The sequence below is a fragment of the Methylocystis sp. SC2 genome, assembly GCF_000304315.1.
Lineage (GTDB): Bacteria > Pseudomonadota > Alphaproteobacteria > Rhizobiales > Beijerinckiaceae > Methylocystis.
On record NC_018485.1, the window covers coordinates 1,437,778 to 1,551,421 of the forward strand.

Below are 113,644 nucleotides of genomic sequence, written 5' to 3' on the forward strand. Positions count from 1 at the left end.
GCGTCTGGCGCGGCGCCAAGGCGCGTCGGCGGCCTTATAGATGATGTGGCGGATGTCGTTGAGGCGACCGGGATTGGCCGACTTCCCTTCGGCGATCCAGGCCTCGCGCGACTGCCCGCCCTTCCAGGCGCGGGTGGTGAAGCCCAGGATTTCGACCTTGACGCCGCAGCGCTCCAGCGTGCGCGCCAGAATGTCGGCGCAGGTGGCGGCGACCGTTATCGGGCGCCCGCGCATCGAGCCGGAATTGTCCAGAAGCAGCGTCACCACCGTGTCGCGAAAGTCCATGTCCTTTTCGCGCTTGAACGAAAGCGGCTGCTGGGGATCGATAATGATCCGCGGCAGCCGCGCGGGGTCGAGCATGCCCTCCTCAAGATCGAACTCCCAGGAACGGCTCTGCTGCGCCATCAGCCGGCGCTGCAGCCGATTCGCGAGCCGGCCCACGACCGAGGAGAGATGCAGCAGCTGCTTGTCCAGATAGGCCCGCAGCCGGTCCAGCTCCTCGACGTCGCAGAGCTCCTCGGCGCGAATGATTTCGTCGAAGCGGGTGGTGTAGGCGTGATAATCGGCGCCGACGCGCTCGCCGGCGTTCGTCGCCGGGTGACGCGCCTCGGCGGCCTCTTCGGCGTCTCCGGCGTCGGCCTCTCGCTCGGTCTCGCCATAGGGCGCTTCCGCGGAGTCGCTTTCGCCCTCCTGTTCGGCGTCTTCGGCCGCGAGCGCCGTATCCATCTCGGCGGCGCTCTTGGACTCTTCGTCGTCGCGATCGTCGCTCTCGCTCTGGTCGGGATTTTGTGGCGCGTCCTCGCTTTCCTCGTCGGACTTGGTCTCGTCCGGCGCTTCGCCGCTCGCCATGTCGAGATGCGAGAGCAGCTCGCGCACGATCTGGGCGAAAAGCTTCTGGTCCTCGACCGCCCCGGACAGTCGGTCGAGATCCGCGCCGGCGCGCTCTTCGATCGTGTCGCGCCACAACTCGACAATCTTCTGCGCGTGCTGCGGCGGATTGAGTCCGGTCAGGCGTTGGCGGGCGAGCAGCGCCAGCGCGTCTTCGAGCGGCGCCTCGTCGCGGCCTGAGATTTCATCGGCGCGGCTGCGCTGATAGCGGTCGTCGAGCATCGCGCCGATGTTGGCGGCGACGCCCGGCATGCGCATCGCGCCGATCGACTCGCAGCGCGCCTGCTCCATCGCGTCGAAGGCGGCGCGGGCGTCCGGGGGCTCGGGCGCATAGCGGCGATGCAGCCCGTCGTCATGGCAGGCGAGACGCAGCGCCAGCGAATCCGCTTGACCGCGCAGAATCGCGGCGTCCCTTACGTTCAGCTTGCGCGGCGGCTCCGTCAGCCGCGCCTTCGCCCCCTCGGCGCCCGCGATCAGCGAGGGCCGCTCGGGGGCGAAATTCACCTCGAGCGCTGGCGAGCGCGCCATGGCGCGCATGGCGCCGGCGACGGCGCGCTTGAACGGCTCCTGCGGCGCCTCTTTGGGCGAGGCAGGCCGTCGGTTTGTCGGGACGGGCGGCATGACCGAACTATATGCGCGCGGGCAGGCAAGGCCGCAAGCCGAAAGGCCCGATGGGCGGAAAGCTTACAATTTTCGGTCGGCCTTGCTGAAATTGGAAAGATCGCCTTCCGCCGCGGCGCGCCGGCGCCAGGATTTGGCGATGGCGGGATATTTGATCTCTTTCGAGATGCGGGAAATCTGCTGCTGCAGCTTCTCGCTCCCGCATTGGGGACAGGCTGGGACGTCCGCGCCGCGCACCAAGAGTTCGAATTCCGCCGCGCAGGCGTCGCAGACATAGGCGTAAAGCGGCATGAGGGCCTCGCGTCATGTGCAGTCGCCCATGACACGAGCAATTTTCGTTCCGCCATACGGTCTCATGCTTGCGCGCCCGCGACGTGTCGGACGTGCATGTCTACAGACCGATCTCGCTGGCTCAACGCGCGAATAGCGGCAACTGAGCCGGACGGTTGAAGCGGCTGCCCGGTTGAGCGCCGTGATACGAACGCTGGCTGATCCGTTCGCTTGGAGCTTGTCATATGTGGACGGCCCCGCTTGGCAAGCGGTTTTTTGTCGGCGCGGTGAACCTGGTGGCGGGTTTCGGTCATATGTCCGGCCTTTTGGCGCGGCGCGTATGTCCGCTGGCCCTGATGAAGTTCGACTGCGAAGGCTCCTGATCATTCCCGCGAGCTTTGTGCACGTGACACGTAGCGGAGTGTCCTTCGTCGTCGTTTCCGACCCTGTCGTTCATCACGTCGATGTTTCGCCCTCGCCAAACTGGATGGTTCGAACGGTTACGCCATCGAGGGCTTCCCTGCGCGCGCCATGATCTGGGTTCGGAAGGCCTCGCCGGTCGTCATCATGGCCCAGATGATCCGCGCCAGCTTGTTGGCGAGCGCGAGGCTCACGAGCCGCGCCGGCTTCCTGGCCAGGAGGGCGACGAGCCAATCGCGCAGAACGCCGTTGCGTTTGCCGGCCACGCGCAACAGCGAGGTCGCGCCGAGCGTCAGCAGCTTGCGCAGATAGCGGTTGCCCTGCTTGGTGATGGCGCCGAGCTTTTCCTTGCCGCCGCTGGAGTTTTGCCTGGGCGTGAGGCCGAGCCAGGCGGCAAAGTCGCGCGCGGATTTGAAGACGCTGGGGTCCGGGACGCTGGCGACGATCGCCGTGGCGACGATCTTGCCGACGCCGGGGACGCCGGCGAGCAATTTGCTGATCTCGCTTTGCGCATGGACGTTGGCGATCTCTTTATCGAGCGCGACGATCGCGGCGCTGATCGCCTCCAGCTGCTGGACGAAAATCTTTACGGTCGCCTTGGCGATTTCTGGAAGCGTCGCGTCATTCTTGGCTTTTTCCAGCAGTTCGCCCGCATGGCCGACGCCCTTGGCGGCGACGACGCCAAACTCCGCGAGATGTCCGCGCAGCGCATTGACGCTCATGGTGCGCTGCTTGACCAGAAGCTCGCGCGTCTTGTGCAGCATCAAGCTCGCCTGGTTCTCGGCGCTTTTGATCGGCACGAAGCGCATGTCTGGCCGCGACACGGCCTCGCACACCGCCGCGGCGTCGACCGCGTCGTTCTTGCCGCGCTTGACATAGGGCTTGACGTAAATCGGCGGGATCAGGCGCACGTCATGGCCCATGGCGCGCAGTTCGCGTCCCCAATAATGCGCCGAGCCGCAGGCTTCCATGCCGATCAGGCAGGGCCCCGCCTCGGCGAAAAAAGCAAGAAAACCATCCCGCCGCAGCTTGCGCGTGACGGCCCGCCCATCCTCGCTCACCAGCGCGTGAACTTGAAAATACCGCTTGCCCAAATCAATCCCGATTCTGATAAACTTCTTCATGGACGGCCTCCCTCTCTGTGGCGCTCCGGCGACCACGTCTTGGCACTTTAGATGCCGTTGAGGCGGGGCCGTCCACCCCATCATTCCCGGCGGGCCGAAGGCCTGACCGGGAATCCAAGCCAAACCAAGAATGCTGGTCTTGCGCTGGATTCCCGATCGCGCGCGTCGGGAATGACAGCCGAATGGTTCAAGCGGCCCACACCCCGGCCCTCCCCCGCTTCGCGGGAGAGGGAGAAGCCGCAGCGCTACGTCATCACCACATTCACGGCGCTTTCCGGCAGCTCCTTGCCGAAGCAGCGCTGGTAGAATTCGGCGACCAGCGGGCGCTCCAGCTCGTCGCATTTGTTCAGGAAGGTCATCCGGAAGGCGAAGCCGATGTCGCCGAAAATCTCGGCGTTCTCGGCCCAGGTGATCACCGTGCGCGGACTCATCACCGTCGAGAGGTCGCCGGCCATGAAGGCGTTGCGGGTCAGATCCGCGACCCGCACCATCTTATTGGCGACGTCGCGGCCTTCCTTCGTCGCGCCATAGGATTTCGCCTTGGCGAGCACGATATTGGTTTCCGCGTCATGCGGCAGGTAGTTCAGCGTCGCGACGATCGACCAGCGGTCCATCTGCGCCTGATTGATCTGCTGCGTGCCGTGGTAGAGGCCCGACGTGTCGCCGAGCCCCACCGTATTGGCGGTCGCGAACAGGCGGAACGCCGGATGCGGCCGGATGACCCGGTTCTGATCGAGCAGCGTCAGCCGGCCGGAGACTTCGAGCACCCGCTGGATGACGAACATCACGTCGGGGCGCCCCGCGTCATATTCGTCGAAGCACAACGCCACGCAGTGCTGCACCGCCCAGGGCAGGATGCCGTCGCGAAATTCGGTGACCTGCTTGCCGTCCTTGAGGACGATGGCGTCTTTGCCGACGAGGTCGATGCGCGAGATGTGGCTGTCGAGATTGACGCGCACGAAGGGCCAGTTGAGCCGCGCCGCCACCTGCTCGATATGGGTCGACTTGCCGGTGCCGTGATAGCCGGTGACCATCACGCGCCGGTTCCTGGCGAAGCCGGCGAGAATGGCGAGCGTCGTCTGCCGATCGAAGAGGTAGTCCGGGTCAAGATCCGGCACATGTTCGTTGCGCTCGGAAAAGGCGGGAACCTCCATATCGGAGTCGATTCCGAACACCTGGCGCACCGAGATCTTCATGTCCGGCGTGCTCTCGAGGCCCGTTGCGGCATATTCTACAGCGACCAAAATGCGTCCTCCTTGCGAGGACCGTTTCGTCCCCGCATGATTGCGCCGAAGATGTCTGCGCCGGCGCGGAAAAGCGGCGCGCGCTCAGACCAGCCGGGCGGCCCTCAGCGTCTTATAGGCATGGATGATTTCCCGCAATTTTTCCTCGCGGGAGCGGTCGCCGCCATTGGCGTCGGGATGATGGCGCTTGACGAGCTCCTTGTAACGCGCGCGGATTGTCACGGCGTCCGCCGTCTCCTCAAGCCCCATCGCGACGAACGCCCTGATCGTCACGGGCGAATGCTGCGGACCACGGCGCTCGGCCGGCTGAGGACGGCGAAAGCGCTGGCGATAGACGGCGAGCGGATCGGCCGCCGTCATCGTGTCCTCGCGAAAACCCGCCTGTCCGCGTCTCGTCCCCATCGACCATGTCGGGCGATGCCCGACCGTCGCGTCCTTCATGTAGCGGGCGACCGAAGCATCATCCATGCCGTTGAAATAATTGTATGTGGCGTTGTATTCCCGAACATGTTCGAGGCAGAAGCAGAGATACTGCCCCTCACGCAGCCGGCCCATCGGCGCGCGGTGGACGCCCTCCGCCTCGCAGCCGGGGGAATCGCAGCGCGTCACGGTCTCGCGCCGAGTTTCGCGCGGCTGGCGCTTGGTTCGGATGCGGTCGAAGAGGGGCGAATTCAGGTCCATTTCATTCCATTATGATGGCGCCGCAGCGCGCCGCAAGCGCAACCAAGCGCCAATGTGCTAAATCGGCGGTCGAACCGGAGATAAACATGACGGATCAGGGTAAAGGCGTCGTCAAGACGCGCATTGCGCAGAAACTCACCGAAGCCCTTGCGCCAGCGGCGCTCAACGTGATCGACGAATCGCACAGCCATGCGGGGCACGGGCATCACCATCCCGACGGGGAAACCCACTTCAGAGTGGAGGTGGTGAGCGCGGCTTTCGAGGGCAAGAGCTTGATCGAGCGGCACCGTCTCGTCAATGCGCTTCTCTCCGACGAGTTGGCCGAACGCGTCCACGCGCTGGCGATCAGCGCCAAAACGCCGCACGAAGCCGCGCCCGTCTAAGGCCGTCAACTGCGCAGCGGGACGCCATCGGCGCCGCAGTCGATCTCGGAAACGTCCTCGCCCATGGCGATGCGGGCGCGCACCAGCGCCCCGTCGGCGCCATAGGCGTAATCGTGGCGCAGTTCCACCTCGCCATAAACGAGCTTCTCACAACTGATGATCCTGCCCTCGGCGTCATAAGTCGCACGAAAATAGGTGTTGCGGTTCATAAGCTCGCTCGCCTCGAGCGGCCCCAGGAGCTTCAATGGCAAGCGAACCCCGGAACAGGAGAGAAAATACCGGCATTCTTCGACATTCGGCGCTTCATTCATCTCCGACATCATCGCTCTCCCTCGTGCCCGGCGTTTCTTTAGGCGACGCCGCGCAACTATACGAGAAAATCGCGCCAACCTGATGGCTCCCAACTGCGCGGCTGAAGCCAGCGGCTCTTGACGGTCGGCTGGCCAACGCGTAGGCGCGGGCCGCGCGGCGCTGCGCTGCGCCGCATCGAGAGGGCTGCACCATGGCCGCCGTCGACAAAATGGCGAAACCCGCCGCTAAGCCGGCCAATCCCTGCTTTTCCTCCGGCCCCTGCGCCAAGCGCCCGGGATGGGCGCTGGCGCATCTCGCCGGGGCGGCGCTCGGCCGCTCCCACCGATCGAAGGCCGGCAAAGCGAAGCTGGCGCAGGCCATCGCGCTGACGCGGGAGATCCTGCGCGTTCCCGGCGATCACCGCATCGGCGTCGTGCCGGCCTCCGACACCGGCGCCGTGGAGATCGCGCTCTGGTCGCTGCTCGGCCCCAGGGGCGTCGACGTCGTCGCCTGGGAAAGCTTCTCGAAAGACTGGGTCAATGATGTCCTGAACCAGTTGAAGATCGAGAAAGCGCGAAGTCTCGTCGCGCCCTATGGCGAATTGCCGGATCTGTCGCAGATCGACTTCGACAATGACGTCGTCTTCGCCTGGAACGGCACGACCTCCGGCGTGCGCGTCCCCAGCGCCGATTTCATTCCTACGGATCGCAAGGGTCTGACGATCTGCGACGCGACCTCGGCGGCCTTTGCGCAGCCCTTGGACTTCGCCAAGCTCGATGTGACGACCTACAGCTGGCAAAAGGTTCTTGGCGGCGAGGCCGCGCATGGCATGCTGATTCTCTCGCCGCGCGCCGTCGAGCGGCTCGAGAGCTATGCGCCGCCATGGCCGATGCCGAAGATTTTCCGGCTGACGAAAAAAGGGAAGCTGAACGAGGGGATTTTCCAGGGCGAGACGATCAACACGCCCTCGCTGCTTGCGGTCGAAGATTATCTCGACGCGCTTTCCTGGGCGAAATCGATCGGCGGGCTTGAGGCGCTGTTCGCGCGCTCGAACGCCAATGCGCGGGCCGTCGGCGACTGGGTTGAAAAGACGCCCTGGATCGACTTCCTCGCCAAGGATCCGGCGACCCGCTCCAACACCAGCGTCTGCCTCATCTTTTCCGCTGAGAGCGCGGCGAAAGACGCCGACGCGCAGGCGGCGCTCGCCAAGAAGATGGTTACGATGATCGAAAGCGAGGGCGCCGGCTATGATTTTGCCGCCTATCGCGACGCGCCGCCGGGCTTTCGCATCTGGTGCGGCGCGACGGTGGAAACCGCCGACGTGGCGCTGCTCACCAAATGGCTCGACTGGGCCTATGCGCAAGCTTGCGGCGAGGCTGCGCAAGCGGCGTGACGTCGCGGCGAGGTTCCGTCGAAGAGCGGGGACTCGGTAGGCTTATTGCTGTCGCGGCCAAACGGCGTGCGTTGATACCTGCGTTTTTTTTGTCGCTGTCCAACGGTTCGCCTTCTCGGTAGAGTCTTGATTTGAGTGATACGAAAGCTCCCACTAATTCAAGCGTTAAAAAACCCTGGATTGCGCTTGACGCTCGGCGCATGGGGCGCGTCGCTCCTTTCTTTGCAGGATGATCACATGCCGCCGCGCGTTCTCATCTCAGATTCTCTTTCGCCGGCCGCCGCACAGATTTTCCGCCTGCGCGGCCTCGACGTCGATTTCGAACCGACCCTGGGAAAAGACAAGGACAAGCTTGCCGCCGCGATCGCCGACTATGACGGACTCGCGATCCGTTCGGCGACGAAGGTGACCGCCGACATCTTTGCGCGGGCGCCGCGGCTCAAGGTCGTCGGCCGCGCCGGCATCGGCGTCGACAATGTCGACGTCGCCGCCGCCACCGCGCGCGGCGTCATCGTCATGAACACGCCCTTCGGCAATTCCATCACCACCGCCGAACACGCGATCGCGCTGATGTTCGCCCTGGCTCGCGAAATTCCCGCCGCCGACGCCTCGACCCAGGCCGGCAAATGGGAGAAGAACCGCTTCATGGGCGTCGAGATCACCGGCAAGACGCTTGGCGTCGTCGGCTGCGGCAATATCGGCGCGAATGTCGCCGAACGCGCGCTCGGCCTGAAGATGCGCGTGATCGCCTTCGATCCTTATCTCACGCAAGAGCGCGCCAGCGAGCTTGGCGTCGAAAAAGTAGACCTCGACGAACTCTTGGCTCGAGCCGACTTCATCACATTGCATACGCCGCTTACGGCGCAGACGAAAAATATCCTCTCGGCGGAAAACCTCGCCAAGACGTGCAAGGGCGTGCGCATCATCAATTGCGCGCGCGGCGGGCTGGTCGACGAAGAAGCGCTGCGCAAGGCCCTCGACGACGGCCATGTCGCCGGCGCCGCCTTCGACGTGTTCGCGCAGGAGCCGGCGACCGAAAACCCATTGTTCGGCCATCCGCACGTCGTCTGCACGCCGCATCTCGGCGCGTCGACGAGCGAGGCGCAGGAAAAGGTCGCGCTGCAGATCGCCGAACAGATGGCGGATTATCTGATGCGCGGCGCAATCGCCAACGCCGTGAATTTCCCCTCGATCAGCGCCGAAGAGGCGCCGCGGCTGAAACCCTTCGTCGAACTTGCCGAAAAGCTCGGTCTCTTCGTGGGTCAGGTCGCGCGCGCCGGCGTCGACACATTGTCGATCGTCTACGAAGGCGCCGTCGCGTTGCAGAAGACCCGGCCGATCTCGGCGGCTGCGATCTCCGGGCTGCTTCGACCCATTCTCGAAGACGTCAATCCGGTGTCGGCGCCGATCCTCGCCAAGGAGCGCGGCCTCGCCATCGAGGAAATCACCCGCGAGGCGCAAGGCGACTATGAATCTCTTGTCACGCTCAGCGCGCATACCGCGCAGGGCGACATTTGCGTTTCGGGAACGGTTTTCCACGACGGCAAGCCGCGAATCGTCGGCATCGGCGACATTGGCGTCGACGCCGAATTCGCGCCGTCGATGATCTATCTGACGAATGAAGACAGACCTGGATTCATTGGCAGATTCGCCGGCGTGCTCGGCGAAGCCGAGGTCAATATCGCCACGTTCGCGCTCGGCCGCGACAGGCCCGGCGGCGGCGCGGTCGCGCTCGTCGCCATCGACGGCGATTTGCCGGCCGACGCGCTTGCCGATCTCAAGAGCCTGCCCGGCGTGAAACAGGCGACGACGCTTAAATTCTGAATGGGCGCGCGGCGGCAGTGTTGCAAGTCTGCCACTCTCCCAGAAGAAACGCGGCTTGTCCTGAGTTTCGCGCGTCGGCCCGCTTGCTTGCGCGAGCGGCCTGCGGGAGTAATCATCAGCGCGTCTGCGTCACAATTGGGGTCGGCGCGACGTCAGCCCACTTTTGGACAAGGGAAAACCATGCGGCGTCTCGCTTTTGCACTGATTTGCGCCTTTGGCGCGCTCGGCGCCCTGTCGTCTCCAGTATCCGCGCGCAGCCCCGCCCCGCAGCCTGCCCCGGCGCCGGCGCCGGTCGACCCTTTCGCGGCGCTGTTCGGCGGCGGCTCCTTCGCCCCGCAAACCAGCGACGGGCGTCCGCAGGCGGTCGCCGTTCCGCGCGAGACCGTCCCCTTCGACGCCAAATATGCGCCCGGCACGGTGATCATCGCCACCAATGAGCGTCGCCTCTATTATGTGCTCGGCAACGGCCAGGCGATCCGCTACGGCGTCGGCGTCGGCCGCCCCGGTTTCGAATGGGCCGGCACCCGCTTCGTCGCCCATAAGCGCGAGTGGCCGGACTGGACGCCGCCGGCGCAAATGCTGCGTCGCCGCCCCGACCTGCCGCGGCATATGGAGGGCGGCCTCAACAACCCGCTCGGTGCGCGCGCCATGTATCTCTCCGGCACGCTGTACCGCATCCACGGCTCCAACGAGCCATGGACCATTGGACAGGCCGTGTCGTCGGGCTGCATACGGATGACCAATGACGACGTGGTCGACCTCTACAATCGCGTCAAGATCGGCACCCGCGTGGTCGTAACGCGATAAGAATTACGGCGACGTTTTGAACGGCCGGCGCTCGCGTCGGCCGATTCATTTTGCAGGATTATTTTTCTCCAGGCCGGTCGCGATCGAGCCCCTTCGCTGCAAGCTCTTCGAGATAGGACGAGAACCGCTCCGCCGCCGTCTCGCCGAGCTCGCGCAGATATCGCCACGTGTAGATCCCGGTGCGGTGCATGTCGTCGAAGTCGAGCCGCACGGCGTAATTGCCGACCGGCGCGACCGCGATGATCGCGACATTGCGCTTGCCGCCGACAGTCTTGCGCTCCTTTGCAGAATGGCCCTGCACTTCCGCGCTCGGACTCTGCGTGCGCAAAAGCTCGGCGCTGAGCGCGAATTGCGCGCCATCGTCGAAGGAGACGTTCAGCATCCGTCCGCCTTCCGAGAGGCGGAGTTCCGTTGGCCAGGACTCCTGCCCCATATGCGTCTCCCGGGCCCGTTGTGGCGTGAGGCGATTTGCGGGCCGAGTTCTGGCCGCCTCCCAAAATCTCTATCGCCTTCGCGCGACGAGCGCCAACGCGATCCTCACTGAAGGCGAGCTTTCTCGCTCCACCAGCTCTCCAAAGTGAGGCCAAACGGAATCATAGGGAAGAGCGGCGTGTGCGCAGGATGGCGGATGGCGGCGCGATGCGCGCACCAGATGGCGTTCGCGTGCTGCAGAGGCACGAAATAGAATCCCGAGAGCAATACGCGATCGAGCGCGCGCGCCGCCCAAATGCTGTCCGCCTTCGTCCGGGACGCGAGCAGATTGTCGAGCGCGGCGTCGAGCGCCGGCGAAGCGGCGCCGGCGAGATTGAACGAATTCTTCCGGTTGAGACTTTCCGTGCTCCACCGGTTCAACTGCTCCTGACCGGGAACCGCATACGCAACCCATTGCCCGATCATCATATCATATTCGAAGCGCTGCCGGCGGCGCTGGTACTGGACTTCGTCATATAAGCGCGGATTGGCTTCGATGCCGATGCGCTTCAGCGCGGCGGCGAAATTGAGCGCAAGCCGCTCTTCGTCGCGATCGCGAATCATGATTTCGAATATGATCGGAGCGCCATCCTTCTGGAGGCGCCCGTCGATGAGGACGTAGCCGGCGTCGGCGAGAAGCGTTTGCGCGCGCTTCGCGACCGCGCGATCGCGCCCAGAACCGTCGTGCTGAACGGGTCGCCAACGCCCCTCGAGAATGTCGTCGCGGACGACGCCCGGAAAATTCGCAAGAAAGCCGCGCTCGGCGGCGCTCGCGGGACGCCCCGTCGAGGCGTAGTCCGACTCGCCGAAGTAACTCTCCGTGCGCGTATAGAGTCCGCCGTAGAAATTGGCGTTGATCCACTCGAAGTCATACATCATGGCGATGGCTTCGCGCAGCCGCACGTCGCGAAAGACGGCTTTGCGCAGATTGAAGACGAAACCTTCCATCCCCGTCGGCCGGCCGGGGCGCAGCGCTTCCTTCACAACGGCGCCGCTGCGAACAGCGGGAAAATCATAACCCGTCGACCACCGCGCGGCGCTCGTCTCCTCGCCATAGTCGATAAGTCCCGCCTTCAGCGCCTCGAACAACGCCGCGCCGTCGCGATAGTAATCGACGGCGATCTCGTCGAAATTATAGAGCCCGCGTTGACTCGGTATGTCGCGGGCCCAGTAGTCGGGGTCGCGGCGCAAAACCAGACGCGAACCCGCTTTGGACTCTGAAATCACATAAGGGCCGGAGCCGAGCGGGATCGTCATATCGAGCTCGTCGAAGCGCTCCACATTGGTCGCCTTCTTCGACAGAACCGGCATGGCGGCGAGAATGAGCGGCGCTTCGCGATCCTTCACGCCGGTCAGATCGAAACGGACGGTATGGTCGTCGAGCGCCACGGCGGATGTCACCGAAGCGAAAGTCACGCGATGATTCGGCCGACCTTTCGACTTGAGCAATTCAAAGGAAAATAGAACGTCCGAGGCGACGATCGGCGTTTTGTCGGAAAAGCGCGCCCGAGGATCGAGGCGAAATGTGACGCGCTCGCGGCCGTCGTCGATTTCGACGGACTGGGCGATCAGCGGATAAAGCGAATAGGGTTCGTCCTGCGATCGGGTCATCAGGCTTTGCAGCACATTGTCGACGATGTGCTGCGGCGCGACCCCGAATCTGGCGTTGAACGGATTGAGACTTTCGAATCCCCCGCGCCGGCCGAGCCGCAGCGCGCCGCCTTTTGGCGCGTCGGGATTTGCATAAGGAAAATGAGCGAAATCCTTCGGCAACGCAGGTTCGCCATAGAGCGCGAGACCATGCGTGACGGGAGCGCTCGAAGGCTTATCGGCAAGCGCCGAAACCGGCGGCGAGATCGCCGTCAATTGGACAAGCGCCGCGAGACGCGCGGCGGCGATCATGCGTCCGATTGCGTGGCCAGCGCGAAGCATCGCATCGCCTCCTTCGCCAGATCGGCCGATTGAAACTATTCGGCCCGGTCAATCTCCGATTCGAAATACGATTGAGCGCGATCGCCGCATCGGGCGGCGCATTATTGGGTCAGAGAGGATGTCGCGGCGGAAAGCGTTCACGAAGCTTCGCCGAAAAGGCGCTCGTGTGGCGGGCGCCGCCCCAAAAACAGGGCGGCGCACGATCGCATCAGAACCTGAGTTTGATGCCTCCCGTAAAAGCGCGCGGTTGGCCAGCGAGGATGCCGGCGCCTTGCGCCGTCACCAGGCCGCCCGTCGGCCAGACCAGCGGCGTTTGTATGGGGCCGGCAAGGAGCGAGTTGGCCACCACGAATGCGCCGGAGACATAAGTCCGATTGAAGACGTTCTGGACCTCGAAAAAGAGCTCGATATTCTTGACATAGAAATTGTCCACGTCGTGATTATAGTGCGCGTTAAGATTGAACAGGCTGTAGCTCGGCAGAGTGGTGAAATTCGCGTTGTCGATCGTATAATTGCTCTTGAAAATATATTCGGCGTAAGCGCCAAGACCCGAGAGGTCGCCGTAGGGCTGATCATATCCCAGACGCATCGTCACAGTGTGCGGCGGCACGTTGGGAATTCTGTTGCTGGCGCGATTATACAGGACGGCTCGCCCCCCGACCGATCCGAGGTCTTCCCAAAAATTGGTGAAGAACTGATTGTTGAACGTATAAGCCGCAATCAGCCGCCATCCTTCGAAGGGTCGCCAATCAGCGTTGAGTTCGACGCCGCGATGAAGAGAGGAAGGAATATTCTGCGAGTAGCTGACGAGTCCATTGTTCAACGTCAGAATTTCATTGCGATGCCATTCGTTGAATCCGGTTACGCTAAAGGTGAGATCGGGGCTCGGCGTCCAGTCGACGCCGAGATCGACGCCCATGTTCGTCTGGGCCTTCAGGGGATTTTGTCCGACGCCGGTTCGCGTGCTGGTAAGAAACACGAATGTCGGCGTGCTGTAGCCGGTCGCATAGCGCGCTCTCACCTGCCACTCGGGACTATAGCGATAGGTGAGCGACGCTTCCGGCGCCGTGTTCCAATAGTCATTGTCGACGGCGATCTGAGTGGGAAATCTGGGCGCCAGATTCGTGGGGTAGTTATAAGCGGTATTGACGCCCCAGACCCGATTCCAGTTGGCGCTGAAGCCGATGACGCCCGTAAGGCCCGGCGCGAGCGCAATCTCTTCGCGCGCCCGCAAGCCAATGTTTGACGTGTAGTAATCCAGCTTGCCGATCTGCGCGCCGATCGCGCCGCTGTACCAAGTATTCGCGATCTGATTGAAGAGCGGGTTGGTGGTCTTGGCGTTGCTATAGAAGAACTGGAGAAAATGCGTCGCCGGAAACCCAAAGATCGGCACGTGACTGGTGATGTCGTTCTGCGCGGTGATTCCCACCGTCGGACCTCTTAAGGCGACGGGGCCGCCCTGGCCGGTGGGGCCAAATATCGGCGGCGGCCAAGCTCCGCTGATGTTGTCGAGATAGTCGTACGTAAATTGCGATCGCAAGGTGGTGTCGTTGTCGAAGTCATGCTCGAACTGAACGCCGGCGATCTGTCTGAGAGAGTGCTGATGCGTGCCAAGCTGCCAGACGCTTTGGCGAACGACTGGGGTCGTTATGCCATTCGCCGGCACGTTCAAATTATTGCACAAGTTGAGGTTCAGGGGGACGGCGATGGAGCAGCCATAATTTTGTTGGAAGGGATTGAGGTAGAACACATTGAGATTTTCTCGGTTGATGAACTCCGATCTCAAGTTGTTGGCGACATATTTTACGATAACACGATCGGTAGGGGTCACGTCCCATCTGCCGAGAAGCTTGGCTTGTTTGGCTGAGAATGAATTGCGGGTATAGCCGCTGCTGTTGGCGTCGGAGGCGAAAAACGACAGATCGAAGCCGCCGAGCGTGCTGTCGACCACCGCCTTTCCGACCCGGACGTAATTATTGACATAGCCGAAGCTGCCAAATTCCGAACCTGTGTGGACGCCGTCGATTTCGGCCCCGGAAAAGCTCCGGAAATTGAGCGCGCCCGCATAGGCGTAATTGCCGAAGAGCGCCGAGGACGGTCCGCGATAGACGTCGATGGCGGTGTAGGAATGCGGATCAAGCATGTCGGTGCGGCCATTGCCGTCGGCCGTCGTGATCGGGAACCCGTCTTCGTACAGCATGATGTTGCGGATGCCGGTGGGAAACCCGACGCCAAGCCGATTGCCGGAGCCGCGTATCGAGATAAACAGATCGCGCGCGTTGTTGCCTTGCTGAACGGAGACGCCAGGGCTGTATTCCAACACCCTCCGGACATCCGCTAGAGGCGTCGGCCTGAGGAATTTGGTGTTGACGATCGTCACCGTCTGGCCAGGCGGATCGCGGTAGATCGGCAGCTTCGCGCGGACCGGATTGAAGCCGGGCGCATATCCCGCTTCGCCCGCCGTCGACTCTCTCACGGCCGGAGCGGTGACCGGCGGCGGCCGCCGTGCGGCGCCAATCGTGATCTGCGGAAGCGCCTGCTGCGCGAGCGCGACGGAGGGGGCGGATAAGAGCGCAAGAGCGCCGAGCGCCGCGCCATGCATCAATTTCGACCGGGACGTCATCTTCTTTTCTTTCCTAATTCAGGGTTGAAACTCATTGAGCAGGCGCACGCGTTGGCCCGCTCGCGGTCGACGCCGGTTTCCAGGGATCGGCAAAGCGGGGAGATGTCAGCAAAGTTTCGTCGGTGAGCGTTTTCAAAAAGGCGATCAGATCGCTCTTTTCTTGAGGCGACAGATCGATGGGCACGATCAGCGCGCTTTTGTTCGGATTGTACCGGCCGTCGCCCTTGAGAGGACCGCTCGTGACATTGCGTCCGCCGGCCGCGTAAATGTCGATCACGTCCTCGAGCGTCGCGGCGCTGCCGTCGTGCATATAGGGCGCGGTGACAGCGATATTGCGCAGGCTGGGAGCGCGAAACGCGCCCATCTCGGCGGGATTATGCGTGTTCTCGAAAACGCCGCGATTGGGCTCCGGATAAGCGCCCTTGCCATCGAGATCATAGAGGCCGGTGTTGTGAAACGGCGTCTCGATCTCGCGCGTTTTGGCGTGATAGAATTGATCGTCGAAATTCACGCTGCCATGGCAGTGATGGCATTCGGCCTTCTCGCCGAAGAAAAGATCCTTGCCGCGCGTCTCCTCAGGAGTGAGCGTCGCTTTGCCTTCAAGATAGAGATCATATTTCGAGGACGCCGAGACGACGCCGCGCTCAAAGGCGGAGATCGCCTTGATGACGTTGCCGAAGCTGATCGGATCCGCCTCGCCGGGAAAGGCGGCCGCAAAATCGTGGCGATAATCGGCGTCGCTGGCGAAGCGCGCGAGGATCTCTTTGCGGTTCTTGTCATTGACGCCCATCTCGATCGGCTCTTCGCCAAACAGCGGGCCTTCCATCTGCCTTTCGAGGGTCACCATCGCCGGATTCGCCCAGGTGAGCGTGGCGCGCCAGGCGGCGTTGGCGATGCTGGGCGAATTGCGCGGCGTATGCTGGCCCGTGGCGCCGACCGCGACCGGGCGGCCATCGGTGAACGCCAGGCGCTGCTCATGGCAGGAGGCGCAGCTCTCCTTGCCGTTTCCCGACAGACGCGGGTCATAGAAGAGCTTGCGCCCGAGCTGAAAGCGCGCCTCCGACATTGCGTTGTCCGCTGGAACCCGCGGCGGCGGCATGAACTCGGGCAAGGTCCAGCGCCACGATTCCGCGCTCGGGGCCGTGTCGCCTTGCGCGCCGCCCGCGATCAGAGTCGCGGCGAAGAGGAGGATGAGAGTTTCGCGCTTCATTTCGCCACCTCCGCGCGGAAAATCTTCGTCGACACGCCGGAGGACTGGCCGGCGTCATTGGCGTCGGGCGCGGTTTCCTTGAGCCGCAGCCCGAGATTTTCGAACATCGGCGTGCATTCCGGGTCGGCCGGACCGCTCATGCAGCCGGTCGAGAACCCCTGGTCTTTCCCAAGATCGATGCCGGCGAAGAGCGGCTTCAGATCGAGCACGACGCGCTGCCGCGCCGGATCGAAGGACGCGAGTTTCACGGGAACGCGATTTGGATTGGCGCAGGAGGTGATTTCGCCTTTCGTCGCGTCGCCGCGACAGCCCGTCGAGCCCAGATGCAGCATCCAGGTCGAGACGGTGATCGTCCCATCCGAGTTGACGCGCAGCGGCGCCGCCTTGGGCGCGTCGGCCATCGCCGGCGCGCCGCCGGATTTGTCGGCGGACTTGTCGCCTTGCGCGCCGGAGCCATTCGCTGCGTCCGCCGGGCTTTTCGGCTTGAGCGGCGGACGGGTCACGCCCCCCTCTGGATCAACTTCGATTTTTATGAATTTGCGGCCGGCCTGCCAATTCCACGTCATCGACTGAAGATCGAGCGGCGCGGGAGCGGTGGCGAAATTCGAGTGGTTGAGAATGACGTCCTTGCCGTCCTTGTCCTTGACGATGCTGGGAACGCCAATGACGAAGCTGAACCCTTTGTAGCGGCCGCGCGGCGCCGATCCCTTGATCGTCTCGTTGACGTCGGCGCTGCCGACGCATTTGCCGGTCTTGTTTTCGAAATCGAGCAGGGCAAGGTTGGCGTATTGCCAGTCGTTTTGTTCGAGTTCGATGGGAACCTCATGGCCGGCGGCGTCGATCAGAGCCGGCGCGGCGATGTAGAACCTGGCGTCGTGGAGCTGCGCCGGCTGTCCGCCGGTTCCGAGCCCGGGGATGTCGTGGCCGCATTCGACCGGCTGATCGCCCGCCGCAAGCGCGAAGCGTATCGCAACCGGCTGTCTTTCGCTCACGTCGGGTTTGTTGGCGGCATGCGCGACGCTCATCGCGGCAAGCCCGCCGATGGCGACGGCAAATCGGTTGAATGCGCTCATGATTATTCTCCTGTCGGCGACAAGCATTGAGATTTGTCTTGGCCGCGCACAGCCGGCGACGATCAGCCGGCGACGACCGGCGGCGCGTGTGAAAACACGCGCGGCGCACATCGAACGCGAGGGATTGGCGAGTGGGGTCGAGGACCCGGCGGCCGGCCGTTAGCGCGCTCTCTTAGGAGAGAAGCGACGGGGGTGCGCGAGAGAGCCTGTTTCTGGGCCACTGGGTGGTCGGCGGCGCGAGATCGCGCTCTTCCGGCCAAAGAGGAGGAGCCTCAGACAAGGGCGCCAGCACCAGAACGACGGCGGCCAGGAGAACCTTTGCGCCGAGGTCGTCGCTTCGGTCACTGAGAAAGCACGCCATGCAGTGCATGTGCTGAACGTGCGGATCCTTGCCGTCGCCATTGGCTTGGTCGGCGCAAAGCTCATTCGCCATCGCGACGGGAGAGCTTAGGAACGCGCTGAAATCGCCACCGTGGCGCCCGTGAGCGAAAATAAGACCCAAAGCTTGTTGAAACAGCAGACAAGCGACGGCGGCCGCCACAATCGGACGCATGAATCGCCGCATTTGTTGCTTGTCTTGCCGCATATGGAATTCTGAGTGCACAAGGATTAACTTGTCAACGAGAGTCATCGCCCAATTTTTGCAATATTTCGAACTGTTGCGCTGCAGCCACACTTGGTCTTTGCAATTGCGCTTTGTCTCTTAAATGACGGGCGCGAAGCGGCCATGCGCTCCGACATCGCCCCCAATGGCGGCGCGACCGACGGCGCAGCCGCGCTCGCACCGATCTTTTGTCCGTAATGAAGATCCTGCGGCGGCTCGACGCAGTGAAGCAGGCTTGCGGATGCTTGCCGTTTGTCAACGCGTCTTATCAGACCCTGATCGTTCCGCCATGCGCGCGTCGCATAAGGAGTTTCCGTATTGCCGCGCGCGAGTTTCGCGCCTATGATCCGCGCACCGTAGGCAATGGTTGGCGGCAATCCATGCTCGTTCGGCTCATTCTTTTCATCGCGATATTGCTGCAAGCCGCCGGCGTTTCGACTGTCGCCGCGCGCGCTCAATCTCACTCTCCGTCGTTTCGCGCCGTCGTCTGCCAAAGCGACGCGAGTCCCGCGGCGCCTCACGCGCCAGGCGACGCCGACGGCTCTTGCTCGGACTGCATCGCGTGCTGCAACGCTCAGCCGCAGATGCTCTGCGTCTATGATCAGGTCGCGCGCCTGGCCCTTCCAGCGGCGCGAATCAGCGTTCTCGCTCTCCCAATCCTTCCCATCTCCCGAACGCGATCGGCGACCCCGCCGGCGCGCGCCTCCCCCGTCTAAAGACTCGGCCGTACATCCGCGCGCGGAAGCAATGACGTCCGCGGATAGAAACCACGCATCGTCGACGCCCCTGGGGCCGCTCGGCGTGATGCGGCTTGGATAATCGGCGCGCTTGGAGACAAGCGGGGAGGCGCTGATGCAGAAATCCCATGAGACGATCGACCGACTGTTTAGAAGCCATCATCGCGATCTGATAACGCGGGCGCGACGCGTAATCGGCTCGGGAGACGCGGAAGACCTTGTCCAGGAAGCCTATCTCAAAATGCTGGAAAGCGACCGTGGCGAACTGATTTCAAATGCGCGCGGCTATGCGTCGAAGATGACGTGCACGCTCGCGATCGACAATCTACGAAGACAAAGAACGCACGCTCGAGCTCTTGCCGAAGACGGCGCATGGTTCCAGTCGCCCGCCCGAGACGCGCAAATCACCTCGGCCCTCGACGCATTCGGCCTGGCGCGGGACGTTCAAGCAGCCCTGGCGCGGCTGCCGCGATGCTGTCGTCAGATATTCCTGATGAGCCGGATTCTGGGCTTCAGCCATTCGGAGATCGCGCAGGAGCTCGGCGTGTCCTTGAGGACGGTCAATCGCAGCCTGGGTCGAGCGCTCGAGCACTTCGATCGCGCTTTCGATATTCCGCGGCCGAGCGACCGGGTGGGCGCGCCGGCTCTCGAGGCGGCGGCTTCGCCGCGCGGGTTCTTGGCGGCGCCATCGGACGCGCCGGCGGCGGCCCGGGATGGGAGCGACATAAGAATCCCCTCGGCCCGAAAAAAATCTCGTCGCACGCTGTCCGATTTTTGCGGCCTTGCTCGTCATACCATTCGGGTCCCGCGTTCTGCGGAACCCGTCTGGACTTTCCAGACGAACTCAAAAGGGGAGGCCCCTATGACCATCCGTATCGCCAAGCGCATTACTCTTAACGTTATTGGCCGCGCCGGCGCCATGTGCGCGTCGACCTGCGCCGCCACGAACGGCTAAGGACGGTCAGTTTGCGCCGTCGGCCCCCGGCCCGCGGCGCAAGCGACGTCGGTCGCGCAAGACGAGGGCGACAATAAATGCGGCTTGGCTTCAATTTCACGCTCGGCGACACCTATGACATGGTTCAGAGGCTGCTCGCGGAAGGGCATATCGACTACTGCGAATTTCTGATCGACAATTTTTTCTGCGTCGATCCGGAGGAACTGTCCAAGGCGTTCGATTGTCCGATCGGCTTGCATATTATGTATTCAAAATTTCTGGAAGCCGATCGGCCGACGCTCGTCGATTTTGCGGCGCGGCTTCGAGACTACATCGATGTGCTGAATCCGATGTACGTCTCCGACCACATTCTGCGCTTCACTCATGAAGGGCGCGCTTTTTTTCACTTAGGCGAAATCGACTATTCCACCGAATATGAATCCGTCCGCGACAGGGTCGTCGCCTGGCAGGAAATCGTCGGACAGCGCATCCATTTTGAAAATTATCCCTCCATCATGGACGGGGGGAGAGAGGCGCCCGCCTTTTTCGAGCGCCTGATGAAAGAAACAGGCGCCGGCGTGCTGTTCGACGCATCCAACGCCGTCTGCTCCCATCGCAATTGCGGGACGCCGTTCGAAGACTGGCGCAACGTCATCGCCGAGGCCAAGCATTTCCATGTCGCGGGCTACAGGCATTCCCTGGTCGAGCCTTTCATCTCGCTGGACACGCACGCAGAGGCTCTGGCGCCGGACACGCTCGCCTTCTTAAGAGATTTCCGATCGGTCTTCGACAAGCCCGGCGCAACCATGACCTATGAGCGCGACGACCGGATCGAATTTGACGATGTCGTCGCCGATCTGAAGTTGTTGCGAGAGCTGTTCGGCCAACCGGAAGAAAGGCGTCATGATCTTGCTCTCTCTGCCTAGTCGGACTGATCGCGATCTCTACCCGGCGCTGATGTCGCCGGAACTGAACGCAAAATATCCAACGGACCACAAGGCCTTCGTGCGGATCGACGTGAGCCTGCGCATGTATTGGCACACGCTCTTCGACATCTGCCCCGAGCTGTTGGAGCTTTCCGGTCTCGACGGGATGTCGATCTTCCGGCCCTTCATGGCCTGGGCCGGAGAGAAGAAGCTCGCCTTTGACTGGTCCTATTATCTGTGGGTCTACGCTTGGCTGCGCCAATCGCCGTTTAAAGAGCGGTTGCTCGCCGACGACAAATATCTGCGGTCGGTCATGGCGGCGTCGGCCGCGCGTTGGGCGATCCTCGATCGCGGCAGAGATTGCGGAATCGTCATCGGATGCGCAGACACGACGAATCTTGTCATCGGCTGGAAATGCCGCAGCGTTCGTTTGGGACGCGAGATCGAACTCATCGAACCCGAGGAGCCGCTGCCGGCGCCTCCGGATATTTTTGGCTACTTTACGCTGCAGTCCTTCGAGCTTGACATATTTCCGGGGTGGCAGAGCCTGGCGCGATGACAAGCGCGCCGCTGTGGCGCGGATACTGGTTCCTGTTCGCCAGCACTTCCGTTGCCGCCTTCATTATGCAAATCGATCTCGCCATGGTCGCGAGACTGGGCGGCCGCGCGTCGGGAGCCTATGCGATTCTGATGCGCATCGCGCTGCTCGATGTCGCGGTCACCATCGCTTGCGCCGCCGTCGCGGCGATTGCGCTCGGCCGCGCGCAAAAGAATGGCGAGCCGATCGACGCGATCGAAAAGACCTGCGCGCTCGCCCTGGCGCTGGGCGCCGCGACGGCGGTTTTCGGCTTTTTCGCCTATCCGGTCCTGCTTGGCGCGCTGATGGGCGACGCCGCGGCCGCTCCTTTTATCGGGGCGCCGATCATTTGGCTCGTCGCCGGCACGCCTTTTCGCGTCGTGTCGAATACGCAAGGATTTTTATTGCACACGCTCGGACGCGGCGGCTCGGTGCTCACTTGGAAGCTCGCGGAAATTCCGGCGAAGGCGGCGGCCAACATTTTGTTCATGGAGTCGCTTGGATTCGGTTTCGCCGGCTGTTTTCTGGCGGGCTGCGTCGTTGCGGCCGCCTCGTCGCTCTGGCTGTGGACGCGGCTGGAAGCGCATGGCGCGCGTAGAATGCGCGTCCCGGAAATCGCATTCGTCCGCTCTTTTCTGAGCGGAACCTTTTGGGAAGCGTTGCGCGTGCTCGCCCCGCGGGCGGCGATGCTCTTCACGCTGGCCCTCTTTTCGCTCCCCTGGCAGAACGGCGCCAACGGCCAGCGTCTCGACTCCTTCGCCGCCGCCCAAACTTTCATGCTGTTCGTAATTGGTCCGCTGATTACGCTGACCCGCTTTATCGCCATCCGCCTTCCGGCGAAAGCTCACGGCGACTGGACGCCGGCGCTCGCGCCAATGGTGCGGCTCGGCGCGCCGATCACACTGGCCGCCGCAGCCATACTGCTGTTCGGGCGCGATTGGATCGGCGCAGCCTTTTACCGCCAACATGGAGCCTGGTGGTCCGTATTCGTCGCCTGCTTGGCGCTCTCCCTGCCAATCCGTTTCGTCGGCAGTATCGTCCGAGGACTGACGCTCGCGCAGAGCTCATTCGCAGAACTGACCTCTGTCGATGTGCTCGCGCAGTGGCTCATCGCGCCGCTGTTCATTTTATTTGGACTCGCCGTGAACCGTCCGGAGATCGCCTATCAATCTCTGATCTGGCCTGAAGCCCTCGCCGTTTTCTTGATCTGGCTTAACCTTCGATCCGCGCCCGAGGAGCCGGCTGGCGTCCCGTTGCGCTTGAAAGGACGTGTCCAATGAGCGTGGAACGAGTCCCTGTTCTCATTGTCGGCGCAGGCTATGCCGGGCTCTCCGCGGCGACGCTCCTCGCCTGGCGCGGCGTTCCTTGCATCCTCGTGGAGCGACGCGCGTCACCGTCGCGGCTGCCCAAAGCGCATGGGATCAACCGCCGCAGCATGGAAGTGCTGCGCGTCGTCCCCGGCTTGGAGGATGCGCTGTTCGCGGCAAGCCGCACCGGCGCAAACGATACGACGGTCATCATTGCGGAAACCGTTACGGGGCCGGCGATTGAGACGCTGGTGACCAAGATGTCGCTTGATGCGACTCGCGTGTCGCCGAGCAAGATATGCGCCGCGGGCCAGGATCGGGTCGAGCCCGTGCTGCTGCGCTTCGCTCGCGAGAACGGCGCCGATATCAGATTTTCCACGGCGTTGGCGCGCTTCTCCCAAGGCGAGGACGGCGTTGAAGCGATTGTGCGCGACGAGGCGTCGGGACGAGAAACCACCGTTTTCGCCGACTATATGATCGCCGCCGACGGCGCCGGCGGAACGATCCGCGACGCCGGCGGCGTGAAGATGGAAGGCCCGGGAGTGATCGCCGATGCGATGTCGGTGCTGTTCGAGGCCGATCTCGACGCCATCCTGCAGCGAGACGGGTTTGCTCTCTATTATTTCCGCAACACGGCGTTCAGCGGCGCCTTCGTCACTTGCGACGAGCCCAATCGCGGCCAGATCAACATAGAATATGATTCCTCCCGCGATCAGCCATCCGATTTCGACGAAGAACGATGCCGGGAACTGGTTCGACAATCTCTTGGCGTCCCTGATCTCGCGGTCAAGATTCTCGATGTTCGCCCTTGGCGGATGGCCGCGCTTCTTGCCGATCGCATGTCCTTTGGCCGGGTGTTTCTTGCCGGCGACTGCGCGCATATCGTGCCGCCGGTCGGCGGTTTGGGGGGACAAACCGCGATCCAGGACGCCGCGGACCTAGCTTGGAAACTGGCGCTTGTGGTGCGCGGCCATGCCGCTCCCACGCTGCTGGACACCTACCAGATTGAGCGCAGGCCCGTGGCGCGAATCGCGATCGCAAGAGCCTTCGCCAATTACGTCGAGCGTCTCCTGCCTGATCGTCAGGAACTGCGCATTCGGGAAGACGAATACGGTTTGCTCGAAACCGCGATGGGCTATCGGTATCGCTCGGACGCGATCATCTTCGATGAAGCGGACGACGGCGCCGCGGTTGACGATCCTCTTCGCCCGAGCGGCGCGCCCGGAACGCGTCTTCCGCATGTCTGGCTGCGGCGCGGCGCGGAGACGATCTCCTCTCATGATCTGATCGGACGCGATTTCATGCTCTTCGCCGGTCCGGACGGCGGCGACTGGATCGAGGCGGCGGAGCGCGTCGGCCTGCGTTCAGGCGCGCCGCTTGGCGTCTGCCGCCTCGGCTTCGACGCCGATGATCCCGAAGAGCTGTTGCTGCCGCGCCTGCGCGTTTCGCCCGAAGGCGCGCTGCTCGTGCGGCCAGACGGATTCATCTGCTGGCGTTCGCGAGGCCGAAGCCCCGAGGCTCTCGCGACCCTCGATGCGATTTTTGCGCGCGCGCGCGGTTTCGACGCGCGTCAATCCAGCGGCAGCCGCAAGGCTACGCTCGTCGACGCACCCTAGCCGCAACCTTGTCATCCTGCTCCAAAGCAAAATCTTCGCAAAGGAGAGTGGTCGAATGTCCATCCTTTCGCCGGAACTCCACGCGCCCTCCCGGCCGGAGCCGATTCCCGCAGTTGATCCGAAGCGGCTCGAAACGATCCAGACCCCCTACCAGGACTTCAACCGCCTGTCGCGGGCCAGCGGGATTTTGGAAGCCCTGCCCCTTCGGGCGAAGCGTCAATTCCGCTCCTATTACTTTTTCAATCCGCCAAAATGGCGGGTATGGGCGCGGACCCTCGGCTCCAGCCAACGCATGGCGCCGTCCTTCGCATCGATCGGCGCGGTGCGCTCCGGCACGTCGTTTCTCTCTTCCTATATTTTCCAGCATCCGCATGTCGTGCTGCCGCTGTCGAAGGAAATCTCCTTCACGGACACGATGCGCGAACTCATGGCGCATTTTCCGACGCTCGAAGCGCAAAGGGCGGCGGAGCGGCGCAACGGCGGCGCGATCACCGGCTACTGCACGCCGGTCATGCCCAATCCCCTCTGGATTTTTTTGGCCCGGTCGATGTTTCCAGACATGCGCATCATCTGCGTTCTGCGCGATCCGGTGGAGCGCGCCTTTTCGCACTGGCGATGGGATCAGAAGCGCTTTATCAGCCGCAAATCGCAGGACCCGCATTGGAAGGGCTTTCCGGATTTCGAAACCTTGATCGAGACCGAAATGGCGACGATACGGGGCGGCGGCATGGAGCCGCACGCGTTTTCGGGCGCGCGCGCCGGCTATCTGCGGCACAGCATCTACGCGCCCTTTCTGCGCCTGCTGTTCGAGAAATTCGGCAGAGACCGCGTTTTCATCGTCGACGCGGCGGCGTTTTTTCGAGATCCGCGATCGACCGCGAAGGAGATTTACGCCTTTCTTGGCCTTCCCAAAGTCGAGCCGCTCGTGATCGAGGAGCAAAATCCGGGTCCGCCCGGGAAGCTCGAGGACGGGCTTCGGGAGAATTTGGCCGCGTTTTTCCGGCCCTACAATGAAGAGCTCTACGCTCTTCTAGACAAGGACTTCGGCTGGGGCGCCGCCCGATAGAGGCCACGTCCCGCGGCAGACCTCTCCTTGCTCCTGTCCCAGCCCGCCAACGGGTGGGCTTCACGGGACGGCGTTCCGGCAATATATGGAGGACGCCGAATTTCCGCCGGTTCGAGGTAAGGATGAACGCCCACGCCAGGACGCCCGCGCCTATCGCGCCGGCGCCGCTTGTCGACCCCTTCGGGCGGACGATTTCCTATCTGCGCGTCTCCGTCACCGATCGATGCGATTTTCGCTGCGTCTATTGCATGTCGGAACATATGCAGTTCCTGCCCCGCCGCGACCTGCTGACGCTCGAGGAGCTCGACAGGCTGTGCTCCGCTTTCGTCGCGCGCGGAACCAAAAGGCTGCGCATCACCGGCGGCGAGCCGCTGGTGCGCCATGACGTGATGAAGCTGTTTCGCGCCCTCTCGCGCCACCTCGACACGGGCGCGCTGGAGGAGCTGACGCTGACGACCAACGGCTCGCAGCTTGCGCGTTTCGCGGCCGAACTCGCCGACTGCGGCGTGCGGCGCGTCAATGTCTCTCTCGACACGCTCGACCCGGACCGCTTCAGAGCCCTGACCCGCACCGGCGCGCATGCGCAGGTGCTGGCGGGAATCGCCGCCGCCCGCGCCGCCGGCCTCAAGGTGAAGCTCAACGCCGTGGCGCTGAAAGGCGTCAACGAGGACGAATTCGTCCCGCTCGTGCGCTTCGCCCACGACAGCGGGATGGACATGACCTTCATCGAAGTGATGCCGCTCGGCGAACTCGACGGGCCGGAACGCGCCGACCAATATCTGCCGATGCGGGAGGTGCGTGATCGGCTGAGCGAAGCCTTCACGCTCGACGAGATCGACTATCGCACCGGCGGGCCGGCGCGCTATATGCGGGCGCGCGAGACCGGCGGGCGTATCGGCTTCATCACGCCGCTCACCCATAATTTCTGCGAGAGCTGCAACCGCGTGCGCGTCACCTGCACCGGGACTCTTTATATGTGCCTCGGCCAGGAGGACGCGGCCGACCTTCGCGCGCCGCTGCGCGAAAGCGCCGACGACGCGCTGCTGCATGAGGCGATCGAGACGGCGATTCTGCGCAAGCCCAAGGGCCATGATTTCGTGATTGATCGAACCGCGCCGGCGCCCGCCGTCTCCCGCCACATGAGCATGACGGGCGGCTGATCCATGGAGTCCCCTTCCCTCGCCTTCATCGGCCTTGGCGTCATGGGCTATCCCATGGCCGGCCATCTTCATCGCGCCGGCCATAGAGTGCGGGTCTATAATCGCACCGCCGCCAAGGCGGAGAAGTTCGTGGCCGAGTTCCCCGGCGCCGAGGGATTCTCGACTCCAGCCGAAACTGCGAACGGCGCCGAATTCGTCTTTTCCTGCGTCGGCAATGACGACGATCTGCGCGCGGTGACGATCGACGACGGCGGCGCCTTCGCCGGCATGTCGGCGGGAGCGATCTTCGTCGACCATACGACGGCCTCGGCGGAGGTTGCGCGGGAGCTCCACGCCAGGGCGGCCGAGCGCGGGTTCGGCTTCATCGACGCGCCCATTTCCGGCGGTCAGGCCGGCGCCGAAAAGGGCGCCCTCACCGTCATGTGCGGCGGCGATCCGTCGAGCTTCGCCAAGGCGGAGCCGGTGATCGCCTGCTACGCGCGGGCGTGCCGGCTGATGGGGTCGCCGGGCGCCGGGCAGCTCACCAAGATGGTCAACCAGATCGCCATCGCCGGTCTCGTCCAGAGCCTGGCGGAGGCGCTGCATTTCGCCGGCGCCGCCGGCCTCGACGCAGAGAACGTCATCGATCTTTTGAAGAACGGCGCGGCGCAGTCCTGGCAGATGGAAAATCGGACGAAAACAATGGTCTCCGGCGAGTTCGACTTCGGCTTCGCCGTCGAATGGATGCGCAAGGACCTTGCGATCTGCCTCGCCGAAGCGCGGCGCAACGGCGCGCGATTGCCGGTCGCGGCCCTCGTCGACCAGTTCTACGCCGAAGTTGAAAAGATGGGCGGGCGACGCTGGGACACGTCGAGCCTCATCGCCCGTCTTGAGCGATAGCGCGGATTTAGGCCGAATCTTAAAATTTCGTAAAATTTATGACTGCGGCGGAACCATTAGCGGGGCCGCTGCGTTTCTCCCCGGCAAAAGAGGAAGCGTCCAGGTTCGCATCGTTCGAGTAGCGATCTGGGGAAATTCCCGATCACCCTGTGGGAGCCCTTAATGGCCGTTTCGCGCGAAAGCCCTTTCGCAAGCCGCACGTCGCGGATTGTTCTCGGATTCACAGTCGCCATTTGCGCGGTTGCTGCTGTCGCAGCTGCGCCTTCAGCGTCTGATTCGAAGATTCAGTCCTCCGCCACTGGCGTCCAAGCCGCCGTGAGCCTTAGCGATGTCGGCATGCGCCCGCTTGCGCGCGGACCGGCAATCCGAGTGGGGCGCGCCTACGGCGCGGAGGATGAAGATTGCACGCTCGTCATCACGCCGAAAACTGACGAGCGGGGTCGCGTCCGTTACATGCGTAGCGTCTCCTGCGCCAATTGACGCCGAGAGTCGCGCAACCGGATTAGGCCAAAGGGCTGGCCTTGGGCGAGGATCGTTCGGAAACGGACGTCTTCGCCTTTTTCTTTTCCGGTCGAATGATCCGCTCGTTCCTTGCGGGCCGAACGGGATGACGAGCGTTTCAGGCCGGTTCAGTCGCATGCCCGGCCAGTTCGAGAAGGCGCGGCGCCCCGACCGGCTCGTCCCTCAGCAGCGGCACGACGGCGTAGCGGCGCGCGTGGGTTGTCGCGACCTTTTCCATTTCCGCCAGCTCGTTCTCGGCGCGCTTGCGTAAGAGGGGCGAGCGCGGACGCGCCGCCGCGACGCTGTTATTGATCACCCACCCCCACGGCTCGATCCCGGCGCGCCGCAAATCCGCTTGCAGACTCGCCGCTTCAAGCACAGGCGTCGTTTCCGCCAAGGTGACAAGCAGGACCTTGGTCCGCTTCGGGTCCTGAAGCTGCATCATCGGCGTCGTGTAATGCGCGCCCTTGGCGTCCAGCATCCGCGCGACCTCGCGATGATAGGCGCCCGTCGCATCCAAGAGCAGCAGCGTGTGGCCGGTCGGCGCGGTGTCCATGACGACGAATTTCTCGCCCGCTTCCCGGATGATGCGCGAGAAGGCCTGAAAAACAGCGATTTCCTCCGTGCAGGGCGAGCGCAAATCCTCTTCGAGCAAGGCGCGCCCCTGCGCGTCGAGCGCTGCGCCTTTCGTCTTCAGCACCTCTTGCCGATAGCGGTCGGTTTCGGCGTGCGGATCGATGCGGCTCACGGTCAGATTGTCGAGCGAACCGTGCAGCGTTTCGGCAAGGTGTGCGGCAGGGTCGGAGGTGGTGAGATGGACGGGCAGGCCGCGATGCGCCAGTTCGACGGCGACCGCCGCCGCAAGCGTCGTCTTGCCGACGCCGCCCTTGCCCATCAGCATGACGAGGCCATGACCATCGGCGGCGACGCCATCCACCAGTTCCCATAGGCTGGGCGCGTGCAGTTCGACAGCTTCGCCGACTGCCGCGTCGATGTGCGGCGGCGGCGCAATGAGGAGTTGGCGCAGCGCATCGAGCCCGACGAGATTGAACGGCTTCAAAGGCACATAGTCGCAGGGCAAGGCTCGCAGCGCATCGGGCGTCGCCGCCAAAGCGGCCTGCTCGCGCGCGTAAAGGGCGGCGGCGAGCGCATCGAGCGCCGCCTCTTCCTTTGGCAGCAGACCATTCACGACGAGGAATTGTTGATGCAGGCCTATCGCCGCCAACTCCTCATGCGTGCGCGCGGCTTCGCGCAGCGCGGAGTTTTGCGCACGGGCGACGAGGATCAGGCGGGTGCGCTGACCGTCGGCCAAAGCGGCGACGGCGGCGCTGTATTGCGCGCGCTGCTTTTCCAGTCCGGCGAGCGGCCCGAGGCAGGAGGCGTCGCCTTTTCCCGCCTCAAGGAAGCCGCTCCACGCGACGGGAAGCTGCAACAGGCGGATGGTGTGGCCGGTCGGGGCCGTGTCGAAGACGACATGGTCGTATGCCGACATAATGGCCGTGTCCGTCAACAGCGCGGTGAACTCATCGAAGGCGGCGATTTCGGTGGTGCAGGCGCCCGAGAGTTGCTCCTCAATGCCTTTCACCACGGCCTCGGGCAGCTTGCCGCGCACGGGGCCGACGATGCGGTCGCGGTACGCTTGCGCGGCGGCCTGCGGGTCGATTTCCAGCGCGAACAGGTTCGGCACGGCGTCAATCGCCGTGATTTTATCGCCGACGCCGACCCCGAACGCCTGCCCGACATTCGAGGCCGGATCGGTGCTGACAAGCAGCACGCGGCGTCCGGCTTCCGCGAGCTCTATCGCCGTCGCGCAGGCGATCGAGGTTTTCCCAACGCCGCCTTTGCCGGTGAAGAAAAGGAAGCGCGGAGCCTGTTCAATAAATTTCATTTCGACCCTTCAGCAGCAGGAGGAGCCGCTACAACATGCGCCTGGTTTCGCTTCCTCGACCTCTTTGAGGCCCGCCCAGCGCGCAAGTTCCGAGCGGTTCGGATAGCGTCCGGCGAGCGCGATTTCGCCGTCAATGAGGATCAGCGGCAGAGCTTCCTGCCCCGAGCGTTCCAGGAAGCCCTTAACGCGCGCATTTTCAGCAAAGACCATGGGCTCCTGGGCGAGATTGAAGCGCTCGATCTGCGCGCCGTTCTGCTTGGCCCAATCAACGTCGGCGGCGAAGGTCACGAGCGCCTGATCGGTCTCGACGCCGCAGACGCCGGTGCTGCAACACAGGGCGGGATCAAAAACTTGAATGGTCGTCATGTTCGTCCTTTCAGGATTGAGCTTGAGCGGCTTTGCCGACGACGACATCGCCATCTTCCTTGGTGAATTCGCCAATGCCGGGATTGGGGAGAATGTCGAGCACGGTTTCCGAAGGACGGCACAGCCGCGCGCCCTTCGGCGTCACGACGATTGGACGGTTGATGAGGATCGGATGTTCGAGCATGAAGCCGATCAATTCCTCTTCCGTCCACTTTGGATCGCCGAGGCCCAGCGCGTCATAGGGCGCGCCCTTCTGGCGCAGCAGTTCGCGCGCTGAAATGCCCATCAGTTTGAGCAACTCGACCAGTCGCTCGCGCGTTGGCGGGTCTTTCAGATATTCGATGACCACCGGCTCTTCGCCGCTTTGGCGGATCATCGCCAGCGTATTGCGCGACGTGCCGCAGTCCGGGTTGTGATAGATGGTGATTGTCATCGCTCAGGTCTCCGCCCCATGTTACGCAAACGATCGATGAACGCCTTTCTTGCATCGCGACGTCGCCGCTGCCTTGAAACAAGCAAGGCTCTCCTCTCGCGCCGACGTCAGGAGGAAACATATTCCATCGATTTGAATGTGAGATGCCGCACCCCTTCCGGCGCCGCGGCAATTTTTCGAATCGCGCCCCACGTCTGCTTGAAGTTCGGCACGAGCAGCTCGTTCACGCCGGGCGACGTCACGTTGCCCTGCGCCCCGCTCGGATAGCCGAACAGCATGAAGGTCTGCTTGCGCTTGGCGGTGGGAGTCGGATAGGCGATCGCCTGAGTCGAACCATTATCATTATAGATTTCGACAAGATCGCCGGCTTCGAGCTTCAACGCCGCCATGTCTTGCGGATTCATTTCGATGAAGGGGTAAGGCCAACGATCCATGACAAAGTCGTTCTGCTGATCGAGATAGGCGCTCTGCCAAATGTGATTGGTGCGGCCATTGTTGATGAGGAACGGCCATTTCCTGCGCTCGGCCCGCTTATCCGCGAGCTGCAAGCCGCGCCATTTTGTTGGCATAAAGACGGCCTTGCCGTCCGGCGCATCGAATTTGCCGTCTTCATATAGGCGCTTTGACCCAATAAGCTTGCCGTCCTCGAAAGCGACGGCGGGCTCTTGGAAGCCATTTACGCCCATCTCGCGCAGCCGCTCATAAGTGACGAAGCGTCCGCCCTTTTTGTGCTGATGGTAACCGTCCAAGAAGGCGTCTTCCTCGTTCTTCCAGTCGAACCCCTTGAATCGGTCGGCGTCTTGATTCTTGCCCTGTTCACGCAGCACACGCTCCATATTCTTGGCGATGCGCGCGGCGATCAGGCAGTCCGGCAAGGCCTGGCCCGGCGGGTCCATGTAGCGCTCGGTGAGCCGCATACGACGCTCGCCGTTCATCGAGGTCAGATTCATCTCGCCCGAGGTCGCCGCAGGCAGCCAGACGTGAGAGGCCTGACCGATTTGGCTTGGCACGATGTCGACGTCGACGGCGAAGAGTCCGCCCTTCTTGATCGCCGCGATGATATTCTTCACCAGGCGTGCGCGATCGCCGTATGGCGCGGACATGATCGCATCTTTCACGATGTCCGTGCGTTTCTTGTAGGCCTGCTTGAACTTGAACGCGTTCAGCGTCGTCTTATAGTGATCGCAGCCCCAGATGTGGTGTACGCCGCCCTTGCCCGCGATGAGAAGCTTGTCGACGTAGCGGGCCGGCCGCGGCCCCGGATAATCGGGCCGCACGTATCCTTCCTGATGGCCGCCCATGCGCACACAGCCGCCGCCCGGCCGGCCGATGTTTCCCGTCGCGAGCGCAAGGTTCACGAGCGCGCCGTTGGTGCGGTAATTGTCGTTGCCGAAGATCAAGCCCTTCTCATAGGCGAACATGGCGCGGCGCCGTTCGCCGCCGGCTTTAGGTTCGGCGATCCACGCCGCCGATTGGCGAATCTGGTCCACCGTCAGCCCTGTGATGTGCGCAGCTTCCTCGAGGCTCATCTTATTGGCGGCGCACGCCGCGTCGAAATTCCTGGTCGAAGCGGCGATGAACTCTCTGTCGATCCAGCCCTTCTCGGCGATATAGGCGAACCAGGCGTTAAGCAGCGCGAGATCCGTTCCTGGGTTGATCGCGAGATGCATCACGCGGTCCTTGCCCGCCTCAACCTCGCAGGCGTTCACCGTCACGCTTCGCCTTGGGTCGACGATGATGATACGGACAGGATCGTCTGGCGCCGATCCGAATTGAGCTTTCTTTTTTTCCGCCGTCGCGCCGCGCAGGTTGGGCAGCCAGTGATTGAGAAAATAATTGGTCTGCGTCTCGAGCGCGTTCGTGCCGACGGCGACGATCGTATCCGCAAGCTCCGCGTCCTCATAACAATTATTAAGCTCATCCACGCCCATGTCGCGGCTCGCATGGACTTCGGAATTATAGGCAGGGCGATTGTGAATGCGAATATTCTTGACCTTTAGCGCGCCGAAATACAGCTTGCCGACGCCCCAGTTGTTTTCGTAGCCGCCGCCGGCGCCGCCGTGATCGTAAGCCGAGACGAACAGGCCGTCCTCGCCCATGTCATTGATGACGCCCACGGTCACGCGGGCGACGAGATCGAGCGCATCGTCCCAGCTCGTCGGCTGCATCTGACCATAGCGCCAAACCATCGGATCGGTCAGACGCTGCAACTGCGTATTCCGCGCGCGCGAATAGCTCAACTCGGCCATACGGGCGCCGCGAGTCGAGGACAAACCAGAATTGGCGACGCAATCCTCGTCGGGCTTGATGACGAGATGCACGTCTTCGCCATTCTGGCGCACGATATTGTACATCGATGGGGCGTACCACGCCGCAGCCTCGGCCTGCTGCTGCATGGCGAGATCGACGCCGAACTTGTTCTTGCTCGGCGCGGCGCCGCCCTGCTTGTTGATCGGCCAAGTGTAGGCCTTGTAGCCGCACCCGACGATGCAATAGTGGCAGACGACGCTAAACTCCTTCGCGTCCCTTGGAACTATCGGGAGTCGATCGATCTGACGCTTGTAAGCCATCGCTTCGCCTCTCAGAGCACGTTGGACAGTCGGCCATAGAGAAGCTCATCGACGCCTTCCGCATAGATGTCGCCCTTGGCGTCAATGCGCAGGACATATTGCGGCAGATTTTGAGTGGCGTGACCCCAGATTTGCAGACCGCCGGCCTCGCAGTCGAAACGCGAAAAATGGGCCGGGCAATTGAATGTGCGATCATCGCCGCTGTAATCGAGCGGAAAGCCGCGATGCGGGCAGATCGTCGTGAACCCAACGATATCGCCATCGGGACCGACGCCATTTTGCGCGCGCTTGCCGAGCTTGAGCAGAACGCCCGGCGCGTCCTCGTCAGGATAAGCGACGCTCAACGGTTCATTGACCTTGAGATCGCGAATATTCGCAAGCCGGTTGGACGGGTATTCGACCAGAGCCTGCGCCTGGGCCGCTCGCGCGGGCCGCGCGGAAGGCGTCGCCGCGGCGGCGCCCGCGAGCGCAATGCTTTCAAGAAATCTTCGGCGACCGACGCCGGATGATGTGCTCTGTCTCTTCATCCGCTTTTCGCTTGTGTAGACCGCGGCAGATCATTTGTGCATGCCGCGTCAGACGGCGCGCTCATTGCCAGCCTATCAAGGCTGGATTTCGCGAACGGCCTGCAATCAACCCATGCCGTAATTTCGCTTCGAGAGTCGCCTGCCCACGCGATAGAGGGATCGAAACTTCTGTGATCGCCATGTCGTGCCATCTCGTTTGGGAAGCGCCGTAAGCCTGGTGGTGATCGATGGCGATGGCTATCGCTCAAGCGTCGGATTTGTGCCCGAGCCGGCTCCCGCGCCTGAACAACAAGCAGCTTCGATCGCTGGCGCAGGCTTCGCGCCGCAGCAGGGGGAGACCTCCCCCTTGATGGCGCTCGCGCGGAATCCCGCAAGCGCCGCGTCGTCGCCGTAAATCGTGCTTTCGCCGGTGGTCAGGAAGGACTCCCACAAAAGCCCCTGCGGGTCGGAGGTCCACGCCTTCTCGGATTTTGCGTAGCAGCAGGTCGTGGCGCCTTCTTCCAACACGGGTCGCTCTGCCTCTTGCAGGCGGCCATAGACTTCCTTCAGCTCTTCAGGCGTCTCGACCTCGATCCCAAGATGATCGACGCCCGCCTTTCCGCTGCGCGACGAAATCGCGAAGTTTACGCGCGGATCATCCAGCATCCATTTCGCGTAGTCGGGTTTGGCGACTGTCGGCTCAGATCCGAAAAGTGCGCGGTAAAAGCGGATCGACCCCGCAAGGTCATCAACGGATACGTGCACGTGCAGGCGTTTCATGACGTTTCTCTGACTGGCAAGTTGAAGGCGCGGCGGCGGCGCAAGAGGCGGTTGCGCCCTGGCAGCAATTCTCGGTCATGTAGGCGAGGAGCGCGTTCATGACCGGATAAGCCGCCGAGTAGATCAGCGATCGGCTTTCGCGCCGGAAAGTCACAAGGTCCGCGTGTTTGAGTTGGCTGAGGTGGAAAGACAGCGTCGCCGGCGGGAGCGCGAGCCGCTCGCCAATTTGGCCCGCGGCAAGCCCCTTAGGTCCGGCCTGCATGAGCAGCCGAAAAATATCGAGCCGAGTTTCGTGGCCGAGCGCGACAAGGGCGGCGATGGCGCCATGCTTTTCCATATTTCCAATATGATGGAAATATTTGCCGAGTCAAGCCAGCCGCAAGTTCCAGCTGTTGCCCGCGACAGCGGAATTCTTCAAAATTGCGCCATGTCAGCTTCCATTTGTTTGGAGTGAAATATGAGCTTCTCGGTTTGGTTGGCCTTCGCCGCCGCGTCTGTCGTCATGGGGTTGATCCCGGGACCGGGCGTCGCCGCGATCGTCGGTTACGCTCTCGGCTCGGGCCGCAAGACTGCGTTAGCGTCCGTCGCCGGCATGACGGTGGGGAACGCGATTGCGATGACGTTATCGCTTGTCGGCGTCGGCGCGCTACTCGCCGCCTCGGCGCTGGCGTTCTCGGCGCTCAAGTGGGTTGGCGCGTTATATCTGATTGTTCTCGGCCTCTACACATTCTTCAAAACCAGCCGCGCCACATCAGCAGAACTAAAGACCGACGCAATCTCTCCACGCACCGCATTTCTCGGGAACGTCGCCGTCGGCGTCTTTCACCCCAAGACCATCGTCTTTTACGTCACCTTCGTGCCCCAGTTCATCGATGCAAACGGTAGTTATCCGTTGCAGGCGGCGGTGCTCACGTTGACATTTTGCTTGATCGTGGCCGTAACAGACGCAGGTTACGCAGTGGCGGCTTCCGCAGCACGATCCTTGCTCTCCCGCTCTGATGTTGCGGTCTGGACGAAGCGCGCCAGTGGCGGCGTTCTTGTCGCCGCAGGAGTGGCGACGGCGGCGGCCAAGACGTGAGAACATCAGCAGCAACGCCCGTCGCAATTTTAAAGTTTCATGACAAACGCAGAAGCGGCAACGGCGCAAACCGCGCGTCGAGGCTGAGCGTAAATCGATCGACGTCGCAAGGAGGACTTCAGACCAGGAATGAAGTTTTGTTTTTGCTAGGAATTCAACGCGGGGAGCGCATTTCGAGCGTTTAGACGTCGGCGATGAGGTCTGCGAGATTCGGCGACTGATCAAAGTCGACGCTGGCTATCTGAACGGCGCCCGCATGATGCGTCCGACGCCGGACCGCTCCGTCGGCTGGCTCCGCCTGTCATCGCAACGACATATGCGCGACGGTGCTGACGCACGAACCCCTCCGATATGTAACGCCTTTGTGAAGCGGCGGTTCAGTGACGGATGGCGCGGTCATGCCGTTTACGCTGGGTGGTCTGCTTCAGAAAGGGCGATAGGAACGGTCCATCCGCCGACGAAGCTGTGAAGTTTTTACAGCCGTATTTTGGATTAATGTCGTGAGACGATGCGCAGCGATCCACAAGCTTGACTAAGCGGCGGACGTTCATCTAAATGTGCGAAATTTTTGCGTTTCAGCCTGGCCTGAACAGCGTCGCGTACGGGCGAATTCGTTTGTTAAACACCGTGGCTGCTTTGCGCCTCTTCACGCCCTTTGGCGCCTCAGTCCGAAATCGATCGGCTTTCGGTTCCGCCGCCCTGCGGCTGCAATGCCGCAGCGAATTGAAGAAATACGACATCAAGGAGGATTTATGACCGTCTTCGGAAATGCTAGTCGGCTAGTCTCTGTAGCTGCAGTCCTGGGAATCATGCTCGCCTCTCAGGGCGCTTTTGCGCAGGGTGCAAAGTCGGTCCAATTTGGATGCGATGCGCCCAAGGGGCACATTTGCCACTTCATGCTGTCTTTCGGATCGGGAATGGGCGCAAAAAGCTTCACCGTAGGAGGCGGCTTGCGCACGGTGGTCGCCAATGTCGTGCCGAATATCGACAGCTACATGGTCGCGATTGATCGCGATCCGCCGTCAAACCCTGAACAATGCGGCGTCCAATTTCCGTGCAAGCGGGTTTTCGTCAACGCCAGCTATAACAACTAGCTGCCAGCTCGGCCGAGCCAAGCGAGTTCAGCTTTGACGCCGTCGCCTTCTCGGGCGCTCGAGGGCGGAGTTAGCTTTCGTCGATCCGCTTGTTCTTGCGACAACTCGCGCGCGCTTGGGCCGAGTCCTGACCCCTTCCCACGCGGCGCATTCTAGAGCAATGCGCAACAGGATCGGTGGCGTGCGCCGTCGAACTTGATCAGGTTGCCTGGGCGCATTTCGCATCCCTGGCGCCAAGGCCGGTTCGTGGGTCGTCGCATAGCCCGCGTCTCTCCGAGTCCTGCGAAGCCACTGAGCGCGGAAATGAGAAAACAAGCACTATGCTGCGGCCGCTCCGAATAGGCATAACGATCGGGTTGTCGTCTCCGAACGAAAGCCTCTGGATCAATGGCATCAAGCAGAATGCGTTGTTCCTCGCGAAACTGTTTCAAAGCTCGCCCTTAAACCATGACGTCGTGCTGTTGAACACGACCAATGTGCGTCCCGATTCACGAACAGAATGGGACATGCGCGCGTTCCCTACCGTTCAGATTGACCAATATTCCCGCGATCTCGATGTATTAATCGAGCTTGGCGGGCAGATATCCGATGCGCAAACGCAGCGGCACAAGGCGAAAGGCGGAAAGCTTGTCAGCTACTGCTGCGGTCCTGAATATGTTCAGAACATCGAGGCGATCATCTTCGAACGACGGCTGTGGGATAGCATCTTCGTCAACGCCGATTACGACGAGCTTTGGGTCATCCCTCAAGTCGCCGAATCGTCCTTGCACTTTTTGCAGACGTTCAGGCGATGCCCGGCGCGCGTCGTTCCCTTCGTATGGGATCCCATGGCGTTGACGTCCATCGCGTCAGGCTACGCTTTTGGCGGCGAGTATCGGCCATCCGGCCGACCGAAACGGCTCACGGTGATCGAACCGAACATCGATGTGTTGAAATTCTGCCTCTACCCGATCTTGATCGCGGAGCAGGCTTTCAGGCGGGAGCCTGACGCGATCGGTTTCCTGCATGTCGCGAACGCGGATCATTTTGTGCATCGCGACACCGAGTTTGCGGGCTTGATGCGGCATCTCGACATCGTCAAGGCGAACAAGGCGAGCTTCATCGGTCGGGTGAAGACTCCAGCATTCCTCGCGGAATACACCGATATCGTCATCTCGCATCAGTGGGGCCTGCCGCTCAACTACTTCTACTTGGAATGCTGCTGGCAGGGCTATCCGCTCATTCACAACGCCGAACTCGTCAAGGACCTCGGCTACTATTATCCCGGTAACGACGTGGCCGTCGCGACTGAGTCGCTCGTCCGCGCGCTCCGCCAACACGATGAAGCTTGGGAGGCGTATCGCGACGAACAGCGCGCTGGGATCCAGAAATTTCTTGCGGTGAATCCGGAATTGGTCGCGCAATACGACAATCTGCTGTTCGAGCTCTGCGGGTAAGCGACTTCGCGCGCTGAGCGAAGACCAAACTGCATGTTCTTGCGCGTCGCTTGCAGGCGCCATGCAGCCTATTATTGCTTAGCATCGTCGACCAGCTCGAGCAGCGCCGCGCTGTAGGCGGCGACATTGCGCTCGCTGCAAGGATCGAGTTTCGCGAGAAATTGGCTGGCCTTCGCCCGGTATGTCGCGAGCGACCGATCATGCTCTTGATGGGCTTGCAACAGCGCGAGGGCGCCGTCCTCGCAATCATAATCGCCATATCTGTAGCCGCAGTCGTCCAGGAACGTCGAATTGTGAATGAGCGCGTAACCGCCGAATAACGCCTCGTAATACAAGTAGTTTTGGCCGTTGTGCCAATGATGGGAGACGATAGCGTCTGCTTGGCCGGGAAGGACTTCGAATATCGGCAGCCGCGGCTCGAAGGTCGCGAGGCCATGGTTGACGAGATCGAGACTGCGCGCAAATCCGATGAAGCCATGATGCTCCTTGAGCTTCATGGCGTTGTAGACGCGCAGGTATTCGACGAATTGCCGATCGCGTCGGTAAGCGGCGTCGCACAGCAGCATCGGCAAATGACAGGTCTTCACCGAACAGATGTTCGGCTCCAAGATCGCAAGGCGCCACCTGCGTTGGCCAGGGCTATAAAAAAACGAGTCGATCTTGCCGCCCTTGTTGAGCGCCTGCTCAAGGAAAAACGGGCTCCACAAATGTTGCATCACGCTTACCCGCGCGCGGAAGCCATATTCGTAATAGGCTGCGCAGGTCTTTTCGAAGGCGGGAAGAGTCCAGATGACGTCATAGGGCGCGCCGGACATCAGCACGCCGTGGGGCAGCCCGTACATCATGCGCTCGACGTCGATGATGTGATCATTGGCGACGTGCATACCGACGATTTTTCCGCCGCGGGAACGAAATTCTCTGCCCCAATCCGGGTTTAGCTGCGCGCTCAATTCGATGACGACGTCGAGAGCCTCCATCGCCTCGCCGAGATCGATGATCGGCGCAGGAGAAGATGCGACGAAATCCCCCTGCGTCTTGGGGTCGCCTGGCCCTCCGTTCACGACGAAGCATTGCGCGACAAGAGGCGATCGCTTGAGCAGCAGCATCAGGAAGTAACAATTTTGAAAGATGCCGTTTTCCCAGATGGATTGCTGGTCGTCGCGAATGTAGAGCGTGACGCCGACGCGCAGCTTTCGCTTGGCGCTGTGCGGGTCGAGAGTAAGTTCGGGTAAGATCATTGCAACGTGCCCTTGGAGCGCGTCCTGATCCCATGGACTCATGTGATCGATAGGGAATCGCCCGACATCAAAATCATGGAGCAGGTCCACGAAAAAGCCCGGTCAGCTTTCCGAGCCAGCTCTAATGCGTCGCGACAGGGTAGCGAATTCGCGATTCGATCGGCAAGGGCGCGCTAAGCCCCAAGGCGGCGCGCGCGTCGACGGAAGGCGCGAAGGGGCGGCGCACCTTGGACTCCTTGGCGACGTTGGACGGCTCTCGCCCTAATGAGAAATCCGAATTCCGCCGGCGGGAAGCGTTTGTTGCGGTTGTCGGAGAAAGATCTGGAGGCCACGGGCGCTGCGAAAGACCAAAGCTCACGGCTGAGATTTCACCGAAACGATCAAAAGCGACCATAGTCGCGCGGACAGGATTGATCCAATGACGACGCCCGGAGCGGCCGTCATGTCTTCATCGCCCATCGCGACTCGATCATCGTCAAACGCTCTGAAGCTTGAGCGTGGTCATAAAGGTCATTAACCTTGCGGCACATGCACAGCGAGATGTGCTGGGTCCTAAATACATGAAACAATGTAATTATTAGGATTTCATTTGGACAAACATTGACTGTGGTACTTTCGTAACAGTATTCTGAAATTCGTTATTGTGAACCTGTAGACAATTGCAGCGCCAGCTCTCCCTTTTGTAAAGCAACGCGTACCGGGGGAACTCCGATCCGGGGTTGGCGTTTGGCCAAGTAGAGGGAGAATTCCCACGCGCGACGCGACACGATACGAGCGCTTGACCGGCGAGCGCGCCATTCGCGTGGCGGTTACGGGCGATTCGGCGCCTGGCGCGCGGGCGCGACGGCGTGTGCTCGCGATTTTGCGCAAGGCCTTCCGTGTTTTGGGCTTCAAGCGCCGATCGATCGGCCGGCTCGGCGGCCGCGGCGTGGCGATAAGCGACGTGCTGGCGTTTCTTGGACTCGGCGGGGACCACGGCTCGCGCGCAATCCGTTCGAACGCGGGCGGTCGGGCCTCCGCTCGCCGCTGGTCGACGTCCTTATCTTGGCGATCGACGCCGGCCTTCTCGAAAGCTGTCCTCGGTTCGCTGGTTTTTACGAGTTCGAGTCTTGTTCTGAACATACAGAATGCAGACGCCACCGATCTTACCGGCGCGTTTTTTTGCGCCAACGCCAATACGCGACAGACATATTTCCGAAATAATACTGGCTTTACCAATAACCTCTCGGGCCCGTGCACGTTTGATAATCCGGGGTTTGTTCCGGGCACCAATACCTATGCATTGGTAGGGTCCGCCGGCGTGACCGCCAATGGAACTGGTGCGGTATTTAATAATTCGACCGCTCAGATTTTGCTTTTTCCGGGTGGAACGTCGACGTCAGCCCTGACTCTCGCCGGCGGCACGGACTCGATCACCTCAGCGGCGGGGGTGACGATTTCCGGCGTCGCCGCTCAGGCGCTGTCGCCGACGAGCACCTATGCCGTGAACGGCGGTCAGCTCTATTCCGTTTCCACGAGTCTATCGACCGGCCTCTCGACGACCAACAGCACTGTGACGGCGCTATCGACCTCCGCATCCAGCGGCGTCGCCTCGCTGTCTTCGGGTCTCTCGACGACGAACAGCAGCGTGACGGCGTTGTCGACCTCCGCGTCCAGCGGCGTCGCCTCGCTGTCTTCGGGTCTCTCGACGACGAACAGCAGCGTGACGGCGTTGTCGACCTCCGCGTCGAGCGGCGTCGCGTCCCTGTCGACCGGTCTGTCAACGACGAACAGCAATGTCGCCTCGCTGTCGACATCCGCGTCCAGCGGCGTCGCCTCCCTCTCGACTGGTCTCTCGACGACCAACAGCAACGTAGCGTCGCTGTCGACCTCCGCGTCGAGCGGCGTGGCTTCGCTGTCGACCGGACTTTCGACCACCAACAGCAATGTGACGGCGCTGTCGACTTCGGCATCGAGCGGCCTCAGCACGGCGCAGTCGGGCGTCGCCTCGCTGTCAACTGGCCTCTCGACGACGAACAGCAATGTAGCGTCGCTGTCGACTTCGACATCGACGGGACTCAGCACGGCTCAGAGCGGCGTCGCCTCGCTGTCGACCGGCCTCTCGACGACGAACAGCGATCTGGCGACCCTGTCGACTTCGACATCGACGGGACTCAGCACCGTGCAAAGCGGCGTCGCCTCACTGTCTACGGGCGTCAGCACGGCGCAGTCGGGCGTCGCCTCGCTGTCAACCGGCCTCTCGACGACAAACAGCAATGTGACGACTCTGTCGACTTCGGCATCGAGCGCCTCAGCACGGCGCAGGAGCGGCGTCGCCTCGCTGTCGACCGGCCTCTCGACGACGAACAGCAATTTGACGGCGCTGTCGACTTCGGCGTCTAGCGGCGTCGCCTCGCTGTCGACGGGCCTCTCGACAACGAACAGCAATGTGACGGCGTTGTCGACCTCCGCATCGACTGGCCTCTCGACGACGAATAGCAATGTGACGGCGCTGTCGAGTTCCGCTTCGAGCGGCGTCGCTTCGCTGTCTTCGGGTCTCTCGACCACGAACAGCAATGTGGCAACCCTATCGACGTCTGCTTCGAGCGGTGTCGCGTCCCTGTCGACCGGACTCTCGACAACGAACAGCAGTGTGACGGCGCTGTCGACCTCCGCTTCGAGCGGCCTCAGCACGGCTCAGAGCGGCGTCGCCTCACTCTCGACTGGCCTTTCGACAACGAACAGCAATGTGACGGCGCTGTCGAGCTCGGCGTCGAGCGGCGTCGCCTCACTGTCTTCTGGCCTATCGACGACCAACAGCAGCGTGACGGCGCTGTCGACCTCCGCTTCGAGCGGCGTCGCCTCACTGTCAACCGGTCTCTCGACGACAAACAGCGATCTGGCGACCCTGTCGACTTCGACATCGACTGGACTCAGCACGGTGCAAAGCGGCGTCGCGTCCCTGTCCACCGGACTCTCGACCACGAACAGCAATGTGACTGCGCTGTCGACTTCCGCTTCGAGCGGCGTCGCCTCGCTGTCGACTGGCCTGTCGACGACCAACAGCAATGTCTCGGCGCTGTCGAGCTCGGCATCGAGCGGCGTCGCCTCGCTGTCTTCGGGTCTCTCGACCACGAACAGCAACGTCTCTGCGCTGTCGACCTCGGCGTCGAGCGGCGTCGCCTCACTCTCGACTGGCCTATCGACGACGAACAGCACTGTGACGGCGTTGTCGACATCCGCCTCCAGCGGCGTCGCCTCACTGTCGACCGGCCTCTCGACGACGAACAGCGAACTGGCGACTCTCTCGACTTCCACGTCGACCGGACTTTCGACGACCAACAGCAATGTCTCGGCTTTGTCGAGCTCGGCATCGAGCGGCGTCGCCTCGCTGTCTTCGGGTCTCTCGACCACGAACAGCAACGTCTCTGCGCTGTCGACCTCGGCGTCGAGCGGCGTCGCCTCACTCTCGACTGGCCTATCGACGACGAACAGCACTGTGACGGCGTTGTCGACATCCGCCTCCAGCGGCGTCGCTTCGCTGTCGACTGGCCTCTCGACGACGAACAGCGAACTGGCGACTCTCTCGACTTCCACGTCGACCGGACTTTCGACGACCAACAGCAATGTCTCGGCTTTGTCGAGCTCGGCTTCGAGCGGCGTCGCCTCGCTGTCGACCGGACTTTCGACCACCAACAGCAATGTGACGGCGCTGTCGACCTCCGCATCCAGCGGCGTGGCTTCGCTGTCGACGGGCCTCTCGACAACGAATAGCAATGTCACGGCGCTGTCGACATCCGCCTCCAGCGGCGTCGCCTCGCTGTCTTCTGGGCTGTCAACGACGAACAGCAATGTAGCGTCGCTGTCCACCTCCACGTCCAGCGGTATGTCCTCTTTGTCGACCGGCCTGTCGACGACGAATAGCGATCTGGCGACTCTCTCGACTTCCACGTCTACCGGCCTCAGCACGGCTCAGAGCAGCGTCGCCTCTTTGTCCACCGGCCTATCGACGACCAACAGCAGCGTGACGGCGCTGTCGACCTCCGCGTCCAGTGGCGTGGCCTCGCTCTCGTCCGGCCTCTCGACGACAAACAGCAGTGTGACGGCGCTGTCGAGCTCGGCGTCGTCCGGCGTCGCTTCGCTGTCTTCTGGGCTGTCAACGACGAACAGCAATGTAGCGTCGCTGTCGACCTCCGCGTCCAGCGGCGTCGCTTCGCTATCGACTGGGCTGTCGACGACCAATAGCGATCTGGCGACTCTCTCGAATTCCACGTCGACCGGCCTCAGCACGGCTCAGAGCGGCGTGGCCTCGCTTTCCACCGGTCTCTCGACGACGAACAGCAATGTGGCGACGCTATCGACCTCCGCGTCGAGCGGCATGGCCTCGCTCTCGACCGGCCTCTCGACCACGAACAGCACTGTGACAGCGCTGTCGACCTCGGCTTCGAGCGGCGTGGCTTCGCTTTCGACCGGTCTCTCGACGACCAATAGCGATCTGGCGACTCTCTCGACTTCCACGTCTACCGGCCTCAGCACGGCTCAGAGTGGCGTCGCCTCTTTGTCCACCGGCCTCTCTACGACCAACAGCAATGTCACGGCGCTGTCTACCTCCGCGTCCAGCGGCGTGGCCTCGCTGTCTTCTGGGCTGTCAACGACGAACAGCAATGTAGCGTCGCTGTCGACATCCGCCTCCAGCGGCATCGCCTCGCTGTCAACCGGTCTCTCGACGACCAACAGCGATCTGGCGACTCTCTCGACTTCCACGTCTACCGGCCTCAGCACGGCTCAGAGCGGCGTCGCCTCACTGTCGACCGGCCTCTCGACAACGAACAGCAATGTCACGGCGCTGTCGACCTCCGCATCCAGCGGCGTCGCCTCACTCTCGACGGGCGTCAGCACGGCGCAGTCGGGCGTCGCCTCGCTGTCAACCGGTCTCTCCACGACGAACAGCAATGTCTCTGCGCTGTCGACCTCCGCGTCCAGCGGCGTCGCTTCGCTGTCGACGGGGCTCTCGACGACCAACAGCAATGTGACGGCGCTGTCGACATCCGCGTCCAGTGGCGTCGCCTCGCTTTCGACCGGCCTCTCTACGACGAACAGCAATGTCACGGCGCTGTCGACCTCTACGTCGAGCGGCGTCGCCTCATTATCCTCGGGCCTCAGCACCGCTCAGAGCGGCGTCGCCTCTCTCTCAACTGGCCTCTCGACAACGAACAGCAATGTGACGGCGCTTTCGACATCCGCGTCCAGTGGCGTCGCCTCGCTTTCGACCGGCCTCTCTACGACGAACAGCAATGTCACGGCGCTGTCGACTTCCACGTCGACGATCCTCAGCACGGCGCAGTCAGGCGTCGCTTCACTGTCCACCGGCCTTTCGACGACAAACAGCAGCGTGACGGCGCTGTCGACATCCGCTTCGAGCGGCCTCGCTTCGCTCTCGACCGGCGTCTCGACGACCAACAGCAATGTGGCGACGCTGTCGAGCTCTATGTCCACCGGCCTTTCGACGACAAACAGCACCGTGACGTCGCTGTCGACCTCGGCGTCCACCGGCGTCGCTTCGCTTTCGACGGGCGTCAGCACGGCGCAGTCGGGCGTCGCCTCGCTGTCGACCGGCCTCTCCACGACCAACAGCAGCGTCTCCTCGCTGAGCACCACGGTGTCGGCGCTGGCGAGCGGGACATTCGGGCCGGTGGTCGTGGGTAGTTCCACGTCGCAAACGCAATCGACGGCGACAGGCACGGGCGCGGTCGGCGGCGGCGACGGGTCGGAAGCGAATGGTACGGGCGCGGTGGCGATCGGGTTGAACCAGGTGTCCAACGGCAACGGCGCTGTAGCGATCGGAGATCCGAACTCGGCCACAGGCACGGGCGCGGTGGCGATCGGCGCGAATAACATTGCGACCGGCGATGGCGCGCTGGCGACCGGCAACGGCAATTTCGCCAGCGGACAGGGCGCGATCGCGGCCGGCAACAATAGCGTGGCGAAAGGCGCCAGCGCCATCGCCATGGGCGACACGGCCAGCGCCTCGGCGGACAATGCCATTGCATTCGGCGCCGGCGCGAGCGCAACCGGCGCGAATTCGGTCGCGATCGGCTCGGGAAGCATCGCGTCGCAGGCGGACACGGTGTCGGTCGGCGCAGTCGGCGCCGAGCGGATGATCGTGAACGTCGCGGCGGGTTCGCTCGGCGCGGGCTCGACCAATGCCGTCAACGGCGCCCAGATGAACGCATTGGGGACGAGCGTGGCGGCGGGGCTCGGCGGAGGCGCGGCGTTCAATACGCAGACCGGTTCGCTCTCGGCGCCGAACTACACGATCCTCGGCACGAGCTATAACAACGCCGGCTCGGCCTTCGCCGCGGTGGATGCGGCGCTGTCGGGCCTCTATTCCGCCACCCTGCAAATCGGGCAGGACTTGAACAAGGTTCGGCGCGAGGAGCGTGGCGGCATCGCCGCGACCGCCGCAATGCCTGCTGCGCCGATGCCCTCGGCGGCGGGCAGGACAAGCTGGGTTGGCAACGTGGCCTGGTTCAAGGATCAGGCCGGCATAGGCTTTAGTTTCGCGCATCGTCTGGACGTGAATATGCCGATCGCGATCACCGGCGCCGTCGGCGTGTCGCCTGGGACGTCGAACTTCGTCGGCCGCGGCGGTCTAATGGGAGAATTCTGATCTTCAAAATTCCGCATGCGCGCGGGCGCCGCACGAAAAGGCCTTCGGTCGTTCTGAGCAAAGGCGCCCATTCCTTTTTCGAGAGCTGTTGAGGAAACATGCGGAGAATGGCGCGCGCGTCGTATCCGACGGATCTGCGCGCATCGCCTTCAGAGAGTCCTTCAAGAATTTGCGTGGTGACTCCAAAGCTTGATGTTCCCCGCGGGCGTCTCCAATGTCCTTGATTGAAGCGTTAAAGGGGGAATGGAATGCGGGTTGGCCTTTCGGTCTTGACGCGCGCAGGTCAGAGCCTGTGGGAGAACGGCATCGGCCAAAATGTGGTGTTTTTGGCGGATCTCCTGAAGAACGCTCCACTCGTCGAGGGCGTGTGCCTGCTCGATTGCGGAGATCAGGGCGCGCTCCCGGGAGACGCGCCTGCTGAATTTCGCTCCCTGCCGCTCATTCCGCTCGGCAGCGCCGGAGATGTCGTCGACGTCGCGATCGAAATCGCTGGCGGGCTCGATATCGAGTGGGTGAGACGATTCCGTGCGCGCGGCGGAAAGATCGTGTGCCATATCTGCGGTCAGCCCTATGCGGCGCTCGTTGAATTTTCAGTCTTCGATCGTTCGGGATACTGGGGCGACCCGACTCGAGCGGATGAAGTTTGGATTCTGCCGAAGGACCGCGCCTTCGCCCCGATGTTGCGGAGCATGCACCGCTGCCCGGTCGAGATCGTGCCCTACCTCTGGGCGCCAAACGTGCTTGAGGATTCGATTACGAAGGCGCGCTCGGAGGGACTTGAGTTCGGTTATCGTCCCGGCCCTGGCGGCGTGAAAAGCGGCGCGCGCATCGGAATTTTTGAGCCGAACTTGTCGCCGATCAAGACATGCGTCATCAGCGCGATGATTTGCGATGCGCTCAATCGTGAAGCGGGCCCTGTCGTGGAGAGCGTGAATCTATATAATGGCGCCCACATGCAGGGGCAAACCACCTTTGATTTTTTCCGTCATTCCTTATCGTTGCACGATGAGAACAAGATCGCTGTCCATGGGCGGGAATATTTCGTTAGGGCGATGTCTAGATCTTGCAACGTTGTCATCAGTCATCAGTTGCAATGCGAACAAAACTATCTGTACCTTGATGCGCTATACGGCGATTATCCGCTCGTTCATAATTCTCCGCTCTTTGCGCATGTCGGATATTATTTTGAAGATTGCGATATCACGGAGGGAGTAAATCAACTGCGGCGCGCCTGCCTGACTCACGATGAGAATCTCGAGCGCTATCGCGCGCGCGCGCGCGCCGAGATGGATCGTTTGAGCCCTCACAACCCCGCCAACGCCGCGGCGTATGTTCGTAGGCTGATCGCGCTGAAAAGCGAATCTTGAGCATCGCCCGCGCAGCGGACCGGAGACGCCGATTACGTTAGCGCAGGGAACGCCGCAGCAGGTTTCAGGCGCGGCGCGATCCGCGGCGGAGCGAGGCGGAGGCGCGCCGAGCCGCATGTTAACGCGCGCCGACGGCGGCGAGGCGCTTGCGCTCGTTGGCCGAGTCAGCGCATTCGTACAGTCAGCTGCAACTTGACGGCGCCCGCCTGGAAGGCGCGGCGGCGATCGAGTAAAACGACGTCCTGTCGATTTTGACCAACTCGGAAGCAGGATACGGCCAATGGCCCTGGAGAGTCCTCGCGGCGCGTGGAAAGGCTTTATCGCGGTCGCTGTCGCCGCCGCGACGCTATTCGCCGCGACGATGTTCCTTTTCAGGGCGGAAAGCGCGCCGATCAGGGTCGGCATCCTGCACTCGCGCTCTGGGCCGATGGCGATCAGCGAAAATTCAATGGTCGACGCGGAGCTGCTCGCGATCGAGGAGATCAACGCCAAGGGCGGCTTACTGGGACGCAAGATTCAGCCGATCATCGCCGACGGCAAATCCGATTGGCCGACCTTCGCGAAAGAGGCCGAGCGCCTGATCACACAGGAAAACGTTTCCGTGATCTTCGGATGCTGGACCTCCGCCAGCCGCAAGACGGTCGCGCCCATCATCGAAAAATATGGCCAGCTCTTAGTCTATCCTATGGCCTATGAGGGACTCGAACAGTCTCCCAACATCATCTACACGGGCGCGGCGCCCAATCAGCAGGTCATTCCCGCGATCAAATGGAGCCTCGACCACATTGGGAAGAGATTCTACTTGATCGGCTCAGATTATGTTTGGCCGCACAGCATCAACGAAATCATGAAGGACACTATTCGCGCGCTTGGCGCCGAGCTCGTGGGCGAAGACTATATTTTCTTTGGCAGCGCCAACGTCTCTCGGGCGGTCCAAAAAATCAAGCTGGCGCAGCCGGATGTTATTATCAGTTCGGTCGTGGGCGATTCGAACAAGGCGTTCTATCAGGCGCTGACCGACGCTGGGCTTTCCGCGGATAAATTGCCGGTCGTCTCGGTCAGCATCGGCGAGGAGGAGCTTCGCAGCCTACCGATCGCCAGCCTCCAAGGCCATTACAGCGCCTGGAGCTATTTCGAGGCGATCAAGACGCCGGAGAACGAGCGGTTCGTTCGCGCCTTTCGTGAACGATATGGCCCCAACCGTGTGACGGGCGACGTTATTGCGACCTCATACTTCAGCGTCATTTTATGGGCGAAGGCGGTCGAGGAGGCGCAGTCCTTCGACGTTCGGAGGGTCAAACGCACCATGCTGACGGAGACCCTCGATGCGCCCGAAGGTCTGGTGTCGGTTGATCCTTACACGCAGCATACGTGGCGGTCTTTCTCTGTCGGTAAAATTCAAACTGACGGCCGGATCGAGCTTGTCTGGACGATCGATCGTCCAATCCGTCCCGTGCCCTATCCGCCGACTCGCACGAAAGCCGAGTGGGAGGAATTTCTGACCGCCTTGTACAACAGATGGGGCGGCAGATGGGCGAATCCGACAGAGGCGGACTGATCCATGAAGCTTCCCAGGCTCGATTTCCTCCGGCGCTCCATCGGCGCGAAGATCATCTTCTGGTTCCTTGCGATCAATATCGTCTCCTGCGGCCTCCTCGCCTGGCGAACCTATGACATTTCGCGAGAGTCTCTCGAGCAGGCGATTCAGACGTCGTTGCAGGTCGTCGCCAAGAAGAAAGTGGAGCAGCTGGAGACTCTGACGCTTGAAAAAATCCGAAGCGTCGAGTCTCTGATGCACAGCGCCTCGATCGCCGAGGCCACCCGGGAATTTTCCGAAGCCATACGGGCGAGCGGGAGAGACTCGGAATCCTATCGCCAGGCGGTCGCGAAACATGGGCCGACTCTCAAGCGCCTTTCCGACACGTTCAACTATGTCGACTGCGCGATTGTCTCGCCCGAAGGCTTTACGCTGTTCGAGCAATCGGGCGCTGTCCTTTTCAATCCAAATTCGCCCGGCGAACCGCTCAAGGGAACGGAGCTTTCGCACACGATCAATCGGGCGCGCACATTGCTGCAGGCCGAAATCTCGGCGTTTCAGATCTATCCGGGGCTGAAAGAGCCTGCCGCCTTTATTGCGGGGCCGGTTCTGGAAAACGGCGTCGTGATCGGCGTCGTCGTCTTCCAGCTCGATAACCAGGAGCTTTACAGCCTCATCAATGACTATACGGGTCTCGGCGAGACGGGAGAGGTGTTGGTCGCCGCCCGCTTGGATCAGGGCCAAATGGTCGTTGTCAACCCGCTGCGGCACGACGCGTCCAAGGCGTTCAGCATCAAGACGCCGCTCGATGGCGGCGCTTTTCCCGCGCTCGCCAGGGCACTCGCCGGCGTGCACGGCTCGGGCCTTTTCGATGACCTCGAGAACAGGCCCGTTGTCGCCTCGTGGACCTACGTTCCCTCATTTCGCTGGGGCATGGTCGTACAGCAGAGCACGCAGGAGGCCTTCGCGCTCACCAGTGCGCAAAAGGAGGCGACGCTCTGGCTGCTGTTCTTTATGATTCCGCCGATCATCGCTCTGGCCATGGGCGTCGCGCGCACGATCACCAAGCCCATCAAGACCGCTGTCGGCGTCGCCGAAAGGGTCGCCGCGGGAGACCTCGATGCAAATTTCGAGATCGGCAGCCGTGACGAAACGGGGCTCCTGCTGACGGCGATCCGCTCCATGACCGTGGAGCTCCGCGGACTTTACGACTCCATGGAAGACAAGATCCGGGCGCGCACACGCGAGCTTCAGCTCGCGAACGAAGAATTGTCAGTCGCGCGCGTGGCGGCCGAGGAAGCCAGCAAGACAAAAAGCGCCTTTCTTGCGAATATGAGCCATGAGCTGCGCACGCCGCTCAACGCCATCATCGGCTATAGCGAAATGCTTCAGGAGAACGCGCTCGACAACGGCGACCCAGAGCCGATCGAGGACCTGAAGCGGATCGAGAGCGCGGGCCGACACCTGCTTGGCCTGATCAACGATATTCTCGATCTTTCCAAGATCGAGGCCGGAAAGATGGAGGTCTTCATCGAGAGGGTGGAGATCAGACCTCTCGTGAATGAGGTCCTGTCGATCGTTCAGCCCCTCGCCGACAAGAACGGCAATACGCTTGAGCTCTGTTGCCCGGACGACGTGCGCGGCTTTCTGTCCGACGAAACGAAGGTCAAGCAGTGCCTGCTCAATCTCATGAGCAACGCAAACAAGTTCACGAGCCACGGAAAAGTCACGCTAACCGTTGAGCGGGACGCCGACGCTTCCGTGGTTTTCCATGTGTCGGACACGGGGCTCGGCATGACGCAGGAGCAGCTTGCCCGCCTCTTCCAGGCCTTCACCCAGGCGGACGCCTCGACCACGAAGCGCTTCGGCGGAACGGGGCTGGGGCTCGCGATCACCAGGCATTTTTGCGCGGCGCTCGGCGGCGATATCTCCGTTGCGAGCACGCTGGGCGCGGGTTCGACCTTCACGATCAGGCTTCCCGATCGACAGGAGCCCCTCGCGACGAAAAAAGCGGCCGAGCCGACGTCGTCCCGGTCGCTCCCGACGATACTGGTCGTCGACGACGACGCGACGGCGCGCGACCTGCTCACACGAACTTTGGAGAACAAGGGCTATCACGTCATCGCCGCCCGTAACGGGCTGGAAGCGCTGGCCCTGGCGAGACAGCACAGGCCGCATGCGATCACGCTCGATGTGATGATGCCCCAGCTCGACGGCTGGAGCGTGCTCAGGCAGCTCAAGGAGGATGACGAGCTGCGGAACATCCCGGTCATCATGGTGACGATTCTCAACGAACGCGCGCTGGCGATTCCGCTCGGGGCGGCGGAGCTTTTGACAAAGCCCATCGACCGTCAGCGCCTGACGGCCCTGATGACGCAATATTGCGGGGCTTCGAGCGAAACGACGGTGCTCATCATAGAGGACGACTCCGCGACGCGCGAGCTTCTTTGCCGCAGCGTTTCGGGCGCCGGCTACAAGGCCGAAGCCGCGATCAACGGGCGGGATGGGCTCGACTGGATCGCTGAAAATGCATCGCCGGACCTTATCCTTCTCGACCTGATGATGCCAAAGCTCGACGGCTTCGGTTTCTTGAGGGAATTGCGCAAGCGCCGCGCCTATGACCATTTGCCGGTCATCATCGTCACGGCGAAAGATCTCAGCGAAGAGGATATTTGCAAGCTGAAAGAATTCAGGGCTGACATCATCACAAAGGACCATGACTATCTCGAGGAGCTGGTGACGATTATGCGTCAGTGCCTCAATCCCAGCGCGGCGGACGCCGTCCAAGCGCATTGACATCGGAGACGGGGTCGGTGGTGAAGATTTTGCTTGTCGAAGATAATGAGATGAACCGGGATATGCTGTCGCGGCGCCTCAGGCGCAATGGCTATGAAGTCGTGATCGCCATAGACGGCCAGCAGGGCGTCGAGATGGCCGCCGCCGAAGCGCCCGATCTCATCCTGATGGACATGAGCCTGCCGGTCATCGATGGCTGGGAGGCGGCCCGCCGGGTCAGAGAAAACGAAGCGACTCGCAAGATTCCGGTGATCGCCCTTACGGCCCATGCGATGGCGGGGGATCGGGAAAAGGCGATCGAAGCGGGCTGCGACGACTATGACACGAAGCCCGTCGAGATCACGCGTCTTCTGGGCAAGATCACGGCGCTGATTGAATCGGGCGCTTAGCATCATCTGATCAATTGTCGTCTCGAAGCTCTCTTCGGCCATGCGCGGCCCGGTAGCCGTCGAACTCTGGCGATCCCACGGTTGAAAAGTTTATGAGAAACGACTGACGCATATGACGGCGGGCGTTGGCTTTCTGGGAAAATATGATGGTATCGCATGACTTTCAGCCGTCCGCCGACAGGAGCGATCGCGCGCTGCTTGCTTATGTGCAGCAGGAGCTGAGCGCGCCCGCCGAGGCGATTGCCGGCTATGCCGAAATTTTGCTGGATGAGGCCGAGAGGAACGGTCACCGGGAATTTCGCGACGACCTCGAGAAAATCCACGCCGCCAGCCGTTCGCTGATTGACTTCATCGCGTCGCTCGTGAGTCGGTCCCGCGCGCCGACGCGCGGGCCAAGCGAGGATTCCGAGGACTATCGTCGCGACTTGCGGCACAATCTGCGCACGCCCATCAACGCGATAAAGGGTTATGGCGAGATGCTGCGCGAAGACGCAGCGGGCGTCGACGACGCGCGGGCGCTGGTCTCGGATCTCAATCGACTTCTGGAGGAAGCGTCCCGCCTGCTTGATCGCATCGACGGCCTGGTCAGTTTTTCACTCCCCGAAACCGAGGCGGCGGCGACGGACGCCGAAGTCGGCGCGGGACACGTCTCCGCCATGGTCGCGCATCGCTTCGTCGCCTCTGTTCAGCCGATCTTGGAAGGCGAAGCCGACAGCGTCGCTGTATTGCCGAGCCGCATCCTCGTGGTCGACGACAACGCGTCTAATCGCGAGCTTCTGAAGCGCCGTCTCGAACGACAGGGCCACTCGGTCGCGCTGGCGGAAAATGGGTCCTGCTCGCTGGAGATGTTGAGGAAGGAGCCCTTCGATCTCATTCTCCTTGATCTGCTGATGCCCGATATCAGCGGCTTGGATGTTCTTTCGATCCTCAAGTCGGAACCTGACTTGAGAGACATCCCCGTCATTGTGATATCGGCCTTGAACGAGATCGACTCCATCGTCAGATGCATCCAAGCGGGCGCCGAAGATTATCTCGCGAAGCCTTTCGATCCGGTGCTTCTTCGCGCGCGCATCGGATCGTCACTGGAGAAAAAGCGTCTACGGGATCGAGAGCGCGAGGCGCTCGAAGCCTTGTGCATCGAAAAAGAGCGCTCCGAGCAGCTTCTTCTCAATATTCTTCCGGCGCCGATCGTCGCGCGCCTGAAGAGCGGCGAAACGGTCATCGCGGATCATGTCAACGACGTCACGATTCTGTTTGCGGATTTCGTCGGCTTCACCGAACTCTCCTCCAGACTGCCGGCGCCCGAACTCGTTGGCGTATTGGGCCGCGTTTTCTCGGCGTTCGACGGGCTCGCGCTCAAATTTGGCGTCGAGAAGATCAAGACGATTGGCGATGCGTACATGGTCGCCTGCGGGCTCTTCGACGATCGCGACGATCACGCTCACGCCGTCGCGGACATGGCGCTGGCCATGGCCGAAACCCTGGACATTCTCAACGACGCATTGCCTGCGCCGCTTGAGATCAGGATGGGCATGAATTCCGGCGACGTCGTCGCAGGCGTGATCGGCGCGCATAAATTCATTTACGATATCTGGGGCGACGCGGTGAACGTCGCGAGCCGGCTGGAGTCGAACAGCCTGCCGGGCCGCATCCAGGTTTCACGATCGACCTATGAGCATCTGTGCACGGACTTCGTTTTGACGCCGCGCGACGGCCTCGAAATCAAGGGCAAGGGCGCCATGGAAGCCTTTTTTCTGACCGGGAGAAGGCAGGGCGCAGCGTCCCGATAAACAGGCTCCGCGCCAAATGCGGCTATCACTTTGACGCAGCAATGACGCATGTTGTATTGCTCGCGCATAAGGAGCAGTCGTCGACATGGCCGCCGATCTTTCCGACCCGATCTTTCATGACGAACCCGCCGCGCGCAGATGGGTGGAGGCGCGGGTTTGGCCGAACGGCCCGGTTTGTCCGCATTGCAAGGAAGAGAATCGCGCGACGCTGATGCACGGCAAGACGACCCGCGCCGGCCTCTATCAGTGCAACGCTTGCCGCCGGCCGTTCACGGTCACAGTCGGGACGCTCTATGAGCGCTCGAAAGTGCCGCTGCATACTTGGCTTGCCGTCACGTTCCTTATGATGTCGTCCAGGAAGGGCATGTCCGCCCTTCAAATCAGCCGGATGATCGGCCGCCCGTATAAGACGGTCTGGTTTCTCTGCCATCGCATTCGCGAGAGCGTCCGCGATCACGCCGCTCCGCCCTTCGGCGGCCCGAACTCGCCTGTTGAAGCGGACGAAAGCTTCGTCGGCGGGACGGCGAAGGACCACGCCTCTCAAAGCGCCTGCGCCTAGAGCAGGTTCCGAAAAAGTTGACAGACTTTTCGAGGAGAACCTGCTCCAACGGGTTGATTTTGAGCGATTCCTATCGATCACATGATTCCATGTGATCGGGAAGCGCTCTAAGAAGGCGCTTCGCTCGCCGATCGATCGGGACACGATATTGCGAAGCGTTGGGTAAATCGGAAACGGATGCGTCGGCTGAATGCATAAGCCGAAGGCAGGCCCAGAGCCGGCTTGGCGTTGCGCAACATGCTACGGGAAGCGAAAGACATCGCGTCCTCGGCGCCACGCCAATATCGGCGTCGAGGGGTCTTTCATTGCTCAACTTGCAATCAGAGCTCTCTGACCCCAAAGGGTCGGACCCAGCAATTTGTCGAGAGCCTCACGCCTTCGTCTTCCCCTTATGGACGCGCCCCTTGCTCGCGGGGCGCGCTTTGTTGCCGGACGGCGGCGGCGCAATCTTGTGTTTCGGTCCGCCTTTGACAGCCGCGTCTACGGCGCGCTCGAACCGAGACCATGCAGATTCATCCGCCGCATCTCGGCCAAGCGATTTGGTGATCCTTGTCATGGCCGGCGATCCTGATGAGCAGCCAACGCCAGCCGCGGTGAGATATCCTGCATGCGGTTGGCGCGATGATGGTAACCGCCAGCGCTGTCGAGCGACAACTTTTCAAATTCCGCGTTTGCTAAGCCCCGTGAACGTGGTTTTAGCTCATGTTCGGCCGGGGCAGCTTGAATGAGTATAGATCACAAATCTTTATATGATCCGAATCATAGCCGCACAAATCGGTAAAGAAGCAAAAATTATCTATTTGAGAGCGCCGCGATAAACGCAGCGTTTATATGCTAATCGAGACATAAAACCGCTCGTCTGGCATTCCAGCCGTGGTAACAACATTGTATACATTTTGTTAAGAATTAGACGCAGGCTCAGCGGCCTTATTCCCTTCCAGCACAGGGTGATCGGCGCAAAATAAATCAACGATACATCATATATATTGTTCGTTTCGTCGAATAAGCTTGAGTAACGCCATTTAATCTCGGGTCGCCGGACGACGCGCTGAAATGAAGCGACGCGTCGACCGACGCGACGCCCCGAAAGGGGGCAATCCTCTCAAATCGCTCGCCCCTCGCCCCAAGCCAAAAATTCTGACGCATTTCCGCATCTCTGAATCATCGAGCGCCGCACCGGCGCCTTCAATTTATCTGTGTCGACTATGTTAACGTGATAATTGCCCAAAATTTGGCAAGGGGCTGTGTTTATTACAGTCTTAACATTCGTCGGGCGGCTGGCGTAAGGACCTAAGTAAATACATGTTGACTTGTGCTGTGGTATCGAATAGCGAATATGCTGCAGTGCAACTTGGGCCAAGAAAATTACGGTCGAAGCAGCCTTTTTTGAGTTCAATCGGAGAGGCAAGGATGCCACCTGACGCCAATTGTTACAATTACGTGTCAACCGCATTCCGCTCAAGGACATCTGGTGAGGCCCTAAGTATTTGATGTGCCTAACAAAGAATAATATTTGGGTTTGAGATAGCGCCTCGCTTGTGCGTTGAGTAACGCATGATCCGCAACGATATATATTCAGCAAGAGTCATGCCATGGACGAACGCAATCTGAATCTTCAGGCATCGGGATTACGCAGCGATGAAGTCGGAGAGTTGGAGCCGATCGCGATCATCGGAGTGGGGTGCCGTTTCCCTGGAGGAGCCGACAGCCCGGACGCCTATTGGAACCTCCTCGTCTCCGGCCGCCCCGCTATTCGCGACGTTCCGGAAGACCGCTGGAGCATGGATCGATTCTTCAACGAAAATCCCGATAAGCCCAACAAGATCTACACCCGCAAGGGCGGCTTTCTCGACGAGGCGGTCCATCGCTTTGACGCCGCGTTCTTCAACATATCGCCGCGGGAGGCGGTCCATGTCGACCCGCAGCAGCGCCTGCTCATGGAGGTGGCCTGGGAATCTCTGGAGGACGCTGGCGTCGTTCCGGAAACGCTCGCGGGCTCCGAAACAGGCGTCTATATCGGCGGCTTCACGCTCGACAGCATGCTCGATCAGCTGAGCCCGCATAATCGGGAAAACATCAGCATCCATTCGGGCACCGGCGCGCTGATGACGCTGCTGTCGAATCGGCTTTCCTATTTTTTCGACCTCCGCGGCCCTAGCCTTTCGGTGGACACGGCCTGCTCCTCTTCGCTCGTGGCCGTGCATCTCGCCTGCCAGGATATTTGGCGTGGCCACGTCTCCATGGCGCTGGCGGGCGGCGTCAACGTCATGCTGCGGCCCGAATATCCGATGATCATGGGCAAGGGCCACTTCCTGGCGCCGGACGGCTACTGCAAGAGTTTCGACGAACGCGCCAATGGCTATGCGCGCGGCGAAGGCGCCGGGGTGGTTCTGCTAAAGCCCTACGCCGCCGCCCTGCGCGACGGCGATCATGTCTACGCGACGATCCGCGGCACGGGCGTCAACCAGGACGGGCGCACCGACGGCATCACGATGCCCAGCGCGGTGGCGCAGGAGGCGCTGATCCGGCGCGTCTACGCGCAAAGCGGCGTGCCGTTTAGCGAGGTTCGCTACGTTGAGGCGCATGGCACGGGGACGCCGGTGGGCGATCCCATCGAAGCCGGCGTTCTTGGACGCACCATTGGCGCCGGACGCGCCGCTGACGACGCCTGTCTGATCGGTTCGGCGAAATCGACGATCGGTCACCTTGAAGCGGCGGCGGGCGTCGCCGGACTGATCAAGGCGGCGCTCTGTCTCGACCGAGGGGCCGTGCCTCCGCAAGCCAATCTGCAAAATCCCAACCCGAAGATTCCCTTCCGGGAGCTGGGCATTCGCTTGCCGACAAGCCTCGAGCCGCTTTCACAGAACGATCGCGACGTTTATTGCGGGGTCAACTCCTTCGGCTTCGGCGGCACCAATGCGCATGTGGTCCTTCAGCGCGCGGAGAAGCCGCCGTTGGAGGAGAAAAAGGATGGATCGGCGGGAGAGCAGATCCTCACCCTTTCCGGCCGCGATCCCAAAGTTCTGACCGCTCTCGCCCGCTCCTATGCGCAGATGCTCTCGCGCGGCAGGCGTGCGGCGCTTGAGGACATTTGCCATTCGGCGCGCGTTCGACGCTCGGCTCACGAATGCCGATTGAGCGTCGTCGCCGCTTCGGCGGCGGAAATGGCGACTGAGCTCGAACAGTTCGCCGCACATGGCTACAGCGACCACGTCATTCAGGGCAAGGCGCTCCGACGCGCGGAATCGCGACCCGTTTTCGTGTTTACCGGCATGGGGCCCCAGTGGTGGGGCATGGGCCGGCAATTGCTGGAGAGCGAACCGGTCTTCCGCAAGGCGGCGGAGGAGATCGACGAGATCTTCCGCCCCCTCGCCGGCTTCTCCATTTTGGACGAAATGCGCGAGGACAAGAGCCGCTCACGGGTCAAAGAGACGCGTATCGCGCAACCAGCGAATTTCGTCGTGCAGGTCGCCTTGGCCGAACTTCTCCGTTCCTGGGGCGTCTATCCGGCGGCGGTGGTCGGACACAGCGTCGGCGAGGTGAGCGCCGCCTATGTCTCGGGGGCGCTCAGCCTCGAAGACGCCGTGGCCGTCTCTTATCATCGCAGCCGACTTCAGCAGCTGGCCGCCGGCAAGGGGCGCATGCTGGCCACCGGCCTCAATCGGGAGCAGGCCGAAAGCATTCTCGCGTCCTGTCCGGATACGGTTTCGATCGCCGCGATCAACAGCGTTTCAACGGTCACGCTGGCCGGCGACGGCGAAGCGCTGGCGTCGATCGCGGAGCAGCTCGCCAAGGATGAGATCTTCAATCGATTCCTCGATGTCGAGGTCGCCTATCACAGCCCCCAGATGGAGGAGCTGAAGCCGGAGCTGCGGAAGTCCCTGCACGGGCTTCGCCCGCAAACGCCTCATACGCCGCTCTATTCCACCGTAACCGGTCGGCGCGTCGAAGGCCCCGACTTGGACGCGGAATATTGGTGCTCCAACATGCGGAAGCCTGTGCTGTTCGCCGACGCGATGGCCGCCATGGTGGCCGACGGGCTGAGCGGCTTCCTCGAAGTCGGCCCGCATCCTGTGCTCTCGACGTCAATCAAGGAAGTTCTGCGCGCCAGCGAAGCGGGCGGCGTTTCGATCGCCACGTTACGCCGTGAGCATCCCGAGCGCGCGACGGCGCTCGCCGCGCTCGGCGCGCTTTACGTAAACGGTTATGACGTGAACTGGCGCGCGCTTTCTCCCGCCGGCGCGCGCTTCGTGAAGCTGCCTTTGTATCCCTGGCAGCGAGAATATTATTGGAACGAGACGAGCGCGGGCGCGCTCGACCGACTTGGCCGCACGGAGCACCCCCTGTTGGGAAGTCGGGTGTCGTCGCCCACGCCGAGCTGGGAGCATGATCTCGGCAGGCCATCGATCTCCTATCTCGCCGATCATGTCATCGAGGGAGCGATCGTCTTTCCGGCCGCGGGCTATATCGAGCAGGGTCTGGCGATGGCGTCGCTTCTTGACGACGGACAGGCCAGCTACACGCTCGAGGATCTGTCATTCCTCAGACCGCTCGTCTTCCCGACGCTCAAGGATCCGATCGTTCGCGCGACCTTCGATCGGAGCTCGAGGGAATTCCACATCTACGGCCAGACGGACGACGAGACCGACTCTTGGACCCTGCACGCGATGGGCCGGGTGCTCGCCTTGCCGCCGGCGCGGACCGGAGCCGAGTCATTGGCTGAGGTGAAGGAGAGAATGCGGGAGTCGGTCGACGTCGGCGAACTTTATGATCGGTTGGCTGCCTACGGACTGGCCTATGGCCCGCATTTCCGCACGGTGCGCAATCTGATGCGGAACGGCGCCGAGATATTGGCGGAGCTGGAGGTCATTCAAGGGCCGTCTGAGGAGCTTGAGGCCTATCGGCTTCATCCCGCCCTTCTTGACGGCGCCATTCAAACGCTTGTGGGCGCGATCAGCCAGGGCAAGCTTCAGGAATCGACCTATCTGCCGGCTGGCGTGGGTCGAGTGGTTTTTCACGCCGGAAGCGGCGCTCCGCTTTGGGCGCACGGACGCGTGATCGATCAGTCCTCGGACGGGTTCGAAGGCGACCTCATTCTCTATCGCGCCGACGGCAGCGTCGCGGCGGAAGTTCTCGGCGTCAGATGCAAGGCGCTCCACACGAAGAAACTCACGCCAGAGGAGCGGCTTGAAAGCCGATCCTACGGGCTCGCATGGGAGGTCAAGCCGCTCAGCGAAACCGATCAGCGTGTCGGAGACTGCCTGCTCTTCGCAGCAAATCCGGACGCCTCGAAAGAACTCGCGGCCGCGCTTGAGGAGAATGGAGCCAAAGTCCGGACCTTGGACGCGCGGTCGCTTACCGACGTCGTCGCCGCGCGCAAGCTTATCGAGGAAAGCCCGCGGCTTCGCGCCATCGTCTTCATGGGAGACTCGAAGCCGAGCGCGGACGATGCCGTGAGCGATCTTGGCGAAGCGAAGCGCCTCCTCCGCCTCGCGCAAGCGCTCGAAGGCCAGGACGCGGGCGACGATTGCCCCAGACTCTTCGTCGTGACGTCGCTCGCGCAGCCCTTGCCTGGTTCGCAGACGGTGAATATGGCTCAGGCCGCGCTCATCGGTCTGGCGCGCACCATCGCCGGCGAAAATCCCACTTTGAAATGCACGGCCGTCGACATCGATCCCCTCGATGAACATCGCGGTCTCCTCGCTCGGCAAATCCTCAGCGACGATCCTGAAACCGAGGTCGCGTTGCGGGGCGACGAGCGGCGCGTGCAGCGGCTCGTTCCGGCCGCCGCCCTCCGCCAGGAGGACGGCGAGGTCGAGACGCCCACCGTCTCCGCCGCCACCGTGGACGCCTTTCGCTTGACGCGAGGAACCGAGAACCGCCTCGAGAGCCTGCGCTTCGAGGAGGCCGCCCGGACCGCCCCCGCCGCCGGCGAGATCGAAATCGAGATCAAGGCCGCCGCGCTGAACTTCAAGGATGTGCTGAAAGTCTTGGGCATGTTGCCCGCCAAGGCTCTTGAGGGCTCCTATCACGGCCCAGCGCTCGGCATGGAGGCGGCGGGCGTCGTCACCGCCGTCGGCGAAGGGGTGACGGCCTATAAGGTCGGCGACGAGCTGGTGGGTTCGTTCAAAGGCTCGTTCAGCTCCCACGTGCGCGTTCCCGCCGATCACGTGCTCGCCATGCCCAAGCCGTCGTCGCTGACGTTCGAAGAGGCGGCCAGCCTGCCCGTCATCTTCATGACGGCCTATTACGCCCTGCACGACATCGCACGGCTGCGCGCCGGCGAAACCGTGCTCATTCACGCCGCAGCCGGGGGCGTGGGGCTCGCGGCGATCCAGGTTGCGAAATGGATCGGCGCGCGCATCTTCGTCACGGCGGGAAGCGAGGCGAAACGCGACTATCTGCGCACGCTGGGCGTGGAGCAAGCCTTCGACTCGCGCAGCCTCGAATTCGCCGACGGCGTCCTGAAATCGACGGGGGGCCGAGGCGTCGACGTCGTCCTCAACTCCATCGCGGGAGAGACCTTCGTCAAAAGCTTGGAAGTGACGGCTCCTTTTGGAAGATTCGTGGAGATCGGCAAGCGCGACATCGTCGAGAACGCGCGGCTGCCGCTCCTGCCTTTCAACAAGAACCTCCTGTTCGCGGCGGTCGATCTCGATCGACTCATGGCCGAACAGCCCAATGCGATCCGAGAGCTTCTCGCTCAAATCTGGGATCGGTTCGAGCAGGGCGATTTCCGGCCCACGCCCCTCACTGTCTTCCCGTTGCACGAGGCTTCGGACGCGTTCCGGTTCATGGCGCAATCGAAGCAAACGGGTAAAATCGTCCTGTCCTTCGCCGACACTGCGCGCGTCGAAGTCGTGCCGGCGGAAGTCGAGAAAAAGCTGATCCAACCCAGCGCCACTTATATGGTCACCGGCGGCTTCAGCGGCTTCGGCCTCAACGCCGCGCGCTGGCTGGCGCAGCAAGGCGCGGAGACTCTGGTCCTCGTGAGCCGCAGCGGCGCCGCCTCCAGCGAGGCGCAACGCGCGGTGATGGCGCTCCAAGCGCAAGGCGTCAACGTCGTCAGCATCGCCGCCGACGTCAGCATCGAAGCCGACGTGGAAGCCATGATGGCGCGGATCGACCGGGAGCTTCCGCCGCTGCGCGGCGTGGTGCATTCGGCGGCCGTATTGGACGACACCGTGCTTTCCGGCCTCACCGACGAACGGTTCGACGCGGTCTATCGCCCCAAGGCGGTCGGCGCTTGGAACCTGCACCGGATGACCCGTAACGCGCCGCTGGACTTCTTCCTGTGTTTTTCGTCCATTTCGGCGCTGATCGGCAACCCTGGGCAAGGGAACTACGTCGCGGCCAACGTCTTCCTTGACATGCTCGCGCACTACCGCCAGAGGCTCGGCCTTCCCGGTCAAAGCGTCAACTGGGGCGCGATTGGCGACGTCGGAATGCTCACGCGCGACAAGATGGTCGCGCAGCATCTCGCACGGGCAGGCATCCAGCCAATTTCCTCCACGGAAGCGCTCGAGGACATGGAAGCGACTCTGCTTCAGGGAACGGCGCAATTCGCCTATGTCGACGTCGACTGGGCCAAGTGGGCGTCCACCCATCCGGCGAGTTCGACTCCCCGCTTCGCGCCGCTGGTCAGCGAGGCCCGCGACGAGTCCGACAGCGTCATCGACCGGGTGCGCGCTGAACTGGCGCAGATCGAACCGGAACAGCGTGGTGAGCACATTGTCGGCATCGTTCGTCGCGTCGTCGGGGAGACTCTTCGCATTCCCGGCGATCGCATCGACATAGACGCTCAACTGTCGGACATGGGCATCGACTCGCTGATGGCCGTGGAACTGCAGGTCGCTGTCAAGGCGACGCTGGGCGTCGAAGTTTCTCTCATGGAGCTCATGAAGGGACGAACCGTCGCGTCGCTCGGTCGAGATTTGCTCAAGCGTCTAAGCTGAAAGCGACTGACCGGTCCGGTTATCAGATCTGCACCTACTGAGCTCGAGGAACATAAGAAATGCGCATTGATGCCGTGAAGGCGGCCTTGCCGTCGCGCAAGCTGTCGAATGAAGACGTCCTTCAGATTGTCCGGGAAAGCAGCGAAGCGACGTATGACGGAGATCTCGACGCGGCGATAAAGAGGATCGAGAGCTGGCTCGCGTATAGCGGAGCCGAGACGCGTTACCTGCTTGAGGAAAGCGAAACGCCGTTGAGCGTCTTGACCGGCGCCATCAACGCCGCGCTGGAAGAAGCGAAATGCACCAAAGAGGAAATTGACACGCTCGTCTATGTTGGCGTCGGACGCGGATTCATCGAGCCGGCCGGCGCTTATCTCGTGGCGCATGCGCTGGGCTTCAAGAACGCGCATTGCTTCGACGTGCTGGACGCGTGCAACAGCTGGTCGCGGGGCGCGCAGATCATCTATCACTTCATGCAAACGGGAAGCTGCAAGCGCGCGATGATCGTCAACGCCGAGTTCAGCGTCACCGGCAATCGGCTCGGCAATTTCGCCCTGCGGCATGAGGGAGAGTTGAACTGGACGTTCCCGACATACACGATCGGCGAAGCGGCCACGGCGACGATCTTTTCAGCCGATCCGGGCAATGAGTGGAAGTTCCGATTCCGCTCGCGGCCAGATCTCGCGGATCTGTGCACCATCCCTGTCAACGGCTTCCAGGGCTATTGCAATCAGACGGAGCGCATCGGCAAGAACGGCAACCGGTTCACGTCCTACGGCTATGAATTGTTCGAGGCGGCGGGCCCCGAACTCATCCAGGTGTTCCAGGAACTCAATCCGCCGCTTGACAAGCTTCGGGCGATTTTCCCGCACGCCGCGTCGAAGAAGGCGGGCGACGACCTCGCCGACATGTTCAGCCTGCGGCATTTGTTGTCCAATGTTTATCCGCGCTGCGGCAACCTCGTTTCCTGCTCGGTGCCAGCGGCGATGGCCTTCGCGGTCGAAGAACAGCGCGTCGCGCGCGGAGACCTGCTCGCCGCGGTCGTCGCCAGCGCAGGCATGTCGTTCTCGGCATATTCCTTCGTCTACTGAAGGAGTTCATGAGGATGCTCACGACGCCGCCCGCCATCGTCATTCGCATGGGTCCCGGTGCTTCGTTCCGGCGACCGTTACTTAAAAAGAGGCGGGTGAGATGAAGGACGACCGCATCGTCGCGATCTGCGCCGACGATTACGGCCTGTCCTACGGGGTGAGCATGGGCATTCTCGAGGCGCTGGACGCCGGCCGATTGACGGCCGTCTCGGCGCTGGTGAATGGCCCACGCTGGCCCGCCATGGGGGTCGAATTGCGCCGGCGATGCCGGAACGCGGACGTCGGCCTCCATTTCAACCTCACGCTGGGCCAACCGCTGGGACCGATGCCGACCTTCGCTTCGGAGGGGAGCTTTCCGCCGGTCTCGACCGTCGTCCGCCGCGCCATGCGCCGCAAGCTTCCCTTGGCCGAGATACGTGCGGAGATCGATCGCCAGCTGGACCGTTTCGAAACGGTGATGGGCCGCGAGCCGGATTACGTCGACGGCCATCAACATGTGCATGGGCTGCCAGGCGTCCGCGACGCGTTGATCGAGGCCTTGGCGGCCCGAGGGCTCGCCGGTCGGGTTTGGCTGCGCGACGCCGGAGACGAGCTGCATCGCATCATCCTGCGCGGCGCCCATGCGCCCAAAACGCTCGCCCTGGCGCTCGCTGTTAAAGGCCTGTCCTCGGGTTTTCGCCGCGCCGCGCTGCGTCAGGGCTTCGCGACCAATCAGGGCTTCTCCGGCCACTCGGTTTTCGATCCGGGGAAGGACTACGCACGCGCCTTCGAGACCTATCTTCGCGCGCCGGGGCGCCGCCATCTCGTCATGTGCCATCCCGGCCATGTCGATGACGAGCTCAGGGCCCAGGACTGGGTGACCGTCACCCGCGAGCAGGAGCTCGCCTTCCTGCTCTCGCCGCGTCTACCGGACATGCTGGAAGCGCGAGGATTAAGGCTTGCGCGACTCAGCGAGGCCCCACCGCGCCAATCGCCGGGCGGCGGAAGCGAGAGCGCGACTCAATGAGCGACGCCCTGGGGATGTCCGCATGAGCGAGGGCGCGAAACGGGCCGTCGTCATTACCGGCGCGTCGACGGGCATCGGCGAAGCCTGCGTCAGGCTGCTTGTCGAAAAGGACTTCCTGGTTTTCGGCTCGGTGCGCACGGCCGCCGACGCCGAGCGTCTGAAGGCGCAATTCGGCGAAAATTACGCGCCCCTCCGCTTCGATGTGACCGACGGCGATGAGGTCGCGCGTGCAGCCGTTGCGGTCGAGGAGCAGCTTCAAGGCGCGACGCTGGTGGGGCTCGTCAACAACGCCGGAATGGCCGTGGCGGGACCGCTGCTGCATGTGCCGATCGAGGAGCTCCGCCGCCAGCTTGAGGTCAATGTCATTGGCCAGATGCGGGTGACGCAGGCCTTCGCGCCGCTGCTCGGCGCCCGCGCCTCTCAGGGAGCGCCGCCGGGCCGCATCGTCAATATGAGTTCGGTGGCGGGCCGGATGGTCGGGCCGTTGATGGGCCCCTACAGCGCCTCGAAATTCGCGCTCGAAGCCATGTCCGACGCGCTCCGCCGCGAATTGGCGGTCTATGGGATCGCGGTCGTTGTGATCGAGCCCGGCATCATCGCCACGCCGATCTGGGACAAGGCCGAATCGGCCGCCTTCGACGCCTTCGACCGGACAATCTACGGCCCAGCCGCGCGCCGTGTGCAGAAATGGGCGGTGGACCAGGGGCGCACCGCCGTCGGGCCGGAGCGTGTGGCCGAAGCGGTCCATCGCGCGCTGGTCGGGTCGCGGCCGCCGCTGCGCATCCTCGTGCTCGGCGGCAGCGCCTTCCACTACTACGCCCAGCTCCTCATACCGCCGCGCCTCATGGACTGGCTGATGGCCCGCTATTTCGGTTTCGATCAAGTTCGGCGAACGCTGGTCTCGAGCCGCGCCGCCAAAAAAGAAGTGATCCAATGGCCCTAGACCGCCCTAAGATCCTTATCGCGACCTTTGGCACGCTGGGCGATGTGAATCCGTTTATTGGATTGGCGCGCGCCCTGCAGCGGCAAGGCTGCGTCCCGGTCATCGCCACGTCAGAAGAATATCGGGATCTCGTCGCGCGAGAAGGGCTGGACTTCCGGCCTATGCGACCGGATCTGGGAGAAATCTCATCTCGGCTCAATATGCAGAAGGGCGAGATCGCGACCAAAATGTCGCGGAATAAAAGATTTCTATTTGATCAAGTCATGTTTCCGCATCTGCGCGACGCCTACAACGACGTCATGGGACTGACAAAGGATGTTGATGGAATCGTGACGCATTGTTTAGCGTTCGGCGCCAAGGCTGCTGCGGAACAGCGGGGCCTTCCTCTCTTCAACGTGTTTCTTTCGCCCATGCTGCTGTTTTCTGCGGACAATCCTCCGTTAGGGACCCCGGCGCCGTTCATGACGTCGCGGTCGCCGCTCGCCGTCGGATATAACTGGCTCCTGATCAAAACGCTCGAAGCGGCGTTGACTCTCCTGGCGTCGCCGCTCGCGCGATTCAGAAATGAAGTGGGTCTGCCCGGCGTACGTGGTTTTGAGCTTTTGGTGGGCGCTCCGCGCGCAGCCGCGACGATCGGACTATTCAGCTCGCTCCTGATGCCCCCGGTTTCCCAGCGGACAAGGTCGGAAATTATTGTTGGACATAGTTTCCACGATGGGCGCCACACGCCGGCGGGCGCATCCGACCCGGAGGGGCTTCCGTCTGATTTAACAGACTTTTTGGACTCAGGGTCCGAACCTATCGTCTTCACGCTTGGGAGCCTCGTCGCGATCGATCGGATAGACTATTTCCGAGCCTGTTCGATCGCGGCTCGGTCGCTCAAAAGGCGTGCTGTTCTTTTGGCGGATAGCGCCGATGTGGACAAATTGCGCCAAGAGATGTCTTCCGAGATTTCCGTGCACGGCTACGTCCCGCATTCGCTGCTGTTTCCCAGATGTTGCGCTGTGGTTCATCACGGCGGAATGGGATCTACGGGTCAGGCGCTTCGCGCCGGCAAGCCACAACTTGTAACCCCGTTTTGTAACGACCAATTCGATATCGCTGAGCGCCTGAGGCGACTTGGCGTTGCGCGTACGCTCAAGGCGAAAGACGTCTCCGCTGATCGATTGGCGCAGAACATTGAACGGCTATTGTCATCGGCTAGTTATACTGACTGTGCGCGGGCGGTCGCTGATGAAATTGCATTAAACGATGGCGCGGAGTCCGCCGCGGCGTTAATATCCCAAAGGCTCAGGCGTCCAGGACCAGGAATAAGCGGTTGCGTTGTCGAAGGTGAGCCTGGAACAGAGCGCGTCTGAGGATTGCGGCGGCAATGTCTAAATCCCGATAACGGCATGGCGGCGTGTAAAATGAACCACGAATTTCGTTTCGGAGTGTCGGATGGCGCGGCCCTGCCCCGGGCGGAACGTCTGCTGCGGAATCGCATTTCCCTGCGGTTGATCCTTCAAATCATTCTCGTCGCAGCGTTAACCATCGGCGTGCCGCTTTTCGTCTGGGCAAGATATTTCGTGGGCGCCGACGAAGCGCCCGCCAAACAGATAAAGGAGACGGCGTGGGCTCCCGCAGCCCTCGGCGTCGGCGCGCTGGGCTGGATCGAACCGCGCTCGCGACTCATCCGAGTCTCGAACGAGGCGGCCGCGACCGGCGGCGTCGTCGGCGAAATACTGGTGCGGGAAGGCCAGTCCGTCAAGGCGGGGACCCGGATCGCGGTGCTCTCCGACTGGCGCCGCCGCCAAGCGGAAGTGGCGCTCGCCGCGGCGGAAATCAGCGCCGCTAAGGCGCGTCACCTTGCAGCTGAGGCCGAACTCGAGAGCGCCCAGCGGGACGCCGAGCGCAAGAAAAGCCTGTACAAATCCGGCTCCGCCACGCTTTCCGTGGTGGATGGCGTCGAGTTGCGCCTGAAAAAGGCCAAGGCGGATGTCGACGTTGCGACGGCGAGCATTCAGCAGAGCGAGGCCAATCTGGAGCTCAAACAGGCGCAGCTGTCCCAGGCGGTGTCGACCGCGCCGATCGACGGCGTCATCATCAAGATCAATGCGCGCCCCGGCGAGCGCATCGGTCCCAATGGTGTGGCCGATATTGCGAATCTCAATGAGCTTGACGTTGTGGCTGAGGTTTACGAGACCGACATTCCACGCGTGAAAGTCGGTCAGAAGGCGATCGTGAAACTTCCGGAGCGGAGCGCGCCTTATCCGGCAAAGGTGCGTGAGATCGCTTTTCTCGTTCGCAAAAACCGCGTCAACGACGCCGATCCGCTCGCGGACCGCGACAATAGGATCGTTGAGGTGCGATTGACGTTGGAGCGTCCAGGGATCGAACAGCTTTGGCACCAGCTCTTCCGTCAGGTTCAGGTGCAAATAGAACGGTGAGCGGTTTGTCTCCGGCGCTGTTCGCCGCTCGACTGGCGTGGCGCCAGCTCATATACGACAGGCCCAAACTGCTCGCCGCCACCTTGGGCGTGCTGTTCGCCTGCGTGCTCGTGTTCATGCAGCTTGGCTTTCGAGATTCGCTTTACACCAGCGCGTCTTCCGCGCCGCTGAAAATGCAGGGCCAGCTGTTTCTGCTCCACAAGCAGACCGAAGCCCTCTGGCGGCCCGTCTCCTTCGATCGAAGCATCCTGATGCGCGCCTTGGGCCTTCCGGCGGTTCGGCGAGTCGTGCCCCTCTACATGTCGCTCGGACAATTCAAGAATATGGATACCCATATCCAGCGGACGCTGATGATTTACGGGTATGATCCCACCGCCGAGCTCATTCATATCGACGACTTTGCGGCTTTCAGGTCCGAGCTGCAGCGTCAGGACACGGCGCTATTCGACGTGACCTCCCGCCCGGAGTTTGGTCCGATAAAAGAGCTGATCGCCTCCGGGCGCGACATCACCGAAATAAACGGTCGCAAGGTAAAGCTCGTCGGCACCTTCCATATGGGCACCACTTTCGCCGCCGACGGCAATGTCGTGATGAGCGATCTCAACTTTCATCGCGTTTTTCCAATGCGATCCCTTGATCAGATCGATATCGGCTTCGTCCTGTCGGCGCCGGGCGCCGACATCGCCGCGACGCAAGCCGCACTCTTGCGACTCGTCGGGCAGGAGGTGCAAGTCTTGACCTATGAAGAGCTCGTCCGCTTCGAGCAGGCCTACTGGGAGAATTCGGCGCCGCTTGGCTTCATTTTTGGTTTCGGCACGCTCATGGGCCTGATCGTCGGCATGGTGATCGTCTATCAAATTTTGTTCACGGATATCGGCAACAACATTCCCCAATACGCCACTCTGGTGGCGATGGGATACAGCCAATCCTATCTCCGTAACATTGTCTTTGCTTCCTCCATTTATCTGGCGGTATTCGGATTTCTGCCAGGCATGGCGCTGTCCACGTTGCTCTATCAGGTGGCGGAGCGCTCTATTTTCATCCCGTTCCCTATGACCCTCGAGCGTATCGCCAGCGTCTTCTTCTTTATCCTGACAATGTGCGCGCTGGCTGGCTTGCTGGCGATACGCAAATTGAAATCGACGGATCCGGCCGACATGTTCTCATGAGCATGATCGACGTGAAAGGTTTGAATTTCGCTTTTGGACAAGGCGAGTTGCGTCGTCAGGTCCTGACAAACATTCATCTTTCCATCGAAACCGGCGAAATCGTTATTCTCACCGGGCCCTCTGGCTCCGGAAAGACGACGCTGTTGACCATCCTGGGAGGACTGAGGCTCGCGACCTCCGGAAGCGTCGTGGTGCTCGGCGAACAACTGGTGCGCAGCGAAACCCGCACACGCATCGCCGTGCGGCGGCAGACTGGATATATTTTTCAGCAGCACAATCTCTTCCTCTCGCTGACCGCCACAGAGAACGTCTGCATGGCGCTTGAGCTGCACGATTGCTTTTCTGAAAAGGAACGGGTCGGGCTCGCGCATCAAATTCTGACTCAGGTCGGACTAGAGGAGCGTCTGGAGTATCGACCCCAGCAGCTTTCCGGCGGACAGCGCCAGCGCGTCTCGATCGCGCGCGCCTTGGTTTCCCGACCGAAGATCGTGCTCGCGGATGAGCCGACCGCGTCTCTCGATAAGAATAGCGGCCATGAGGCGGTCGAGATATTAAGAAGTCTCGCCAAGCAGAATGGAACGACGATCCTGATCGTCACCCATGATTATAGAATACTCGATATTGCGGATCGCATTGTTAATCTCGAGGACGGGATCATCAAATAACAATTCGCGCCAAGCGTCGCCGATTTGCTTGCGACCGCCCCCCGCAGTCGACGCGCTTGTCGCACACGCATTTTCCGGCGCGCGGCGATGCGCCCTTAGAGCAGGTTCCAAAAAAGTTGACGGACTTTTTCGATGAGAACCTGCTCCAACGTTTTGATTTTGAGTGATTCCTTTTCGATCACATGATTCCATGTGATCGGGAAGCGCTCTAGGCCTCGCCCTTCGCGAGCAGATCCCCATACGCGGCTTGGTCGATGACGCCGCCGGCGGCCGCCACACGCTCTCGATCAAGAGATGAAAGCGCATCTTGAACGATGTCGATCCGCTTCCATCCCGGCAGCGGCGCTTCATCTCCCTCTGCGGCGACATATTTGGACTGGGCGATTTTCTGGTGGGGATGAATGTAGCGCGGACAATTCACCCACACGCTCTCGACGTCGACGCCGACGACGAATAGCGCGCCGGGATAAGAAGCGAGCAGCGACGCTTCGCGCAAGAGTCTTGCCTCGCCCTGCACGCGAAGCCGATTGGGCGTGACGAAATCGATGAACAGCAGGCCAACCTTGCTCGTTTCCGCCAGATTTCCGGCGGAGTAAAACATACCGTTGCCGTCGAACCACGGGAAAATGAGCGAGCTTTGACCGACGACGCGAACGAAGCCCGGAGCGCCGCCCTTATAGGAGACCGTCGGACGGCCGGCGGGATCGAGCGTCGAAAGAAAGAACATGTCGCGAGACTGGATGAATTCGACCTCATGGGGAGCAAATTCGGCGTGCATGACGCCGCCCTCCATCAAATCGGCGAGGCGGCGCGTATCGAATTCGTCTTGAAGCTTGCGGTGCTCGGCGCCGTATAATTTTGACATCGATCTCTCTCCAACCGTCTGCCGAACGCGAAGTAATTTTTCAGCGCAGGGACGCCATGCCGCAGACCAGCGCGGCGTCAATGGTCCAGGAGCCGCCGGATTGTGGCAAGCAGATAAATGCCTCGTCTCACTCAGGAAATTTGCCCGAGATGCGCTCGAAGGCTCGTCGCGAGAATGGCGGGCGCCGACCCGCGCCGCGCGGCGTCGCGCGAGCCTGAATACGCCGGCGACGCTGCGCGAGGCGGCGCAGAAAATGTGGCCTTCTCTACGTCCTTTGCGCCCGACCGCCAGGCAGGATCGCTCAGTCAGACGAACCGATGTTCGCTGCGACGCCGTTGAGCAAAGCAGTCGCCTCATCCGGCAGATCGAGTTTGGTCGCTAAGAGATTCTCCCGCAGATGAGCGAGCGACGTCGTGCCGGGAATCGGCAGAATATTGGGCGCGCGACGAAGCAGCCAGGCGAGAGCGACCTGCATCGGCGTGGCGTCAAGGCGCCGCGCGACATCCGACAGGGTCGAGGATTGCAGCGGAGTGAACCCGCCGAGCGGAAAGAAGGGCACATAGGCGACGCCGCCGACGGCGAGTTCGTCGATGAGCGCGTCGTCGACCCGGTGCGCAAGATTATAATGATTCTGCACGCAGACGATTTTGCAGATCTCGCGACCTTCCGCGATCTGTGTGGGCGTGACGTTGCTGAGGCCGATGTGACGTATAAGCCCTTGCCGCTGTAGCTCCGCGAGCGCGGCGAGCGGGGCTTCTATGGAGCCTTCCGCCGGGCCGTGAGCACTGAACATGACGCGTAGATTGACCACATCGAGCGCATCCAGACCGAGATTGCGCAGATTGTCATGCACCGCCTGTCTGAGTTCGTCGCGTGAGAAGGCTGGCCGCCATGAACCGTCTGCGCCGCGCCGCGCGCCGATCTTGGTCGCGATGACGAGGTCATCCGGATAGGGATGCAGCGCCTCGCGGATCAACTGGTTGGTGACATGCGGGCCATAGAAATCGCTGGTGTCGATATGGTTCACCCCGGATGCGACCGCTTCGCGCAACACGGTCAGCGCCGCATCACGATCCTTGGGGGGACCGAACGCGCCGGGTCCCGCGAGCTGCATCGCGCCGTAACCTATTCGTTTCACGGTGCGGTCGCCGAAGGTGAAGGTGGTCATGGCGTCGGTCCTTGTTGCGCGCCGCTCACGCAAATATATGAAGAAACCTTCGCTTTCTGAATTCGCATTCCATGAACGCCGTCGCAAAGACCTTAATTCCCAGAAAAACCCCGGCGCAGGCCCGTTCCGCCGCGACCGTCGACACGCTGCGCATGGCGGCCATTCAGGTTTTGCTCCGGGAGGGCCTGAGCCGCTGTACGACGACCCGTATCGCCGAGCGCGCGGGCGTGTCGGTCGGAAGCCTCTACCAATATTATCCCAACCGCGACGCCCTGCTCGCCGGCGTCCTCGAAAATCATCTCGAGGGCGTCGCCGGCGCGGTCGAGCGCGCCTGCCACGAACATCGGGGCCAGCAACTGTCGCAGATGGGTTCGGCCTTCGTCGTCGCCTTCCTGGCTGCGAAGCTGCGTGAGCCAGAAGAAGCGAAGGCGCTCTACGCCATTGCGGAAGAACGGGGCGGCGCGACGCTGGCCGCCCGGATGCGCGCGCGCATCGTCGCGGCCGTCGCGGCCATGCTGGCGAGCGCGCCGGACGCCCACTTCGACGATCCCGCCATGGTTGCAAAGATCGCGCTTGGCGCCTTGGTCGAGCCGGTCCAAACCTTGCTCAAAGAACATGCGCCGGCCCATTTCAGAACGCGCCTCGAAAGGGAACTCGTCCTGCTTGTGACCGCGTATCTCCAAGCCCATCGGTTCAACCCCGAGCGCCCGGGCGCGCCGGCGGCGATCGCCGAGGCTCGCGCCGCCGCGCGCGGCCCGGCATAGAGCCGCGAACCGGCCATGCAGCGCTTTCATATTTTTCAAACCGCGGTCGGTCCCTGCGCCCTTGCGTGGAGCGAAGAGGGCGTGACGCGATTCCAGCTGCCGGAGCGGGACGATGCAGCTTTGGCGCGACGCATGGCGAAGGCGGATCGGTGGTCAGGCGCCCTGCCTTCGCCGATCGCGCGAGCCATCGCGGACCTCGAGCGCTATTTCCGCGGCGAGCAGGTCGATTTCTCGACCCTGCGGCTGGACCTTCGCGCCAGCAGCCCGTTTCACAAGGCCGTCTATGATGCGACCCGCGCCATTGGCTGGGGCGCCGTCGCGACCTATGGCGAGATCGCCCGTGGCGTCGGATCGCCAGGCGCCGCGCGCGCGGTCGGACATGCTCTGTCGAGAAATCCGATCGCGATCATCATCCCCTGTCATCGCATTCTGGCCGCCGGCGGAAAAATCGGCGGATTTTCCGCTCATGGCGGCACGAGCGCGAAGGCGCGCCTGCTTGAAATCGAAGGCGCGCGATTGGGCCGAGGGCTCGCCGCAAATCCTGACCTTTTCACGCCGTCATTCGGTTGAGCCGCAACGCCGCGTTTCGAAAATTCCATCGCTCAGCGCGATGACGCGCGACTGTGCTTCGCCAGTTCGGTCATGCGTTGCAGCCGCGCGGTCGCTTCGGGAAGTTCCGGAAGGGTGCGAACCGTCAAGCGCTCGCCAGATCCTTGTAGGCCTCGAGCGCCGCGCGCTCGATCCAGCATTCCGCGAGCCGTCCGTTTTCGACACGCCAGATTGCGATCCCCGAAAACTTGATGGGGCGACCGTCGGCGGGAAGACCAAATATCCCATTGTTGAAACCCGTGCACATCCACCGCGAGACGACGCGATCACCCGCCGCATTGGCGAAAACCTCCAGGGTTTCGTTGCGCGCGCTTGTGAGCCCGGATTGAAAATCCGCTACCCATCGCCGGAAGGCGTCGCGTCCGCTGACGGTCTTCATGGCCGAGTGGACCTGATAGTCATCGGTCATGAGTTCATCGATCGCGCCGAGATCATTGGCGGTCCCATTCCATACACGCGACAGAAAGGCCGTCGCCAATTCCTCGGCTTGCCTTGACGGGGCGACATCAGTCGGCATGCGAGCTTCCTCTACTTCAGTCCGTTCTTCCCTGGATGAAATCTGACTCTCGGCGCTTCCGCGCGCCCGGCGCCGCAGGTCCTGTTCAAGCAGCTCGGGCGCCGTGAAGCGAGCCCCGTCGCCCAGGCACAGGCCATCGCGCATCGCCCATTTATTACGCGCGGCGTTTAGCAGCCGCTCGGAGCCTCGAGCGCGATACGCGACCGCAGGGAGCCCTCTCGGAACATAGCGCCCTTCAAATCAGTTTTCATCCTGGCGGGCGGCCTTGGCCGAACCTAGGGATTGAGATTTAGGAGCACGGAATCAATGGTTGCGTTAACCGAAAATGGCGGGGACCCCATTATCTGCGCCGACGAAGAATGCGGTTTCGGCGATGCATCGACTCCACCGGCGCGGCCAGATGCAAATTCCGTCGAACTGGAGCCGCCAACACGGGCGCGCTACACGGTCGCCCAAGTGAAGGATTCGATGAGGGAGGCGATCGACAATATCGTGCAGTCAGGCGCGACCGATCAAATGCGCGGCTATGCCAACGAAGCCATGGGCAAGACCAAGTTGACCCTCGGGCTCGCCACGCAGTCGACTCATCTCACGCTCACCGGACTGGCGCAGATCGTCGTTGGTGAATTTCAAAAATCCATCGGCGAGGCGAAGCTTGCCGAAGACGGCAAGGATATCTTTCCGGAACTGTGACGACGGTCGCCGTAGCGCCGAGCGTGATCGGCGGCCGACTGACTCTCAATTCCGGACCTGTGTTGCTGATCTCGTGTTCTGGACAGGACTCTATTGGCCGATCGGCGCGCTTCTCCCGAAGCCTCTGCGCCGGCGCAGTGACCTTCAGCCATGTGGTCCTCGGCGCGAGATTAGCGGGCGCCGCACGGGACCGCTGCGAGGAACAATCAACCGATCTGGAAGTTCAGTATTCGCCCAGCGGGGCGATAACAGCGGAGAAGCGGGCATGAGCATAACATCGCAAGTCACGAACAAGGTCCAGGAGGCGCAGGAGGCCATGACCAAGGCGTCGGCGAACGCCGCCGCGAAGGCCGCGTCCATGGCCGACGACGTCAGCGCTAAGGTCGATGAAACCATGGAGAGCGCCGACGCCGCATTGGCGACGGTCGGCGAGCAATCTCGGCAAGTCGCGGAGAAGGCGCGTTCGGCGGGCGAAGGGCTGAAGACGACGGTCGAGGGCGCCGTGCGCGAACAGCCGGTGACGGCGCTGTTGCTCGCCATCGCCGGAGGATTCCTCGTCGGGGCCATGTGGAAGGGCCGCAGCTAATCTCGGGCGGGCAAGATCATGATGCTGGATCCGCTATTCCAACGGGTTGACGAGAGTATTGCGAACGCGACGCGAGGAGCGTCGCGTCTCGCCATCGTTGCGGTCCTCGCGCTGCTCGCGCTCGGCTTCGCAACGGCGGCCGCCCACGCCTACGCCATGAGAACCTGGGGAGAGATCGTCGGCAACCTCGTCATCGCCGGAGCCTTTCTCTTCGCGGCGCTTATCGTTTATCTCGCGACAAAGGAGTCCGTCGCGACGGAAACTCAAGCGCCGGCAGCCGAACTCGAACAGAGCGGCTTTCCGCAACTCCCCTTCGTTGATCAGCTGTTCAAGCCGGATGGAAGCCTGGTGCGGTCGATCGGCTCCTCGATCGGCTCGATGGCGCCCGTCGCGGCGAAAGCGGTGGCCGAACGCGTAGCGCCAAACCTCCATCTGATCATCGGCGCCGCCGTGGGACTGATGCTTGCGTCAAAAATCTCGGAAAAGCTTGACAGTACGAGGTCTCCGGAAGCGTAATCAGCGGGCGCGCGTTCAGCCGCCCGCGAGCGTACGAGGTTTGCGTTGTCGCCGAGAGCGAACTGGAAGGGCTCTCTGAAGATTGCGGAGCTCACCTGTCCGGTGGCGCTTTACTCCGCGACGTCGACATCGGACAGGATCGCATTCCACACGATCAACCGGTCGACCGGCCACCGCGTGCGGCGGACCTTTGTCGATAGCGACACGGGGGAACCTGTCGACTCCGGCGATCAAGTCAAAGGCTATGAAGTCGGCAAGAACGAATATGTCGTTCTCGAACCCGAGGAGATCGCTCAGGCGACGCCAAAGAGCGATAAAACCCTGACGATCGAGACATTCGTGGATTGCGGCGACATCGACGCCGTCTATTTCGACAAGCCCTACTATCTATCCCCGTCGCAAAGCGACGCGAACGAACTTTTCGTTCTGATACGCGAGGGCATGCGTAAGAACAAAGTCGCGGCGCTCGCGAAGACCGTGCTGTTCAGGCGCGCGCGCACCGTTCTGATCAGCGCCTATGGCGACGGGCTTCTCGCGACGACGCTGAACTTCGATTATGAAGTGCGCTCCGCGCAGCAGGCGTTCGACGACGTGCCCGAGGTTAAAATTCAGAGCGAAATGCTTCAGCTCGCCAAGCACATTATCGATACGAAGCGGGGCGCTTTCGACCCATCCACCTTCGAAGACCGCTATGAGGCCGCCCTCGCCGAATTCGTGAAAGCGAAACTGGAGGGCAAGCCGATCGCGCCGCCGCGCAAGGCTCGGGAAACCAAGGTCGTCAATCTGCTCGAGGCGTTGCGCGAAAGCGCGGCGCTTTCCGAGCAGAGCGACAAGGCTCCGGCCAAGAAGCAAGCGGCGCAGCCTCGCAAGACCAGGACGGCCGCGACACGGCGGAAAGCGAGCTGACCTCGCATGTCGCTTGCCGATTACCGCAAGAAGCGCGACTTTGCGGCGACGCGCGAGCCGAAGGGGCGAGGCGTTCGAAAGACCGGCAGCAGCTTCGTCGTCCAGAAACATGCCGCAAGGCGGCTGCACTACGATCTTCGCCTGGAGATGGACGGCGTTTTGAAAAGTTGGGCTGTGACCAGAGGCCCAAGTCTCGTGCCCGGCGAGAAGCGGCTTGCCGTTCACGTCGAGGACCACCCTCTCGACTATCGCAATTTCGAAGGCGTCATTCCGGAAGGCCAATATGGCGCCGGCGAAGTGATCGTGTGGGACAAGGGCGTCTGGATTCCGGAAGGCGACCCGCATAAGGGTTACGCCAAGGGCCACCTCGATTTCGAGCTGCGCGGCAAGAAGCTCGGCGGACGTTGGCATCTCGTGCGCATGGCCCGAAAGCCGCGGGAGAAGCATGACAATTGGCTGCTCATCAAGGGCGATGACGAATTTGCGCGTGCGCCCGAAGATGCGGACATACTTGAGGAGTTGCCGCGCTCGGTCGACACCGGACGCACGATCGGCGATGTCGCGGATGGCAAGCGGGCGCCGCGCCCGAAGAAAAGCGCCCTGCCGAAGCAGAGCGCCGCGTCGCGCTTGGATAAAACGACTTCCCCAGCGACGCCGCAAGCGCCTGCGGTGGACACCGACCCGTCTCGTCTCAAGGGCGCAAAGAAGGCGCCGCCGCCGAATTTTATTGCACCGATGCAGGCCAGTTCCGGCACCGCGCCGGCGAGCAAGGAATGGATTCACGAAATCAAATTCGACGGCTATCGCGTGCAGGCGCGCATCGAGGCGGGACGCGTGCGGCTGCTCTCGCGCAGCGGCCTCGACTGGACGAAGAAATTTGGCGATGAGGTCGCGTCGGCGCTGCGCGCCCTGCCTCTCGGCGCCGGGCTCATCGACGGCGAGATCGTCGTCGAGACGAGCTCAGGCGCGTCGGATTTCTCCGCGCTGCAGGCCGATCTGAGCGCCGGGCGGACCGATCGCTTCGTCTATTGGGTCTTCGATCTTCTTTACCTCGACGGCTATGATCTGCGCGGCGCGACCTTGCTGGAACGCAAACGGCTGCTGCAACGACTCTTGGGCGCCGAAAGCGACGATAAGGTTCGCTTAAGTCTTCACTTTGAGGACAGCGGCGCCGTCGTGCTGGCGCATGCCTGCCGGCTCGGCCTCGAAGGCGTGGTGTCGAAGCTGCGGGAGTCGCCCTATCGTTCCGGCCGCGTGAAGAGCTGGATAAAGGCCAAATGCTTCGCGCGGCAGGAATTCGTCGTCGCGGGCTATACGCCCTCGACGGTGTCGCGCCGGGCGATCGGCGCCCTGGTGCTTGGCGTCTACCAGAATGGCGTCCTTTGCCATGTTGGCCGCGTCGGCACGGGATTTACGGCCGACATGGCGCATGAGCTTTTCGCGAAGCTCGATCCCCTGCGCGCCTCCTCGAATCCTTTTGGCGCGCGGCTCAGCGCGGATGCGGCGCGCCATGTGCGCTACGTGCGGCCCGAACTGGTGGCCGAGGTCGAATTTCGCGGCTGGACGGGCGATCAAAATCTTCGGCACGCCTCCTTTCGCGGGCTGCGCGAAGATAAGGACGCGCGCGACGTCGTCCGCGAAAGCGCGCCGCAGGTTGAGCGGGTGACAGCGGCGAGAGCGGAGCAAAGCGTCGTGAGGCTCACCCATCCCGATCGGCTCTATTGGCCGGATCAAGGCGTCACCAAACAGGGCCTGGCGGATTACTACGCCGACATCTGGCGCTTTATCGCGCCCTTCATCGTCAATCGCCCGCTGGCGCTGCTGCGCTGCCCCAACGGCGTCGAGGGAGAGAAGTTCTTCCAGAAACACGCTTGGAAAGGCATCGATCCGAACATCGTGCTCATCGACGATCCGAAAGGAGAAGAAGAGCCCCTGCTCAGCATCAAGGACCTCAACGGCCTGACCGCGCTCGTTCAATCCGGCGCCTTGGAAATTCATCCCTGGGGCTCGACGGCGTCTGACTGGGAGCGCCCCGACGTCATCATCATGGATCTCGATCCCGGCGAACAGGTCGCGTGGGAGTCGGTCATTGCGGCCGCGGAAGAAACGCGGGAGCGGCTCCAAGACCTTGGGCTCGCCGCCTTCGTGAAAACGTCAGGCGGAAAGGGGCTTCATGTGGTGGCGCCCGTGAAGCCTAAAGCGGCGTGGCCAGAGGTGAAGGCTTTCACCAAAAGCATCGCCGATGCGATGACGCGTGACAGCCCGAGCAAATATGTTGCGACGATCACGAAATCGAAGCGCCGCGGCAAGATACTCGTCGACTATCTGCGCAATCAGCGCGGCGCCACGGCCGTCGCGCCCTACTCCACCCGCGCCCGTCCCGGCGCCGCCGTGTCGATGCCGCTCGCCTGGGACGAACTTAGTCCGGCGATCGGACCTGACTATTTCACGATCGCGAAAACCCTCGCCCGCCTCGAGTCGCTGCAGAACGATCCCTGGGGAGACTTTCGTCAAGCGGCGGCGCCGATCGAAACGCCGAAGGCGCGCAAAAGGAGAAAAACCTAGCGACGTTTGGCGCCGCGCTTTTCCGTATCGATGCTCTTGCGGAGCGCATCCATGATATTGACGACGTTGCTCGGAGCCGCCGACGCCGGTTTTTTGCGCGCGGGCGCGCGCTCCTTCTTCTTTCCAGAAATGATGTCCAGCAATTGCGCTTGCACGGGATCATGGAGCATCGCCGGATCCCAGTGACTCTTGCGCTCCTCGATCAATTTGGAAATCAGGGTGAGAGCTTTCGCGTTCGGCGCTTCGGCGCCGATCTTGTCGAGATAGTCCTTCGGATCGCGCACCTGGTCGGCGAAGCGCAACGTCCATAACACAAGCCCCTTGTCGCGCGGCTCGACCATCACGGCGCGTTCGCGCCGATACATCACGAGCCGCGACAGGCCGACCGTCTTCGTCGCCTTCATCGCGTCGCGAATGACGGAGAAGGCTTCGACGCCGATCGGATCGTCGGGCGCAAGATAGTGTGGCTTATCGAACCAGATCCAGTCGACGCTCGCCGCCGGCGCGAAGGTCTCGATATCGATCGTTCGCGTGCTTTCGAGGCTTAGGGCGTCAAGCTCTTCGTCTTCAAGCAGCACGTAATCGTCTTCGCTGCGCGGATATCCCTTCGCCGCATCGTCCTCGCCGATCGGCGCGCCGGAGACCGCGTCGACATATTGGCTGACGACGCGGTTGCCGGTGTGTCGATTAAGGATGTGGAAGCGAACTTTCTCGCCTTCCGTCGTGGCCGGCGTCATCGCGACCGGACAGGTCACAAGCGAAAGCTTCAAATAGCCTTTCCAGAATGACCGCGGCGCCATTCTACACCCCTCCGAGGGCAGGGAACTCTTCAATAACGTTCGTTCCAAAGCATCGTTCCGCTTCCGCCCTCTTCCCGCGCGTTTTGGGAACATTTGGCCTTCGAATATTGTTGAATTCAAGCATGACTCTTCATCTGCCCGTTGTCACTGGAGTCGACGGCTCCCGCATCGGAAGCGCCGCCCAAGGGCTCTTCGACATGGAAAAGAAGGCCGAAAGGCAAACGACGCAGGGCCGCCGCGGCGCGCCAAGGGCGCAGCGATGCGACGCCGCCCATCACCTCTCTTTGCTTGGGATCGATGGGGAATTGACCTCTGGGCTGCGCGACATGTACGCGACGAGCCTCTTAGAACCCCTGCCGGACAAGTTTCTCGACTTACTCGTGCGACTGTCGACGCCGGTCTCCAAATAGCTGACAGGGGCGTGCGCTCCAAAACGCGCGACCGGCGCCTTGAGTTGACGAAGCGACTAGAAAACAATGGCCAAAAAAATGATTGCCTGTCGTTCAACAGGCAATCATCGCGGATCAATCGTCGAGCGGGTCATTTTCGATTGCGCAGCCAATGCTCGATCTCCGCCTGTCGCGGTTCACGAACGGGGATGAGACGCTCCCGCGGCGCTTCGCTTTGCGGCAAAAGCAGCATCCTCGCGAGCGCTTCAACTATGCGCCGCCAGTCTACTCCAAGTTTCGGCTTCGAACTCATTTCAGCTCTCCTTGCATCGGAGAAGGATAAGAAAACAACTCTCCCTTTTTAAGAATGTTCCAAGACGCCGGCAAAGCTCGGCGGGCGCGCCTGGACGAGGAATGGCGGACGCGCGCCGATGAAAAGCTCCGAACCTAAGGTTCGGGCCGATCGAAGAGGGCGGCGCGCCAAGCTTGCGACGCGCAGAGCGCTTCCCGATCACATGGAATCATGTGATCGATAAGGAATCGCTCCAAATCAAAACGTTGGAGCAGGTTCTCATCGAAAAAGTCTGTCAACTTTTTCGGAACCTGCTCTAAGACTTCAAAGTCTTGAGCCAAGCGTCCACGTCTTCGCGAATGCGGTCCCGCCCTTCGCCGTAACGTTCTTGGAGAACGCCTTCAAACTGCTCGCGCTTGCCGTCCATGCGCGCGAGATCGTCGTCGGTCAGTTCCGCCCACTTCTCTCTCACCTTGCCCTTGAACTGTTTCCAATTGCCTTCGACACGATTCCAGTCCATCGCCGTCCTCCCAAGGCTAAGGAGCGTTCCACGCCGACGGAACGCGGGCGCAACCGCTTTGTTCCAGGATTCTGGCGGCAGGGGAATCGATTCGTAACGCTCATCGCCGTTCACGCGGCGAGGCCGCAGCACTTCTTGAATTTTTTGCCGGAGCCGCAGGGACAAGGATCGTTTCGGCCCGCCTGCTTGCCCTTCACGATGGGCGCATTCTTGCGATTGGCCTCTTCGAGGAAATACCAGCGGTCCTCCTGCGCGTCGTGTCGGAACAGCGAGCGCTCCCGATGCGCATAGCGTTCGCCTTCGCTGGAGAAATGCGCGACGAATTCGACGTAGCCGGTTTCATCGCCCTGCAGCCCCTGCTCCGTCGACAGGATTTCAAGTCCGAGCCATTGCGAGTTGCGCGACCAATGCGTAATCGCCTTTCGGTCGAAATCGTAACGCGACTCCGGCGCCAAAGAATCCACAAGGTAATCGATGTCGCCGAGCGCAAACGCCGTATAGCGCGAACGCATCAACGCTTCGGCTGTGGGCGCGGACGCTCCTTGTTCGATGTAGGGCGCGCAGCACGCCAAGTAGGAGAGCTTTTGCGCGTCCATCGCGCGGCAAGGGCAAGTCTGGTCGGAGCGAGTCTGGTCGGTCATCCGCTTTGTTCGCGTAGGAATGATCTGTTCAGCGTCGGCGACGCCGGGACGCAATCCCCGACGCGGCGCGCCGGCTCAATGTTTGAGGCGCTTCACGGCCTCTATTGCGATCGGATCGAGGCCGGCGCCGCCGTGATCGACATGAGCGATGATCGCGTCGCGCATGCGCGGCTCCCAGAACTTCCTCAAATGTTCCGTCATGCTCACAACGCCGTCGGGATGCTTCTGCGCCACGAAGAACGTGCCGATCTGGTTAGCCATTTTGACGAGCTTTTCGACCGAATCATGCGACATGTGCGGAAACCTGTTCGAGAATGCGTCCTGGATGGGTGAAGATTTCGAAGTCGCGGCCGCGCATGACCGCGACGAGAGTCATGCCGCAGTGCTGCGCGTTGCGCACCGCGAGCGCGGTCGGCGCGGAGACGGCGGCGATGATCGGCGCGCCCATGCGCGCGGCCTTCTGCACGAGTTCGACGGAAACGCGGCTCGTCATCAGCACCACGCCTTGGCCGGCGGCGATGGCTTGGCGCGTCAAGGCGCCGGCGAGCTTGTCGAGAGCGTTATGGCGGCCGACGTCCTCGCGCGCGATCAGGGTCCCGGAGACGGGATTCCAGAAGGCGGCGGCGTGAATGGCGCGCGTCTCCTGATTATATTTCTGCGCCGCGGGCAGACGCTCCATCGCCTCGATCAGGGCGTCGGCGCGCACCGACAGCGCATTGTCCAGCGTCGGCAGAGAGCGCGTCGCCGCCTCCAGGCTCTCGATGCCGCAGAGGCCGCAGCCCGTCGGCCCCGCCATCGAACGGCGCCGCTCGACATAGGCTTCCTGCCGTCCGCCCTTCAGCCAGGCGCGCAGTTCGATGCCGGCGTCGGAGACGACGATCTCGACGTCGCCCGCCTGCTCCGGCGAATCGATCAGCCCCTCGGTCAGCGCGAAGCCGATCGCGAAATCCTCGAGGTCCGCCGGCGTCGCCATCATCACCGCATGGGTGGAGCCGCCAAAGGTGAAGGCGACCGGCGTCTCTTCGGGGATCACGCGAGAAGAACGCGCCGTCACATCGTGACGGCGCGCCAGGCATTCCACCCGTAGTGTCGGCGGCGGCCTCTCCGTCATTCCGCCGCGTCGATCGCGCTCGCGATGCGACGGCTCTGCTCCGTCAGCTCGCGATATTGATGCTGCCAGTCGGTCGGTCCGTTGGTGGTCGAGACCTGCACCGCCGTAACCTTGTATTCAGGACAATTGGTCGCCCAATCCGAATTGTCGGTCGTGACCACATTGGCCTGAGTGGTCGGATGGTGGAACGTCGTATAGACGACGCCCGGCGCGACGCGATCCGTGATCTTGGCGCGCAGCGTCGTCTCGCCGGCGCGGCTCGCCACCTTCACCCAATCGCCGTCGCGCACGCCGCGATCCTCCGCGTCATGCGGATGGATTTCGAGGACGTCCTCGGGATGCCACTGCGAATTCTCGGTGCGCCGCGTCTGCGCGCCGACATTATATTGCGACAGGATGCGGCCGGTCGTGAGCAGCAACGGGAACCGCGGCCCCACCTTCTCCTCGGTCGGGACATATTCGGTGATGACGAATTTGCCCTTGCCGCGCGCAAAGCCGTCGATGTGCATGATCGGCATGCCATGCGGCGAATTCTCATTGCACGGCCACTGCACGGAGCCGTCTTCCTCTAGGCGCTTGAACGACACGCCGGCGAAGGACGGCGTGAGACGCGCGATCTCGTCCATGATCTCGCTGGCGTGCGCATAGTTCCAGTTGAGGCCCAGCTTGTTGGCGAGCAACTGGGTGACTTCCCAGTCGGCGTAGCCGTTCTTCGGCGACATCACCTTGGTGACGCGCTGAATGCGGCGCTCGGCGTTGGTGAAGGTGCCGTCCTTCTCGAGGAAGGTCGCGCCCGGCAGGAAGACATGCGCGTAGTTCGCGGTCTCGACCAGGAAGAGATCCTGCACGATGACGATGTCCATATTCGCCAGCGCACGCGAGACATGGCGCGTATCGGGGTCGGACTGCAGAATGTCCTCGCCCTGAACATAAAGTCCCTTGAACGTGCCTTCGATCGCCGCGTCGAACATGTTGGGAATGCGCAGGCCCGGCTCCGGATCGAGGGAGACGCCCCAATCCTTTTCGAACGCCTGGCGCGCCGCTTCGTTGGAGATGTGGCGATAGCCCGGCAGCTCGTGCGGGAACGAGCCCATGTCGCAGGAGCCCTGCACATTGTTCTGTCCGCGCAGCGGATTCACGCCGACGCCGCGGCGGCCGAGATTGCCGGTCGCCATGGCGAGATTGGCGATGCCCATGACGGTGGTGGAGCCCTGGCTATGCTCCGTCACGCCAAGGCCGTAGTAGATCGCTCCATTGCCGCCGGTGGCGTAAAGGCGCGCGGCGCCGCGGATGTCGGCGGCCGGCACGCCCAGCACGCTCTCCAGCGCCTCGGGGCTGTTCTTCGGCAGCGACACGAACTCGGCCCAGTCCTGATATTCGTCCCAGTCGCAGCGCGACTTCACGAAATCGAGATTGACGAGATTCTCCGTCACGATCACATGCGCCAGCGCCGCGATCATCGCGACATTGGTGCCGGGCTTGAGCGGCAGATGATAATCCGCCTCGATGTGGGGCGATTTCACGAGGTCGATGCGGCGCGGATCGATGACGATCAGCTTCGCGCCCTCGCGCAGGCGCTTCTTCATGCGCGAGCCGAACACCGGATGCGCGTCGGTCGGATTGGCGCCCATGACGAGAATGACGTCGGCGTCGTCGACCGAATCGAAATCCTGCGTGCCGGCGGAGGTGCCGAAGGCCTGCGCCAAGCCGTAACCCGTCGGCGAATGGCAGACGCGCGCGCAGGTGTCGGTGTTGTTGTTGCGGAACCCTTGACGCGCCAGCTTCTGAACGAGGTAGCTCTCCTCATTCGTGCAGCGCGACGAGGTGATCACGCCGACGGAATTCTTGCCGTATTTCTCCTGCGCCGCCCTCAGCCGGTCGGCGGCGAAGCCGACCGCTTCGTCCCACGAGACCACGCGCCAGGGCTGGTCGATCGATTCGCGGATCATCGGATTGAGAATTCGATCGCCGTGATGGGCGTAGCCATAGGCGAAGCGGCCCTTGACGCAGCTATGGCCATGGTTGGCCTTGCCGTCCTTCCAGGGGACCATGCGGACGACTTCCTCGCCGCGCATCTCCGCCTTGAAGGTGCAGCCGACGCCGCAATAGGCGCAGGTCGTGACCTCGGAATGCTCGGGCTGCCCGACGGCCACGACCGACTTCTCGATCAGCGTCGCTGTCGGACAGGCCTGAACGCAGGCGCCGCAGGACACGCATTCCGATTCCATGAAGGCTTCGTCCATGCCGGGCGAAACCCGCGAGTCGAAACCGCGGCCCGAGATCGTCAGCGCGAAGGTGCCCTGCACTTCCTCGCAGGCGCGCACGCAGCGGTTACAGACGATGCACTTGGACGGATCATAGCTGAAATAGGGGTTCGACTCGTCCTTCGGCTTCCAGTTGAAATTGGCGTCGCCGCTGTTGCGCGCGAAGACGTGATTGGCGCCGTCATAGCCGTAGCGCACGTCGCGCAGGCCCACGGCGCCGGCCATGTCCTGGAGTTCGCAGTCGCCATTTGCGGCGCAGGTCAGACAGTCGAGCGGATGGTCGGAAATATAGAGCTCCATCACGCCGCGGCGGATGGCGGCGAGGCGCGGCGTCTGCGTCTTGACCGAGATGCCCGGCGCGACCGGCGTCGTGCAGGAGGCCGGCGTGCCGTTGCGGCCCTCGACCTCGATGACGCAGAGCCGGCAGGAGCCGAACGCCTTGATGCTGTCGGTGGCGCAGAGCTTGGGGATTTCGGTGCCAACCTCCATCGCCGCGCGCATGATCGACGTGCCCTCGGGCACGGTGACGCTCTTCCCGTCGATGGTCAGCGTGACCGATTTTACGGATGGCGATTCGGGCGTGCCGTAATCGATTTCCTTGATAAGCGTCATGGCGGCTACCTCACTCAGCGGCTTCAAGGGCCGGCTTGCGGAAGTCCTCGGGAAAATGTCGAAGCGCGCTCTCCACCGGATACGGCGCAAAGCCGCCCAATGCACAGAGCGAGCCAAACTTCATCGTGTGGCAGAGATCCTTGAGGAGCGCGATATTCGCATCGACGTCCAGCCCATTGCGAATCTTGTCGATCGTCTCGACGCCGCGCGTCGATCCCAGTCGGCACGGCGTGCATTTGCCGCAGCTCTCGATGGCGCAGAACTCCATGCCGAAGCGCGCCATCCAGGACATGTCGACGGTGTCGTCGAATACGACGAGGCCGCCATGGCCGATGAGACTGTCCTTGGCCGCGAAGGCTTCATAGTCGATCGGAAGGTCGAAAAGCGACACGGGCACATAGGCGCCGAGCGGGCCGCCGACCTGCACCGCCCGGACGGGCCGGCCCGAGCGGGTGCCGCCGCCGATCTCGTTGACGACGACGCCGAGCGGAATCCCGAAGTCCGTCTCAAAGAGGCCGCCATATTTGACGTTGCCGGCGATCTGCAGCGGCATGGTGCCGCGCGAGCGGCCGACGCCGAGATCGGCGTAATGCTTCGCGCCCTTCTCCATGATCATCGGTATGGTGGCCATGGACAGCACATTGTTGATGACCGTCGGCTTGCCGAAGAGACCGACATGGGCCGGCAGCGGCGGCTTGGCGCGCACGATGCCGCGCTTGCCCTCGAGCGATTCGAGCAGCGAGGTCTCCTCGCCGCAGACATAGGCGCCGGCGCCGATGCGCAGCTCGACGTCGAAGTCGAACCCCGAGCCCTTGACGTTCTTGCCGAGCCAGCCCGCCGCAAGCGCCTTCTCGATCGCCGCCTGAAAGACCTTGGCGACGATCGGATATTCGGAGCGCAGATAGACATAGCCCTTGGAGGCGCCGACGGCGTATCCGCAAATGAGCATGCCTTCGATCAGCGAGAGCGGATCGCCCTCCATGATCATGCGGTCGGCGAAAGTGCCAGAATCGCCCTCGTCGGCGTTGACCACCACATATTTCTGGCCCGGCGGACAGTCCGCCACCGTCTTCCATTTGATGCCCGTCGGAAAGCCCGCGCCGCCGCGGCCGCGCAGGCCTGACTTGGTGACCTCTTCGACGACGGCCGCGGGCCCGATCTCGAAGGCGCGCGTGAGGCCCTTGAATCCCTCATGCGCCTCATATTCGGCGACCGACAGCGGATCGATGACGCCGCAACGAACGAAGGTGACCCGGTTCTGCTTCTTCATCCAGGGATGTTCGTCGACGACCCCGATGTTCAGCAGATGCGCGCCGCCGGTCAGAAAGCCGGCGTCGAACAGCGACGCGACGTCCTTGACCTTGGCCGGGCCGTAACCGACACGGCCCGCGGGAGTCTCCACCTCGATCAGGGGCTCGAGCCAGAGCATTCCACGCGAGCCGTTTCTGACGATCTCGATTGTTTCGCCGCGGGCTGCGGCCTCTTGCGCGACGGCGGCGGCCAGTCTGTCGGCGCCCATCGCAACGGCGGCCATGTCCAGCGGGATATATACTTTCACCATCAGTCGCGCGCCTCCGCGGCGATTTCGTCAAGCATTTCAGCGTCGACGCGGCCGATCGGCTCGCCGTCGTAAAGCGCCGAAGGGCTGTGGGCGCACAGCCCCAGACAATAGACCGGCTCGACCGAAAGGGCGCCGTCCGGAGTCGTTCCGCCCCAGTCGAGCTTCAACTTGTCGAGAAACGCCCGCGCCTGTCGCTCCGCGCCCATCGACTGGCAGGATTCCGCCCGGCAGATCTTCAGCGTGTGGCGGCCATGCGGCGCGCGGTGAAAATCATGATAAAAGGTGACGACGCCATGCATTTCGGCGCGCGAAATATTCAGCGCCTCGGCCATCTGCTTGACGGCGGCGTCGGGCACATAGCCGAACTCTTTTTGGAGCGCGTGCAGAATGGGCATCGCGGGTCCCTCAAGACCCATATGGTCGGCGATGATTTCCCGCGCGCGCTCGTCGCTATACTGAGCAGCGCCAGACATTTCTTCCCTTTCAGTCCGGACGTTGCGCATATGCGGTCGTCCTATTTAGACTAATTCCGAGAACAGTGCCGGAAATCCAAGGCCCGATCAATAGCGACCATCCGTTGCGCGATAGGGCGATCCTATCAACCGTCGAGCGTGTGGCTTTCCGCCAGCTTCTTGGCCTCCGAGACCAAGGCGGCGACCAGCGGAATCACCGGTTCGCGCTGCGGCGCCACAAGGCCGATTTCATGCACAGCCTCCGGCTCGACGATGGGAATGGAGCGCAGCGGCGCCGCCACGTTCAGGGTCCTGGCGAGCTTCTCCGGCAGCACCGTGGCCCAGTGGCCGGCTCTCACATGGTCGAAGAGCAAGATGACGTCATTCGATTCGAGGATCGGCATCGGCTCGGAGCCGCCCTTGCGAATGAGCTGTTCGACGATGCGACGGTTCTGCATGTCCGGCGTGAGAAGGCAGAGATCGATGCGACCAACCTCTCCCCACGTCACCCGGTCGCGGTTCCCGAGCGGATTGTCGGCGAAGGTCAGCAGCCGGTAGCGTTCGGAGCAGAGCGGCACCGCGCGCACGCGCCCCAGCGGCTCATTGTCGAGATAAGTAATGCCGGCGTCGATCTCAAGATTATCGAGCATGGTCAGCACCTCGCTCGACGACGCGGAGATCACCGAAAAGCGCACCCCCGGATGTTTCTCGCGATAGGGCGTCGTCAGCGCCGAGACGATGCCGAGCGCGGTCGGGATCACGGCGATCTTCAGCTGGCCGGTCAGGCCTTCCTTGAGCGTGCGGACTTCCTGACGCATCGCCCGCGCGTCGCCGACGATGCGCTTCGCCCATTCGAGCACCCGCTCGCCCTCGGCGGTCAGGCCGTGGAAGCGCGAGGAACGGTTGACGAGCAACACGCCGAGCGAATCTTCGAGCTGCTTGACGCCGGCCGAGAGCGTGGGCTGGGTGACGCCGCAGATCTCCGCCGCGCGCGAAAAGCTCTTCTCCTTTGCGACGGCGATGAGGAATTCAAGCTTGTCGATCACGACCGAGTCCACAATCGGGTCGCCAAGAGGCAGCAGCCAGGGCGTCACCGGCGCTTTCGTCAACCCGCATGGGCGTCACATTAGCATATCCGCCCAGGCCGCGCCGAAATTTTCAAACGAATCCAAATCCCTCACGCGGATCAGGCAATTTGCCCGATCCGCGCCTAGGCGCGCGATGCGCGTTGGACCTCGTTTCGATTCCTGCTCTACTGAGCGACGGGTTCTTGTCGGAGAATGCGCCAATGCGGTTGATCGTTGGGCTCGTCTTGCAGCTTGTCGGCATCACCCTCATCTGCCTTACGCTGACCGCGGGCTGGGTGATGGTCGACGCGCATCGCGCGATCGAAACGGAGGCGGCGACGTCCGCCGATCGCGTCGCGCACCAGCTCGAAAATCTCTACTGGCAGGCCATCCTCTGGCGGGGCAGCATGCGGCGCGACAAGATTTTGCCCGTTCCCGACTGGGAGTCGCTTTCGACCTTGAAGCTCGTTTCGCCGGGCGTCTGCGTCAGCTATGCGCCGGGGGAAGACGAGCCGCAAACCCTTTGCAGCCAGCTCGAGGGCGTCGGCTCCGACGCGCCGGCATGGTTTGCTTCGGCCTATGAGCGCGTCTTCGGCGCACATGCGCCGATCAGTCGGCCCTTGACCGTGCGGCAACCGGAAACCGGCGCGATCCTCGTCAGGGCGGACGCCGGCGCGGCGATCCGACAAGCCTGGCGGCAGATCTCGATCATCGTCGGCGTTGCGGCCTCGATGGCGGTCTGCATTTGCCTCTTGGCCGCGGTCGCCATCGTCCATGCTCTGGCGCCGACCCGGGCCATCGTCCGCGGACTGCGCCAGCTGGAGCAAGGGAATTACGCCAGCCGGCTCAACGCCATCACGAAAGGCGAGTTCGGCCTGATCGCGCGCGCCGTCAACGACCTCGCCGAGCGGCTGGCGCGAACGACGGCGGAACGGGCCGCGCTCACGAAGCGGCTGTTCGAAGTCCAGGAGGAGGAACGCCGCGCGCTGGCCCGCGACCTGCACGACGAATTCGGCCAGTGCCTGACGGCGACCCTCGCCTTCGCCGGCTCGATCGAAACGGCGGCGGCCGAGAGTGATCCGGGCGTCGCCGAGGACGCCCGCTCGATCGGGCGCGTCGCCAAGCGCATGATGACGACGCTGCGCGACGCGCTTGCCCGGCTGCGCTCGCAAGACCTCGATGAACTCGGGCTCGAAGCCTGTCTCGTCCAGCTCGCGGCGAGCTGGAACGCCAAAGCGGGACGAAAAGCGGTCATCCACCTGAGGCTCACGGGCGACCTCGCCGACCTTCCTCAGACCATATCGACGAGCCTCTATCGCATCGCGCAGGAATGTCTGACCAACGCCATGCGGCACGGCGACTCGAAAAACGTCTATCTGCGCGTCGAGCGCGCGGCGGCGGCCGACGGGCTCGTCGCGCTGACGGTCGAGGATGACGGCGGCGGCGACGCCTCCCGCCTCGCCGCCGCCTCCGGCCACGGCATTCTCGGCATTCGTGAGCGCATCGCGGCTTTTGGCGGCAGTCTGTCGATCAGCGACGCCACGAAAGGCGTGCGCGTCGTCGCGCGCATTCCGCTCATCGCCGTCGCGCCCGCGCCGATGAAAAGTCTCGCGCTCGCATGACCACAATTCTTCTTGTCGACGACCACCCGATCGTTCGGGAGGGATATCGGCGGCTCCTGGAGCGCCAGCCCGATTACAGAATCGTCGCCGAAGCCGCCAACGCCGCGCAGGCTTATCAGGCCTATCGGAAGGTTTCGCCCGACATCGTCATCATGGATCTTTCTCTCCCGGGCGCGAGCGGCGTCGAAGCGGTCCGCCACATCAGGCAGTGGGACAGAAGCGCGCGCATTCTCATCTTCACCATGCACAGCGGCGCGGCTTTCGCGCTGAAAGCGTTTGAAGCCGGCGCATCCGGCTATGTCACCAAAAGCAGCGACGCCGCCGAGCTGCTCCGCGCCGTCGCGATCATCGCCAAAGGCGGCCGGGCGCTCAGCGACGACGTCGCGCGCGAGATCGCCGCCGAGCGACTGGGCGAAGGCCGCGCGCTCGTCGATGAGCTTGGCCCCAGAGAGACGGAGATCTTGCGGCTCGTCGCGTCGGGCCGAACGACCGAGGACATCGCCGGCATCTTAAATCTCAGTCCGAAAACCGTTCAGAACTACCATTATCAGATCAAATCCAAGATCGGCGCGCGCACCGACGCCCATCTCGTGTGGCTCGCCATCGGCGCAGGACTTGTCGGCGACGCGTCGGCGACCTGATCGGCTTCCCCAGGAAATTTGCCCAGACCGCCGCAGGCGAAAGGCCGAAGCTTCCAGCGCTTCGCGCAGCTACGCCTTCAACTGCAACAGCGGAGCCTGGCGATGGTCAAGAAGACGCTCACTCACCTTTTGTTATCGGCGCTCATCACACTCGCGGCCGAAGCCTTCGCGGCCGGCGCGTGCGCGCAATCCTCGCCGCCGATGAAACTCGCGGTCTTTGACATCGAACTCGACGACTTCACCGCCGGGGGTCCGATCGCCGGGGAAAGCGCGGAAGAAACGGCGCGCCTCCAGCGGATGACCGCGCTGGCGCGGGAGCTGTTGGCCCAATCGGGCCTGTTCGACATCGTCGACGGAAGCGCGGCGACGGATCAGAGGGTAAAGGACCATTGGCTGCGCAAGTGCAACGGCTGCGACGCCGACATTGCGCGCACGCTTGGCGCGGACCTGTCCTTCGTCTGCTTCTTTCGAAAAGTCAGCGTTATGGAGCAATATCTCGAAATGCGCATTCGCGACGCGCGCACGGGAGAACTGGCGCATATCTCGCAGACGGATCTGCGCGGGGAGACCGACCAGTCATGGACCCGGGCGCTGAAATTCCTGATGAGATATCATCTTGTCGAGCCGGAACTCGCGCGTCGGCGCCATCCGCCTCAGCCGTGACGGCGGCCCGCGCTTTCCTGAAGTCATGGTTAACAGCTTATCAACAACCGCCCCCGAATCGCCCAATTCCGAGCCTATTTCCGGCTGTGCGCCTTAGGCGCTATTATATATAGGCGGCGTTTTCATGCGATCCCGCGCGTTTCAGCGCCGGGTGACGGGGCTAGGCGGATGATCTTCTCGAAATCCACATTGGTTGCGGCGACGAGCGTATTGCTGATCGTGTTTGGCGCCGCCGCGCCCGCCCGCGCGACTCCGTCGATCGTCGTCGATGTGGCGTCGGGGGCCGTCCTCTCGCATGATCAGGCGACCGCCTCCTGGTTTCCCGCCTCGGTGACGAAGCTGATGACGGCCTATGTCGCGCTCGACGCGGTGCGCCAGGGACGCATCACGCTCGACACGCCGGTGATGATGTCGCCGCGCGCCTGCCGCGCGGCGCCTTCCAAGATGGGCTTTCGCGCCGGCTCGGAAGTCACCCTGCACAACGCGCTCGTCATGCTGATGGTGAAGTCCGCCAACGACATCGCCGTCGCCATCGCGGAAGGCGTGTCCGGCTCGGTCGAAGCCTTCGCCGACGAGATGAACCGCGCCTCCGCGTCGCTCGGCATGACGCAATCGGTTTGGTACAATCCCAACGGCCTCCCCGACGAACGGCAGGTCACGTCGGCGCGCGATCTCGCCATTCTCGGCCGCGCGCTCTACCTGCAGTTTCCCGAGCACGCCAATCTGTTCAACATCGGCGCGATGCAGCTCGGCAAGCAGATCATCCCCACGCATAACCATCTTCTCGGCCGCTACGCCGGCGCCGACGGCATGAAGACCGGGTTCACATGTTCGGCCGGCTTCAATCTTGTCGCCTCGGCCACGCGCGGCGGCCGACGCTTGATCGCCGTCGTCCTCGGCGCGCCCAATCCGATCCTGCGCACGGCGAAGACGGCGGCGCTGCTCGATCGCGGCTTCCAGAGCGGCGCGGCCGTCGCCTCCTTGGCGTCCCTGCCCAGCTCCGGACCAACGGCGGCGCCTGACTTGCGCGAGTCCGTGTGCCACCACCGCGGCCCGGCGGCGGCGGAGTTCATGGCGGAGATCGAGGACGCCTCGGTCCCAGTCGGATCCGGCGTTCCGCTGCTCGACACGCTGGGCGCTCCGCAGCAGCAGATGAACGCCAAGGAAATCGCGCATCTGCCGCGCCCGCGTTTCGAGCCGGTGTCCGTCTATGTGGGACGCGCGCCGGGCTATGTCGGGCCGGTGGCGCGAGCCCGCGCACCGGGCGCGCCGGTCGGCGAGCAGCCTGATCTCGCCGCCTATGCGTCGCAGCCGGAGGCGGGCGACGCCAGCGCCTCGCCGATCAGCAAGCCGGCGCCCGACGCCGTATCGCTGCGACGCGCCAAACACGCCAAGGCCGTGAAAGCGGCGCGCGCCGCCAGGGCGGCGAAGCCGGACGCTGTAAAGGTCGACGACATCGTCGCCGACGAACCAGCCGCGAAGCCCAAGGCGGCGAGAAGCGCGACGAAGCCGAAAGTGGCCGCGCCGCACGCCGCGGCGCAAAAGCCCGCGGCCGCGAAGGCGCACCCCGCCGCCGAACCGGGCAAGAGCTGAGAATCGCCCTAGGATCGTTCGTTCTGGAAACGCGCGGCGTTTTCGGCGAAGATGCGCGCCTTCCGCGAACAGGAAATTTCTTCTGCTCCGGCGCGAGTTCCGCTGAATGAACGATCTGACCATGGCCGCCGCTCGTCGCGCGACGCGCTCGGCGCCGCCGCCAATTCCGCTGACCGTCATCACCGGCTTCCTGGGCGCCGGCAAGACCACGCTGCTCAACCGCCTGCTCGCCTCGCCGGCGCTCGCGGAGACGCTCGTCCTCATCAATGAGTTCGGCGAGATCGGCCTCGATCATCTCTTCATCGAGAAGATCGACGGCGACATGGTGATGATGAGTTCGGGCTGCGTGTGCTGTTCAATCCGCGGCGATCTGGTGAACACGCTCGAAGATCTGCTGAAGCGGCTCGACAATGGCCGGATCAAGCCGTTCAAGCGCGTCGTGCTGGAAACGACCGGCCTCGCCGATCCCGCGCCGATCCTGCACACGATCATGTCCCACGCCTATCTCATGATGCGCTATCGGCTCGACGGCGTCGTCACGCTCATTGATGCGGTGAACGGCGAAGCGACGCTCGACGCGCATGAGGAAGCCGTCAAACAGGCCGCCGTCGCCGACCGGCTCGTCATCGCCAAGACGGATCTGCCGCAAGGCGCCGAGCGCGCGGATGCGTTAAAGGCGCGGCTGGCGCGGCTGAATCCGGGCGCCCTACAGCTTGACGCCGTCAAGGGCGAAGCGACGCCCGAGGCGCTCCTCAACTGCGGCCTCTATGATCCCGCGACCAAGACGCCGCGCGTGAAAGAGTGGCTCAACGCCGAAGCGGTGGAAACCGCGCAGGCGCATGATCACCATGAGCATGAGCATGAGCATGAGCATGAGCATGACCATGGTCATGGTCATGGTCATGGCCACGATCACGACCATGAGCATCGCCACGAAGCGCAGGGCCATCGCCACGACGTGAACCGGCATGACGCCCATATCCGCGCCTTCTGCTTTTCCTCCGAGACGCCGCTGACGCCGGCCTCCTTCGACATTTTCATCGACCTTTTGCGCCACACGCATGGGCCGCGGATGCTGCGCGTGAAGGGCATCGTGGCGCTCGCCGACGATCCGTCGCGCCCCGTGGCGTTCCATGGCGTGCAGCATGTCTTTCACCCGCCGCACCGCCTCGAGGCGTGGCCGGACGCGGACAGGCGCACGCGCATCGTCTTCATCGTCAAGGATCTCGACGAGGGCTTCGTCCATGGACTCTACGGCGCGCTCGTCAATCACCCCGCGCCCGACCGTCCCGACGCGCAGGCGCTCACCGCGAATCCGCTTGCGCCGAAAGCGGGCGGCCTGCTCGGCTAGAGCGCTTCCCGATCACAGGGAATCATGTGATCGATAAGGAATCGCTCCAAATCAAAACGTTGGAGCAGGTTCTCATCGAAAAAGCCTGTCAACTTTTTCGGAACCTGCTCTACGGCCGGTTGAACAGATCGGCGACGCGGCGCTCGGCGTCCTGGAGCGTCTCGATCCATCGAGGCGGCAGTTTGGCGAATGCGCCGGCCGCTTGCGATGAGAACCAATCGGCGACGGCGTGAGCGATCGACGATATGCCGCTCTCGAGGCGCGACGGCCGATGCGTTCCACGCAGCCAGAGGGCCAGCGTCGGGAACGCCGTGACGGTCACCATCGCGGCGCCGACAAGCGCGGACGCCGTCTCCGGCGCCAGCTGTCCTCTTCCGACGCCGAGATAGGTGAGCGCGACGACAAGCGGCAGGGTGGTCGACGACAACAGCGCCAGCGCCGGCATGTCCCGCTCCGGCAGCGTGCCGCGAAAAAGATTCAGCGGCGCGAGACGAATGAGCAGGAAGGCGACGCAAAAAAACGCGAAGAGCGCGACGGTCGCGGGACTCCTGACGAGCGCCACAAAGTCGAATGACGCGCCGCTTTCAATAAAAAACAGCGGAATTAAAAAGCCGGAGCCGATGGCGGTCAGGCGATCGTTGAGGATTTCGGCCTTGGTGCCTCGCACCAGGACCGCGACGGCCATGCCCGCCATATAGGAGCCGACCACAAGCTCCATCCCCAGCCTGTCGGCGAATGAGACGAAGCCAAGCAAAACGACGAGCGCGATTCGAATTGGCAGAAGCTCGCCGTCGCCAAGCCAATATACGATGCTTTCGGCCAGCCGGTCCGAACGCGCGGTCTTGAGAAAAAAGATCGCGGCGAGTCCGAGCGCGATGAAAAGCCCGCTTAACAGCGTCTGATGGAGATGATGGTTGTGTTGCGCCAGAACGATCGAGGCGAGAATGAGCGGTCCAAGTTCGCTGACCGCCGCGACGCCAAGGACATAGCGTCCGAAATCATTATCGAGATCGCCGGCCTGCCGCAAAATCGGGATCAATATGCCGAACGCCGTGGTCGGCAGGATCAGCGCGACGAGAAGCGGCGCCTGCACGAGCCCAACAAGATAAAGCAGTCCGGAAATAAGCGCCGATAGGCTCAAGGAAACGAGCCATGCGAAAAATCCCAGTCGTAGCGGCTTTCCCGTTATTTCCTTCTGATTGAACTCGAATCCCGCCTGAAAAAACAAATAGACCAGCCCAAACTCCATTAAAAAAGTGACGGCGCCGTCCGCCGTCACCAGCCCGGCCCCGCTTGGGCCCACGAGCATGCCCAGCAACAGTTCGACGGCGACGATCGGCGCGCGCGCAAAAGCCGGAATTCTGTTGAGCAGCGGCGCGAGCACGGCGATGCAGGAGATGACGAAGATCGTGTGGAATTCGCTCATGGGGGCGCCAATCTCCTTGGGGTCCGCTTGGCGCAGACGGCGCCCTCGCCGCCCGGCCGGACAATGATTCTTTTGCTGACCCTTACGATGCGTTAGGGTCCCGCCTGTGCTCAAGTCCTGATTTGCGACCAAGGGTTCGTCGCGCCAGGCGTTGCGCGCAGCAGGCCGCAAAGAGCGGCCTGCAAAGCTTCTTGCACGGCTTATTGAGTGGGTCGCCGATGACGCGCAGCCGAGCGACTGGCCTGCTTCGAGCCCTCGCGCGGGCGGGACATGCGCTTCTCGACCTCGTCTATCCGCCCTCCTGCCTCGTCTGCCGGAGGGCTGTCGCGTTTCACGGCGCGATCTGCCCCGAGTGCTGGCGCGACATCGCCTTCATCGAACGCCCCTATTGCGAGCGGCTCGGCACGCCGTTCGAACGCGACCTGGCGCAGCCGGGGTTGATCTCGCTGGAAGCGGCCGCGAACCCGCCGGCCTTCGGCCGCGCCAGGGCCGTCGCCCGCTATGACAGCGACAAGGCCCGCGCCCTGACGCACCGGCTGAAATATTACGACCGGCTGGAGCTCGCCGAACCGATGGGCCGCTGGATGGCGCGGGCCGGCGCCGAAATCCTCGCCGACGCCGACGTGATCGTGCCCATCCCCTTGCACCGACTGCGGATTTTGGCGCGGCGGTTCAACCAGTCGGCAGCCCTGGCGCAGGCGATCGCGCGCGCGAGCGCCGTGCCGGTGGAGACCATGGCGCTGCAGCGCGTCAAGCCGACGGCGCCGCAGGTGGGGCTGACGCGAGCGCAGCGCGCCGCCAATCTCTCCGGCGCCTTTCGCGTCGAACCGGAGCGGGCGGACGCCATCCACGGGCGCAATGTCGTGCTCGTCGACGACGTGCTGACCACCGGGGCGACCGCCAACGCGGCGACGCGCGCCTTGCTCAAGGCGGGCGCGGCGCGCGTCGATCTCCTCGTGTTCGCACGGGCCGTGACAAGCGCATGAAGGCCGGCGTATAAGCGCGAATGGCCCCCCGCATCGAAATCTACACCACGCCGACCTGCCCCTATTGCCTCGCCGCGAAGCGGCTGCTGACGCAAAAGGGCGCTGAATTCGAAGAAATCTCGGTGGCCTGGGACCCGCTCGGACGCCGCCGCATGAGCCAGCGCGCCAACGGCCGCTCGACGGTGCCGCAGATCTTCATCGACGACAAGCACATCGGCGGCTGCGACGAGCTTCACGCGCTCGAAGGCGAGGGAAAGCTCGACGCGCTCCTCGCCGGCGGAGCGACGTCATGATCCGCTACTCGCTCATCTGCGACGCCGGCCACAGCTTCGACAGCTGGTTTCGCGACAGCGCAAGCTTTGAAAAGCAGGCGGCCGAAGGACAGATCGCCTGCCCCTTCTGCGACTCGACGAAGATTACGCGCGACGTCATGGCGCCCCATATCGCCAAGCCGCGCGACGACGCGGCGCAGGATCTGCGCATGAAGCTGCGCGAGCTGCACGACACGGTGGTCGCGCATACCGAAGATGTCGGCGACCGCTTCCCCGAGGAGGCGCGCGCCATGGAGGACGGCGAGACCGAGCGCCGCGCCATCCGCGGCCGCGCCACATTCGAAGAAGCGAAGGCGCTGCTCGAAGAGGGAATCGAAATTCTGCCGATCCCGGGCCTGCCCAGCGACAGCAACTGAACTTGCCCGCTCCGGTCGTCATTGTCGGCGCCAGTTTTTCTGGACTGGCCTGCGCTCATGCGCTCGCGGAACGCGGCGTCGCCACAACCATCATCGAACGCAAAACCGAGCCCGGCGAAAAGCCGCATACGACGGGCATTCTCGTACGCGAGGCGGTGGACGAGATCGATTGGCTCGGGCCGCTGCCGAAGCACATCACGCGACGCGTCGAGGGCGTGCGGCTCTATGCGCCCGATATGCGCTGCATCGATCTTTCCGCGCCGGGCTATTACTTTCTTGCAACCGACACGCCGGAGCTGATGCGCTTGCTCGCGCAGCGTTGCCAAACGGCCGGCGTGCGCATTCAGTATGGCGCGCCGTTCACCAAAGCGACGGCGCACGCGAAGGGCTATGCGCTGCCGGACGGCGCGGAAGCCTGCTATCTCGTCGGCGCCGACGGCCCGAAGTCGCATGTCGCGAAGACGCTCTCGCTTGGCGAGAACCGCCATTTCATCTTCGGCATGGAACATGAGTATGCAGGCGTCGATTTCAACGCGAGCGATCGGCTGCATTGCTTCATCGATAAGCGCCTGGCGCCGGGCTACATCGGCTGGATCATCGCCGGCGTCGGCGTGACGCAAGTCGGTCTCGCGCGAAGGAGTGGCGTCGGCGGGATCGCCGAAGCGAAGACCGCGATGACCGCATTTTTGAAAAAACTCGCGCCCATCGCCGATTTTCGTGATCGCGCGCCGACCAATGTGCGCGCAGGGCTCATTCCTTGCGGCGGTCTCGTTTCGCCGCTGGCGGCCCCGCGCGCGCTGCTAGTCGGCGACGCCGCCGGCATGGTTTCGCCGGTCACAGCCGGCGGCATTCATACGGCGTTGCGTCATGGACGCGCCGCTGGCGTCGCCATTGCGGACTTTCTTAAGGGACGCAAGGCTGATCCAGCGCAATGGCTGCCCGATTCCTATCCACGTTTTCGCTTAAAGCGGACTCTGCGCTGGAGCTATGACAATTTTCAAAGCGACGCCGCGTTCAATCTGCTGCTGCGCTCTTCCGCCATGCGCGCAGCCGCAAGCGTCGTATTTTTCCACAGAATGCGCGCGCGGTGAGGCGCATGTCCTGCGCCGTCATCACAATTGTCCTTCATTCAGTTCGCCAATTTCGAACGTGTCCAAAAGCCCCTCCAGCTTCGACTTGATCTCCGGCCAAGTCGGCGCAATCAGAACAGCTGATGGGAGAGCTGATAGATGAAGGGATTCAAAAAAAATAAGAGAGAATAAAATAATTGGGCTTTCGATCCATAAAATACTTGGATCCTCCAATTGAATGCCTGATTAGCCCGGCAAATGGACGAGGAGAGCAAGAGACAATAATACTTCAGGAATACACAAAATTGATAGAAGCAATATTATTTTTAACGGTAGTTTAACATATAATGCAACTGGAAGAGAAGAAACAACAAATGCGACGAAGGCCATGAGCGCAATTAAAGCCCAACCGAAAAGCGGTGGCGCTTCCTCCATGAACGAAGGAGGTATCACTCCAAAAAAGGGGAAAATTATTAGCGTTATGAACGCGAATACAATGATCATACCAATATAAGGCAGGACAAAAAACTGAAATAGGAGTAAAACGAAGATCAGCCCGACCTTCGAGTGGAGTTCAAGGCTCGTAAAATCAATGAGCCCCCCGCGACGCCATATGTTGTCTTTCATCTTATTTCCGCTCAAAAAGGCGCTTCGGTGAAGCCTGCCCTCAATATCCTGGGCCGCTCGTTCCCGCTCAGGCCTTCAGCCTGTCGAGAATGACACGGCAATCTGACCCCCGCGCCGTCATCACAATTGTCCTTCGTTCAGTTCGCCAATTTCGAACGTGTCCAAAAGCCGTTCCAGCTTCCGCTTGATCTCCGGCCACATCGGCATGAATATTCGCGGGAAGTCGGCCTCAATCCGGGCGTCCAGACGCGCATAGCGGAAAAACATCTGGCATTCGGGGCGACGATCCCATCCTGAGTCTTCCGTGTGATCCTTGATTTCATCCGCCTGACACTTGAACCATAGGTCGATCGGTTTTCTGTCGACATAGTAGAAATCGATGGCCTCAGCCCCCCCCCAGTTCGGTCTTGTAGCGGCTCATATCTCCGATGACGCCGACGCGCTTCAAATTGAACTTGTCCGGCTTTGGGCCAACAGTCAGGTGGCTTGATTTCAAAGACACGCTCTCTGGATCAAGAAAAATCCGTTGTGTGTCATAGAAATTTTTTTCAATTACTCGAACCTTTTCAGCCTCCTTACCCTGAACTTTTGCTTGGGATCTCACGCTCACAACCATCTTTATTGTATCGAGCCCTCGACGTCGGATGTGTCGATCGGTCGGTTGCAGGACCGTGAAATCCGGCAGATCGACTCCGATGCTGAATCCATGCACATAGACGTCCCGATAGTTCGGATCTGGATAGCCGGGCATTGTCGCGGACTCGCACCCGACATCGGCCCATGTCACATATTCGGCCGGCACGCGCAGGCGGACGCGCCAGCCCGGCGGGTCCATCAACCAGCGCAGTTCGAGAACACGACGCCCGTCCGGATCATTGACGAAGCGTTCGTTAGGGACGCAGTCGGTCTTCTTGGTTTTCACCGCGAAGACATTGCCGCCGATATGGTTCGCCACCCAAAAAAGCGCGGCGACGATTGCGAGAGGGCCAACAAGCCACGACGCAAACCGATAAATGGAAACGCCGGAAAGTAGGGATGTGAACGCAGCGGAGCAGATGCGACTCCCCGCGAAAAAGCTGGCAAAGGCGGATAGGCTCATGTGAAGCCCGCGCGGCCGAACGATGCCGCTCATGGCTTGCTCCGGCGAAATGGTGCAGCCGTTGTCAATGCGCTTCACAACGTAGTATCGGACCACACGCTAACATGTAACACTGAACGTAAGAAGAATTGCTGCCAACAAACTCCACGCTTATCCCCTCAGCTTGAAATGGATATGTCGCATCTTTCCTCGAAACGCCCCAGCCGTAGTCTCCAAATTCACGATCTGCTCCCACATTACGAGATATTTTATTGTAGTCAGAAGATATAGAGGCGTCTATGTATGAATAATCATCTAACGATTCTATTTCTATTTGTTTCTTAATATGAGATATAGCCTCAGAGTCAGTAAAAGTCAAATTCTTATCCACGCACTCGAAGACAGAATATCTCAAGAAATGGCTAGCCACCGCGTGAATAAGAAACAGAAGCACGAACACGACCACTGTTATCAATATTATTTTCGCCACGCCCCATACGACGCTCAATAAGAATTTCAACATGGCGCTTTCACGCCGTCATTCCCGACGCGCGAAGCGCGATCGGGAATCCAGAAAAAAACCGATCATGCACCGCGTTTGCTCCTGGATTCCCGATCAGGCCTGCGGCCTGCCGGGAATGACACGTCATTGCAACACGCAAAAAACCATCGCGCCCATTCGTGCAAGAACCGGCGCCCGAATGAGACGGGCTTCGTGTCGATGAATGGCCAGCCGACAGGCGTCGAGCATGACGACGTCCGTACGATCGAGCGCCGTCATCACAATTGTCCTTCATTCAGTTCGCCAATTTCGAATGTGTCCAAAAGCCGTTCCAGCTTCAGCTAGAACCACCATCGGTTCTCCTACATATTCGTACGCCTCTGTGGATCGCTAAGACGTTTGACACAAGCAAGGCCACCAGGGACACCAGCAGAGGAATCATACAAAATTCCCCCACTAGCCTTCTTATCGACCCATGAGCCAGAAATTGACGAACATGTTCATGGAAATCAGGAACCACAAAGTAAAAAACAATCCCAAACAGAATTAGTGAACCCATGTATATTGACACCAACATCAGCGTAAATTGCACGCACGAAAGCCTTCTACCAGCCCTTAAGAAGTATAAGTACAGAGCGTCAACGCGAGAAAATATTGCATAGAGCATCAAAACGAGAGCCGCAGAAAAATACAAGACAACCGCATAATAAAAGGATTGATAGTCAATCCTCCCCACATGAAATAGATAATCTAATATATAAAGCAACACAACGAAGCCGGCCGCAGATCCCCAGATACATGTCCCGGCCAACTTCGTATGTGAGGTATAGATGCCCACGTATTGTCCTCCAGTTTTTGACTCGACCAGCCAGGAGCGAACCAGCATGCGCTTTCAAGCGGCCCTCGCTTACAATCCTGAAGAAAGTGTGCGCACATTGAGCGCTGCGTCGAATTCGTAATATTGAGGCGCCTTCGGCTTTCGTCCGCGCATGCGCCGACTCTCCGCCGCAGTTTCAGCCGCCGCCTGCATCATGCGCCGCCCTTCCTCTGAAATCCTAGCCGCTCGTTCCCGCTCAGGCCTTCGGCCTGTCGAGAATGACACGATAATGCGAGTCGTCATTGCGCGCCGCAGGCGAAGCAATCCATCGTCGCGCCGTTGCTCTGGAGTGCTTCGTCGCCGCGCTCCTCGCAATATGGCGCCCGCAAATCATCGAAAACCAAAGAAATTGAAAAAGCACCCATAACCAGTCATTCAACCAAACACTCGCGGCTGAGCCGATATATTCAACCCTATGGTTGAATTAGAAGCGCCTCAACTTGACGCCGTCTTTCACGCGCTCGCGACGCCACGCGCCGGCGGATGCTTCGCGATCTCGCCAAGAGCGAACGAACCGTCGGCCAGCTTGCGGCGCCTTTCGCGATCTCGCTCGCTGCCGCCTCGAAGCACGTCAAGGCGCTTGAGAATGCAGGGCTGATCCGGCGCGAAGTGCGCGGCCGCGCCCATATCTGCCGCCTCGCTCCTGGTCCGCTCGCCAGCGCCCACGCGTGGCTGAATTTCTACGCGCGCTTTTGGACAGACCGTCTGGATGCGCTCGAAGGGCTCCTCCTGACGGAGGACGCACGCCGTTCCGACGCCTGCAAAGGAGACGACTCATGACCGATCTTGCAACGCCAAATGCTTATGGCGCGCTCACCGAACCCGCCACCTTGACGATCGAGCGCCTTCTCCCCGGCCCCATAGAGCGCGTATGGGCCTATCTCACGGAGAGCGAACTGCGCCGCAAATGGCTGGCGGCGGGGCCGATGGAGATGAAGGTCGGCGCGCCCTTCGAGTTCGTCTGGCGCAACGACGAACTGACTGATCCGCCTGGTCAGCGGCCGCCCGACTTTGGCGACGAGCACCGGATGCAAAGCCGCATCACCGAGGTCGATCCGCCCCGCAAGCTTGCCTTCGCATGGCAAGGCAGCGGCGACGTTTCCTTCGAGCTCGAGCCAAGGGGCGATCACGTGTTGCTGACCGTGATCCATCGACGTCTGCCCGACCGCGCAACCCTGTTGAAGGTCGGCGCCGGCTGGCACATGCACCTCGACATCCTGGTCGCCCGAGCGACAGGCAGGAAGCCTGCGCCATTCTGGGAAGGCTGGAGCCAACTGCAGAAGGAATACGACAGGCGGATGCCCGCCTGACGGCGCGTTATTGGGGTTGGCGACCGAAAGCCGGTCGCCAATAAGCCGCTTTGGCGGGAAACCGCGCTCACCCCTGCGGCAGATCGAATCGCTGGCAGCTGATCGCGCTCAGGCGGCCTCGCGCCCGCTCCTGATCGGAGGCGCGCTTGGCTAGGGAGCGGATCAGAATGAAGCCGCGCTTCGCCGGCGCCGTGAGCCGCACTTCCTGCGGCGGCGGGGCGTCGCCCTCATCGGCGCTCGTCAGCGCGTCGATCTGGCGCGCGTCGCCGACGACGATGTCGATCTTGCCTTTGATCGCCGAACGGTCGGTCATCGAATGATAGATGCGGCCGGCGTTGGCGTGAAATGAGAGCCCGAGAAAATCCTCGCCGTCGACGCTCGTCTTGACCCGCAGCGGACCCTTGGCGAGATCATAGACGCAGACCGCCTCGGCGAAGGCCGGATCCTCGAAGGGCAGCGTCTCGGCGCCGGGCGCCATCTGCGGCAGCATCACCAGGCCTTCCGCCGGCGCGGCGCTCTTCACATAGGTCGCCAGTCGCGCGAGCGCGTCGTTCGGGGCCACGGTGGGCATCAGCAGCACCGAAACGATATGCACGATTCCCGCGACGAGCAGCGTCGCGAACAGCCACGGCAAGAGGTCGAGATAGCGATCGGGAATATTCAGGCGCATCCGAGCTTCACGATTTTTGGAAAGCCATTTGGATCTGGAGCCGACTCAATGTCGAGCGGCGTATCATAGAGCCGCAGCATGACGACGAAGTCCTTCGCGCCGCCCGGCGACAGCCAATTGCCGGGCCGCGCCTCGCGGGCGACGTCGATCTCAAAGGCGCCGCCCTCCTTGCGCAGAACGTCGACCGAGGAATAGCCATAGCGCTCGGTGGGATTGCCGAGCAGCCGGCCGTCGGGGCTCGCCAGCGCGATCGTCCAGAAGCGCGCGGCGGGCAAGGGATCGATGATGCGATAGTCGCATTCGGCGCTGAGCGGCGCACCATTGGAGTCGGCGCGGGCGATGAAGGCCAGTCCCTGATCGCGGCCGAGCGGCGCTTCTCCGGAACGCGAAATGACCGCCCGCGCATAAGGGTCGATGTCGGCGCCGCCGATATGCGGCCAGGCGGTCCATGGCCCGGCGCGCAGGGAATTGAAGCCATAGCCGGCGTTGAGCGACAGGACGGTCGCAAACAGGCCGATGCCGACGCCGGCGATCATCGCCGAGGCGGCGCGCAGATAATTTGCGTAAGGCTTGAGGTCCAAGGGTGCGCTCCCGCCGCTAACGGATGACGCCGACGGCGGCGCCGCTCGCGCGCTGCGCCTCGCGCCGATCGACGTCGGATGCGGCGGGGTCGGGCGCTTCGAGCCCGCTCTGCTTGTCGCCGCCGACAGCCTTGATCTTCATTTGAAGCGATTCCAGCGCCTGCATCGCGCCCCTGGACAGAGTCGCGGGACGCTGCGGCGCGCCAAGTTCGAGCGGCTTGACGACATTGGCGTTGACGGCGGCGGTCGCGCCCTTGGGATCGGGCCGCAAGCCGACGATCGGCTTGAGGATCGCGCCCTGATGCGCGTAGGCCATGATGTCGTGCCAGGTGCCCGCCGGCAGCGTGCCGCCGGTCATGTTGTTCATCGGGGCGTTGTCGTCATTGCCGTACCAGACGCAGCCGCCCATCGTTCCGGAATAGCCGCAGAACCAGGCGTCCTTATAGCCATTGGTGGTGCCGGTCTTGCCGATCACGTCGATGCCCTCGCCGAGCTGCGCGCGTTTGCCGGTGCCTTCCTCGACGACCTTCTTCATCATGCCGGCGAGTTCGACGACCTTGTCGAGCGGCACCGCCTGCGTTTGCGGCGGCGCGTCGCGGTCGTGGCGATAGAGCAGATCGCCTTGGCGGTTGCGGATTTCGACGGCGGCGTAAGGCGTGACCTTTTTGCCGCCGTTGACGAAGGCGCCATAGGCGGCGGAATGTTCGAGCGGAATGACGTCGCTCTGTCCGACGGGAAGCGAAGGCGTGTCTTCGAGCGGCGTGGTGATGCCGAGCCGCCGGCAGGTTTCGATGATCTTGGCGCGGCCGATGCGCGAATCGCCCTTGCCGATCGCCTGCGACAGTTGGATGGCGACGGTGTTCAAGGATTTCGCCAGCGCCATGGCGAGCGGCATGGAGCCGGCATAGCCGCCGCTGTAATTATGGACGCAATAATTGCCGATGCAGGTCGGCCGGTCGGTGACGATGGTCGTCGGCTTGAAACGGCCGGTCATCAGCGCGGTGAGATAGACATAGGGCTTGAAGGAGGAGCCCGGCTGGCGCGCGGCGTCGGTCGCGCGGTTGAACTGGCTTGCGCCATAATCCCTGCCGCCGACGATGGCGCGCACGGCGCCGTCCGGCTCCATGACGACCGCGGCGCTCTGCTTGACATGGAAGCTGCGGCCCTGCTCGCGCAGATTGGTTTCGATGACGTCTTCGGCGCGCTTCTGGACGTTGGAATCGAGCGTGGTGCGCACGCTGAGCACGCGATTGTCGCCAAGCTTGCCGTCCTGCGCCAATTTGCGGATTTCGCCATAGGCGTAATCAAGATACCAGTCGGGGCTCGTCTCGCGGGCGCGGTCGATCGGCGTCGCCGGACTGCGCTGCGCCGCGATGATCTGGCTATCGGTCATGAAGCCCGCGTCGACGAGATTGTTCAAGACGTCGTTGGCCCGCGCGCGCGCCGCCGGCAGATTGACGTGCGGCGCATATTTCGTCGGCGCCTTGAAGAGGCCGGCGAGCATCGCCGCCTCGGCGAGCGTGACGTCCTTGACCGACTTGCCGAAATAGAACTCGGCCGCCGCCTGAATGCCGAAGGCGCCGCCGCCCATATAGACGCGATCGAGATAGAGCTTGAGGATTTCGCGCTTGGTCAGATGATGCTCGAGCCACAGCGCCAGAAAGGCCTCGTTGATCTTGCGGGTGATGGTGCGCTCATTTGAAAGGAAAAGATTCTTGGCGAGCTGCTGGCTGATGGAGGAGCCGCCCTGCACCACGCCCGATGAGCGCGCATTGACCGTGAGCGCCCGCAGCGTGCCGATCACGTCGATGCCGAAATGCTCGTAGAAGCGGCGGTCTTCCGTCGCCAGCACCGCCTTGATAAGATGATCGGGATATTGCTCGAGCGGCACGGCGTCGTCATGCTTGATGCCGCGCTGGCCGACTTCCGCGCCGTAGCGATCGAGGAAGGTGACGGCGAGATCGGTCTGCTTGAGCCAATTCTCGTCGCTGGTCATCTGGAAGGCCGAGGAAGCGAGCGCCATGGCGACGATGCCCGCGCCGAGGCCGAGCGTCAGCGCTTCGCAGGAGAGCTCCACGCCGACCCGGGCAAGGCCCGAGACATGGAACCGCTCCATGAAGGTCGAAAAATCCTCATAGAGCTCGCGGGCGCGCCGCCCGCTCTGGAACATGGCGGAATCGATCAGCGCATCGACCGCGAGCAGGATGCGCCGCAAGCGCTTGGCGAAAGCAGAAGCCTGGAAACGCTCCAACACAGCTCAAATGCTCCCCGCGCCGATAAGACTTATCGGCGCTTTGTGGACACTAACACTTTTTTAACCATCTTGACGACAGTCCGCGCGACCCACACTGCGTTATGGTTTCTGTCGCGCAAAGCGCAAGTCGAAAGAGAAGGATGGCGTTAAAAAAAGGCAAAAATGCCCCAGATCACGCTGTAGGCGGTGGGAAACCTAAAAATCCGAATCATGAGACCGGGTCCAGAAGCGTCGAGCGCGCCGAAAAACCGGGGTCGAGTCTTCCGCGGCGCGCCCTCCCGGGCGAGGCCGCGCGGACCGAGGCGCCATTCTGGGAACAGCCGCTGTCGGACCTCACCCGCGCCGAATGGGAACAGCTGTGCGACGGCTGCGGCCGCTGCTGTCTGGTGAAGCTCGAGGACGAGGACACCGGCGCGATCTATCACACGAGCGTCGCCTGCAAACTGCTGGACCAGCAGAGCTGCCGCTGCGGCGACTATCCGCGGCGACGGCGCTACGTGCCGGACTGCGTGCGGCTCACGCTCGAGAAGCTTGCAGATATTCCCTGGCTGCCGCCGACCTGCGCCTATGTGCTGCGCTTTCGGGGCAAGCCGCTGCCGCCCTGGCATCCGCTGATCTCCGGCGATCCGGAAAGCGTCTCTCGCGCCGGCGTCTCGGCGCGGGGCCGGATCGAGGCCAGCGAGGATGAGGTCGAGATCGACGATCTGCCGGATTTTATCCGGCTGTGGCCGAAGCGCTGGCCGAAGAAGGCGCGGTGGTGACGGGCGCCTGAGATTTTCTCTATGTAGGTTTTTATTCCTTGACACCCGGACGATGGTCCTATAGAAAAGCGCCATGCTCCAAAATTGCGCTTGAGCGGCGCGAATAAGTTTACCGGCGCGGCGTCCCCTCCTCCCCTGTCTCCCCGCGCCTTCTGGTCCCCTCGCGCGTCGGGACGCCTTGCGTCTTGAGCCGAGGGGATTTTTTTGGAGCGCGGGAAAGAACCGTTTGGCCGGGTTGTCCTTCCCGACACGCAAAGCGTGGCTCTGGATTGCCCGATCAGGCCTTCAGCCCCTCAGGAATGACACCCGACTTGAACGCTCAACAGCCGTCATTCCCGACGCGCGGAGCGCGATCGGGAATCCAGGGGCGACGCCAAATACGCTTGTTGTGACTCTGGATTCCCGGTCGGACCTGCGGTTCGCCGGGAATGATGGGGTGGACGGCCCCGCCTCAACGGCATCTAAAGTGCCAAGACGTGGTCGCCGGAGCGCCACAGAGAGGGAGGCCGTCCATGAAGAAGTTTATCAGAATCGGGATTGATTTGGGCAAGCGGTATTTTCAAGTTCACGCGCTGGTGAGCGAGGATGGGCGGGCCGTCACGCGCAAGCTGCGGCGGGATGGTTTTCTTGCTTTTTTCGCCGAGGCGGGGCCCTGCCTGATCGGCATGGAAGCCTGCGGCTCGGCGCATTATTGGGGACGCGAACTGCGCGCCATGGGCCATGACGTGCGCCTGATCCCGCCGATTTACGTCAAGCCCTATGTCAAGCGCGGCAAGAACGACGCGGTCGACGCCGCGGCGGTGTGCGAGGCCGTGTCGCGGCCAGACATGCGCTTCGTGCCGATCAAAAGCGCCGAGAACCAGGCGAGCTTGATGCTGCACAAGACGCGCGAGCTTCTGGTCAAGCAGCGCACCATGAGCGTCAATGCGCTGCGCGGACATCTCGCGGAGTTTGGCGTCGTCGCCGCCAAGGGCGTCGGCCATGCGGGCGAACTGCTGGAAAAAGCCAAGAATGACGCGACGCTTCCAGAAATCGCCAAGGCGACCGTAAAGATTTTCGTCCAGCAGCTGGAGGCGATCAGCGCCGCGATCGTCGCGCTCGATAAAGAGATCGCCAACGTCCATGCGCAAAGCGAGATCAGCAAATTGCTCGCCGGCGTCCCCGGCGTCGGCAAGATCGTCGCCACGGCGATCGTCGCCAGCGTCCCGGACCCCAGCGTCTTCAAATCCGCGCGCGACTTTGCCGCCTGGCTCGGCCTCACGCCCAGGCAAAACTCCAGCGGCGGCAAGGAAAAGCTCGGCGCCATCACCAAGCAGGGCAACCGCTATCTGCGCAAGCTGCTGACGCTCGGCGCGACCTCGCTGTTGCGCGTGGCCGGCAAACGCAACGGCGTTCTGCGCGATTGGCTCGTCGCCCTCCTGGCCAGGAAGCCGGCGCGGCTCGTGAGCCTCGCGCTCGCCAACAAGCTGGCGCGGATCATCTGGGCCATGATGACGACCGGCGAGGCCTTCCGAACCCAGATCATGGCGCGCGCAGGGAAGCCCTCGATGGCGTAACCGTTCGAACCATCCAGTTTGGCGAGGGCGAAACATCGACGTGATGAACGACAGGGTCGGAAACGACGACGAAGGACACTCCGCTACGTGTCACGTGCACAAAGCTCGCGGGAATGATCAGGAGCCTTCGCAGTCGAACTTCATCAGGGCCAGCGGACATACGCGCCGCGCCAAAAGGCCGGACATATGACCGAAACCCGCCACCAGGTTCACCGCGCCGACAAAAAACCGCTTGCCAAGCGGGGCCGTCCACATATGACACTGCGCAGCGGCTACCATTGAAGAGCAATATAGAGCTTTTCAAAAAGTGAACATGTCGCTCTATTCCCGATCAGGCCTACGGCCTGTCGGGAATGACACGCCAAACGATCAGTTGTTGAGGTCGAAATAGAGGTCTTTCCAAGCGGGATTGATCGTCTCGATCAATTCAAGCTTCCAACGCCGCTCCCACTTCTTCAACTGCTTTTCTCGCGCGATGGCTTCGCTCACGTCGCCGTAGGTTTCATACCAAACGAGCATGTGAACATTATATCGCGATGTGAAACCTCGGGCCTGTTTGGCCTTGTGCTCATAAATGCGCCGTGCCAAATCATTGGTCACGCCGACATAGAGCGTGCTGTTTCGCGCACTCGCGAGCATGTAGACAAAGTAACGTCGCTCCATCTTCGGGGCTTCCGGCTTGTCATTCCCGACGCGCGGAGCGCGATCGGGAATCCAGGGGCAAGATCAACCACGATTGGTGTGACTCTGGATTCCCGATCAGGCCTTCGGCCTGTCGGGAATGACACCCCTGGTCACTATAGCAAAACAAGCCGAGCGTAACTTCTGGAGACTGGCTGATGGCGGCCAAATCCGTCCCGCCATGCGATGAAAAGATCGCGCAGGCGAAGCTTCTCTACGACTCTGGCGTCACGCCGATCAGCGAAATTCTCGAACTGCTCGGCATGACGCAGGCGCAGTTCCACACATACCGAGTCAACAACAACTGGCCGCTGCGCGCCTCCGCCTGCGCGCCGCGCAAGAAAGCGCAGGACGCCGCGCCGCCGCCGGCAAGGAAGCCGCGCGACGCGAATCGGCTGATCGCCCGACTCGAAGACGCGGTCCAACAGGAATTCGCGCGCGCCGAAGCGGCGCTCGCCAAACCCGCGCCCAAGACCATCGAGGCGAGCGCCCGCACGCTCGCCAGCCTCGTCAAGACGCTCGCCGAATTGAAGCGCATGCGGCGCGAGAACAACGATCGCGAGAACGACGCCAACGATGACAGCGACCACGCCGGGAGCGAGCGAGACAGCGACGCGCCGCCACGCGAATTGGCCGAACTCCGCGCGGAGCTTGCTCGACGGCTTGAACGATTGCGCGGCGCGGGGCCGGCTGAATGAGACGCTCGAAGGTCTGAGCGCAAGAGAGCTGGCGCGGCTGCTCGACGATTGGGAATTCGTCGCGCGGCGCGATCAATGGCCGCCGCCCCTCGCCGCGAGCGGCGCGCCCTGGCGCACATGGCTGATCCTCGGCGGACGCGGCGCCGGCAAGACGCGCGCCGGCGCCGAATGGGTGAAGGCGCTGGCGCTCGGCCGCGCGCAATTTTCGCTGGCGCCGCTCGGCCGCATCGCGCTCGTCGGCGAGACGGCCGCCGATGTGCGCGAAGTGATGGTCGAAGGCGTCTCCGGCCTCCTCGCGGTGCATGGGCGGCGCGAACGGCCGCGCTGGGAGACGACGCGCCGGCGGCTCGTCTGGGAGTCCGGCGCCGTCGCGCAGGCCTTTTCCGCGGAAGATCCGGAAAGCCTGCGCGGCCCGCAGTTTCACGCCGCCTGGTGCGATGAACTCGCGAAATGGCGTTATGCCAGGGAGACATGGGACATGCTGCAATTCGGCCTGCGTCTCGGCGACTGGCCGCGTCAGCTCGTGACGACGACGCCGCGGCCGCTGCCGCTCTTGAAAGAGCTGATCGCCAATCCGACGAGCGTCGTGACGCGCGCCTTGACGCGCGAGAACGCCGCCAATCTTGCGCCGTCATTTCTCGAAAGCGTCGTCGCGCAATATGCCGGCACGCGATTGGGCCGCCAGGAGCTCGACGGCGAAATACTCGACGAGCGCAAGGATGCGCTGTGGACTCGCGACATGCTGGAGCGCGCCCGTGTGCATGAGGCGCCCCCCTTGAAGCGCATCGTCGTCGCGGTCGACCCGCCGGCGAGTTCGGGAAAACGCGCCGACAATTGCGGCCTCGTCGCCGCGGGGATCGAAGAAGCAGGCATGCTTTACGTTCTCGCCGACGCGACTCTATCCGCGGCGCGTCCGGCGCAATGGGCGCGCGCGGCGATCGCGCTCTATCACAAGCTCTCGGCCGACGCGCTTGTCGCCGAAGTCAATCAGGGCGGCGAGATGGTGCGCGCCGTGCTGAACGAAGCCGACCCATCGGCGCCCGTGACCATGGCGCGCGCGACGCGCGGCAAATATTTGCGCGCCGCGCCGGTCGCGCAGCTCTATGAACAGGGCCGCGTCAAACATGTCGGCGCCTTTCCGGCGCTCGAAGACGAGATGTGCGATTTCGCCGCCGACGGACTTTCGTCCGGGCGAAGTCCCGACCGGCTCGACGCGCTGGTCTGGGCGATTACCGCGCTCGCCTTGACGCCAAAGGCGCCGGAGCCCCGCATGCGGCGGGTCTAAAGGGACGCCTCCCTACCCTCCCCTCGCCGGGGAGGGTCGCGACGAAGTCGCGGGGTGGGGTGGGTTCCTTATTGTTTCCATTGGTCACCCCACCCCGAACCGCTTCGCGGTTCGACCTCCCCATCAAGGGGAGGGTGAGCGCGCGCCGCTACACGCTTTCCTTTCAAAGGACATTCGATGCCCTCACTGCTCTCGCGTCTCATCGGCGCGGTCGCGCCGACGCGCGAAACCAAATATTCGCGCGCGGCGAAGCTCCTCGCCATGCATGCGCTCGGACAGCCGTACTGGAGCGCGCGCAATTCGACGACGCTGACGCGCGAAGGCTATGAGCGCAACGCCGTCTGTCATCGCTGCGTGCGCATGGTGGCTGAGGCCGCCGCGTCCGTCCCCTGGCTCGTCTATGAGGGCCGCGAGGAGGCGGTCGACCATCCGCTCCTCTCTCTCATCGAGCGCCCCAATCCGCTCGACACCAGCGCCTCCTTCATCGAGACGATCTGCGCCAATCTGCTGCTTTATGGAAACGCCTATGTCGAATCCGTCCTGATCGACGAGGAGCTGCGCGAACTCTGTGCGCTGCGGCCCGACCGCATGAGCATCGAGGCGGGACGCAACGGCTGGCCCGCGGCCTTCATCTATCGCGCGCTCGGACAGGAAGCGCGCTACGAGATGCGCGGCGAAGGGATCGAGCCGATCCTTCACATCAAATTCTTCAATCCGCTCGACGATTACTACGGCTTTCCGCCGCTCGCCGCCGCGCAGGTGGCGCTCGACACGCATAACGCCGCGAGTTTCTGGAACAAGGCGCTGCTCGACAATTCCGCGCGTCCATCGGGCGCCCTCGTCTATGCGGGGCCCGAAGGCGCGCATCTCACCGACGAGCAATTCTCGCGGCTGAAGGAAGAGCTGGAGGAAAATTTCTCCGGCGCGACCAACGCCGGAAGGCCGCTGCTGCTCGAAGGCGGGCTCGACTGGAAGGCGCTGTCGCTTTCGCCGAAGGACATGGATTTTACCGAGTCGAAGGCGGGCGCGGCGCGCGAGATCGCGCTCGCCTTCGGCGTGCCGCCGCTGCTGCTGGGTCTTCCCGGCGACAACACCTTCAGCAATTACACTGAAGCCAATCGCGCCTTCTGGCGCCAGACCGTGCTGCCGCTCGTCGCGCGCGTGCAGAAGAGCTTCCAGGCCTGGCTGCAACCGGGCTTCGGTCACTTTCGTCTCGACTATAACGCCGACCGTCTCGAAGCATTGGCGAGCGAGCGCGCCGCCGAATGGGAGCGCGTCGGCAAAGCGGCTTTCCTCACGCTCGACGAACAGCGCGAGGCGCTGGGCTATGGACCGGCGCCGAAAGAGGCGCTCTTCGCCAAACGCGATGTCGGTCTGGAGCGCCGCTATAGCCCGGATCAGCCGCGCGTCCCGGCGGGAAGTTCCGGCGGCGGGCAATGGACGAGCGACGGGGGCGGCGGAGATTCGGGAGGCGACTCTAGCGGCGGGCGAGATGATCGCACGCGGCGGCGGGATGTGGAGGACCGAGTCCGGACGGCGCTGAACGCCAATCCGAATGTCGCGAGCGATGCGGACAACCCCATCACGCGCGTGCAAAGTCGGCGCGTCGGGGGCGATGCCGGCGCCACGCCGGCGCAGTTCGCAAGAGAGACAATCACGGCGGAGCGCGCCGCACGAGCGATGACGCGCGTGCAAGAACTCGATCCCGACTGGCGACCGCCGCAAACTCTCATCGATCCGGAGAACATCGAACATCGCATCGAACGCAATGAAAGCGATTTCCGCGAGGCGGACGCGCGCTACGCCGAGCTTCTGCGCGCAAAGTTCGGCGACAACATGCCGCCGCGCGATTCACTTCGTCGGCTGCGGACACGAGAATCGGTGATCGAAGAATTTTATCCATCTGGCGTTACAGGCCCGGAACAGGATCGGATCGATAGTCTGGCGCGAGATCCCGCATCGCCCCGTCAGCCCCGCTGGCCAGAGGTCGCGACAATATTGCGGTTGGAGAAAGAGACTGGCAGGCCCTTTAAGAGGTCAAGCGCCTCTGGCGCAGATTTCCAGGACGAGTTTGGTCAAAAATGGGATGCGGTAGGAAGCGATGCATCAGATCAGTTTTTCAATTACGAAGAGTTTACGAACCGCCTCAATAGGAAGCTGAGCAATCGTGCGGTTGACCGATACGTCGTTGATCTTTCAGGCCTGGGCGGCAAGAATGCTGCAAGAGTATTGAGCTACATTTGGGGACTGCCCGTTGAAACACAGGCGCGCATTAGAGTTCTGAGGTGAAAATATGTCGTCTCTCGTTACTTTCGACGCTATCGACAAGGAATGGCTGCCAATTTCCCGAGGGCAGTTCGAAGCCATATTGGGAGGAGCCTACGAACTCTATCTCGATCGCAACAAGGCACCGCGCTTCGCCAAAGTCTTGTGGCCAAAAGTGCTTGGCTTCCTTCACGACGGCTGGCCCGACAAACACGAGTTTCCCGACGGAAAAGGTCTGGACTTTCTTGAATTCAGCGACTACCCG

General features: G+C 62.4%; 105 protein-coding genes and 2 pseudogenes (2 of these 107 running past the window's edge). 57 read left to right on the top strand and 50 right to left on the bottom strand.

Annotated features, from left to right (window positions below; all coding sequences use genetic code 11):
• The 5 genes from cobT to BN69_RS06920 form a co-directional block, all read right to left on the bottom strand.
• Positions 1-1,509: the 5' portion of a cobaltochelatase subunit CobT gene (gene cobT / locus BN69_RS06900; protein ID WP_014890854.1), read on the bottom strand. 417 nt of this gene lie to the left of the window's left edge; the window shows 1,509 of its 1,926 coding nt (coding positions 1-1,509); it begins with the start codon at positions 1,507-1,509; the stop codon falls past the left edge of the window.
• 63 nt (positions 1,510-1,572) lie between these two features.
• Complete coding sequence (locus tag BN69_RS06905; RefSeq protein WP_014890855.1) at positions 1,573-1,800, bottom strand: FmdB family zinc ribbon protein; 228 nt, start codon at positions 1,798-1,800, stop codon at positions 1,573-1,575.
• A 479-nt stretch (positions 1,801-2,279) separates the two neighbouring features.
• The gene (locus tag BN69_RS06910) at positions 2,280-3,323 is read right to left on the bottom strand and encodes an IS110 family RNA-guided transposase (protein WP_014889743.1); all 1,044 of its coding nucleotides are present in this window, start codon (positions 3,321-3,323) and stop codon (positions 2,280-2,282) included.
• A 245-nt stretch (positions 3,324-3,568) separates the two neighbouring features.
• On the bottom strand, positions 3,569-4,567 hold the full coding sequence (cobS, locus tag BN69_RS06915) for a cobaltochelatase subunit CobS (protein WP_014890856.1): 999 nt from the start codon (positions 4,565-4,567) through the stop codon (positions 3,569-3,571).
• 84 nt (positions 4,568-4,651) lie between these two features.
• Positions 4,652-5,248, bottom strand: coding sequence for a J domain-containing protein (locus BN69_RS06920; RefSeq protein ID WP_014890857.1), 597 nt, complete (start codon positions 5,246-5,248; stop codon positions 4,652-4,654).
• Between the two features lie 86 nt (positions 5,249-5,334).
• On the opposite strand from BN69_RS06920, the gene BN69_RS06925 reads away from it, so the two are divergent.
• Positions 5,335-5,631, top strand: a complete 297-nt coding sequence (locus tag BN69_RS06925) for a BolA family protein (RefSeq protein WP_014890858.1) — start codon at positions 5,335-5,337, stop codon at positions 5,629-5,631.
• 5 nt (positions 5,632-5,636) lie between these two features.
• Here BN69_RS06925 and BN69_RS06930 read toward each other — a convergent pair whose 3' ends face one another.
• Positions 5,637-5,951 (bottom strand): DUF6156 family protein, encoded by a 315-nt coding sequence (locus BN69_RS06930; protein ID WP_014890859.1) that lies wholly within the window; start codon positions 5,949-5,951, stop codon positions 5,637-5,639.
• 182 nt (positions 5,952-6,133) lie between these two features.
• Between BN69_RS06930 and BN69_RS06935 the strand changes: the two genes are divergently transcribed.
• The 3 genes from BN69_RS06935 to BN69_RS06945 all read left to right on the top strand — a co-directional run bounded on the left by BN69_RS06935 (position 6,134) and on the right by BN69_RS06945 (position 9,946).
• Positions 6,134-7,315 (top strand): phosphoserine transaminase, encoded by a 1,182-nt coding sequence (locus BN69_RS06935; RefSeq protein ID WP_014890860.1) that lies wholly within the window; start codon positions 6,134-6,136, stop codon positions 7,313-7,315.
• Positions 7,316-7,552: 237 nt separating this feature from the next.
• Positions 7,553-9,139, top strand: coding sequence for a phosphoglycerate dehydrogenase (gene serA, locus BN69_RS06940; protein WP_014890861.1), 1,587 nt, complete (start codon positions 7,553-7,555; stop codon positions 9,137-9,139).
• Positions 9,140-9,319: 180 nt separating this feature from the next.
• On the top strand, positions 9,320-9,946 hold the full coding sequence (locus BN69_RS06945) for a L,D-transpeptidase (RefSeq protein WP_014890862.1): 627 nt from the start codon (positions 9,320-9,322) through the stop codon (positions 9,944-9,946).
• A gap of 58 nt (positions 9,947-10,004) precedes the next feature.
• On the opposite strand, the gene BN69_RS06950 is transcribed toward BN69_RS06945, so the two are convergent.
• The 7 genes from BN69_RS06950 to BN69_RS19410 all read right to left on the bottom strand — a co-directional run bounded on the left by BN69_RS06950 (position 10,005) and on the right by BN69_RS19410 (position 18,317).
• Positions 10,005-10,379 carry a gamma-butyrobetaine hydroxylase family protein gene (locus tag BN69_RS06950; RefSeq protein ID WP_014890863.1) on the bottom strand — a complete coding sequence of 125 codons (375 nt, stop codon included), beginning with the start codon at positions 10,377-10,379 and terminating at the stop codon, positions 10,005-10,007.
• Between the two features lie 104 nt (positions 10,380-10,483).
• On the bottom strand, positions 10,484-12,349 hold the full coding sequence (locus BN69_RS06955; protein WP_014890864.1) for an extracellular solute-binding protein: 1,866 nt from the start codon (positions 12,347-12,349) through the stop codon (positions 10,484-10,486).
• Positions 12,350-12,557: 208 nt separating this feature from the next.
• Positions 12,558-14,972 carry a TonB-dependent receptor family protein gene (locus BN69_RS06960; protein WP_014890865.1) on the bottom strand — a complete coding sequence of 805 codons (2,415 nt, stop codon included), beginning with the start codon at positions 14,970-14,972 and terminating at the stop codon, positions 12,558-12,560.
• Positions 14,973-15,003: 31 nt separating this feature from the next.
• The gene (locus tag BN69_RS06965; protein WP_014890866.1) at positions 15,004-16,182 is read right to left on the bottom strand and encodes a methanobactin export MATE transporter MbnM; all 1,179 of its coding nucleotides are present in this window, start codon (positions 16,180-16,182) and stop codon (positions 15,004-15,006) included.
• The gene (locus BN69_RS06970) at positions 16,179-17,255 is read right to left on the bottom strand and encodes an MbnP family copper-binding protein (RefSeq protein WP_014890867.1); all 1,077 of its coding nucleotides are present in this window, start codon (positions 17,253-17,255) and stop codon (positions 16,179-16,181) included. The genes BN69_RS06965 and BN69_RS06970 overlap by 4 nt, the downstream gene beginning before the upstream one ends.
• Before the next feature lie 172 nt (positions 17,256-17,427).
• Positions 17,428-17,886, bottom strand: coding sequence for a DUF2946 family protein (locus BN69_RS06975; protein WP_014890868.1), 459 nt, complete (start codon positions 17,884-17,886; stop codon positions 17,428-17,430).
• Positions 17,883-18,317, bottom strand: a complete 435-nt coding sequence (locus BN69_RS19410) for a hypothetical protein (RefSeq protein ID WP_158491298.1) — start codon at positions 18,315-18,317, stop codon at positions 17,883-17,885. Before BN69_RS19410 ends, BN69_RS06975 begins: the two co-directional genes overlap by 4 nt.
• 394 nt (positions 18,318-18,711) lie before the next feature.
• Between BN69_RS19410 and BN69_RS06985 the strand changes: the two genes are divergently transcribed.
• The 8 genes from BN69_RS06985 to BN69_RS07020 all read left to right on the top strand — a co-directional run bounded on the left by BN69_RS06985 (position 18,712) and on the right by BN69_RS07020 (position 27,061).
• Positions 18,712-19,551, top strand: coding sequence for a methanobactin precursor domain-containing sigma factor (locus tag BN69_RS06985; RefSeq protein WP_014890870.1), 840 nt, complete (start codon positions 18,712-18,714; stop codon positions 19,549-19,551).
• A 77-nt stretch (positions 19,552-19,628) separates the two neighbouring features.
• On the top strand, positions 19,629-20,456 hold the full coding sequence (gene mbnB, locus BN69_RS06990; RefSeq protein ID WP_014890871.1) for a methanobactin biosynthesis protein MbnB: 828 nt from the start codon (positions 19,629-19,631) through the stop codon (positions 20,454-20,456).
• The gene (gene mbnC / locus BN69_RS06995) at positions 20,434-21,015 is read left to right on the top strand and encodes a methanobactin biosynthesis protein MbnC (RefSeq protein WP_148277055.1); all 582 of its coding nucleotides are present in this window, start codon (positions 20,434-20,436) and stop codon (positions 21,013-21,015) included. The genes mbnB and mbnC overlap by 23 nt, the downstream gene beginning before the upstream one ends.
• Positions 21,012-22,313 (top strand): hypothetical protein, encoded by a 1,302-nt coding sequence (gene mbnM / locus BN69_RS07000; RefSeq protein WP_014890873.1) that lies wholly within the window; start codon positions 21,012-21,014, stop codon positions 22,311-22,313. Before mbnC ends, mbnM begins: the two co-directional genes overlap by 4 nt.
• Positions 22,310-23,956: a methanobactin biosynthesis FAD monooxygenase MbnF gene (mbnF, locus tag BN69_RS07005; RefSeq protein WP_014890874.1), complete on the top strand. Its 1,647-nt coding sequence runs from the start codon at positions 22,310-22,312 to the stop codon at positions 23,954-23,956. Before mbnM ends, mbnF begins: the two co-directional genes overlap by 4 nt.
• A 55-nt stretch (positions 23,957-24,011) precedes the next feature.
• A complete protein-coding gene (locus BN69_RS07010; RefSeq protein WP_014890875.1) occupies positions 24,012-25,022 on the top strand; it encodes a sulfotransferase family protein in 1,011 nt (336 codons plus the stop codon).
• 122 nt (positions 25,023-25,144) lie between these two features.
• Complete coding sequence (moaA, locus tag BN69_RS07015; RefSeq protein WP_014890876.1) at positions 25,145-26,182, top strand: GTP 3',8-cyclase MoaA; 1,038 nt, start codon at positions 25,145-25,147, stop codon at positions 26,180-26,182.
• A gap of 3 nt (positions 26,183-26,185) precedes the next feature.
• A complete protein-coding gene (locus BN69_RS07020) occupies positions 26,186-27,061 on the top strand; it encodes an NAD(P)-dependent oxidoreductase (RefSeq protein WP_014890877.1) in 876 nt (291 codons plus the stop codon).
• A gap of 619 nt (positions 27,062-27,680) precedes the next feature.
• Here the strand turns inward: BN69_RS07020 and arsA are convergent.
• From arsA to BN69_RS07060, 7 genes are all read right to left on the bottom strand, one after another.
• On the bottom strand, positions 27,681-29,450 hold the full coding sequence (arsA, locus tag BN69_RS07030; RefSeq protein WP_014890879.1) for an arsenical pump-driving ATPase: 1,770 nt from the start codon (positions 29,448-29,450) through the stop codon (positions 27,681-27,683).
• 9 nt (positions 29,451-29,459) lie between these two features.
• Positions 29,460-29,816, bottom strand: coding sequence for an arsenite efflux transporter metallochaperone ArsD (arsD, locus tag BN69_RS07035; protein ID WP_014890880.1), 357 nt, complete (start codon positions 29,814-29,816; stop codon positions 29,460-29,462).
• Between the two features lie 10 nt (positions 29,817-29,826).
• Positions 29,827-30,249, bottom strand: coding sequence for an arsenate reductase (glutaredoxin) (gene arsC, locus BN69_RS07040; protein WP_014890881.1), 423 nt, complete (start codon positions 30,247-30,249; stop codon positions 29,827-29,829).
• Between the two features lie 107 nt (positions 30,250-30,356).
• Complete coding sequence (locus BN69_RS07045) at positions 30,357-32,819, bottom strand: arsenate reductase (azurin) large subunit (RefSeq protein ID WP_014890882.1); 2,463 nt, start codon at positions 32,817-32,819, stop codon at positions 30,357-30,359.
• An 11-nt stretch (positions 32,820-32,830) separates the two neighbouring features.
• Positions 32,831-33,346, bottom strand: a complete 516-nt coding sequence (locus BN69_RS07050; protein ID WP_014890883.1) for an arsenate reductase (azurin) small subunit — start codon at positions 33,344-33,346, stop codon at positions 32,831-32,833.
• Between the two features lie 237 nt (positions 33,347-33,583).
• Positions 33,584-34,105 carry an ArsI/CadI family heavy metal resistance metalloenzyme gene (locus tag BN69_RS07055; protein ID WP_014890884.1) on the bottom strand — a complete coding sequence of 174 codons (522 nt, stop codon included), beginning with the start codon at positions 34,103-34,105 and terminating at the stop codon, positions 33,584-33,586.
• Positions 34,074-34,367, bottom strand: a complete 294-nt coding sequence (locus BN69_RS07060; protein WP_244435084.1) for an ArsR/SmtB family transcription factor — start codon at positions 34,365-34,367, stop codon at positions 34,074-34,076. Before BN69_RS07060 ends, BN69_RS07055 begins: the two co-directional genes overlap by 32 nt.
• Here BN69_RS07060 and BN69_RS19735 point away from each other — a divergent pair.
• The 5 genes from BN69_RS19735 to BN69_RS07075 all read left to right on the top strand — a co-directional run bounded on the left by BN69_RS19735 (position 34,269) and on the right by BN69_RS07075 (position 37,713).
• Positions 34,269-34,559 (top strand): hypothetical protein, encoded by a 291-nt coding sequence (locus BN69_RS19735; protein WP_244435104.1) that lies wholly within the window; start codon positions 34,269-34,271, stop codon positions 34,557-34,559. The genes BN69_RS07060 and BN69_RS19735 overlap by 99 nt on opposite strands.
• 3 nt (positions 34,560-34,562) lie before the next feature.
• Positions 34,563-35,183 (top strand): LysE family translocator, encoded by a 621-nt coding sequence (locus BN69_RS07065; RefSeq protein WP_014890886.1) that lies wholly within the window; start codon positions 34,563-34,565, stop codon positions 35,181-35,183.
• 555 nt (positions 35,184-35,738) lie between these two features.
• Positions 35,739-35,939 carry a hypothetical protein gene (locus tag BN69_RS19080; RefSeq protein WP_014890887.1) on the top strand — a complete coding sequence of 67 codons (201 nt, stop codon included), beginning with the start codon at positions 35,739-35,741 and terminating at the stop codon, positions 35,937-35,939.
• The gene (locus tag BN69_RS19415; RefSeq protein ID WP_158491299.1) at positions 35,936-36,277 is read left to right on the top strand and encodes a hypothetical protein; all 342 of its coding nucleotides are present in this window, start codon (positions 35,936-35,938) and stop codon (positions 36,275-36,277) included. The genes BN69_RS19080 and BN69_RS19415 overlap by 4 nt, the downstream gene beginning before the upstream one ends.
• Positions 36,278-36,597: 320 nt before the next feature.
• A complete protein-coding gene (locus BN69_RS07075) occupies positions 36,598-37,713 on the top strand; it encodes a DUF2827 domain-containing protein (RefSeq protein ID WP_014890888.1) in 1,116 nt (371 codons plus the stop codon).
• Between the two features lie 71 nt (positions 37,714-37,784).
• On the opposite strand, the gene BN69_RS07080 is transcribed toward BN69_RS07075, so the two are convergent.
• The 9 genes from BN69_RS07080 to BN69_RS19760 all read right to left on the bottom strand — a co-directional run bounded on the left by BN69_RS07080 (position 37,785) and on the right by BN69_RS19760 (position 44,642).
• Positions 37,785-38,951, bottom strand: coding sequence for a DUF2827 domain-containing protein (locus BN69_RS07080; RefSeq protein WP_014890889.1), 1,167 nt, complete (start codon positions 38,949-38,951; stop codon positions 37,785-37,787).
• A 1,500-nt stretch (positions 38,952-40,451) separates the two neighbouring features.
• Positions 40,452-41,015: a hypothetical protein gene (locus BN69_RS19635; RefSeq protein WP_014890892.1), complete on the bottom strand. Its 564-nt coding sequence runs from the start codon at positions 41,013-41,015 to the stop codon at positions 40,452-40,454.
• Between the two features lie 3 nt (positions 41,016-41,018).
• Positions 41,019-41,624, bottom strand: coding sequence for a hypothetical protein (locus tag BN69_RS19640; protein ID WP_014890893.1), 606 nt, complete (start codon positions 41,622-41,624; stop codon positions 41,019-41,021).
• A gap of 3 nt (positions 41,625-41,627) precedes the next feature.
• Positions 41,628-42,881 (bottom strand): hypothetical protein, encoded by a 1,254-nt coding sequence (locus BN69_RS19645; protein WP_014890894.1) that lies wholly within the window; start codon positions 42,879-42,881, stop codon positions 41,628-41,630.
• A 21-nt stretch (positions 42,882-42,902) separates the two neighbouring features.
• Entirely contained in the window at positions 42,903-43,202 is a 300-nt protein-coding gene (locus BN69_RS19740; protein ID WP_014890895.1) for a hypothetical protein, read from the bottom strand.
• 21 nt (positions 43,203-43,223) lie between these two features.
• Entirely contained in the window at positions 43,224-43,448 is a 225-nt protein-coding gene (locus BN69_RS19745; RefSeq protein WP_014890896.1) for a hypothetical protein, read from the bottom strand.
• A 21-nt stretch (positions 43,449-43,469) separates the two neighbouring features.
• A complete protein-coding gene (locus tag BN69_RS19750; RefSeq protein WP_014890897.1) occupies positions 43,470-43,694 on the bottom strand; it encodes a hypothetical protein in 225 nt (74 codons plus the stop codon).
• A gap of 21 nt (positions 43,695-43,715) precedes the next feature.
• On the bottom strand, positions 43,716-44,096 hold the full coding sequence (locus BN69_RS19755; RefSeq protein WP_014890898.1) for a hypothetical protein: 381 nt from the start codon (positions 44,094-44,096) through the stop codon (positions 43,716-43,718).
• 3 nt (positions 44,097-44,099) lie between these two features.
• Positions 44,100-44,642: a hypothetical protein gene (locus BN69_RS19760; protein WP_244435056.1), complete on the bottom strand. Its 543-nt coding sequence runs from the start codon at positions 44,640-44,642 to the stop codon at positions 44,100-44,102.
• Here BN69_RS19760 and BN69_RS19765 point away from each other — a divergent pair.
• From BN69_RS19765 to BN69_RS07180, 15 genes are all read left to right on the top strand, one after another.
• Positions 44,590-45,600 carry a hypothetical protein gene (locus tag BN69_RS19765; protein ID WP_244435057.1) on the top strand — a complete coding sequence of 337 codons (1,011 nt, stop codon included), beginning with the start codon at positions 44,590-44,592 and terminating at the stop codon, positions 45,598-45,600. The genes BN69_RS19760 and BN69_RS19765 overlap by 53 nt on opposite strands.
• 248 nt (positions 45,601-45,848) lie before the next feature.
• Positions 45,849-46,967, top strand: coding sequence for a DUF2827 domain-containing protein (locus tag BN69_RS07110; protein WP_014890901.1), 1,119 nt, complete (start codon positions 45,849-45,851; stop codon positions 46,965-46,967).
• 280 nt (positions 46,968-47,247) lie between these two features.
• Entirely contained in the window at positions 47,248-48,525 is a 1,278-nt protein-coding gene (locus BN69_RS07115; protein WP_014890902.1) for an urea ABC transporter substrate-binding protein, read from the top strand.
• 3 nt (positions 48,526-48,528) lie between these two features.
• Positions 48,529-51,300 carry a response regulator gene (locus tag BN69_RS07120; RefSeq protein WP_014890903.1) on the top strand — a complete coding sequence of 924 codons (2,772 nt, stop codon included), beginning with the start codon at positions 48,529-48,531 and terminating at the stop codon, positions 51,298-51,300.
• Between the two features lie 17 nt (positions 51,301-51,317).
• On the top strand, positions 51,318-51,689 hold the full coding sequence (locus BN69_RS07125) for a response regulator (RefSeq protein WP_041926847.1): 372 nt from the start codon (positions 51,318-51,320) through the stop codon (positions 51,687-51,689).
• Positions 51,690-51,832: 143 nt separating this feature from the next.
• Entirely contained in the window at positions 51,833-53,479 is a 1,647-nt protein-coding gene (locus BN69_RS07130; RefSeq protein WP_041927199.1) for an adenylate/guanylate cyclase domain-containing protein, read from the top strand.
• An 85-nt stretch (positions 53,480-53,564) separates the two neighbouring features.
• The gene (locus BN69_RS07135) at positions 53,565-54,038 is read left to right on the top strand and encodes a transposase (RefSeq protein WP_014890906.1); all 474 of its coding nucleotides are present in this window, start codon (positions 53,565-53,567) and stop codon (positions 54,036-54,038) included.
• Between the two features lie 1,592 nt (positions 54,039-55,630).
• The gene (locus BN69_RS07145) at positions 55,631-61,993 is read left to right on the top strand and encodes a type I polyketide synthase (protein WP_014890908.1); all 6,363 of its coding nucleotides are present in this window, start codon (positions 55,631-55,633) and stop codon (positions 61,991-61,993) included.
• A gap of 59 nt (positions 61,994-62,052) precedes the next feature.
• A complete protein-coding gene (locus BN69_RS07150) occupies positions 62,053-63,084 on the top strand; it encodes a 3-oxoacyl-[acyl-carrier-protein] synthase III C-terminal domain-containing protein (protein WP_014890909.1) in 1,032 nt (343 codons plus the stop codon).
• Positions 63,085-63,184: 100 nt separating this feature from the next.
• Complete coding sequence (locus BN69_RS07155; protein WP_014890910.1) at positions 63,185-64,090, top strand: ChbG/HpnK family deacetylase; 906 nt, start codon at positions 63,185-63,187, stop codon at positions 64,088-64,090.
• A 22-nt stretch (positions 64,091-64,112) separates the two neighbouring features.
• A complete protein-coding gene (locus tag BN69_RS07160) occupies positions 64,113-65,033 on the top strand; it encodes an SDR family oxidoreductase (RefSeq protein WP_014890911.1) in 921 nt (306 codons plus the stop codon).
• Positions 65,024-66,391, top strand: a complete 1,368-nt coding sequence (locus tag BN69_RS07165) for a glycosyltransferase (protein ID WP_014890912.1) — start codon at positions 65,024-65,026, stop codon at positions 66,389-66,391. Before BN69_RS07160 ends, BN69_RS07165 begins: the two co-directional genes overlap by 10 nt.
• A gap of 51 nt (positions 66,392-66,442) precedes the next feature.
• A complete protein-coding gene (locus tag BN69_RS07170) occupies positions 66,443-67,462 on the top strand; it encodes an efflux RND transporter periplasmic adaptor subunit (protein ID WP_014890913.1) in 1,020 nt (339 codons plus the stop codon).
• Positions 67,459-68,631: an ABC transporter permease DevC gene (gene devC / locus BN69_RS07175; RefSeq protein ID WP_014890914.1), complete on the top strand. Its 1,173-nt coding sequence runs from the start codon at positions 67,459-67,461 to the stop codon at positions 68,629-68,631. Before BN69_RS07170 ends, devC begins: the two co-directional genes overlap by 4 nt.
• Positions 68,628-69,296 carry an ATP-binding cassette domain-containing protein gene (locus BN69_RS07180; protein ID WP_014890915.1) on the top strand — a complete coding sequence of 223 codons (669 nt, stop codon included), beginning with the start codon at positions 68,628-68,630 and terminating at the stop codon, positions 69,294-69,296. The genes devC and BN69_RS07180 overlap by 4 nt, the downstream gene beginning before the upstream one ends.
• Before the next feature lie 208 nt (positions 69,297-69,504).
• Here the strand turns inward: BN69_RS07180 and BN69_RS07185 are convergent, their stop codons facing one another.
• Positions 69,505-70,161: a pyridoxamine 5'-phosphate oxidase family protein gene (locus BN69_RS07185; RefSeq protein ID WP_014890916.1), complete on the bottom strand. Its 657-nt coding sequence runs from the start codon at positions 70,159-70,161 to the stop codon at positions 69,505-69,507.
• Between the two features lie 301 nt (positions 70,162-70,462).
• Entirely contained in the window at positions 70,463-71,329 is an 867-nt protein-coding gene (locus BN69_RS07190; protein WP_014890917.1) for an aldo/keto reductase family oxidoreductase, read from the bottom strand.
• A 71-nt stretch (positions 71,330-71,400) separates the two neighbouring features.
• On the opposite strand from BN69_RS07190, the gene BN69_RS07195 reads away from it, so the two are divergent.
• Together BN69_RS07195 and BN69_RS07200 are read left to right on the top strand one after the other, a co-directional pair.
• Positions 71,401-72,093 (top strand): TetR/AcrR family transcriptional regulator, encoded by a 693-nt coding sequence (locus BN69_RS07195; RefSeq protein WP_014890918.1) that lies wholly within the window; start codon positions 71,401-71,403, stop codon positions 72,091-72,093.
• A gap of 15 nt (positions 72,094-72,108) precedes the next feature.
• Positions 72,109-72,663 carry a methylated-DNA--[protein]-cysteine S-methyltransferase gene (locus BN69_RS07200; RefSeq protein ID WP_014890919.1) on the top strand — a complete coding sequence of 185 codons (555 nt, stop codon included), beginning with the start codon at positions 72,109-72,111 and terminating at the stop codon, positions 72,661-72,663.
• 124 nt (positions 72,664-72,787) lie between these two features.
• On the opposite strand, the gene BN69_RS07205 is transcribed toward BN69_RS07200, so the two are convergent.
• Positions 72,788-73,219 (bottom strand): ester cyclase, encoded by a 432-nt coding sequence (locus BN69_RS07205; protein WP_014890920.1) that lies wholly within the window; start codon positions 73,217-73,219, stop codon positions 72,788-72,790.
• 306 nt (positions 73,220-73,525) lie between these two features.
• Between BN69_RS07205 and BN69_RS19100 the strand changes: the two genes are divergently transcribed.
• From BN69_RS19100 to ligD, 5 genes are all read left to right on the top strand, one after another.
• Entirely contained in the window at positions 73,526-73,912 is a 387-nt protein-coding gene (locus BN69_RS19100) for a CsbD family protein (RefSeq protein ID WP_014890921.1), read from the top strand.
• A gap of 265 nt (positions 73,913-74,177) precedes the next feature.
• On the top strand, positions 74,178-74,498 hold the full coding sequence (locus BN69_RS07215) for a hypothetical protein (RefSeq protein WP_014890922.1): 321 nt from the start codon (positions 74,178-74,180) through the stop codon (positions 74,496-74,498).
• An 18-nt stretch (positions 74,499-74,516) separates the two neighbouring features.
• The gene (locus tag BN69_RS07220) at positions 74,517-75,014 is read left to right on the top strand and encodes a phage holin family protein (protein WP_148277058.1); all 498 of its coding nucleotides are present in this window, start codon (positions 74,517-74,519) and stop codon (positions 75,012-75,014) included.
• 45 nt (positions 75,015-75,059) lie between these two features.
• On the top strand, positions 75,060-75,920 hold the full coding sequence (ku, locus tag BN69_RS07225) for a non-homologous end joining protein Ku (protein ID WP_014890924.1): 861 nt from the start codon (positions 75,060-75,062) through the stop codon (positions 75,918-75,920).
• Positions 75,921-75,926: 6 nt separating this feature from the next.
• Positions 75,927-78,485: a DNA ligase D gene (ligD, locus tag BN69_RS07230; protein ID WP_014890925.1), complete on the top strand. Its 2,559-nt coding sequence runs from the start codon at positions 75,927-75,929 to the stop codon at positions 78,483-78,485.
• Here ligD and ku (BN69_RS07235) read toward each other — a convergent pair.
• Positions 78,482-79,285, bottom strand: coding sequence for a non-homologous end joining protein Ku (gene ku / locus BN69_RS07235; protein WP_014890926.1), 804 nt, complete (start codon positions 79,283-79,285; stop codon positions 78,482-78,484). The genes ligD and ku (BN69_RS07235) overlap by 4 nt on opposite strands.
• Before the next feature lie 122 nt (positions 79,286-79,407).
• Between ku (BN69_RS07235) and BN69_RS07240 the strand changes: the two genes are divergently transcribed.
• Positions 79,408-79,695: a NepR family anti-sigma factor gene (locus BN69_RS07240; protein ID WP_041926850.1), complete on the top strand. Its 288-nt coding sequence runs from the start codon at positions 79,408-79,410 to the stop codon at positions 79,693-79,695.
• 130 nt (positions 79,696-79,825) lie between these two features.
• On the opposite strand, the gene BN69_RS19570 is transcribed toward BN69_RS07240, so the two are convergent.
• From BN69_RS19570 to BN69_RS07280, 9 genes are all read right to left on the bottom strand, one after another.
• Positions 79,826-79,987, bottom strand: a complete 162-nt coding sequence (locus BN69_RS19570; protein ID WP_014890927.1) for a hypothetical protein — start codon at positions 79,985-79,987, stop codon at positions 79,826-79,828.
• A gap of 295 nt (positions 79,988-80,282) precedes the next feature.
• The gene (locus BN69_RS07245; protein WP_014890928.1) at positions 80,283-80,486 is read right to left on the bottom strand and encodes a CsbD family protein; all 204 of its coding nucleotides are present in this window, start codon (positions 80,484-80,486) and stop codon (positions 80,283-80,285) included.
• Between the two features lie 110 nt (positions 80,487-80,596).
• Entirely contained in the window at positions 80,597-81,127 is a 531-nt protein-coding gene (locus BN69_RS07250) for a YchJ family protein (RefSeq protein ID WP_014890929.1), read from the bottom strand.
• Between the two features lie 75 nt (positions 81,128-81,202).
• On the bottom strand, positions 81,203-81,421 hold the full coding sequence (locus BN69_RS07255) for a formate dehydrogenase subunit delta (RefSeq protein WP_014890930.1): 219 nt from the start codon (positions 81,419-81,421) through the stop codon (positions 81,203-81,205).
• Entirely contained in the window at positions 81,411-82,238 is an 828-nt protein-coding gene (fdhD, locus tag BN69_RS07260) for a formate dehydrogenase accessory sulfurtransferase FdhD (protein ID WP_014890931.1), read from the bottom strand. Before fdhD ends, BN69_RS07255 begins: the two co-directional genes overlap by 11 nt.
• Complete coding sequence (fdhF, locus tag BN69_RS07265) at positions 82,235-85,114, bottom strand: formate dehydrogenase subunit alpha (protein ID WP_041926851.1); 2,880 nt, start codon at positions 85,112-85,114, stop codon at positions 82,235-82,237. Before fdhF ends, fdhD begins: the two co-directional genes overlap by 4 nt.
• Before the next feature lie 10 nt (positions 85,115-85,124).
• The gene (locus BN69_RS07270) at positions 85,125-86,675 is read right to left on the bottom strand and encodes a formate dehydrogenase beta subunit (RefSeq protein ID WP_014890933.1); all 1,551 of its coding nucleotides are present in this window, start codon (positions 86,673-86,675) and stop codon (positions 85,125-85,127) included.
• A complete protein-coding gene (locus BN69_RS07275; protein WP_014890934.1) occupies positions 86,675-87,148 on the bottom strand; it encodes a formate dehydrogenase subunit gamma in 474 nt (157 codons plus the stop codon). Before BN69_RS07275 ends, BN69_RS07270 begins: the two co-directional genes overlap by 1 nt.
• Before the next feature lie 125 nt (positions 87,149-87,273).
• Complete coding sequence (locus tag BN69_RS07280; protein WP_041927207.1) at positions 87,274-88,173, bottom strand: LysR family transcriptional regulator; 900 nt, start codon at positions 88,171-88,173, stop codon at positions 87,274-87,276.
• A 242-nt stretch (positions 88,174-88,415) separates the two neighbouring features.
• Here BN69_RS07280 and BN69_RS07285 point away from each other — a divergent pair, with 242 nt between their 5' ends.
• The 5 genes from BN69_RS07285 (at position 88,416) to BN69_RS07305 (ending at position 94,064) form a co-directional block, all read left to right on the top strand.
• The gene (locus tag BN69_RS07285) at positions 88,416-89,816 is read left to right on the top strand and encodes a sensor histidine kinase (RefSeq protein WP_014890936.1); all 1,401 of its coding nucleotides are present in this window, start codon (positions 88,416-88,418) and stop codon (positions 89,814-89,816) included.
• A complete protein-coding gene (locus BN69_RS07290) occupies positions 89,813-90,457 on the top strand; it encodes a response regulator (RefSeq protein WP_014890937.1) in 645 nt (214 codons plus the stop codon). Before BN69_RS07285 ends, BN69_RS07290 begins: the two co-directional genes overlap by 4 nt.
• A 102-nt stretch (positions 90,458-90,559) precedes the next feature.
• Positions 90,560-91,120 carry a DUF3280 domain-containing protein gene (locus BN69_RS07295; RefSeq protein ID WP_014890938.1) on the top strand — a complete coding sequence of 187 codons (561 nt, stop codon included), beginning with the start codon at positions 90,560-90,562 and terminating at the stop codon, positions 91,118-91,120.
• Between the two features lie 168 nt (positions 91,121-91,288).
• The gene (locus tag BN69_RS07300) at positions 91,289-92,713 is read left to right on the top strand and encodes a serine hydrolase (protein ID WP_014890939.1); all 1,425 of its coding nucleotides are present in this window, start codon (positions 91,289-91,291) and stop codon (positions 92,711-92,713) included.
• Between the two features lie 106 nt (positions 92,714-92,819).
• Positions 92,820-94,064, top strand: a complete 1,245-nt coding sequence (locus BN69_RS07305; protein ID WP_014890940.1) for a CobW family GTP-binding protein — start codon at positions 92,820-92,822, stop codon at positions 94,062-94,064.
• Positions 94,065-94,173: 109 nt separating this feature from the next.
• On the opposite strand, the gene BN69_RS07310 is transcribed toward BN69_RS07305, so the two are convergent.
• Positions 94,174-95,490 (bottom strand): cation:proton antiporter, encoded by a 1,317-nt coding sequence (locus BN69_RS07310; protein WP_014890941.1) that lies wholly within the window; start codon positions 95,488-95,490, stop codon positions 94,174-94,176.
• A gap of 218 nt (positions 95,491-95,708) precedes the next feature.
• Between BN69_RS07310 and BN69_RS07315 the strand changes: the two genes are divergently transcribed.
• Genes BN69_RS07315 through BN69_RS07330 form a run of 4 tightly spaced genes read left to right on the top strand, consistent with a single transcriptional unit; the run spans position 95,709 to position 98,255 of the window.
• Complete coding sequence (locus tag BN69_RS07315) at positions 95,709-96,476, top strand: ComF family protein (protein ID WP_014890942.1); 768 nt, start codon at positions 95,709-95,711, stop codon at positions 96,474-96,476.
• Positions 96,477-96,496: 20 nt separating this feature from the next.
• Positions 96,497-96,769, top strand: a complete 273-nt coding sequence (gene grxC / locus BN69_RS07320) for a glutaredoxin 3 (RefSeq protein WP_014890943.1) — start codon at positions 96,497-96,499, stop codon at positions 96,767-96,769.
• The gene (locus BN69_RS07325) at positions 96,766-97,164 is read left to right on the top strand and encodes a DUF1178 family protein (protein ID WP_014890944.1); all 399 of its coding nucleotides are present in this window, start codon (positions 96,766-96,768) and stop codon (positions 97,162-97,164) included. The genes grxC and BN69_RS07325 overlap by 4 nt, the downstream gene beginning before the upstream one ends.
• Before the next feature lie 2 nt (positions 97,165-97,166).
• On the top strand, positions 97,167-98,255 hold the full coding sequence (locus BN69_RS07330; protein ID WP_014890945.1) for an NAD(P)/FAD-dependent oxidoreductase: 1,089 nt from the start codon (positions 97,167-97,169) through the stop codon (positions 98,253-98,255).
• Between the two features lie 726 nt (positions 98,256-98,981).
• Here the strand turns inward: BN69_RS07330 and BN69_RS19425 are convergent.
• The 3 genes from BN69_RS19425 to BN69_RS19965 all read right to left on the bottom strand — a co-directional run bounded on the left by BN69_RS19425 (position 98,982) and on the right by BN69_RS19965 (position 100,720).
• On the bottom strand, positions 98,982-99,128 hold the full coding sequence (locus BN69_RS19425) for a hypothetical protein (protein ID WP_158491300.1): 147 nt from the start codon (positions 99,126-99,128) through the stop codon (positions 98,982-98,984).
• Positions 99,129-99,246: 118 nt separating this feature from the next.
• Entirely contained in the window at positions 99,247-99,993 is a 747-nt protein-coding gene (locus tag BN69_RS07340) for a hypothetical protein (RefSeq protein ID WP_148277059.1), read from the bottom strand.
• A 592-nt stretch (positions 99,994-100,585) separates the two neighbouring features.
• Entirely contained in the window at positions 100,586-100,720 is a 135-nt protein-coding gene (locus BN69_RS19965; protein ID WP_256364811.1) for a hypothetical protein, read from the bottom strand.
• A 1,013-nt stretch (positions 100,721-101,733) separates the two neighbouring features.
• On the opposite strand from BN69_RS19965, the pseudogene BN69_RS07345 reads away from it, so the two are divergent.
• Both BN69_RS07345 and BN69_RS07350 read left to right on the top strand, forming a co-directional pair.
• Positions 101,734-102,098, top strand: a pseudogene (locus tag BN69_RS07345) (ArsR/SmtB family transcription factor).
• Positions 102,095-102,628 (top strand): SRPBCC family protein, encoded by a 534-nt coding sequence (locus BN69_RS07350; protein WP_014890950.1) that lies wholly within the window; start codon positions 102,095-102,097, stop codon positions 102,626-102,628. Before BN69_RS07345 ends, BN69_RS07350 begins: the two are co-directional and overlap by 4 nt.
• Positions 102,629-102,695: 67 nt before the next feature.
• On the opposite strand, the gene BN69_RS07355 is transcribed toward BN69_RS07350, so the two are convergent.
• The 3 genes from BN69_RS07355 to BN69_RS07365 are packed head-to-tail and all read right to left on the bottom strand — an operon-like array spanning position 102,696 to position 106,133.
• A complete protein-coding gene (locus tag BN69_RS07355) occupies positions 102,696-103,298 on the bottom strand; it encodes a DUF1254 domain-containing protein (RefSeq protein ID WP_014890951.1) in 603 nt (200 codons plus the stop codon).
• Complete coding sequence (locus BN69_RS07360; protein ID WP_014890952.1) at positions 103,289-103,879, bottom strand: DUF1214 domain-containing protein; 591 nt, start codon at positions 103,877-103,879, stop codon at positions 103,289-103,291. The genes BN69_RS07355 and BN69_RS07360 overlap by 10 nt, the downstream gene beginning before the upstream one ends.
• Positions 103,880-103,895: 16 nt before the next feature.
• Positions 103,896-106,133, bottom strand: coding sequence for a transglycosylase domain-containing protein (locus BN69_RS07365; RefSeq protein ID WP_014890953.1), 2,238 nt, complete (start codon positions 106,131-106,133; stop codon positions 103,896-103,898).
• Between the two features lie 140 nt (positions 106,134-106,273).
• On the opposite strand from BN69_RS07365, the gene BN69_RS07370 reads away from it, so the two are divergent.
• Together BN69_RS07370 and BN69_RS07375 are read left to right on the top strand one after the other, a co-directional pair.
• On the top strand, positions 106,274-106,894 hold the full coding sequence (locus BN69_RS07370; protein WP_014890954.1) for a YcgN family cysteine cluster protein: 621 nt from the start codon (positions 106,274-106,276) through the stop codon (positions 106,892-106,894).
• A gap of 512 nt (positions 106,895-107,406) precedes the next feature.
• Positions 107,407-108,450 carry an IS110 family RNA-guided transposase gene (locus tag BN69_RS07375; RefSeq protein ID WP_014889743.1) on the top strand — a complete coding sequence of 348 codons (1,044 nt, stop codon included), beginning with the start codon at positions 107,407-107,409 and terminating at the stop codon, positions 108,448-108,450.
• A gap of 369 nt (positions 108,451-108,819) precedes the next feature.
• Here BN69_RS07375 and BN69_RS07380 read toward each other — a convergent pair whose 3' ends face one another.
• Positions 108,820-109,113, bottom strand: a complete 294-nt coding sequence (locus BN69_RS07380; protein WP_014890955.1) for a GIY-YIG nuclease family protein — start codon at positions 109,111-109,113, stop codon at positions 108,820-108,822.
• Between the two features lie 176 nt (positions 109,114-109,289).
• Here BN69_RS07380 and BN69_RS07385 point away from each other — a divergent pair, with 176 nt between their 5' ends.
• The 4 genes and pseudogenes from BN69_RS07385 to BN69_RS07400 all read left to right on the top strand — a co-directional run.
• The gene (locus BN69_RS07385) at positions 109,290-109,829 is read left to right on the top strand and encodes a hypothetical protein (RefSeq protein ID WP_014890956.1); all 540 of its coding nucleotides are present in this window, start codon (positions 109,290-109,292) and stop codon (positions 109,827-109,829) included.
• Between the two features lie 13 nt (positions 109,830-109,842).
• Positions 109,843-111,114 (top strand): DNA-packaging protein, encoded by a 1,272-nt coding sequence (locus BN69_RS07390; protein ID WP_051013410.1) that lies wholly within the window; start codon positions 109,843-109,845, stop codon positions 111,112-111,114.
• A 177-nt stretch (positions 111,115-111,291) separates the two neighbouring features.
• A pseudogene (locus BN69_RS07395) lies at positions 111,292-112,449 on the top strand (phage portal protein); the annotation flags it as partial.
• A gap of 958 nt (positions 112,450-113,407) precedes the next feature.
• Positions 113,408-113,644: the 5' portion of a hypothetical protein gene (locus tag BN69_RS07400; RefSeq protein WP_014890959.1), read on the top strand. It continues 171 nt past the right edge of the window; the window shows 237 of its 408 coding nt (coding positions 1-237); its start codon is at positions 113,408-113,410; its stop codon lies off the right edge, out of view.

What these genes read in the sequence shown, in the direction of transcription:
- BN69_RS06905 (WP_014890855.1), bottom strand. Translation starts at nt 1,800, where the DNA reads ATGCCGCTTTACGCCTATGTCTGCGACGCCTGCGCGGCGGAATTCGAA.
- BN69_RS06910 (WP_014889743.1), bottom strand. Translation starts at nt 3,323, where the DNA reads ATGAAGAAGTTTATCAGAATCGGGATTGATTTGGGCAAGCGGTATTTT.
- BN69_RS06920 (WP_014890857.1), bottom strand. Translation starts at nt 5,248, where the DNA reads ATGGACCTGAATTCGCCCCTCTTCGACCGCATCCGAACCAAGCGCCAG.
- BN69_RS06925 (WP_014890858.1), top strand. Translation starts at nt 5,335, where the DNA reads ATGACGGATCAGGGTAAAGGCGTCGTCAAGACGCGCATTGCGCAGAAA.
- BN69_RS06930 (WP_014890859.1), bottom strand. Translation starts at nt 5,951, where the DNA reads ATGTCGGAGATGAATGAAGCGCCGAATGTCGAAGAATGCCGGTATTTT.
- BN69_RS06935 (WP_014890860.1), top strand. Translation starts at nt 6,134, where the DNA reads ATGGCCGCCGTCGACAAAATGGCGAAACCCGCCGCTAAGCCGGCCAAT.
- serA (WP_014890861.1), top strand. Translation starts at nt 7,553, where the DNA reads ATGCCGCCGCGCGTTCTCATCTCAGATTCTCTTTCGCCGGCCGCCGCA.
- BN69_RS06945 (WP_014890862.1), top strand. Translation starts at nt 9,320, where the DNA reads ATGCGGCGTCTCGCTTTTGCACTGATTTGCGCCTTTGGCGCGCTCGGC.
- BN69_RS06950 (WP_014890863.1), bottom strand. Translation starts at nt 10,379, where the DNA reads ATGGGGCAGGAGTCCTGGCCAACGGAACTCCGCCTCTCGGAAGGCGGA.
- BN69_RS06955 (WP_014890864.1), bottom strand. Translation starts at nt 12,349, where the DNA reads ATGCTTCGCGCTGGCCACGCAATCGGACGCATGATCGCCGCCGCGCGT.
- BN69_RS06960 (WP_014890865.1), bottom strand. Translation starts at nt 14,972, where the DNA reads ATGACGTCCCGGTCGAAATTGATGCATGGCGCGGCGCTCGGCGCTCTT.
- BN69_RS06965 (WP_014890866.1), bottom strand. Translation starts at nt 16,182, where the DNA reads ATGAAGCGCGAAACTCTCATCCTCCTCTTCGCCGCGACTCTGATCGCG.
- BN69_RS06970 (WP_014890867.1), bottom strand. Translation starts at nt 17,255, where the DNA reads ATGAGCGCATTCAACCGATTTGCCGTCGCCATCGGCGGGCTTGCCGCG.
- BN69_RS06975 (WP_014890868.1), bottom strand. Translation starts at nt 17,886, where the DNA reads ATGACTCTCGTTGACAAGTTAATCCTTGTGCACTCAGAATTCCATATG.
- BN69_RS06985 (WP_014890870.1), top strand. Translation starts at nt 18,712, where the DNA reads ATGCAGAAATCCCATGAGACGATCGACCGACTGTTTAGAAGCCATCAT.
- mbnB (WP_014890871.1), top strand. Translation starts at nt 19,629, where the DNA reads ATGCGGCTTGGCTTCAATTTCACGCTCGGCGACACCTATGACATGGTT.
- mbnC (WP_148277055.1), top strand. Translation starts at nt 20,434, where the DNA reads ATGATCTTGCTCTCTCTGCCTAGTCGGACTGATCGCGATCTCTACCCG.
- mbnM (WP_014890873.1), top strand. Translation starts at nt 21,012, where the DNA reads ATGACAAGCGCGCCGCTGTGGCGCGGATACTGGTTCCTGTTCGCCAGC.
- mbnF (WP_014890874.1), top strand. Translation starts at nt 22,310, where the DNA reads ATGAGCGTGGAACGAGTCCCTGTTCTCATTGTCGGCGCAGGCTATGCC.
- BN69_RS07010 (WP_014890875.1), top strand. Translation starts at nt 24,012, where the DNA reads ATGTCCATCCTTTCGCCGGAACTCCACGCGCCCTCCCGGCCGGAGCCG.
- moaA (WP_014890876.1), top strand. Translation starts at nt 25,145, where the DNA reads ATGAACGCCCACGCCAGGACGCCCGCGCCTATCGCGCCGGCGCCGCTT.
- BN69_RS07020 (WP_014890877.1), top strand. Translation starts at nt 26,186, where the DNA reads ATGGAGTCCCCTTCCCTCGCCTTCATCGGCCTTGGCGTCATGGGCTAT.
- arsA (WP_014890879.1), bottom strand. Translation starts at nt 29,450, where the DNA reads ATGAAATTTATTGAACAGGCTCCGCGCTTCCTTTTCTTCACCGGCAAA.
- arsD (WP_014890880.1), bottom strand. Translation starts at nt 29,816, where the DNA reads ATGACGACCATTCAAGTTTTTGATCCCGCCCTGTGTTGCAGCACCGGC.
- arsC (WP_014890881.1), bottom strand. Translation starts at nt 30,249, where the DNA reads ATGACAATCACCATCTATCACAACCCGGACTGCGGCACGTCGCGCAAT.
- BN69_RS07045 (WP_014890882.1), bottom strand. Translation starts at nt 32,819, where the DNA reads ATGGCTTACAAGCGTCAGATCGATCGACTCCCGATAGTTCCAAGGGAC.
- BN69_RS07050 (WP_014890883.1), bottom strand. Translation starts at nt 33,346, where the DNA reads ATGAAGAGACAGAGCACATCATCCGGCGTCGGTCGCCGAAGATTTCTT.
- BN69_RS07055 (WP_014890884.1), bottom strand. Translation starts at nt 34,105, where the DNA reads ATGAAACGCCTGCACGTGCACGTATCCGTTGATGACCTTGCGGGGTCG.
- BN69_RS07060 (WP_244435084.1), bottom strand. Translation starts at nt 34,367, where the DNA reads ATGCAGGCCGGACCTAAGGGGCTTGCCGCGGGCCAAATTGGCGAGCGG.
- BN69_RS07065 (WP_014890886.1), top strand. Translation starts at nt 34,563, where the DNA reads ATGAGCTTCTCGGTTTGGTTGGCCTTCGCCGCCGCGTCTGTCGTCATG.
- BN69_RS19080 (WP_014890887.1), top strand. Translation starts at nt 35,739, where the DNA reads ATGTGCGAAATTTTTGCGTTTCAGCCTGGCCTGAACAGCGTCGCGTAC.
- BN69_RS19415 (WP_158491299.1), top strand. Translation starts at nt 35,936, where the DNA reads ATGACCGTCTTCGGAAATGCTAGTCGGCTAGTCTCTGTAGCTGCAGTC.
- BN69_RS07075 (WP_014890888.1), top strand. Translation starts at nt 36,598, where the DNA reads ATGCTGCGGCCGCTCCGAATAGGCATAACGATCGGGTTGTCGTCTCCG.
- BN69_RS07080 (WP_014890889.1), bottom strand. Translation starts at nt 38,951, where the DNA reads ATGATCTTACCCGAACTTACTCTCGACCCGCACAGCGCCAAGCGAAAG.
- BN69_RS07110 (WP_014890901.1), top strand. Translation starts at nt 45,849, where the DNA reads ATGCGGGTTGGCCTTTCGGTCTTGACGCGCGCAGGTCAGAGCCTGTGG.
- BN69_RS07115 (WP_014890902.1), top strand. Translation starts at nt 47,248, where the DNA reads ATGGCCCTGGAGAGTCCTCGCGGCGCGTGGAAAGGCTTTATCGCGGTC.
- BN69_RS07120 (WP_014890903.1), top strand. Translation starts at nt 48,529, where the DNA reads ATGAAGCTTCCCAGGCTCGATTTCCTCCGGCGCTCCATCGGCGCGAAG.
- BN69_RS07130 (WP_041927199.1), top strand. Translation starts at nt 51,833, where the DNA reads ATGATGGTATCGCATGACTTTCAGCCGTCCGCCGACAGGAGCGATCGC.
- BN69_RS07135 (WP_014890906.1), top strand. Translation starts at nt 53,565, where the DNA reads ATGGCCGCCGATCTTTCCGACCCGATCTTTCATGACGAACCCGCCGCG.
- BN69_RS07145 (WP_014890908.1), top strand. Translation starts at nt 55,631, where the DNA reads ATGGACGAACGCAATCTGAATCTTCAGGCATCGGGATTACGCAGCGAT.
- BN69_RS07150 (WP_014890909.1), top strand. Translation starts at nt 62,053, where the DNA reads ATGCGCATTGATGCCGTGAAGGCGGCCTTGCCGTCGCGCAAGCTGTCG.
- BN69_RS07155 (WP_014890910.1), top strand. Translation starts at nt 63,185, where the DNA reads ATGAAGGACGACCGCATCGTCGCGATCTGCGCCGACGATTACGGCCTG.
- BN69_RS07160 (WP_014890911.1), top strand. Translation starts at nt 64,113, where the DNA reads ATGAGCGAGGGCGCGAAACGGGCCGTCGTCATTACCGGCGCGTCGACG.
- BN69_RS07165 (WP_014890912.1), top strand. Translation starts at nt 65,024, where the DNA reads ATGGCCCTAGACCGCCCTAAGATCCTTATCGCGACCTTTGGCACGCTG.
- BN69_RS07170 (WP_014890913.1), top strand. Translation starts at nt 66,443, where the DNA reads ATGAACCACGAATTTCGTTTCGGAGTGTCGGATGGCGCGGCCCTGCCC.
- BN69_RS07180 (WP_014890915.1), top strand. Translation starts at nt 68,628, where the DNA reads ATGAGCATGATCGACGTGAAAGGTTTGAATTTCGCTTTTGGACAAGGC.
- BN69_RS07185 (WP_014890916.1), bottom strand. Translation starts at nt 70,161, where the DNA reads ATGTCAAAATTATACGGCGCCGAGCACCGCAAGCTTCAAGACGAATTC.
- BN69_RS07190 (WP_014890917.1), bottom strand. Translation starts at nt 71,329, where the DNA reads ATGACCACCTTCACCTTCGGCGACCGCACCGTGAAACGAATAGGTTAC.
- BN69_RS07195 (WP_014890918.1), top strand. Translation starts at nt 71,401, where the DNA reads ATGAACGCCGTCGCAAAGACCTTAATTCCCAGAAAAACCCCGGCGCAG.
- BN69_RS07200 (WP_014890919.1), top strand. Translation starts at nt 72,109, where the DNA reads ATGCAGCGCTTTCATATTTTTCAAACCGCGGTCGGTCCCTGCGCCCTT.
- BN69_RS07205 (WP_014890920.1), bottom strand. Translation starts at nt 73,219, where the DNA reads ATGCCGACTGATGTCGCCCCGTCAAGGCAAGCCGAGGAATTGGCGACG.
- BN69_RS19100 (WP_014890921.1), top strand. Translation starts at nt 73,526, where the DNA reads ATGGTTGCGTTAACCGAAAATGGCGGGGACCCCATTATCTGCGCCGAC.
- BN69_RS07215 (WP_014890922.1), top strand. Translation starts at nt 74,178, where the DNA reads ATGAGCATAACATCGCAAGTCACGAACAAGGTCCAGGAGGCGCAGGAG.
- BN69_RS07220 (WP_148277058.1), top strand. Translation starts at nt 74,517, where the DNA reads ATGATGCTGGATCCGCTATTCCAACGGGTTGACGAGAGTATTGCGAAC.
- ligD (WP_014890925.1), top strand. Translation starts at nt 75,927, where the DNA reads ATGTCGCTTGCCGATTACCGCAAGAAGCGCGACTTTGCGGCGACGCGC.
- ku (WP_014890926.1), bottom strand. Translation starts at nt 79,285, where the DNA reads ATGGCGCCGCGGTCATTCTGGAAAGGCTATTTGAAGCTTTCGCTTGTG.
- BN69_RS07240 (WP_041926850.1), top strand. Translation starts at nt 79,408, where the DNA reads ATGACTCTTCATCTGCCCGTTGTCACTGGAGTCGACGGCTCCCGCATC.
- BN69_RS19570 (WP_014890927.1), bottom strand. Translation starts at nt 79,987, where the DNA reads ATGAGTTCGAAGCCGAAACTTGGAGTAGACTGGCGGCGCATAGTTGAA.
- BN69_RS07245 (WP_014890928.1), bottom strand. Translation starts at nt 80,486, where the DNA reads ATGGACTGGAATCGTGTCGAAGGCAATTGGAAACAGTTCAAGGGCAAG.
- BN69_RS07250 (WP_014890929.1), bottom strand. Translation starts at nt 81,127, where the DNA reads ATGACCGACCAGACTCGCTCCGACCAGACTTGCCCTTGCCGCGCGATG.
- BN69_RS07255 (WP_014890930.1), bottom strand. Translation starts at nt 81,421, where the DNA reads ATGTCGCATGATTCGGTCGAAAAGCTCGTCAAAATGGCTAACCAGATC.
- fdhD (WP_014890931.1), bottom strand. Translation starts at nt 82,238, where the DNA reads ATGACGGAGAGGCCGCCGCCGACACTACGGGTGGAATGCCTGGCGCGC.
- fdhF (WP_041926851.1), bottom strand. Translation starts at nt 85,114, where the DNA reads ATGACGCTTATCAAGGAAATCGATTACGGCACGCCCGAATCGCCATCC.
- BN69_RS07270 (WP_014890933.1), bottom strand. Translation starts at nt 86,675, where the DNA reads ATGGTGAAAGTATATATCCCGCTGGACATGGCCGCCGTTGCGATGGGC.
- BN69_RS07275 (WP_014890934.1), bottom strand. Translation starts at nt 87,148, where the DNA reads ATGTCTGGCGCTGCTCAGTATAGCGACGAGCGCGCGCGGGAAATCATC.
- BN69_RS07285 (WP_014890936.1), top strand. Translation starts at nt 88,416, where the DNA reads ATGCGGTTGATCGTTGGGCTCGTCTTGCAGCTTGTCGGCATCACCCTC.
- BN69_RS07290 (WP_014890937.1), top strand. Translation starts at nt 89,813, where the DNA reads ATGACCACAATTCTTCTTGTCGACGACCACCCGATCGTTCGGGAGGGA.
- BN69_RS07295 (WP_014890938.1), top strand. Translation starts at nt 90,560, where the DNA reads ATGGTCAAGAAGACGCTCACTCACCTTTTGTTATCGGCGCTCATCACA.
- BN69_RS07300 (WP_014890939.1), top strand. Translation starts at nt 91,289, where the DNA reads ATGATCTTCTCGAAATCCACATTGGTTGCGGCGACGAGCGTATTGCTG.
- BN69_RS07305 (WP_014890940.1), top strand. Translation starts at nt 92,820, where the DNA reads ATGAACGATCTGACCATGGCCGCCGCTCGTCGCGCGACGCGCTCGGCG.
- BN69_RS07310 (WP_014890941.1), bottom strand. Translation starts at nt 95,490, where the DNA reads ATGAGCGAATTCCACACGATCTTCGTCATCTCCTGCATCGCCGTGCTC.
- BN69_RS07315 (WP_014890942.1), top strand. Translation starts at nt 95,709, where the DNA reads ATGACGCGCAGCCGAGCGACTGGCCTGCTTCGAGCCCTCGCGCGGGCG.
- grxC (WP_014890943.1), top strand. Translation starts at nt 96,497, where the DNA reads ATGGCCCCCCGCATCGAAATCTACACCACGCCGACCTGCCCCTATTGC.
- BN69_RS07325 (WP_014890944.1), top strand. Translation starts at nt 96,766, where the DNA reads ATGATCCGCTACTCGCTCATCTGCGACGCCGGCCACAGCTTCGACAGC.
- BN69_RS19425 (WP_158491300.1), bottom strand. Translation starts at nt 99,128, where the DNA reads ATGTTTTTCCGCTATGCGCGTCTGGACGCCCGGATTGAGGCCGACTTC.
- BN69_RS07340 (WP_148277059.1), bottom strand. Translation starts at nt 99,993, where the DNA reads ATGAGCGGCATCGTTCGGCCGCGCGGGCTTCACATGAGCCTATCCGCC.
- BN69_RS19965 (WP_256364811.1), bottom strand. Translation starts at nt 100,720, where the DNA reads ATGACGGCGCTCGATCGTACGGACGTCGTCATGCTCGACGCCTGTCGG.
- BN69_RS07350 (WP_014890950.1), top strand. Translation starts at nt 102,095, where the DNA reads ATGACCGATCTTGCAACGCCAAATGCTTATGGCGCGCTCACCGAACCC.
- BN69_RS07355 (WP_014890951.1), bottom strand. Translation starts at nt 103,298, where the DNA reads ATGCGCCTGAATATTCCCGATCGCTATCTCGACCTCTTGCCGTGGCTG.
- BN69_RS07370 (WP_014890954.1), top strand. Translation starts at nt 106,274, where the DNA reads ATGGCGTTAAAAAAAGGCAAAAATGCCCCAGATCACGCTGTAGGCGGT.
- BN69_RS07375 (WP_014889743.1), top strand. Translation starts at nt 107,407, where the DNA reads ATGAAGAAGTTTATCAGAATCGGGATTGATTTGGGCAAGCGGTATTTT.
- BN69_RS07380 (WP_014890955.1), bottom strand. Translation starts at nt 109,113, where the DNA reads ATGGAGCGACGTTACTTTGTCTACATGCTCGCGAGTGCGCGAAACAGC.
- BN69_RS07385 (WP_014890956.1), top strand. Translation starts at nt 109,290, where the DNA reads ATGGCGGCCAAATCCGTCCCGCCATGCGATGAAAAGATCGCGCAGGCG.